Consider the following 115,343-nt stretch of genomic DNA (forward strand, 5'->3'; position numbering starts at 1 on the left):
CTGCTGCTGAAGATCGCCGGGTATCTTCCCCGCAGGTCGCAGTGGGTTGTTTTATGGGACGGGTATTATACCTGGAACCAACAGAAACAAAAATCATTTATCAAAGTGTGAATATAGAAGGCGCCTTAGCGGCCGGTGAATCGGAGCGCATCACAGATAGCGGGATGACACTTAACATTACCATTACCTCTCCGAACGGAAAGCCGGGCAGATATAGAGAGATACAAAAACTAACGGGCAATGAAATACAGTCGGCCAATATGGTGCAAAACGCCGGCAAGTGGGAATCAAAAAAGACAACCAACTGGTCCAGGCTGGAGCAACCCACCGGTAATTTAACTTTCATGACGACCCGGGATGGCAATTTTGAAATTTATAGCATGGATACAAAAGGCGAAAACCTGAAAAATCTATCCTGCAACAAGGCAATTGACTATGCTTTTTCCTATGCCCCGGATGGAAGGCTGGCATTTTATTCAAACAGGGATGGCAATAATGAAATATATATCATGGATGCAGATGGTAAAAAACAAACCAATATCAGCAACCATCCGTCTGGCGACCGTGTACCATACTTTTCACCGGATGGGAAACAGGTTATGTTCATTTCAAACCGTGATGAAAAGAACGGAGAAATTTATGTAATGGATGCAGACGGCAAAAACCTGAAAAGATTGACCAGCAACGGATATTTTGAAGATGCTGCAGGTTGGTCGCCCGATGGAAAAAAAATATATTTTTCAAGGGAATTGAGAGATTTAAAAGATACCAGTGCCAATGCACCCGGCAATGGAGAAATATTTGTTATGGATGCTGATGGTACAAACGAAACCAGGTTAACAAACCGGCCGGGATTTGATGGGGGCCCAGCCCTGTCGCCCGATGGAAGTAAAATCGCATTTTATGGCAAAACAGCTGATGGTAATTACGAGATTTTTTTGATGGATACCGATGGGAAAAACATAGTCAACCTGACTGAAGATCCGATGGAAGACTACTCCCCCTCCTGGTCGCCCGATGGAAAATGGATCGCCTATACAAAAGGAGATTCAAAGAATTACGATGTATGGATGATCCATCTTGAGACCCGGATCAAAACCAGGCTAACTACACAGCCGAGGAGGGATGAGAGTCCGTTCTGGATGCCAGGGAAATGACATTGGTCATTGGTCAGTAGTCATTAAAGGAAGTTCAATCAAAAGCAGGATCCACAAACAAGAAAACGGATCCAGTATCTGGTATCTTGAATCCGTAATCCGGTATCGCTTTACAACCCAAACAACCCCTTATTCAGCAACTGCAGCGTCTGTTCCTTATACTGCCTGTCGATCAGCAGCGTAACATTGTGCTTGCTGCCGCCATAACTTACCATACGAACCGGTATGGGCTCAATGGCATCAAACAGTTTCTTCATCACGTCCTTTGTTTCCTCAATTTCATTTCCTACAACTGAAACAATGGTTTGGTTGCTGTCGGTTTCAATGGTACCAAAGGGTTCCAGTTCTTTAATGATATCCGGCAGGTTCACATCATTATCAATGGTAACAGACACCGCCACTTCCGAAGTGGTAATCATATCGATGGAAGTACGGTACTTTTCAAAAACTTCAAATACTTTACGGAGGAAACCATAAGCCAGCAACATGCGGCTGCTCTTGACACGGATGGCCGTGATGCCATCTTTTGCAGCAACGGCCTTGGCGCCAATGCTTCCTGCCTTCTCGGTGATCAGGGTCCCCTTTGCTGTTGGATCCATGGTATTCAGCAGTTTCACCGGTACATTATAAAAATGCGCAGGCCAGATACTGGCCGGGTGCAGGATCTTTGCGCCGAAATAAGCCAGCTCGGCTGCTTCTTCAAAACTTAACTGCTCGATGGGATAGGTTTTGTTCACGATACGGGGATCGTTGTTGTGCATGCCGTCGATATCGGTCCAGATCTCACAAACACCGGCATTGATGGCTGCCGCTATGAGCGAAGCCGAATAGTCGCTGCCCCCTCTTTTAAGTTGTCCACTTCCCCCCTTGCATTGCGGCAGATGTATCCCTGGGTGATGAATATCTTCTTGTCCTTATTCTTCTGAAGCAACTGGGCAAGTTTCACTTTGATGGTTCCCACCTGGGGTTCATCATAAATATCGATGGTCATAAAATCGAGGGCGGGCAGTAAAACATGATCCACTTTTATTTCTTCCAGGTAGATGCTGAATAGTTTTGTACTGAGCAGTTCTCCCTGTGCCAGGATATCCTTGTTCAGTGCTTCACTGAAAGATATCCGGAGGATGATGGTGAGGAATTCGAAGTGCTCATTCAATACGGCATTTGCCTTTTGCAATGAATCCTCATTCTTCAGCAATGCCGAGTTGAAATTCTTATAATGTTCATGCAGTACCTCTATCTGCTCCCTGGCTGCATTCCGGTCGCCCCTCGCCAGGGATTCACTGATCTCAACCAGGGCATTGGTGGTTCCGCTTAAAGCCGAGAGAACGACTATTTTGGATTCGTCATCCTTTGTAACCAGCATCGCCACTTCCTGCATCCGCTGCGGCTTACCCACACTGGTTCCGCCAAACTTCATTACTTTCATTCTTGGTAAATTTTGAGTTGCAAATATAGCCCTTAAAGGACTACTTCGAACTTATCCCCGATCGCTTTCAGGTCATCAATAACCGGCTGAAGCAGGGGAATACCTTTTTCCATTCTTTCCGCTTCCATTTCCCTTTCCGGGTCGCCGGGGATGAGTACTTTTTCCTGGCCGGGGATGGTTTTGGCAGAACGGAAACGGGCTATCCACTTATCCATGTGCTGTTTGAATTCACCTGCTGTCCGGAATGCATCTATGCGCATGGCGCCAAAGAAATGGCCAATGCCTTCACCGGGCATACTTTCTGGCATGGGTAAGTACGCAGGAAAAGGTGGAACCCAGGGCCCATAGTTGGCGCCGCTTAATATGCCGGAGAAAATATCGGCAATGGCGCCTAGTGCATACCCCTTATGACTGCCGTGTTCCTTATCGCCGCCGAGTGGTAAGAGCAGCCCGCCATTTTTTATTGCATGGGGATCTGTTGACGGCTCCCCTTCTTTATCTAGCGCCCAGCCCAATGGCATGGATTGATTTTTCCGCTGCAGAATTTCCAGTTTCCCATTTGCCGCAGTGGTTGTTGCAAAGTCGGCAACAAAGGCCGGTTGCTCACCTGCAGGGATAGCAACCGCGATGGGATTTGTTCCCAGCATTCTTTCTTTAGAGAATGTGGGCGCCACCAATGCCGATGCATTGGTCATGGCCATGCCGATCATATCATTTTCCAGTGCCATCATGGCATGGTGACCGGCAATGCCAAAATGATTGCTGTTGCGCACACTTACCCAACCCGTGCCCACCTGCTTTGCTTTATTGATGGCTACCTGCATGGCGAATGGAGCAACAACCAAGCCCAATCCCCGGTCTCCATCGATGACAGCAGTGGAAGGCGTTTCATGTACGATCTTAATACCCGGTTTTGCATTAACCCGCTGCACTTCCCACAAACGGATATAACCGCTGAGCCGTGCCACCCCATGGCTGTCTACTCCACGCAGGTCTGCAGATAAAAGAGATTGAGTTGCTATTGTTGCATCGGCATCGCTGCAGCCGATCTTTACGAATATATTTTTTGAGAAGTTGAATAGATGGTTGTAAGGGAAGGTTGTACTCATCTATCAAAAGTAAATCAAATTTATACGCCCGAAGTAACACTCTGCTTAAAATCACACGCCAAAATCCGGTATACTGAATGAACATTAATTTTGCTATCAGGGTTAAAACACCCTTTTATACAAAAATCATGTTCGTTTTTATGAAAAAAATAATATTTTTATTATATTGCTAAAGTTTTTTAGCCCCCCACAGGAAAAGATCGTAGCAGTTATTTTTACATTATAAGATTACTAAACAAAACCAAACTACTGACAACCTGTGTGTTTTTCAGGTACCATAAAAAAATATCTTTACGGGGCATTATTAAAATGTAATTCCTGCAAGATTTATTTTTTTTTGGCGAGTGTTTATCTTTGCTTGTTTCTTATTTCACCCAATAATTTAAGTGCCCAAACCCCAAGTTTTGTATGGGCAAAACAAATAGGTGGTTTAAGTAACCCCGATATGGCAACAGGGAATGCCGTATTTGTTGATGCCAGCGGGAACATTTATTCAACAGGATATTTTCGGGGAACCGTGGATTTTGATCCGGGGCCGGCTGTATACAATCTCACTACGGTTACCGGGCTGAATATTATTTTAGTTGATATTTATGTTACAAAATTTGATGCAGCCGGTAATTTTGTTTGGGCAAAACAAATGGCAGGTATATTACCACCCACAAATACTAATGACGCGGATATGGGACGGGGTATTACTGTTGATGCAAGTGGAAATGTTTATGTGACCGGCTATTTTATAGGCACAACTGACTTTGACCCTGGACCAGGAGTTTTAAACCTTACAAGCCTGGGAATTGGAGTACCTGACGTATTTGTATTAAAACTTGATGCCTCCGGTAATTTAGTTTGGGTAAAACAATTTGGAAATGCAGCTCTTGCATTTACGGATAAGGCTTATTCTATAGCAGTTGATGCAAACGGAAATGTTTATACAACGGGGCTTTTCTATCTCACAGTAGATTTTGATCCCGGACCCGGAGTTTATAACTTAACTGCCACGGGTGGGTTCAATTCATTTATCTCCAAACTTGATGCAGCAGGCAACTTTGTGATGGCAAAGCAAATAGGTGCAGGAAGCACTGAAACTAGGGCCCGGTCGATCACGGTAGATGCTGCCGGGAACATTTATACAACAGGCAATTTTTTTGCCACCGGCGATTTTGATCCCGGAACTGGAACCTATAACTTAACCGCACTGGGTGACGAGGATATTTTTGTCTCAAAACTTGACCCCACAGGTAATTTTTTGTGGGTAAAACAAATGGGTGGGGCTAATACTTACTTCGGTGATGAGGGAACCTCCATTGCTGTTGATGCTGCAGGAAATGTTTGTACAACAGGTTTTTTTAGCGGAACCTGTGATTTTGATCCCGGGCCGGGTGTATATAATAAAACGGCGCTGTATGCAAGGGATGCCTTTGTTTCAAAACTCGATGCCGGAGGAAATTTTGTATGGGCAGCACAATTTGGCGGTACCGGTTTATGGCAACATGATGATATGGGGTATGTTATTAAAACCGATGCGAATAATAATGTTTATACCGTTGGCTATTTTAATGCCACGGTTGATTTTGATCCGGGTCCCGGTATTTATAATCTGTCATGTCCTAATAATAACAATCACTTGTTCGTTTCTAAACTTACTGCAGGTGGAAATTTTTCCTGGGCGATAGATCTTGATCTTTCAAATTATGTTGGAGATTTTGAAGGATATGGTTTTGATATTCATTCCTCAGGGGATTTTTTTATAACAGGTTACTTTAACGGCACCAGGGATTTTGATGCCGGGGCCGGAATATTTAATATGACCACATCTTCCAGCCGTGATGCCTTCGTAGCAAAATATACGCAAAGCTGTACCACACCGATCACTCCTGCAGTAAACATCACTGCAAATCCTTCAGGTGCTATCTGTGCAGGCACACCGGTAACTTTCACAGCCACTGTTTCAAATGCAGGCGGAGGAGCCATTAATTATAACTTTAAGGTGAACGGGGCAAGTGTTCAGAACGGCACTTCCAATACTTTTACTACTACAACATTGGCGAATGGAAATACCGTGACCTGTGACATAACGGTTAGTGGAGGGGCCTGCCTGGCTTCCCCCACAGCTTCTTCCAATACCATAAACATGCTGGTGAATCCGATCTTAACCCCTGTTGTAAATATTTCGGCCAACCCCGGTGGCGCAATCTGTGCCGGTATTTCAGTAACCTTCACTGCAACACCAACCAATGGAGGCAGTACACCGGCCTATCAATGGAAGGTTAACGGAATAAATGTGGGAACAAATTCACCGGTGTATACCAGCAGTACTTTAGTCAATGGAGATATTGTAAATGTTATCATGACCTCCAATGCAAACTGTGTTTTGCCAGTTACTGCAACTTCCAACAGTATTATTATGTTGGTGAATCCGATCCTCACTCCTGCTGTGAATATTACCGCTAACCCTCCAGGTGCTATCTGTGCAGGGACTTCGGTGACCTTTACTGCAACGCCAACTAATGGTGGCAGCACGCCCGCCTATCAATGGAAGGTAAACGGAATAAATGTGGGAACAAATGCGGCAACATACAACTCTGCTTCCCTGGTCAATGGAGATATTGTAAATGTTATCCTGACCTCCAATGCAAACTGTGTTTCGCCGGCTACTGCAACTTCTAACAGTATTACAATGTTCGTGAATCCAAACCTCACTCCTGCGGTGAATATTACAGCTAACCCTCCAGGCGCAATCTGTGCCGGCACTTCAGTAACTTTTACTGCAACACCAACGAATGGAGGCAGCACACCGGCCTATCAATGGAAGGTTAATGGAATAAATGTGGGAATAAATTCACCGGTGTATACCAGCAGCGCTTTGGTCAATGGTGATATTATAAATGTTATTATGATCTCCAATGCAAACTGTGTTTCGCCGGCTACTGTAACTTCCAACAGTATTACTATGCTGGTGAACCCCGTCCTCACCCCTGCAGTGAATATTACGGCTAACCCGCCGGGCGCTGTCTGTGCCGGCACTTCAGTAACTTTTACAGCAACGCCAACCAATGGGGGAGGTACACCCGCTTATCAATGGAAGGTTAACGCAATAAATGTGGGAACAAATGCACCGACATTTACTTCATCCACTTTGAGCAATGCTGATGTAGTAGAAGTTATTCTTACTTCAAATGCCACTTGTGCTTTTCCAACTACTGCAAGTTCCAATACTATTACCATGACCGTAACCGCAGCCCTGGCACCCGCTGTTGGAATTACCGCATCAGCTACCAGTATCTGTGCAGGCACTTCAGTAACTTTTACGGCTACGCCAACGAATGGAGGAAGTTCCCCGGCCTATCAATGGAAGGTTAATGGAATAAACGTGGGAACAAATTCAGCTGTGTATAATAGCAGCACTTTGGCCAATGGTGATCTTGTTAATGTTAATATGACATCGAGTTTGACCTGTGCATTACCAGCTTCGGCTACATCAAATACAATCGCTATGGTTGTGAATCCGAATGTAACGCCGGGTGTAACCATTGCTGCCAACCCCCCCGGCCCGGTTTGCGCAGGCACTTCAGTAACCTTTACTGCCACCGCTTCTAATACCGCAGGTGGTACGATCAATTATGATTTTAAAGTTAATGGAACCTCTGTGCAGAACAGTGCATCCAATACACATACCAGTTCTACACTGGCTAATGGAAATACCGTTACCTGTGATATAACGATTACCGGTGGTAACTGCCTCACTTCAACTTCAGCCACTTCGAATACCATTACAATGGCAGTGAATCCGAATCTGACACCATCAGTAAACATTACCGCCAATCCTCCTGGGAATATTTGTTCGGGTACTCCAGTAACTTTTACTGCTGCCGCAAATAATACCGGAGGTGGTACCATTAATTACGATTTTAAAGTAAATGGGGCCAGTGTTCAGAACGGAGCTTTAAATACATTCACCAGTTCAACACTTGCAAACGGAAATACCATTACTTGCGATATAACTGTGACTGGTGGGAACTGCATGGCTTCCACCACGGCTACTTCTAATTTAATAACCATGAATGTCACTCCAACAGTGATTCCTTCTGTTGCCATAACTGCGTCAGCAACCACCATATGTGCCGGCACACCCGTTACTTTAACGGCCAATCCTACCAATGGAGGAGTCACACCTGCTTATCAGTGGCAGGTGAATGGAATTAATGTAGGAACAAATGCTTCGGCATATACTTCAGCTTCATTAGCCAATGGCGATATTGTTACTGTGATCATGACCTCCAATGCAAACTGTGTATCACCGACCACTGCCGGTTCCAACAACATTATAATGATCGTGAACCAAAACATAACTCCTGCCGTTAACCTTACAGCTAACCCTGCAGGTCCCGTGTGTGTTGGCAGTTCAGTATTGTTTACAGCTGCTTCATCCAACAACGGAGGTGGTACCATAAATTATAATTTTAAGGTTAATGGAACCAGTGTTCAGAATGGGACTTCCAATACCTATACCAGTGCCACATTAACCAATGGTAATACAGTTACCTGTGATATAGCTGTAACCGGTGGTAACTGCCTGGTTTCAACAACTGCTTCTTCCAACATCATCAGTATGAATATTGTTTCTCCACCTGCAATAAGTGTTTCAGCAAACCCAGCCGGTAATATTTGTGCAGGAACATCTGTAAGTTTTACAGCTAATCCTTTAAATGCAGGAACAAGCCCCGCTTACCAATGGCAGGTAAATGGAGTTAATGTAGGAACAAACAGTTTAACCTATTTAAGTAATTCTTTAGCTGACGGGGATAAAATATACTGTATCATGAACACTGTTTCGATATGTTCAATTTCACCTTTTGTTTATTCTGACACGATCAACATGACTGTTAAACCAATTCCTGTTATTACATTGAACCCAACCAATCCAACGATATTTTCCGGCAATTCAATCCAGTTAAATGCACAGATAACCGGGAATATAGCTACATATCTTTGGTCGCCGTCCACCACTTTAAATAATCCTGCTATATCTAATCCAGTTGCAAAACCAACAAATACTACAGTTTATAAATTGTCAGTAAACTCGGTTGACAACTGCTATGCTGAAAAAAACATTACGGTGACTGTCATTAAGCACATATATATCCCTAACTCCTTTACGCCAAATGGTGATGGTATTAATGATATTTTCCGAATACCTCCATCAATTACTTTTACTCTCCAATACTTTTTAATATTTGACAGGTACGGAAATGAGGTTTTCAAAACCACAGACATTAACAAAGGATGGGATGGAACCTATAAAGGTGCAAAACAACCTAATGGTACATACACTTATTTGATAAAAGGATATGATTTAAAAAGAGAAATATCACTTAACGGAAACGTACTGATTATCAGGTAAAATATTTTACTAAGTACATATAAACAAGAATTCTAAAAGATTTAGAAGACAGAAAAGCCGTTCAAAAATGAACGGCCTTTCTTTGCTCAACCTTACAGATATATATAAAAGCAGATAACTAATTGTTTTCTTTCATCATCTCCCGGTGCTTTGATTTAAATTTCTCATTCTGCCCATCGGTTAAAATAGCCTCGATACTCTTTGCCTGCTCCTTCTGCCGTTCCCTAAGTTGTTTTTCTTTACATCATCAGGAAACTGGCTGTTGCTTTTGAGACTCATAATTAAACTGCTATTTTAAAAATTACTAATCCGCCCGTTTTGAGGTCCTGAACCTGAACGATGCACCAAAAGCAAAAAAATTATCGGGTGCTGGTTTCCTCAGTCCAAATCCGGCCGAAGCATCTATCTTGAGATTGTCATTGATATAATAGGCCAGCCCGAAATCGATGCTGTTCTGCGGTGTTCTTTTTGGCCAGGCATAGCCATACACTTCTGCAAAAAGCAGCCAGTTTTCAGCAATGAAAACCCGGGGAGATATCGTGTATACATATGCCGGCTCGGAACGGAAGGTCTTCCATTCCATACCAAAATTATACCCTAAAAAAAATGCTTTTGAAAAAGCATGTTCTACCGCAAACCGGAAGTTGGCCCCATCAATACTGTCGTACCGGGGCCGTAAGAATTTTAACCTGTTGAACCGGTAATGTGCCACCAGGGAAATACCGGGCCGTAGCCCCTTCTCTTTTAAGAAATTCAATTTCCCGCCCAGTTGAACCGTATTGATGCCGGTAATGGTTGTGGTTGTATTCGTGGCTTCTTCCCTTGTTGTAGCGAATACGGTTATCAATCTCACTTCAAACCGGTTTCCGATCCCGTATTTCGCCAGAAAGAACGGGTGCTGGAAGATCTGGTCTTTGTAAGGTGGGAAATATTTCTCCGACACTCTTGAAAATCCTGTTTCTGCCTGCATCCATTTGCTGCGGGTAGTGGCTGGGTGATTGGTAAATCCTGGCCGGTCGGTGACCATTTTTTCATCCTGGGCTTTTGCCGCAAAGGCAAGCAGGATCAGGGTGCCGGTTAAAATATGTTTCTTCATAAAAAACATAGCCGCTCCTTTTTAAACAGAGGAGCAGCTATGAACAAATATAATAATTCAGTTTTCATAATAAAAGCGTTTCATCAGCGTATTAACAGAACATTTCCATATGGGTTTGAATTCCCGGCGCCGTTAAGAATATTATTCGGGCACCCGGGAATGGTCACCCGCCACGCATAATTACCCGGATCGGCCGGTTGTCCGTTGCTGTAGTTCCCGTTCCAGGAATAATCCAGCAGGGTTGGACCGGTTGAATGAAATACCAGGTTGCCCCACCTGTTCCATACCCAGAACTCACCCCCGGGATAATCCTGCAGGTTGATCGGCCTGAATAAATAATTCGTAGCTGCACCGGGTGTAAATGCAGTAGGAACAGCGACTTTCCTGGGATTATAATGTTTAACGGTTTGCGTACCGGAGGCAATACATCCGGTAAAATTTGTATTCGCTACCACCAGGTTATAGGTATAGACCACCGGGGGTGGCGCTGTTGGTGCATTTATATTGGGCGGTGTTAAAGGAGACAGGCTAATGACCGGTTTTTCAATATTCGGGTTGCTGAGATGCGTAGCCGGAGACCAGGTAAATGTATAGGAAAGAGCGGGACCATTGGGATCTGAATATTGCAGGTAATAATCCGGCATCAATTGCATGGGAGCCGGGTTGCAGCTGAAAGCATTATATGTTTTCGCATCCACAACCATTTTCTGAACGAAGTATGTTAACGCATTTGATACTACGAATTGCGATGGATCGGAAGATTCATAGGCATACATCCGGTATTGATATATGCCGGCTGTATTTTCTGTATGAACATAACTCATGGAAGCGGCCCCGACAATATCCACCCAACTTAACCCATTGTTGGTACTCCTTTGCCACCGGAAGGAGGGATTTGGAAAAGGGATCCCGGGAGTAGGCCACCAGGAATAAAGATTGACCGTGCCGTTGTTGCAGGTATATGATTTCTGAACAATGGAGCTGTTTGAAAAGGAGGCAAGGATCGGGGGAAAACAGGGGGCAAAGGATATATCATCTACAGCAAAATCATTGCCATTACGGCTATTATGCTCATTTACAAGAATGACCTGCAAAGAAGTGACCCCGGGAGGAAGATCGAACATAAATGATAATTTCTGCCAGGGATTTACCGGGTCATATTCCACGGTATAAGTACCACTATTCTCAATTAAATTATTTGACAGATCACGTAACTCGAAATGGAGTTGAGGACGTTCAAAAAAACCGCCACTTGGATCAGCTAAATTTGCTATGTAAACAGAAAATTCATAGCCGAAGGCCTGGGTAAGCCCGGTTACCGTTGTTCGGTATACTTCCCCAACATTATCATCGCCATCTACCAATAACATATAACCGTTAACATCCGATGGCGTATGATCCTGGGGCAATGCCAACCAGTTTGGATTACAAAAAATGACATTGTTTGATACTGCGTAGAGGCCGGGCTGGATATAACAATTTGCCTGGTATTGATAGGTTGTTGCGCCTGCCGGTAAGGGTGGACCAGGATTAAGCCCGGTGCCAAAATCCTCAAAAATGGCAGGAGTACCCAATACACCGCTGCATGTCTCGATGGTGCCCACGATATAATTCACGATGTCAATATAACCATAGCCCGTTTGGGTGGTCAGGTCTTCATACACTTCTATTACTCCCTGCCCATTCAGCCATGCAGGAATATTATCCCATTGAATGGTTATGGTATGCTTATCGGAGGATAAAACGGTCCCATAACTTACATTCCAGGTGACATTCGCATAAAACTCATGTATATTGGTCCACTCGGGCCAGTTCATCGTATAGGTCTCTGTGGCACCGGGCGCCACCGACATTTTCCCGGTGATCAGGTTGTCGGCACTCGCCATCAGCGAAAGTATGCTCAGCATACAGGTGATCAAAAGTTTCATAGTTACAAATTATAGGGTGAAGATTAATGTAAAAAAATGTACAGATAGGGTTACAGCCTTTCTAAAACTTTATGAACCTGTCTTCTAAAAACCGCTCCCTGCTTTTTGCTCCGGTATAGATCATTGTGATCTCCATTGCGCTTTTTTGTCCCCGGTTCTTTGAATAAATAGTAATGTCATAAGAAGTGTTTATGGCAAATCCAATAAAATTCAACCCGGCAACGGGTACAATGGCTTTACCGCCAACAAGATTGCTCCTGAACCATGCCCCAAAGCTGAATTGGTTATTCCTGTTTATGCTGAGTTCACAGGTGAGTCCCGTAAACAGGTTATTGACCGATCTTTCGGAATAGCTCATGAGCAGGGCCGCATATATTTTCCCGTTATTCTCCAGCTTTTTTTCCCAGGCCAAATGCCCCGAGGTTTGCCGCGGCACATTCAGTTCCCCGCCCTGGAAAACACGCCTGGGTTCCGTTATATGATGCATGGAGACTCCAACTGTAAACAGGTTGGCGTTATTGATCATTCCCTGGTAAACCAGGCCTGCATTCAAATCGATGTAGGCAACTTTCACATCCCCGATCTGGGATATGTCAATATTGGAATAGCCGGAATTTATCCAGGAAATAAGCTGGTCTTCCAACACATAATCCGGCTTCAGCAATTGCCTTTGGCCGAGCGTGGTTTGAAATCCCAGGCCCAGTTGTTGCCTTCCTTCCTCATCCAGGCCTTTTTGATAAGCAGCAGACAGTGATAAATACGTATTCCTGATCCCATCCGTTGCACTTTTCTCTGAAAGGCCTGAAATCCCAAGTGCAAAACAATCCTGTTGGGGGGTCAGTTTCTCCATGATCTTGAAGTCCGAGAAAAAAGCAGCCTGCGTGAATAGCTGTTCCTGTGTATTTATTTGTCTTCTGAATGACCCGCCGATCCGGTAGCTTTTATTGAACCGTCCTGTATTGGCAGGATTAACCAATAAAGGGGAAGCATAGAACTGTGAAAAGCGGTTCTGGCACTCAGCAGTAAGCGGACTGATAAAACAGAATAGGAAGATCATGCTAAAGTACCTGCTCATGGATCGTTCTTTTAAGTGTAAAAGATTATTGCCGGTTTCGATACAATGCTACACCGGTCTTAAAATGATTAAAAGGGGAATTACCCCCTTAAAATGGAGAAAATACCCATGGATGGGGGATGAAAAAACAGAGAAGCCGCCCACTAGTGAACGGCCCTCTCTTTTTTGCTCAACCTTACTGCTGTATAATAAATGCGGATAACTATCGCAACCGGATATTGCTTTCGCCGGGAAGTCGATAAGGCGACATATGATTTTGATCCACAATCAATGCTTCCCGTCTTTCCGCCTTACCGGCAATTGATCTAATCATTTTCTTTCATTGCTTCCCTTCTTTTGGCTTTGAACTTCTCTTTCTGTTCATCGGTTAAAATAGCCTGGATAGCTTTTGCCTGCTCCTTCTGCAGTTCCCTAAATTGTTTTTTCTTTTCATCTTCAGATAACTGACCGTTGCTTTCAATAGCTTCTTTCTTTGTTTTATTTGCCTGGCGTATCTCTTTCAGTTTTAAATTCTGCTCCCGGGTAAGGTCCAGTTCCTTGAGCAGGTCTTTACGACCAGCCTTGTCCATTTTACCGGCTGGCTGGTTACCGGCAACGGTGTCGGCCTTTATTGCGGGGACAGGTTTGCGTTCAATCTGCGAATAGGAGATAAGGGAAGGGAGAAGGAGAATTAAGATCAATCCGGGGGTCTTCATTTTTATTATTTTTGAAAAAGATAGATGGTTTGCGGATGCAGAAGTTTAATCAACAGCCATTTTCTTCATAAAAAAACCGGCCACCTGGTGACCGGTATTATTTTTCAAATAGGGTGATCTGATTACCTTAAGAAAAGCAGCTCCCTGTATTTCGGCAATGTCCAGTATGCATCGTCCACCAGCAATTCCAGTTTATCTACGTGGTAGCGGATAACATCAAAGTATTTACCCTTCACATGGTCGCAGTACGTGATGGCTTTTGTACGGGTATCTTCAATTTCATTTGCCTTCTTCCTTTCTTCGATCATCTTCTCCACGTTGTCGCTTATCTCGTTGATGTGGGTGCTGATGGCCTCCAGTACCTGCTTCTGGTTGGCATAGGCCGTTTCAGAAAGACCCACTTCTTTCAGCCCTTTGATATTGCCGATAAGTACATTCTGGTATTTAATGGCAGAAGGAAGAATGAATGTAGTAGCCAGGTCTCCCATTACCCTTGCTTCGATCTGAACTTTTTTGATGTAGGCTTCCAGCATGATCTCATGACGGGCTTCCAGTTCCACGTGGCTGTACACTTCATTGCTCTCAAAAAGATGCTTGGATTTATCCGTAACATATGCATCCAGTGCAAGCGGCGTTGTTTTCACATTGGCCAGCCCGCGTTTGGCTGCTTCCTTTTCCCACTCCTCACTGTAGCCATCTCCTTCAAACAGGATGGTCTTGCTCTCCACAATATATTTCTGTATCACCTGCATGATGGCCACTTCTTTTTTCTCGCCTTTCTCGATCAGCCCGTCCACATCCACTTTGAATTTCCGTAAGGTTTCCGCCATGATCGCATTCAATGTGGTCATGGAGATGGCGCAGTTGGCAGAAGAACCCACTGCACGGAATTCGAATTTGTTCCCGGTGAATGCAAAAGGAGAAGTACGGTTACGGTCGGTATTATCCAGCATGAGTTCCGGTATACTCTTATGTATATCCAGTTTCAGCATGGCTTCATCCTGCTCATCAAATTTGCCCGATACCCGGGTCTCCACCTGGTTCAATACCTGCGTTAAATATTTACCAATAAAGATGGAGATGATGGCAGGCGGCGCTTCATTGGCTCCCAGGCGGTGATCATTCCCTGCACTGGCAATAGATGCCCGCAGCAGGTCGGCATAATCATGTACTGCTTTGATGGAGTTAACAAAGAAGGCAAGGAACATCAAATTTGTTTTCGGCGTTTTTCCGGGTGCCAGTAAATTAACCCCGGTATCCGTAGCCATGCTCCAGTTATTGTGCTTACCGCTTCCGTTGATGCCGGCAAATGGTTTTTCGTGCAATAAACATTTCAGTCCATGACGTTTGGCAACCCTTTCCATAATATCCATCAGCAGGGTATTGTGGTCAACGGCCAGGTTGATCTCTTCGAAGATCGGCGCACACTCAAACTGCGCAGGTGCCACTTCATTATGACGGGTGCGGATTGGAATGCCCAGTTTATAACTCTCCTGTTCAAAATCCCGCATGAATGCATAAACCCTTTCCGGTATCGCTCCAAAATAATGATCATCTAACTGCTGGCCTTTTGCAGGTGCATGGCCAAAAACGGTACGGCCTGCCAGGAGCAGGTCGGGACGGGTATTTGCCAAACCGGCATCGATCACAAAATATTCCTGTTCCCATCCCAGGGTTGCAGTAACCCTTGTGATGTTCTTATCAAAATACTGGCAAACATCCACAGCGGCTTTATCCAATGCCACCAATGCTTTTAATAAAGGTGTTTTGGTGTCTAATGATTCACCGGTATAGGAAACAAAGATGGTTGGTATGCACAAGGTCTTGCCCTGTCCGATCTCCATGATAAAGGCCGGGGAAGACGGATCCCATGCAGTATAACCTCTTGCTTCAAACGTTGCCCGCAGGCCACCACTTGGGAAAGAAGATGCATCCGGTTCCTGTTGTATCAATGCAGCGCCTTCAAATTCTTCGATAGGCGTACCATCGGATTTTAACGTAAAGAAAGAATCGTGCTTTTCAGCAGATAAACCTGTCAGCGGTTGAAACCAGTGGGTAAAGTGAGTAACCCCTTTGCTTTCTGCCCATGCCCGGATGCCATTGGCGATCTGTGAACCCATGTTGCGGTCAATTTTTTTACCGCCCCGGGTTGATGCAACCAGGCTTTTGTAGGCTTCATCACTCAGGTACTTACGGGCCACCAGCAGGGTGAACACATTCTCATTGAAGATCTCAGTGATCTTGCCCGGGCTCTCCACAACTACTTTGGGGAGGCCTTTACCAAGATTGTCTAACGCTTTAAAACGTAAAGATTCCATACATTTTTTGATTTTAAGTCACAAAAAAACATTAAATCTTTCTATAAAACAATATTTTTTAAAATAAATTGTAAAAAATAGGGGTAACCTGGTTAAAAAAATTAATATTATTTTAATTTTTAAACTTTACCCTATCCCAGGCAATTGAACAGAGTAATGGGGTGATCATAAAGGGAAGATAGAGGCTCCGGTAGCGCACAATGGAGCCCAGGTTGGGTACGATATAGCCGATGAGCAGAAAGAGGGAGAAGCAGAAACTAAGGGCAAAAAGCAGAAAAGGAGTATTGATATCATTGAGGTCCCTTCTTCGGAAAAAAAGGAATAACAGGAAGGTTGCCTGGTAAATAAAAAGTTCGATATTCAAAGCTAGCAGCGACTTTACCGGAAGCTCCCATAAATAAGGCCTCAGCAAAACATGATTGAGAGCCTGGGGCGCATTGGCGGCAAAGCTTTTGAAATGAGGATCAAGTTTGGTAAGCTCAATCTGGGTATCCGATGGGCCGAGATCTAAATACTCCGCCTGCCGCTGGGTGATCAGTTCAAGCGGTTTTATTCGGGGGAAAACGGAACTGATATTAAAGAGCAGCAACCCGGTTACCAGGTAAACGGCAGCAAAGGTAATGGCAGTATTCCATTTATATTTTGAACAAAGAACCCAGGCGATCAATGCCGGGACCAGGGCGATGAAGATAAAATGCCTGATCAGAAAAAGCAGGACCAGGGTGATACTTATTAAAAGGATCCGTTTTACACCAGCCTTATTCTCCCCAAGCGATCGGTGGATCGTATAGATCAAAACAGCAAGCAGCAGGAATACCAGGCCATCTTTATGGATCCCCGATGAAAAATACATGGCAGAAGGCAAAAGAAAGCAACCGGTGATGACCAGCCATTGCCGGCCCGGATAAATTTTCATGAACAGTTTATACAGCGCCACATGGCCGAAGAACACGAGGAAATTAAAGAACAGGCTGTTGATATAATAATCGCCCCGGCTGAAGATATTGAATACAGAGACCAGTTTGATGAGGATATTACCCCGCAGGTCGTTCCAGAAGGAATTAAAAGAACTGAACATGCCTCCGTAGCCGCCGGGGTAATCCGAAGTAAAAATATTGCTGAAGTACTTTGCCGGATCCGTGAGTAAAAGCCGGTACTCATTCCATGCCTCCCGGTTAATGTCCCAGTAATCATTGCCGCTGCCGTAAAAATGGAGTGAAAGCCAGCCAATGGCAATTCCGGCAACGATCTTAAAAAGAAAAAGTCCGAGTATTACCTTACGGTCGATGCCCGACTTCTTTATGGCCGGGATCCGCAGCAGCAACCAGCTTAACGCAACCAGGTAAACAGCAAATAACAGGTAATTCAATGCGGTGCATTTTGGTGTGGGAAGATAGTTAAAATATTTGCTTTGCGGGTCAGGATAAAAGGCAGGCAGTTGTTACCTTTGCGTTTTCACCCAGTTCCTCATCAGATTTATGGAAATAACAGTAAAAACAGCCGAACAACTAAGACTGACAGCAGAAGAATTTGAACTCATAAAACAAAAGCTCGGACGCACGCCCAACTTTAATGAACTCTGTTGCTTCAGTGCCATGTGGAGCGAACACTGCAGTTATAAGAATTCCATCAAGTGGTTAAAGACACTGCCCCGGGAAGGGAAAAAAATGCTGGTAAAGGCCGGCGAAGAAAATGCCGGGTTGATGGATATCGGCGACGGCTATGGCGTAGTTTTTAAAATTGAATCACACAATCACCCATCTGCTATTGAACCCTTCCAGGGCGCTGCAACGGGCGTGGGCGGCATCAATAGAGATATTTTCACCATGGGGGCCCGGCCCATCGCTTCGTTGAATTCTTTGCGCTTTGGAAAACTGACCGAAGCAAAGACACAGCATTTGCTGGCGGGCGTGGTGCATGGCATTGGCCATTATGGAAATTGCTTTGGCGTACCAACTGTTGGCGGTGAGGTTTATTTTGAAGAATGTTATCATACCAATCCATTGGTGAATGCCATGAGTGTTGGTATCTTAAAGAATGGCGGAACCGTTTCTGCCACTTCCGGTAATGTAAAAGGCAACCCGGTTTTTTTTGTTGGAAGCGCCACGGGTAAAGATGGCATTGGCGGGGCAAGCTTTGCCTCGGCTGATATTACGGCAGACAGTGCAGAAGACCTGCCTGCCGTTCAGGTTGGAGACCCCTTCCAGGAAAAAAAACTATTAGAGGCCTGCCTGGAAGTGATACAAACAGGTGCCGTGGTAGGCATGCAGGATATGGGCGCTGCCGGGATCATCTGCTCCACTTCTGAAATGAGTGCAAAGGGAGAAGCCGGAATGCGGATTGATCTCGATAAGGTTCCGACAAGACAAAAAGATATGAAGGCATGGGAACTGCTTTTAAGCGAAAGCCAGGAGCGTATGTTACTCGTTGCAGAAAAAGGAAAAGAAAAACTGGTACTGGATGTTTTTAAAAAGTGGGACCTCCCCTGCAGTGAGATCGGTGAAGTAACAACCGATGGCATGCTTCAGTTTTACATGCATGGAAATCTGGAAGCGGAATTACCGGCTTACGAACTGGTGCTTGGCGGCGGCGCCCCGCAAAATTCAAGAGATTATACCGAGCCGAAGTATTTTGAAAAGATAAAAGCATTCAATGCAAATAGCATTGCCATACCAACAGACCTGAAAGCCGTTGCAGAGCAGCTGATTCAGATTCCCAACATTGCCAGCAAACGCTGGGTATATGTTCAGTACGACAGCATGGTGGGTACCGGCAATGCCAGTACCAATGCACCAAGCGACGCCGCCATTGTTATTGCAAAACCAACCAAAAAAGCGCTGGCACTAACTACAGATTGCAACAGCCGCTATGTTTTTGCCGATCCGTATAAAGGCGCCATGATCGCGGTGGCAGAAGCCGCCAGGAATATCGTTTGCAGCGGCGGACAACCATTGGGCGTGACCAACTGCCTCAACTTTGGAAATCCTTTCGACCCCGAAGTGTATTACCAGTTCGTTCATGCCATCAAAGGCATGGGTGAGGCCTGCGTGAAATTTGATACCCCGGTAACAGGGGGCAATGTAAGTTTTTACAACCAGGGACCGGATGGGGCGGTATACCCTACCCCTACCATTGGCATGGTGGGATTATTAGAAAGCCCGGATGATAAGATGACCATGGATTTCAAGCAGGAAGATGACGAGATCTATTTAGTAGGTACCCAACGCAACGACATCAACTCATCGGAATATTTACACAAGATACATGGCGTGGAATATTCCCCGGCTCCTTATTTTAACCTGGCAGAAGAATTTGACGTGCAGAACGAGGTTAAAAAAATGATCCATAAAAAACTCATCAGTTCGGCACACGATATCAGTGAAGGCGGTTTATTTATTTCCCTGATCGAAAGTTGTTTCAACCGGAATTTGGGGTTCTCCACACCCCTCTCCATTGGAGAGGGACTGGGGGTGAGGCCAGATGCTTTCTGGTTTGGCGAAAGCCAGAGCCGGGTGGTGGTTTCTGTTTCGAAAGAGAACAGGAATGATTTTAACATGCTGCTGGAGAAAATGGAAATGACGGTTACCTATCTTGGGAAAGTAACATCGGGCCAAATCAGTATCAACGGCGAGGATTGGGGAACGGTGAATGAATGGAAGAACAAGTATGAGAATGCCATTGCCAATTTACTGGCGGGACATGAGAGCGAACATGCATTAACGGCGTTATAAAATCTATCAATGAGTTTAGAAAAGAATCAGAATAAATCAGGGTCGTTAAAAGCCCCTCCTTCGAAGGGGTTTGGGGAGACTATAGTAGTCACCGGCGCCGCCGGCTTCATCGGGAGCTGCATGGTCAGTTACCTGAACCAGCAGGGATATGAGAACCTGATCCTGGTAGATGAATTTGATGATGAAGCAAAAGAACTGAACCTGCTGCACAAAAAATACCTGGTGAGGGTGGAGCGGGAAGATTTTTTTGAATGGGTGCAGAAGGAAAAGCCGGCCGTTGCATTTGTCTTTCACCTGGGCGCCCGCACCGATACCACCGAATTTGATTATTCCATACACCAGCACCTGAACGTGGAGTATTCCCAGAAAATCTGGAACTGGTGCACGACGAATAATATTCCGCTGGTATATGCTTCCTCTGCTGCTACATATGGCGAAGGCGAACTGGGTTATGATGACAACCATGAGATCATTGAGCAGCTTCGCCCGCTGAATCCGTATGGCATTTCCAAGAACGAATTCGACAAATGGGTGCTGCACCAGGAATGCCATCCCCCCTTCTGGGCCGGGTTGAAATTCTTTAATGTATACGGCCCCAATGAATACCACAAGGCAAGAATGGCCAGCGTGATCTTCCACTCCTTTAACCAGATAAAACAGAACAGCAAGGTAAAACTCTTCCGTTCACATAAAGAAGGCTACGAGGACGGCGAACAACTGCGTGACTTTATTTATGTGAAGGATGTGATCGCTGTTTGTTACTGGCTTATGGAAGAAAGCATGAATCGTCAGGCGTCAGCCGTGAGTTCCTCACTCACGACTCACCACTCACGACTCACTTCTGCTATCTACAATTTAGGCACAGGCAAAGCCAGGACTTTCAACGACCTGGTTAAAGCCACTTTTGCAGGGCTGGATATGCAACCACAGATCGAATACATCGACATGCCCGAAGACATACGGGATAAATACCAGTACTTCACCGAAGCAACGATGGATAAATTAAAAACTGCCGGTTATACGAACGGATTTTATTCGCTGGAGAAAGGGGTGGATGATTATGTAAGGAACTACCTGGCGAAGAATGAGTTTTATTAGAGCCGGGTTAATATGCTTCTCCCGTTTCCATGTCTACCTGGTAATACTTAAGTTCCATTTTATACACTGATTTTTTTTCGCCGGTATTGGCGGCATAATTCAATGCAGACGATTTTAAAAAAACATGTTTGCTCTTCCTGGTCAATCCTTTGATGCCAAAGAAATAAAATGTATTCTCCCTGCGTACCAGTTTTGAATATTTATCCCCCGAATTGATGAAAATATCTGTGCCATCACAAAATCCCCAAACAGTCCTGCTGGGATATTCCGAATTCCCGTCTTTTACATACAGGATATCACCCATTTTACTCTCCCGGAGTTCATATTCCCTTATGGATGGGGAATTTGCTTTAAACTCTTCAAAATCTTTATAAACTCCTTTATTTAACACAACAGACTTCAATATCGGTACTTCAGTCTTCTTTGAATACTCCCGGTATATCTCATTAAATGATAATTTTCTTCTTTTTGCAATGATCTCCCCAGGATTAATGTCAGCCAGCTTAACCAACGATTTCTTTAAGGTTGAAGTAATAAATGAACCGGCGTTGTCAACAAACCGAAGCCCTTCGTAATCATTCAATCTGTCTTTATACGTAAAGATTGAGTCGATCCTGTATAGCGGGTAAAAAATACTGTCTCTTTCCAGGTAAAATTCAAGTTTACAAAGTACGCCGGCATCCCATTCATTCGTGAGCGGAGTGGTCTTATCATCGTCAAACCCGGTCTTATCTGCCTCGGGAGACAGCCAGAGTTTTTTTACTACGATCAACAGATTATTCTTTACCGAATCATTTTTCCGGCATTGCAGGTATGCACTTATCCATTCGGCAAAACCGTCTTTTAAGGTAGGTGAACAATAATAGATCTTTGACCAGCTATCATAGCCTTTTTTACCAGCCTCCCCTGGTTTTATTCCATGCTTAAATGCCTCGCTCCTTTTGATATAATAATACCCTACCGCACCTGAATCGTCCCGGGCATCAATGACATTAACGGAACGGATCTTATCACCTAATGAATTGGGAAGACTCTCTTTAGCAAGATTGATCTCCAGCTTATTATTAAAATCAATCATTTTTGCTTCAAACTGGGCAAAAGCCGGAAGAATCGTGAGCAGAACAAGAGTTAGGAATGATACTGTTCGCATACCAGGGTAAAATTTTCTCTAAACTATTAATCCTTTTCGTTATGAAACTAAGTTTTTTCCAACAAAATCCCTCCCCAAATTTCCTCCCCCCGAATATTCCACTTATCTTTGCATGACCTTCAAGATTTTATCCCGAATTTTCCTGGTCATATTTATTAACCGCAGCCTTCATCCCGAAAAATAAGGGAGTGGTTGTAAAATTATTTTTTATGGCTAAGTACATTTTTGTAACAGGTGGTGTTACTTCTTCATTAGGAAAGGGAATCATTGCTGCCTCCCTGGCAAAACTCTTACAAAGCCGCGGCCTCAAGGTCACCATACAGAAATTTGATCCCTACATCAACGTCGACCCCGGCACGCTGAATCCTTATGAACACGGCGAATGCTATGTTACGGACGACGGGGCCGAAACAGACCTTGACCTTGGCCATTACGAACGTTTTTTAAATACCCCTACATCACAGGCCAATAATGTTACCACCGGCCGCATTTATCAAACGGTGATCAATAAAGAACGGGAAGGCGCTTATTTGGGAAAGACCGTACAGGTCATTCCGCACATTACGGATGAAATAAAACGCCGGATGCTCCTGCTGGGTTCCGAAGGCAAATACGATATTGTTATAACAGAGATCGGCGGCACCGTGGGTGACATCGAAAGCTTACCCTTTGTGGAAGCCGTAAGGCAGATCCAGTGGGAACTGCCGGAGGAGGATTGCGTGGTGGTTCACCTTACCCTGATCCCCTACCTGAAAGCCGCCAAGGAACTGAAAACAAAACCCACCCAGCACAGCGTTCGTATGCTGAGCCAGGAAGGGGTGCATCCCAATGTGATCGTTTGCCGTACCGAACACCCGCTGAGCGATGACCTGAAGAAAAAGATCGCCCTGTTCTGCAATGTAAAACCCAATGCGGTGATCGAGGCCATGGATGCGGGTACCATTTATGAAGTGCCGCTGAAAATGCTGCAGGAAGGCCTGGACGTGATCGTACTGAAAAAATTACAGATAAACGGCTATGCTGCCCCGGAACTCACCAAATGGCGTGGCTTCCTGGATAAATTAAAATACCCGCACAGCAAAGTAACCATCGGGCTGATCGGAAAATATATTGAACTGCAGGATGCGTACAAATCCATCCTGGAATCTTTCATACATGCCGGTGCCATCAATGAATGCAAAGTGCAGATCGTAAATGTGCACAGCGAATTCATTACCGATGAGAACGTAAAAGAAAAACTGAAGGACCTGGATGGCCTGCTGGTTGCACCAGGCTTTGGCAACCGGGGTGTGGAAGGAAAGATCATTGCCGTGAAATTTGCCCGCGAGAACAAGCTGCCCTTCTTTGGTATTTGCCTGGGCATGCAGATGGCCGTGATCGAATACGCCAGAAATGTATTGGGATGGAAAGATGCGCATTCTACCGAGATGGATACCAAAACCCCTCACCCTGTGATCGACCTGATGGAAGACCAGAAGAAAGTGAGGAATATGGGCGGCACCATGAGGTTGGGTGCATACCCCTGTGATATCAATAAAGACAGCCTGGCCTATTCCATTTACGGGACCACCCATATCAGCGAAAGGCACCGCCACCGCTGGGAGTTCAACAATAAATACCTGGCCGATTTTGAAAAGGCCGGGCTGGTACCCAGCGGAAAGAATCCCGGTACGGGCCTGGTGGAGATCGTGGAATTAAAGGATCATCCGTTCTTTATCGGCGTACAATTTCATCCCGAACTGAAAAGCACGGTGGAGAATCCCCAACCCGTTTTTGTCCATTTCATAAAAGCTGCCAAGGCCTTTGCCGAAACCAAAGAGTCGGTGAAAAACCCATTGCTGCAGAGTGAAATGATATGATGACCACGGACGACTGACCACTGACCACAGTAATGTACTTCGGTTGTCGGTGGTCAGTCATCGGTGGTTGAAGTAAATTATTGCTGTTATTTGTATGCAAAAACTAAGCATGGCTGAACTCAACCGTAAGTCGGTGGAAGAGTTCAAACGTTCCCGGAAAATTCCTGTGATCGCTGTATTGGAAAATATCCGAAGCGCCTATAATGTAGGCAGTGTGTTCCGTACGGCCGATGCATTTTTACTGGATGCCATTTACATCACCGGCTATACCTGTGTTCCTCCCCATAAAGAAATAAAGAAAACAGCCCTGGGTGCAGAAGAAACGGTTGACTGGAAACATTTTGCCAACGCAACGGAAGCAATAAAAGATTTACGGGAAGAAGGATATAAAGTGTATGCCGTAGAACAGGCAAAAAACAGCCACATGCTTCAGCAGGTGGATTTTAAAAGCGATGAAAAAATAGCCGTTATATTTGGCAATGAAGTGACGGGTGTGGAGCAGGATACCATCCTGCAATGCGACGGATGCATTGAGATCCCTCAACTGGGGATGAAACATTCGCTGAACATCGCCACCGCAGCCGGCGTGGTGCTGTGGGAGATAATCAGGGGCAGGATCTCACAGGCCTCCGTTGAACATTGATCATTGAACATTGTTTATTGAACATTTGAATGAGGACAATAAAAAAATATCTCTCCCTCGTAAAATTCGCCCACACCTTTTTTGCAATGCCCTGTACCCCTTACCTCTAAAGGGGAATTACCTATTTTTGCACCTACTTTATAAATGACATCAATAAAAAAATACCTCTCCCTCGTAAAGTTCGCCCATACCATTCTTGCAATGCCCTGTACCCCTGACCCCTAAAGGGGAATTACCTATTTTTGCACCTACTTTATAAATGACATCAATAAAAAAATACCTCTCCCTCGTTAAGTTTGCCCATACCATTTTTGCAATGCCCTTTGCATTGATCGGTTTTTTTAGGAGTTAAAGATTTAGAAAGAATTCCCTGGCTTAAAGTTTATAAATTCTGGGAATTATCAGTGTTCGATAAAACAAAACTCTTACTTTATCACCAATGGTGGTTATTTATTTTAGTCATCCTCTGCATGGTCTTCGCCCGTTCTGCCGCCATGGCCTTCAACCGCTGGCTGGATAAGAACTTCGATGCAAAAAATCCACGCACGGCCATCCGGGAAATTCCGGCCGGCGTAATTAAGGCTAACAATGCCTTGTTGTTTGTGATCGCCAATTGCCTGTTGTTCATTGCCTGCTGTTTTTTCATCAACCGGATATGTTTCTATCTTTCGCCGGTAGCCCTGTTCGTGATCCTGTTCTACAGTTATACCAAACGTTTTACCGCTTTATGCCATTTGGTGCTGGGCGTTGGTTTAAGCCTGGCTCCCATTGGCGCTTACCTGGCGGTTACCGGGGAATTTGCCCTGCTGCCCATTCTTTTTTCTTTCACCGTTCTGTTCTGGGTAAGTGGTTTCGATATTATTTATGCCCTGCAGGATGAGGAATTTGATAAAAGCAACCAGCTTCATTCCATACCTGCTGCGGTAGGCAAAGCAAAAGCATTAAGGATCTCGGAACTGCTGCATGTTCTTTCTGCAGCCTGCCTGGTGTATGCAGGGATCCACGGCCATTTCGGTACCTGGTACTGGACCGGCGTTGCATTCTTCACGGGCTTACTGATCTACCAGCATTTACTGGTGAAGCCCAACGACCTGAGCAAGGTAAATATGGCATTCTTCACAACCAATGGCATTGCATCGGTTGCTTTCGCCGTGTTTGTAATACTGGATCTATTTTTGAATTGATGCCGGATACCGGATACAGGATATGAAACGTCAACTATCCTGTATCCGGCATCCTGTATCCTGTATCCTGTATCCTGTATCCTGAATCTTGTATCTTCGCCCCATGGCACGCATCCTCGCAATAGACTATGGCGGTAAAAGAACCGGGCTGGCCGTGACCGACCCCTTGAAGATCATTGCCACCGGCCTGGAGACCATTGATTCAAAAGAGCTCATCTCCTGGTTAAAGAATTATTTCTCAAAAGAAGAAGTAGAACTCATCATCATCGGACTGCCGAAGAACTGGGACGAATCCGATACCCACGGCACTCCCCTGGTGGAGACAGCGATAAAAAAAATACAAAAAGAATTTCCAGCCATTCCCCTGAAGACCGTTGATGAACGCTATACTTCCAAAATGGCCAAAGACGCCATGCTGGAAATGGGCATGAAAAAGAAAGACCGCCGGGATAAGAAGAATGTAGACATCATAGCGGCTACCATCATGTTGCAGGAATACCTTCAATCAAATGTTTAAGTGTTGAATTGCTGAATTGTTGATAAGAGTTAATTTTGCAAAAGAACCAATTAACCAATTAACAAATTAACAAATGACCCTTCCGATAGTAGCATATGGTTCACCGGTCTTACGCAAGGTTTGCGATGACATAACAGCGGACTACTCCAACCTGGACAAACTGGTTGCCGACATGTGGGAAACCATGTACAACAGCAATGGTGTTGGGCTGGCGGCACCGCAGGTAAATGTTCCCATCCGCCTGTTTGTAATGGACAGCGAGCAGGTTTTCCTGAACCAGGAAGAAGATGAAAAAGACGAATACCCGGATGCACCAGGTTATAAGGGTGTTTTCATAAATGCACATATCACCAGGTTGAATGGCAAAGAATGGTCTTACAACGAAGGGTGCCTGAGCATTCCCAAAATACGGGAAGATGTTTACCGCAACGAAGAAGTTGAAATTGAGTTTGTGGATGAAAACTTCCAGCCACACACCCAAACATTCAACGGCCTGACAGCCCGTATCATACTGCACGAATACGATCATATTGAAGGAAAACTCTTCATAGACCATATAAAGCCCCTTAAAAGAAAATTATTGAAGCGGAAACTGGATGATATTTCAAAAGGAAAGATCCACGTTGATTACCGGATGGTATTCCCCAAATAACCGTCCATTTCAGGTATACCTTCCCGTAATTCCGCCCCGGTTTAAAGCGGTGATTCCTAAATAATTATCCACAAGTAAACATTTTTAAGATATACCCATATCTGGGTATTGCATAATCCGATAAATGATTATACTTTAGTATGGTAATATATCTTTCACCCTTAAACATTGCTTATGAGAAAAGTACGACTCTTGCTTTTTACAGTTGGTATTTTTTTCTCTCTTGGTTCATTTGCCCAAAGTGTTACTCCAGCTACCCTGAACGCAACAGGTGGTAATTATCCATTTACCTACTACTACGTTGAGTGGAGCTTCGGAGAATCCATGGCCATTGAAACCCTGTCTGAATCAGCAGCATCAAATATTGTTGTTACCAGCGGTATTTTGCAGCCAGGCACCCATAACCCTGCCACCATTAATAACAATGGCACCTGGGACAGAGATGAGATCAAAGTACTGCCAAACCCCACCCCCGATGTTCTGGAGATCGATTTCTTCAGTAAACAATCAGGTAAAGTCACCATGAGCCTTTATGATGAAACAGGAAGGTTCCTTGGCAACAGGCAGTTTGATTATTATGGCACAGGCCGGATCGAAAAATGGAGCCTGGGCCGTTATCCTTCAGGAATGTACTTCCTGAATATCCAGCTGGCGCCTACCGGTAACTCGGTCAGTAAAAAAGGCACTTTCAAAGTACAAAAGATCAGGTAACAGCATTTAAATTTTATCCATCAAAAATAAAACCATGCAACTCATGAAAAAGTTATTATTAACGATAACAGGTTTTGTTCTGACATTACTCTCCTTTGCACAATCACCCAATTTATTGAACTACCAGGGTGTGGCTCGCAATGGGGTAGGTAATGTACTACCCAACCAGCCTGTTGGTTTGCGATTAAGTATTTTGAACGGAGGCCCTACAGGCCCTGCCGTTTACAGTGAAACAAGGAATGTGACAACCAATATGTTTGGCTTATTTAATGTACAGGTGGGAAGCCCGGGAGCCATTACTTCCACAGGCACCGTTGCCGGTATCAACTGGACAGCATTTGGCGCAGGAAGCGGCACCAAATTTCTAAAGGTTGAAATAGATGCCCAGGGGGGTACCAATTATTTTAATGTTGGCTCCACCCAACTGGTAAGTGTACCGTATGCCTTGAACGCAGCTGCTGCTGCCCCGGTAGGACCAGCCGGCGGAGACCTGTCCGGCACCTATCCAAATCCAACCGTGGCAAGAATACAGGGAAGGTCCGTTTCTGCAGCTGCCCCGGCCAACAAAAATCTATTGATGTGGGATGCAGTGTCTACCTCATGGATACCTGCAACCGCAGCACAGGCCGGCGTGGTGAGTGGTACAGGCACACTGAACATGGTTGCCAAATGGACACCCGACGGAACAACGATCGGGAACTCACAGATCTTTGATAATGGAACCAATGTGGGTGTTGGCACGCTGACCCCGACAAATAAACTTACGGTAGCAGCCGGGGATAATGACGGCATCGCCATCAACAATACCGGTACAAACTTTGCCAACGCTGTTTTAAGTTTTGCCAATACCACCACAGCTCCTGCCCAGACAAATGCAGCCAGCATCGCACTTAAATCAGGCGCTACTGACCGGGCATTGCAATTTGGTAATTTCTCAACCGGTTTGGCAGCAACCGATATCAGTTATAATTTCCTGAACAGTGCCACAAACCCCATTGTTAGCATATTAAACAGCGGTAATGTTGGAATTGGCCAGGTGGCTCCAACGGGAAAACTGGAAGTACTGAATGCAGGAACAAATAACAGCGTATTGATCAATCAAAACAACGCAGCAAATACCACGAATGCTGTGTTGGTTGATAATGCCAACCTTAGTTCCGTAGGATTCGGCAATAGCTCACTGCTTGCAAGAAGGGGTGCAATTTCTGGCAATACATTCCTGTATGTGAATGTTCCTTCCGCTGCAACCGGAATATCAAGTACCGGTATAGGTCTGCAAGGTACCAGTGAATCGGTCTTTGGCGTGGCAGGTCTTTCTTATAATGGTGTAGGTGTTCAGGCTACCTCTGTAAACACAGGAACCGCTTTAGCAGGTACTTCCATAGGAACAGGGGGCATAGCCGGTGATTTCAGTATCGGAAATGCGGCGAACATTGCCAACGTCATCCGTGCCCTGAATGCCAATGCTACTGCCGGGGCCACGAGTTCTGTGAACGGCGGCGGTAACAGCATATTTGGACGTAAAGGTCCCGGACTTGGAACTTACCTGACCAATCCGGCAGGTGTTTATGGTAGTTCAAGCAATGCAAATGGTGTAGGTTTAGCTGGATTAACTCTTACGAATATTGCAACTTTTGGTGGTACTGTTCAAACAGGTGTTGGTGTACTGGGACAAACATTTGGTACAGGTGGTGTGGCAGTATTTGCAGTGGGCGCAAGCAGCCCAACATCATACGCCCTGGTAACAAATGGCCTTGTTCAGATCCAGGGACAAGGCGCTGCATTAAACAGCATTTTAAGAAGCGATGCGGTTGGTAATGCCACCTGGGCTACTTTAGCAAGCGTTGGTGGCGTATCTGGTACAGGTACGTTGAATTATGTTCCAAAATGGACCCCGGATGGAGCTACCATAGGAAATTCCCTGATATTTGATGACGGAACGAATGTTGGTATCGGAACCACCACCCCTACTGCAAACCTGCAGGTTGCCAATGCAAACCTGACCAGTGCGGGTGATTTCAATAATAACAATGCGGGTAATACTGTTGCAGCACTAAGGGCTTTTAACAATGGTGCGAATATCGGATCAGTTGGTATGTGGGCCCTTTCTACCGGAGGTTCCGGGTACGGACCTATCTTCCCTACTGCAGCGATTGGTGAATCTTTTTCACAAAGAGGTATCCTTGGTGTAAGTAATGCGAATGTTGGTGTGCATGGTGCTTCCAATACCAGCATTGGTGTTGTAGGCGAAAGCTATGCATCTACCGGCAATGCAGGCGTTTATGGAAGTGGCTTAGCTCCCAACAACTTTGGTGTTGTAGGTAATGCAGCGGCTGGTACAGGTGCCGGTGGTTATTTTACCGGTGGTACTACCGCCTTAAGGACTTTAGGGGGCGTACAACTTACCGGTATCGGTGAAGCTGCAGGAAGGGTATTAACAACAGATGCGGTTGGTAATGCAACATGGCAGGCATCAGTAGCAAGGTCTGCTGGTATCTCCATGCGTGGCTTTACAGTTCCGGTAGTTATCCCGAATGCTGTTTCTACACCAATTACACAATGGGCAGTGGTTGATAACGAAGATGGCGGGGCCAATTATAATGCCGGCACTGGTGAATATACAATTCCTGTAACCGGGGTTTACCAGATAAATTGTTCTGTTGCCTGGAGTCCTGGAATTGTATCAAATGATATGAGGATCCAGCTACTTGTAAATGGAGGCTTTGAATATGAAACCCTTGATCAATCTGGTACAGGGGGTGGTTATACTTTCCAAAACCTTTCTTATTCAAGGAGATTTACTGCCGGACAAAGAGTTAATGTGCAATTGGTTCAGTTTTCCGGAGCCAGTCAAACAACACAGGGCTTTTCAGCATCAAACAGTTTGTCAATACAATACCTTCACAACTAAATTTTATATATGAAAAAGATTTCGCTATTAGCAATATCAATAATCACCTGTTTTTTTGCCAGTGCACAATTTGCATCTGCACCTGCAACAAATTCATCAAAGTCGTCCCCGGCTGGAGCCAAAGCAGAACCAACCATAAACGGCAAGCCGTACAGCCAATATAAAGCGGAGGTACAGGCAAAAGAACAGGCAGCTAAGAATAATGTGGCACAACAACCACAGGTTCCGGAGCAATTCCGGTTAGACCCGGATAAAAAATGGTCGAGCCCGGCACCTGCAGCTGCTCCAAAAGTTGAGACACAAAAAACAGTTGCTGTTGTAGCTTCGCCTGCAGTAAAACCTGTTCAAACCAATGCGGCACCTACTGCACCGGCAACACTGGTTACCCCGCCTGTTGTAAACATAGCAGCAGATACCCAGCAGGCTGTTCCGGCTGAATCACCGGCCAGGATCGGCAGAGCCGAAGATCTGAAAGCTCAACCGGTACAAACCGAGAAGCCAAAGGGCCAGCAATAACCGCTTAATTAAAGATATATTTACCTTGCAGGTATGATTAAAAAGATCATACCTGCTTTTTTTTGCCTCTATCTCTGCACTACATCCTTTGGCCAGGCAAGTAACGATAGTGTGGTTACTATCGGCAAGAAGAGCATCACCCTCAGCGAAGTGGTGGTAAACAATAAACTCAACATCCCGGTATTCATTGAACGGATAAAGAACGACACTTCCTTTTACAAAGCATTCCGAAACCTGCGTGTGCTCGGCTTTACTGCCATCAACGACATCCGCATGAACAACAGTGATGGTAAAATAAAAGCGGGATTGCATAGTAAAACAAAACAAATAAGAAGGAATGACTGCCGTACCATGGAAATACTGGAAGAACAGGTGACCGGTGATATCTATGATGAGAACCATGACTTCAATTACTACACGGCCCAGATGTATGCTTCTCTTTTTTTCACCAAAGATTCCGTTTGCGGCGAAGACAATATTGTTGCCGGCCGGGAATTCAGCACGTCGGGTAAAAGCGGCATGGAAAAACACAAGGAACAACTGAAAATGCTTTTCTTCAATCCCGGCAAACGGATCAACGGCCTTCCCTTTATCAGCAATAAAACTGCCATTTACGATGACGAGATGGCCGGTCTTTATGATATGAGCATCGACATGGGCATCTACAACAATACCAATTGCTATATATTCATCCAAAAGGTGAAACCGGAGAATAAGGGTTCGGTGGTGGTTGATGAAATGACCACCTGGTTTGATGACCGTACCTTTGAAGTACTGGCAAGGAATTATTCCCTGAGCTATGATGCAGCGGTTTACGATCTTAAAGTGACTATGGAAGTGGTGATGACCCGGTATGGCGAATACCTGGTGCCTTCACTCATACGTTATAACGGCAACTGGAAAGCCATCTTTAAAAAACGGGAAAGAGGCGTTTTCACTGCCACCCTGTTTGACTTTAACTAAAAAAATCCGTCCGCTTATCCCAATTTGAACATTTCTTAATCATTAGAAACTTATTTTTAACCCATGAAAAAGATCCTCCTTGTTATTCTTGCAATAACCTCTATCCGTGCAGCAGCACAAACCGGCAGCCGGGATTTTAAAGCCATTGATGAGTATATAAAAGGCCTGGGCGCTATGGAAGGCATGAGTACCGCCACCATCAACAACGTGGTGATAAATCATTTTGAAGACAAGATCGACAAAGCCCGTGCTATCTATACCTGGATCGCAATGAACATAATGTACGATGTAAAGGCAGCACGTACCAACAGTACCATGAAGAATACCCCGGCCGATGTGCTCTTATACAGGAGGGCAGTTGGCGCAGGCTTTGCGGCCCTGTTCCAGGATATGTGCAGCATTGCCGGGATCCGTTGCCTCACCGTGGACGGGTTCGTAAAAACAAGCATCGAACAAATCGGAGAAAAAGGGACCGATATCAACCATACCTGGGCTGTGGTTCAACTGGGCCAAAGCCCCGATACCTGGTATTACGTTGACCCGGCATGGGGCAGTGGGTATGCAGATGCCGAAATGAAAACATTCACCCGGTCGTTCACCGGTGCATATTTTTTTGCTGATAAAGCTGCTTTTAACCTGCAGCATTACCCCGACAATGAAGCCTGGAAACTGGGACCCGGCCCGAGAAGCAAAAAAGATTTTTATGGCCTGCCACTGGTAAAAGTGGCAGCGCTGGAGTTTGACATGAAAAGGTTCACCCCCAACGATGGCAAACTGAAGGCCAAAGTGGACAAACCCGTTTATTTCACTTATGTGATTGGTGGCCGGGATGAAATAAGCAAAGTTTCACTGGCCATTGGTGAGCGTAAAAAATATAAACTGAAAGAGGTTGACTTTGCTTACGCCGGAGGATCCCTCAGTTTCAGTTACAAATTTGAAGAAGGAAGTTTCCCGGTTACCGTACTGGTGAACGGACGTGAACTGATGACCTATTCGGTGGAAGTAGATTAAATTAAAAGGCCTCATTGAAAAATGAGGCCTTTTAATTTTTATGCTCTTTGTTTAGCAGGGACTTTCTTTTTTGCTTTACGCAAAGCAGATTGAATATTCTTGCTCAGGTTTTCGTACGTGGGTTTGCTTGTGACCATTTCGCCATTCACAAAAAATGCCGGTACGTCTTTTATCCCCCTTTCAATACCCTCGTTCAGATCGTTCATAACCTGCCAGCCATAAGTGGAGTTGATGAGGTCATCCAGGAAATGTTTGTTAATAACGCCTGCCTCCTTGGAATACAATTTAAGACTGGTGGTTCCCAGCCTGCGGCGGTTATCGAACAGTATATTGTGCATCTCCCAGAATTTTCCCGCCTGTGAAGCTGCAACAGCCGCTTCGCCAGCCTTCATGGAACGCTGATGTATCCGGGTCAACGGGAAATGACGGAACTGGAACCTTATCTTGCCGTCAAATTCTTCCAGTAATTTCTTTACCACTTCATTTGCCCTCGCACAATCATCATTTTCATATTCGCCAAACTCAACCAGCGTAACCGGTGCATGTTTATTACCCACATATACATCCCTGGGTTCAATGATCTCCACCACTTCTTTTGCTTTCATTGCCATAGTACTTGCCTTTTTTGTTGTATCAAACAACTTTTCATTAATGTATTAATATTCTGTTCAGTTCCTTTTTTCTTTTTGCAATTTTTCACGCATTGCTTCATTCCTGAATACCACCGTTCCGTCAAACACATCCACCAGTACGGGTTTTGTCTTGTCCACATCACCGGCCAGTATCCGTTTGCTTAACTGGTTTACAATTTCTTTCTGGATCAGGCGTTTGAGCGGTCTTGCACCAAACTGGGGATCGTACCCATTCTCTGCCAAAAAGTCCAGCACATAATCGCTGAATTGCAAATTGATACCTGACTGTGCCACCAATTGTTTCAACCCATCCAATTGAAGCCCGATAATGCCCTTTATCTCTTTTTTCATCAGGGGCTCAAACATGATCACTTCATCGATGCGGTTCAAAAATTCAGGACGAATGGTCTGTCGCAACAGGATCATCACTTCGGCCTTTGTCTTTTCCACCACCTGTTCTTTGTTGGTCTCGGTTACATTTTCAAAGTTCTCCTGGATGATATGGCTGCCCATATTGCTGGTCATGATGATGATCGTATTCTTAAAATTCACCATACGGCCCTTGTTATCAGTTAGCCGGCCATCGTCCAATACCTGCAATAATACGTTAAAAACGTCAGGATGCGCCTTTTCAATTTCATCCAGCAGGATCACGCTATAAGGTTTGCGCCTTACCGCCTCGGTCAGCTGGCCCCCTTCGTCGTAGCCCACATAGCCCGGAGGTGCCCCAATAAGCCTGCTCACAGTGTGTTTTTCCTGGTACTCGCTCATGTCGATACGGGTCATCATGCCGTCGTCATCAAAAAGATAAGCCGCAAGTGCCTTGGCCAGTTCGGTCTTTCCTACCCCGGTTGTACCCAGGAAAATGAAGGAGCCGATGGGCTTTTTAGGGTCCTGCAGCCCGGCACGGCTTCGGCGTATGGCATCCGAGACTGCTTCAATGGCCTCTTCCTGGCCTACTACCCTTTTATGCAGTTCTTCCTCAAGGTGCAGCAATTTCTCCCGCTCACTCTGCATCATTTTCATAACCGGTATGCCGGTGGCCTTGGCCACATTTTCTGCTATGTCCTCTGCGTCCACTTCTTCTTTCAGGAGTCTTTTTTCGCTGATGGCGGATAGCTGGGTGGTAAATTCAGTAATGATCCTTTCCTGTTCCTGAACCTTGCCATAGCGTATCTCTGCTACTTTTCCATACTCACCTTCCCGTTCGGCCTTATCGGCAGCCAACTTAAGGTTCTCTATCTCCGCTTTGGCATTCTGTATCTTTTCCACGATCTCTTTCTCCTGCTGCCATTTGGCTTTGAACGTATCCCGTTCAACAGAAAGATTGGATATATCCGTGTTCAACTGTTTAAGTTTCTGCTCATCATTTTCCCTTTTGATAGCCTCCCGTTCAATCTCAAGCTGCCGGATCTTTCTTTCCAGTTCGTCCAGTTCCTCAGGCATGCTGTTCATTTCCAGCCTCAGTTTGGCAGCACTTTCATCGACCAGGTCGATGGCCTTATCGGGCAAGAAACGATCCGTAATATACCGGTTCGATAATTCCACCGCTGCAATAATGGCCTCATCCTTTATCCGCACATGGTGGTAGGTTTCGTAGCGGTCCTTCAACCCACGAAGGATGGAAACCGCATCTTCCACAGTTGGCTCATCGATCATCACTTTCTGAAAACGGCGCTCAAGCGCTTTATCCTTTTCAAAGAATTTCTGGTATTCATTTAACGTGGTGGCACCGATGGCCCGCAGTTCTCCCCTTGCCAGGGCCGGTTTCAGGATATTGGCGGCATCCATCGCCCCGTCGCCGCCGCCTGCACCAACCAGTGTATGGATCTCATCTATGAACAAAATGATCTGCCCGTCACTGGTACTTACTTCCTTTACAACTGATTTTAATCGTTCCTCAAATTCACCCTTATATTTTGCTCCGGCGATCAACTGCCCCATATCCAGTGCATAAATGACCTTCGATCTCAGGTTCTCCGGAACATCGCCGTTCACAATACGCATGGCCAGGCCCTCGGCAATGGCTGTTTTACCAACGCCGGGTTCACCAACCAGGATGGGATTGTTCTTACTTCTTCTTGACAGGATATGAAGGGTCCTGCGTATCTCCTCATCCCGCCCGATCACCGGGTCTAATTTTCCTGACCGGGCCATCTCATTCAGGTTCTTTGCATATTTACTGAGTGCATTGAACTGGGTTTCGGATGTTTGAGATGATATGGTGGAGCCTTTTTTCAGGTCTTTGATCGCAGCGATCAATCCCTTCTCTGTAAGGCCTGCATCTTTCAGTATCTTGGAAGTATTATCACTGCCCTGCAGCAGGGCAAGCAAGAGGTGCTCAACACTTATGAACTCATCGTTGAATGTCTTTAACGTAGCGGTTGAACGCAGCAGCACATTATTTGCCTCACGGCTAAGGGATTGTGCCGGCTCGCCACCGGAAACTTTCGGCAATTTATTCATAGCTTCGCCCAGCTTATCCTCCACATAGCTAATGTTGACGTTGTTCTTCTTCAGCAAAAATTCAACAGGCGAATCCTTATCATTCAGCAAGGCCTTCAGGATATGCTCCGTATCAATATTCGTATTGGCATCATTAAAAGCAAGTTGCTGGGCCTGCTGTAATATTTCCTGTGATTTTATGGTCAGGTTCTGTAAACTCATATTATCGGTTTTGCATTTAACTCACAAAATATAATCCAACCTCAAATACAGGCAATTATGGCATACAATACTGATCCATACTGCCGCAAAAGCAGCCCGGGAGAGGATGGTATGCTATTGTTGCATAAATGACGGTACCGGGGTATTAAATGCCCGGGGCAGGAATAATGTTGGAGGGCTTTTGTATTTTTATGAAAAAGCCTGACATGCCTGAGCTAAACAAACAAAAACTGGCCCCCAAAAAGGTCTTTTACCGCAGGCTGTGGAATAATGCGGTCTTCGGTTCCCTGATCATGCTATCAGCGCTTGCCATCGGGGTGGCCGGGTATAAATTCACCATTCCTGAATTGGGCTGGTACGACAGTCTTTTAAATGCTTCCATGATCCTAAGTGGCATGGGCCCGATGATCGACCCGGACATTTGCCTTACAAAAACAGCCAAAGTATTTGCTTCGCTGTATGCATTGTTCAGCGGTGTGGCTTTCATCAGCACCATCGGTATCCTGATCGCCCCCATTGCACACCGTTTCTTTCACAAGCTGCATTTAGAAGATACTTCTGCCGATTGATGAGTAATACTGCCAGACATACCCGGATCATTAAGACCATTGCTGCCGATATGGGGTTTGATCACTGCGGCATTGCAAAAGCTCACCGGCTGGAAGAAGATGCAAGGCGGCTGGAGAATTGGCTGAACAAAGGCATGCATGGCACCATGCAATACATGGAAGATCATTTTGACCTCCGCATCGATCCTTCAAAACTGGTTCCCGGGGCCAGGTCGGTTATCACTTTATTGTTCAATTATTTTCCTGCACAGCAACAACCTCCCGGGGCACCCAAAATTTCTAAATATGCCTTAGGCAACGACTACCACGAAGTGATACGAACCAAACTGAAACTGTTTTTACAGAAGATCAGGGAGCAGGTTGGGGAGATCAGTGGAAGAGGCTTTGTTGACAGCGCTCCCGTACTGGAAAGAAGCTGGGCACAAAATGCCGGTATAGGATGGGTGGGAAAAAACGGCAACCTGATCAGCAAACAGGGAGGTTCATTTTTCTTTATAGCCACCCTCATTACAGACCTGGAACTGGAATATGATGCTCCCTTTATCAAGGATCATTGCGGCACATGCACAAAATGTATCGACGCCTGTCCTACCGAAGCGATCCTGCCGGACAAAGTGGTCGACGGCAGCAAATGCATTTCTTATTTTACCATCGAACTGAAAGAAGCGCTGATACCGGGATCGATGAAAGGCAAATTCGACAACTGGATGTTTGGTTGCGATGTATGCCAGGATGTTTGCCCCTGGAACCGCTTCTCCAAACCAACCCATGAACTGAACTTCACCCCCCTGCCCCAGGTATTACACTTCACAAAGAACGACTGGGAAGAGCTTACGGAAGAAAGCTTTAAGACCATTTTCCGGAATTCGCCACTCCGGCGAAGCAAATACCAGGGAATAAAAAGGAACCTGAAATTCATTAGCCACTGACGCAGCCGGTTCATAAAAGCAGTTTCAATCCATTGTTTGTATACGGAACAAGTTCGGGAGATCCTGGGTCTAATTCGGTAACCAATACATCGATATCACGGGTTTCGCAAACCCGGATGCGCTGCACCGTGTTCAATTTTTCAGCAATGGACAGCGATACTACTTTGGAGGAAGATTCGATCATTGCTCTTTTTACCTGCACCACTTCCCAGTCATTGTCCGTGAGCCCCTGCCTGGCATCCAGTGCATTGGTGCCCAGGAAACAGATATCGGCCTTTATCTGCCGGATCTTTGAAATGGCTTCTCCGCCCACACTTATCTGCGAACTCTTCGACAACTTATCACCGATCAGGATGATCTCGATATTCGGATGATGCAGGTATTCAAGTGCAGCCGGCAGGCTCCCGGTAATAAAGGTGGCATGTAAATTCTCGGGCAATGCCTTTGCCAGTTCGATAATGGTGGTGCCGCCGGTAGTAAGCACAAACATCCCGTCCTGGATCAGGCTGGCTGCTTTTTGTGCGATCTGCTTTTTGCTTTCCAGCGCATATACTTTTGATGAATTGAAAGAATTATGGAAAGACTTGGAAAGGGCACCGCCATGTACTTTAATGAGTTTGCCATGATCCGCCAATTCCTGCAGGTCCCTGCGTATGGTATCTTCCGATACATTTATTCCCCCGCTCAGGTCTGCAACCAACACCCGGTTATGCAGGTTTACACTGTGAAGAATAAAAGCCTGGCGTTCTTTCTTGAGCATAGCAGTCAGGAGTATTTCCGTTAACCCTAAGATATAAACAATATTAAGGCCCTGCAAAATATTGCAGCTTTTTTTACATTAAATTGCAGGAAGCCGCATGGCACCAGGCGTAGAACCATGAATAAGAACATTGAGAAACTTTACCGGATCGCAGCCAAACCCGCCCGTACCATCATTGGCCTGATGAGTGGCACTTCTGTTGACGGTCTTGACGTGGCATTATGCCGTATGGAAGGCCACGGGCCGGGTACAAAGCTTAGGGTACTGCAGTTTGAAACAGTTCCTTTTGATGCAGGCATGAAAGCAGAAGTGAGGTCTGTATTTAGCAAGCAATATATTGACCTTGAAAAGCTTACCCTGCTGAATGAATGGATTGCCATTCAGCATGGGAAGATCGTAAATGACTGCCTGGGAAAATGGAATATCAAAGCGGATGATATTGACCTCATCGCAAGTCACGGACAAACCATTTACCATGCACCGGAAAGTTTACATAAACAGGCAAACTTTGGTAACGCAACACTCCAGATCGGCGATGGCGATCACCTGGCAGTAACAACCGGTATCATCACGATCAGCGACTTCAGGCAAAAACACATCGCAGCCGGTGGCGAGGGTGCCCCCCTGGCCGTTTATGCCGATTACCTGCTCTTTGGAAAAAAAGGTGAACACCGGGTGCTACTCAACATCGGGGGCATTGCAAACTTTACTTACCTGCCCTCCGATATGGATCCTGCAAAAATATTCAGTACCGATACCGGCCCGGGTAATACCCTGATGGATGCTTATATGCAACAGCATTTTAAGGATACATTCTTTGATGAGAACGGAACCCTTGCTTCGGCAGGAAAAATAAATAACAAACTGCTGGAGGCCCTTAAGGCAGATCCTTTCTTCAGCCAGCCCTTTCCAAAAACAACCGGCCCGGAGCTATTCAACCTGGATCTCCTGGCAACGGCACAGGAAGTTTCAGGTACACCTGCCATCAGCCCGGAAGATGTAATGGCTACCTTGAACCAGTTCAGTGCAGATACCATTTCAGATGCCATAAAGAATACCACTGAAAGAACGGATCATATGCTGCTGTATGCAAGTGGCGGGGGAATACATAACCCGGTCCTGATGCAGCACTTGAAAACACAACTGCCTCATTGCAGTTTTTATACTACCGCCAGCCTCCAGGTTGATCCCGATGCGAAAGAAGCTGTTTTGTTCGCATTGCTGGCGAATGAATGTGTATGCGGGGATGTAGCCGATTATGGGAAAGGCACTTCAGCCATGCCGGCTGTTTCCATGGGCAAGATCAGTTTTCCTGCTTAATGCTTCTCGCAGTGGTCCTTCAGGCTGTTCAAAGCATCTTCATAACCCTGCCCGGTTATCTTTTCAATGAAAATACCATAGAATTTTTCCCAGGGATACCATTTTAACTTTATGAGTACATTCCATTCTGCCTGCACCTGGTTGCTGTCGGCAAGAGGTAAAACCTGTATCGTATTTAATACCGTATTCTCCCCTTCCCGTATTAAGGAAGCGGTCAAGCTGTTTCCCGACCTGCCGGTGATTACCATCTTATTGGTTCTGTTCTTTGACACCCATTCGCAGGTATCGGCTCCACGAAACCGGATTGCGGATGAATCGGCTTTAAAGACCGGTTGCCAGTTCTTCCAGTTTTGCAGATCGCTTACCTGTGCAAAAACTCTGGCCGCATCGGCATGGATCACAACGCCCCTTGTTATCATTACCCGTGAAGGAATGAAAAGGGAAAGGATGGTTATAAAAACAAAAAGTCCGGCCAGGACGATCACAAATCCTTTGAATAAACGCATGTTCATATCATTCCCATTTAAAAACTTTAACTGAAACCATGTAAACAGCAATGCCCCACAGCAGGAGAATGCCCAGTTCGGCCCGCACTTCCCATAAATTCTGCCCCTCAAAAGCAACCCGCCGCATGGCGGTATTCAAATGGGTCAACGGCAGGGCATTTGAAATGGGCTGCAGCCATTTTGGAAAGACCTCCACCGAAAAAAATGTTCCCCCCAGTAAGAATTGCGGCAAGGTTATCAGGTTGGCGAAGGGGGGGATGGTACTGTCGCTTTTTGCCAGGCCACTGACAATAAATCCAAAGCCCATAAAAACAAGCAACCCGGCAAAACTCAGCACCAGCATTTCCAATAAGGTCTGAAAACCATGTATGAGGGTAAATCCAAAGAGCAGGTTCCCGGCCATAATGATCACCACAGCGGTGATCATCTGGAAGATCACCCGGCTTAATGCTTCCCCCAGCACAATATGGGTACGGCTGATGGGGGTAGCAAAAAAACGTTTCAGCACCAGGGTATTCCGCAGGTTAAAAAACATGAATGCCACGCCAAAAACACCCGAACTCAGCAAAGAAAAACCCAGTTGGCCCGGCAGGATGAAATCAATTGTTTTATATTCCCGCACTGTTTCTATATCTCTTTCATAATTAAAATCCAGCACCGCAAAATCGGGCCGGTTTGCATATTTGGTATTACTTACTTTATTGGCAAGGGTTTCCAGTATGGGCATCAGCTGAGGCCATTTATCATTACTGGCATTTGAACTTTGAATGCTGTAGGTGTAGACAGGATCTTCCTGCCCCGTCTTTACGATCTTTAAAACACCCGCTATCCTGCCCTTGATGATATTTGCCTGCAATTCCTTTTCACTGGCGAATGAAACGAGCTTTATACGGCTGCTTTGTTTTACCGAATCATAAAATGCATTGCTGGTATCGCAGTCCTTTGCAAGAACGACCCTATAAACAGGTGCCGTTCCGCTGTTCCCGATAAAACCAAATACCAGGATGAATACAAAGGGAAAAACAAAACTGAAAATAACCGCCGAAGGGCTGCGGAATATAGCCCGCAGGCTGGCCTTGGTGATGGCCAACATAGCCCTTACCTGGCTGTATTTTTGCATAAAGCAGTGAAATTTAGGGCGTAAAGCTATCTGTAAAAAATGACTAAAAAAAACTTGGGCAACCCCGACATGTGTCGTATGTTTGTACGACAAAAGTCGGGAAGATGAAAAAGAGCACGCCTCCAAAAAAATCAAAGGCCTATATCCAGAAAGATAAATCAAGTAAGGTTGGTGAGCCCTTGCCTGTTTACCGCAGTGTGAAGGCATTGCCTGCGGTAAAGGATTTTACCTACAACGAATTTAAAAAGATTGCAGACAAAGCCCCTTTTACCCAGGCGGAGTGGGCTGCCATCCTTCACGTAAGTGAACGCACCCTGCAGCGTTATGCAAAAGACAACAGCACGTTTGCTCCTATTAATGCAGAGCGGGCTTTGCAAATTGCCAGGGTTTTAAAAGAAGGCGAACTTACTTTTGGTAAAGTTGAAAATTTTTACAGCTGGATAAAACGGGGACCATACATGCTGGAAGGAAACCTTTCTTTTGATTCACTCACCAGCTATGAAGGGATCCAGCGGGTATTAACACAACTTGGCAGAATTCAACACGGCCTTTTCGCATGATTGTATACAGGATCAGCAGTGCTGAATTCAGCAACGACATCAGTGGCACAGGCGCTAAACGGATGGGGGCCCGCTGGAATTCAAAAGGAGTACCCTTATTGTACACATCCCAGCATATCTCCCTGGCTGTTCTGGAAATGCTGGTCAACACAAATTTTAAGGATTACGACATTGCACTGGAACTGATGTATATAAATTTTCCCGACCAGTTGCCCACTGCCTTCATTGAATTAAAGAACCTGAAGCAAAACTGGAAAGAAGATCCTGAATATACCAGGTACATTGGAGATGAATTCATTAAACAGAAAGAATCCCTTATCCTGCGGGTACCATCGGCCGTGATCAACGAAGAGCATAACTACCTGGCAAACCCGCTGCACCCCGATTTTAAAAGATCAGGATCAGTAAAACAAAATCGTTCTGGCCCGATGAAAGGCTTTTTACCATCTGATGAATAAAACGTACCTACTCCTCGGCAGTAACATGGGCCACAGCAAAAAAAAATTGCTGAAGGCGGCAGCACTGATCGAAAAACAGGTTGGAAAGATAATCCGTCAATCAAGCCTGTATACTACGGCCGCCTGGGGCAATACCAACCAGCCCGATTTCCTGAACCAGGTGATCGTTGTGGAAACAAAACGCACAGCAGTGCAAACCATGCAGGCCATCCTGGCTATTGAAAAAAAGATGGGCAGGATACGAACGGTGAAGAATGCGCCCCGCATCATTGACATAGACATCCTCTTCTTCAACAAACAAATAATCAGCGAGGCTGCCTTGCAGGTGCCGCATCCGCAGATACAGAACCGGCGCTTTGTGCTTACGCCGCTTAATGAACTTTCGCCAAACCTCATACACCCGGTACTGAAAAGGTCTGTTCACCACCTTTTTATACACTGCCCGGATAAACTGAATGTGAAAAAGTTTTAATGGCGTAAAAGCCCTTTCCCCTTATTTTGCAGTTCGCTTTAAAACGCTGCATGAAGTATAACTTTGTTACCATAGAAGGAAATATCGGCGCCGGTAAGACCACACTGGCGCATTTATTAAGCAAACATTTCAATGCAAGGCTGATACTGGAAGAATTTGCCGATAACCCCTTCCTGCCAAAGTTTTACGAAAACCCGGGCCAGTATGCTTTTCCGCTGGAGCTTTTCTTTATGGCCGAACGGTACAAACAGCTTAAAGATCTGCTGCAGACAAAAGACATGTTCCAGAACATTACCATCTCTGATTATCTCTTCACCAAATGCCTGTTATTCGCCAAGGTCAATCTTCCCGAAGAGGAATTCCGGCTTTACCAGAAGCTTTTTGAGATCATCAACCCGCAGATCGTTCAGCCGGATATACTTATTTACCTGCACACACCGGTAAAGAAACTGCAGGAGAATATAAAAAAACGTAACCGGGAATACGAACAATCCATCCCGAATGACTACCTGTTCACGCTACAGGAGACGTACACCCAGTACATCAAGCAGCATAACATCAAGACCCTTTTTGTGGATGCCGGCAACGCCGATTTCCTGGGAAATGATGAACATCTTAAAGTTATTATTGATGCCCTGGATAAAGAATACGACGAAGGGCAACATTATATAACTTTGCCCTGATAAATAAAATGAACAGCGACAAACTCCCCGGCGAATTCAGGAACTTCATCTTTGCCCGCCTTTTCTTTGTATTGGGGTTACGCATGATAACCACCATCGTTATTTACCAGGTGTTTCACCTCGCCAATACCTATATGGTGGGTTTTGCCGGCCTGGCCGAATTTGTTCCCGCTGTTATTGCCGCCATTTTTGCCGGCCATTATATTGATACGCACAACAAAAAGAACATCCTGGTATGGGCCTATGTTTTTTACATGGGTTGCGGCCTTGCACTTGCACTGGTAAGCCTCCCCTATTTTGGTCTGTCCAATACAACAAAACTCACCGTCATTCTTTCAGCCGTTTTCTGCACGGGTATCATCCGTTCTTTTGCCGGGCCTGCCGCCAACAGCATGATCGCTGCCATCGTTTCCCGGGAACATTTGCAGAAAGCCATTTCGTACAATTCATCCACCTGGCTGATCTCTTCCATCGGCGGGCATGCCATTGGCGGTTTGCTGATCGCCGCGGTGGGCATCTCCAACGCTTATTTTGTGACAGCCGCCTTAATTTTAACTGCCGGCATATTTGCCCTGCAGTTGAAACCAAAGCCCCCGGTGAGACAAACACAGGAAGAATCCCTGTTCGCCGGAATTAAAAATGGTTTTGCCTACGTGTTCAACAACAAAAATCTCCTGGGCGTGCTCTCGCTTGACCTTTTTGCCGTGTTGTTTGGCGGTGCGGTCGCTTTTATTCCCGAAGTGGCATCCAAGGTATTGCACACCGGGCCCATCGGTTATGGCTTTTTAAACGCTGCCATGGACCTGGGAAGTCTTATCAGCATGGCCATACTGGTCAAATACCCCATGCGGCATAGGCAGGGAATGAAAATGCTGCTGGCCGTTGCCGGCTTCGGCATCTGCATCATCATCTTTGGTTTATCAAAATGGTACTGGCTCAGTTTTGCGGCGCTGCTGGTTGCCGGCCTGTTCGATGCAGTGAGTGTGGTGGTGAGGGGAACCATCATGCAATTATTCACCCCCGATGAACTGCGGGGCCGGGTGGCATCCATCAATCTTATCTTTATCAATTCTTCGAACGAACTGGGCCAGTTTGAAAGCGGCGTCACTTCCCGCTGGTTTGGCACATTGCCGGCCATTATTTTTGGCGGGGCCATGTCGATGCTGGTAGTGGCTGCTACCTGGATCAGGTTCCCAAAGTTGAGGAAACTGGAATATTAGAGCGAACGTCACAGCGTGGAGGAATGCCGGATCCATCTACAACTACGGAACAATTATTTTGTTGCCCCAATATGTTTCCATGGCATCTCCATTGCACCCAAACCTTTCGTTGCTATACCAACGGGAAACAATAATGCTGTTATAACTGAATCCACGTTGAAACAAAACGATCCTCATTTCATTTTTAAAAACCGGGATGCGTATATTTATGCAACAAAGGTAAATACATGAAACATGTCAGCAACGCCAAACTGTTTTTCAGCTTATTTACATTTATCATTATAACCGTATGCACGGGCTGCAGACCGGCCCCCCACCTCAAAGCCGGGGAAGGTTATGTGAAGGTGAAAGGAGGAAAGATATGGTACCGGATCTTAGGAGAAGGCAAACAAACACCTATCCTCATGCTGCATGGCGGGCCAGGCGGCACCAGCAGGTCTTTTTATCAATTTGCTTCTTTAAGCGAAACCAGGCCGGTCATTCTGTTTGACCAGCTTGGTAGCGGACGGTCTGATCATCATACAGACACTACCTTACTTAAAATTGAAGATTTTGTTGAACAGGTAGAAGCACTAAAAACCTCCCTTGGATTAAAAGAGTTTTACCTGCACGGCCATTCATGGGGTACTGCTTTGGCCCTGGAATATTACCTGAAACATCCAAAAGGCATCAAGGCTATCATATTCAACAGCCCCTATTTCAGTACGGCGTTATGGGAAGCGGATGCCGATACACTTATCAGCACATTACCGGATTCCATTCAACGGGCAATTAAAACAGGAGAAAAAAATCATGCCTTTGAATCACCCGAATATAAAAATGCCAATGAAGTATTCAGCAAAAACTTTGGTGTGCGTAAAACGAGGTTAACAAGTGAACTGGATACAGCAACTGCAAAAAGCAATACGTTCATTTATAATTACATGTGGGGGCCCACTGAATTTACGGCAACCGGCACCCTTATTCATTACGACCGGGTACAAAGTTTAAAGACAATTACTGTTCCAACCCTTTTCATAACCGGCGAATTTGATGAAGCCCGTCCGGCAACGGTAAGATATTTTCAGCGTTTGGTACCCAATGCCCGCTATGTCATGATCGAAGGTGCCGGTCATGGAACGATGCATGATAACAGAAGCCAGAATTTGAATGCTATAAAAATGTTTTTAGATGAAGTGGAGCGCAGGTGATTCATTTAACCCCGATCAACTTTTCCAGCACATAATAAACAATGGGGCAAAAGCTGGAATTCTTTAAGGTAAGCGCCTGCCTTTTCAGCAACACATCTTCATCGGTATATGGGAACCGGCTGCAGTCAGATGGCCTGGCCTCATAGATGCTGCAGTAATTATCTGTACCCAGGAATGGACATGGTGTCGACCTCAGTACATAATCTCCTTCTTTATCCACGTACAGGTAGGTATTGATGAAATCGCCTTCTTTCATCTTCAGGTACCTGGCTATCCGCTTGATATCGGGTGTTTTGAACCGGGGCGAATAGCTCTTGCAGCAGTTGCCGCATTGCAGGCAGTCAATTTTTTCAAACGCCTCCTCATGCAGGGTGGGCAGGGCTTTAAGCACTTTGTTCTTATCGGCCCGGTTCAGGAACTGCTTGTACTGCTTCTGATGGCCGGCCGACCGTTTTTCCCAGTTATGTAAAACTTCTTCTGCCATTTATATGAATTATTGACTCTATATATCCCCCAATTTTCCACAGGTCAAAAGTAGCAAACTTATTCCCTCCAAATCTTGCCCGCTTATCGTAAATTTGCGCCACCAAAGTTCATACAAAGATTGCTGTTCTCATTTTTGAACGAAACTCACTTTCCGGAAACAGGTTCTGTCATGCTGCGGTACGAAGCATCCCGGCAAAACATCCATCCGGTATATAAGAATGAGATGCTTCGTTCCTCATTGTGAAAGGACAAAGAGTTTATTGAGCAGCAAACGGTTCATACTTTGGCAGATCTGAAAAATAAAACATAACCTTCTCAAACAGTTATATGAATCTCTTCGAACAACAACAATACGAATTTGCAGGCAGGCATATTGGCCCCAACCAGGAAGACACCCGGTCCATGCTCAAAACCATTGGTACAGGATCCATGGATGAACTGATCAGCAAAACTGTTCCGGCTTCCATCCGGCTGAAAAAGCCGTTAAAGCTCCCCGTGGCACAAACCGAGTTTGAATACTTAGATGAGCTGAAGAAAATTGCCGCGAAAAACAAGGTGTACAAAACCTATATCGGGCAGGGATATTACAATACCATCACCCCCGGTGTGATCCTCCGCAATGTTTTTGAGAACCCGGGATGGTATACACAATACACACCCTACCAGGCGGAGATATCGCAGGGGCGTTTGGAAAGTTTACTCAACTTCCAGACCATGGTTTGTGACCTGACCGGTTTGGAATTGGCCAACGCCAGTTTACTGGATGAAGCAACCGCTGCTGCGGAGGCCATGGCCATGTTGTTCCACCATAAAAATAAAAGCGAGGTGATCACATCTCCTAAATTCTTTGTTGATACAAACCTGTTTGAACAGACCAAGGAAGTACTGCTGACCAGGGCCACTCCCATCGGGGTTGAGCTGGTACATGGCAATTATGAAACCGCATCGCTGGACGAAAGTTATTTCGGCGCCATCGTGCAGTATCCAAACAGCATTGGTTCTGTTGAAGATCACCGCGATTTCATAAACAAGGTTCATGCAGTGAATGGTTTTGTGGTAATGGCAACCGATCTGCTGGCGCTCACTTTATTAACTCCCCCCGGCGAACTGGGAGCGGATGTGGCAGTAGGTTCTGCACAGCGTTTTGGTGTTCCCCTGGGGTATGGCGGGCCGCACGCTGCTTTCTTTGCAACCAGGGACGAATTTAAAAGAGGTATGCCGGGCCGCATCATCGGGGTAAGCATTGATGCACAGAACAACCGGGCCCTGCGCATGGCGCTGCAGACCAGGGAACAACACATCAAAAGAGAAAAAGCAACATCCAATATCTGTACGGCACAGGCATTGCTGGCCAACATGGCTGCCATGTACGCGGTGTATCACGGACCGGATGGATTGAAGAAAATTGCACAGCGCATTCATGTTTTAACGGCTGCCGTTGCCAGGTCATTGGAAAGCAACGGGGTAAAAATCATCAACAGGCATTTCTTCGATACATTGACCTTTGAAGTTCCGGATACCGGCGCCTTTAAAAATGCAGCAGAAAAGAACAAGGCCAATTTTCATTACCAGGCAAACGGCAGCATCAGTTTATCCATTGATGAAGTAGCATCCAATTATATTGGTGAGACTGAAAAGAACCTGAATGCCATTTTTAAAGAAGCCACATCAAACGGTATTTCCCTGTCTTTTGAGGAAGCCGGTAAACTGAATGGATTGCAAAGGACATCTTCGTATTTAACGCACCCTGTTTTTAATACACACCGCAGCGAAAGTGAAATGATGCGTTACATCAAATCGCTGGAAAATAAGGACCTGAGTTTAAATACATCCATGATCAGCCTGGGCAGCTGCACCATGAAACTGAATGCCGCTACTGAATTGATCCCGGTAAGCTGGCCGGAGTTCAACAGCATTCACCCTTTCGCACCCCCTTCACAAACCAAAGGGTACCAGTACATCATCGCAAAACTGGAAGAATACCTAAGTAAGATCACCGGGTTCACCGCCTGCTCCCTGCAACCGAACAGCGGCGCCCAGGGTGAATATACCGGGCTGCTTACCATCCGGGCCTATCATGCGGCAAGGAATGAAAGTCACCGCAATATTGTTTTGATCCCCATTTCTGCGCACGGCACCAACCCTGCCAGCGCTATTATGGCGGGCATGAAAGTGGTGGTTGTGAAAAGCACCGAAGAAGGATTGATCGATATAAAAGACCTGAAAGAAAAGGCAGAAGAAAATAAAGACAATCTTGCTGCGCTGATGGTAACCTATCCAAGCACGTATGGCGTATTTGAAGAAGGCATCAAAAAGATATGCAAGACCATTCATGACAATGGCGGCCTTGTTTATATGGACGGTGCGAATATGAATGCACAGGTGGGCCTCACCAGTCCGGGCATGATCGGTGCGGATGTTTGTCACCTGAACCTGCACAAAACATTTGCGATACCCCATGGCGGCGGCGGTCCGGGTGTTGGGCCAATTTGCGTAAACAATAAACTGAAACCCTATTTACCGGGACATAACGTAAAGGACACGTTGAGATCAACGGAAACGAATATTCATGCGGTGAGTGCAGCCCCGTATGGCAGTGCAAGTATTTTACTCATCAGCTATGCATATATTAAAATGCTTGGCGAAGCGGGTGTGCGAAGTGCGACCGAATATGCCATCCTGAATGCGAATTACATGAAGGCCAAACTGGAGAAGTACTACAAGATACTTTATACAGGCACCCATGGCTATTGTGCCCATGAATTCATCGTTGACCTGCGCCCGTTCAAAATAACGGCGGGCATTGAAGCCGAAGATGTGGCCAAGCGTTTAATGGATTACGGGTTCCATGCGCCAACCATGAGTTTCCCGGTACCCGGAACGATCATGATCGAACCTACGGAAAGCGAGGACAAAGGAGAACTGGACCGTTTCTGTGAAGCACTCATCAGCATTTACCACGAGATAAAATCCATTGAAGATGGCAACGCAGACAAAACGGATAATGCATTAAAGCATGCACCCCATACCCAGCAGGTGGTTTGTGCCGATGAATGGGACCATGCCTACAGCAGGCAGGAGGCAGCATTCCCGCTGGCCTATGTGATGAAGAACAAATTCTGGCCTTCCATAGCCCGTATCAACAACACCTTTGGCGACAGGAACCTGATCTGTACCTGCGAACCGATGGAAAGTTATATGGAAGAAAAAGTTTAGAACTAACAGTTTAAATTCAACTAAAAGCCCATCCACCAGTTAACGGATGGGCTTTTTTATGCTACCGTACCATCAAAAAATTGTACATTCCATTATGCAAAATCAATTTTTGTTATATGGGGCAAATGGGTATACCGGTAAACTCATTGCAAAACTGGCTGCAAATTATCATTTACAACCCATACTTGCCGGAAGAACAGAAGCAAACGTAAAACCACTGGCTGATGAATTACAACTCCCCTACCGCATTATTGATCTGGATAATAAAGAACAATTAGAAAATGCTTTAGCAGAGGTTAAATTAGTATTGCATGCCGCAGGCCCCTATGTGTATACAGCCAAACAAATGATTGAAGCCTGTTTACAAACCGGTGTTCATTATATTGATATCAATGGCGACATATCGGTTTTTGAAATGCTGAAAAAATATGATGCGGCGGCAAAAGCAAAAAACATCATGGTCATGCCGGGCGTTGGGTTTGATGTGGTGCCAACAGATTGTATTGCACTTCAGCTGAAAAATAAAATGCCGGATGCTACACATTTAAAACTGGCATTCGTTTCTGTCGGAGGTGGCTTATCACACGGCACAGCAACAACCATGGCCGGTAAGATCGGAGAGGGTGGTGCTGTTAGAGAAAATGGAAAGATTGTAAGAAAGCCATTGGGACAAAAAGGGATATGGGTAAATTTTTCCGCAGGATCCGGTGGAAGTGAGAAAAATTTATTTGTGATGACCATCCCCTGGGGAGATATCTCAACTGCATACACAACAACCGGAATACCCAATATAGAAACCTTTACGGGCATTCCTCCCAAAGTTTACAGGGCATTAAAATTTCAATGGGCATTTAACTGGTTATTAAGGACCAATTTTGTACGCAACATTATCAGGAAGAAAATAAAAGCCAGGCCTGCGGGGCCATCGGATGAACAAAGACAGAAAAGCAGCAGCATGGTTTGGGGCGAAGTAAGCAATGGACCAGGCGAAAAATTAAATGCCTGTATCAGTTGCCTGGATGGATATACATTAACTGCCCACAGCAGTTTACTCATCACCAGTAAAATACTGGAAGGAAATTTTAAAACCGGTTACCAAACGCCGGCGGGATGTTATGGTGAATATCTGATCATGGAAGTACCGGGCACAAATATTATTTAAGTCTTTATCACAATTTGATTGCCTGCTAATTTTTAAAACAGTAAATTACCTTTCCAATCTAAAACGAATCAATATGAGAAAACAAATTCTGTTTGCAGTTATCCTTTTCATTTCCGGCAACGGGCTCTTTGCACAAAGCGATGTTGACAAGATCAGGAAGGAAGGTCTGCTGAACTCCAAAGTAATGGAGATCGCTTTTCACCTCACAGATGGAAGTGGTCCCCGGTTAACGAATTCTCCCGGATTTTTAAGAGCAGCAAACTGGGCCAAAGATGAATTGACCAAAATGGGCCTGGTAAATGCTACCCTGGAACCCTGGGGAGATTTTGGCCAGGGCTGGGAACAGAGCCGCTGTTATGTTGCCATGACGGCTCCTTATTATGCCCCGATCATCGCCATACCGAGGGCATGGACAGGAAGCACTCCCGGTAAAAAGACGATCAGCAGCGAAGTGGTGCTCATCAGGGCGAAAGATTCAGCAGAACTGTTTCAAAAATATTCCGGCAAGCTGAAGGATAAAATCGTGATGGTTTATTCAAGGGACACATTGAAACCGTCATTCACTTCAGACGGGGAGCGTTTTACAGATGAAGCGCTTGATAAAATGGTCAATGCAAAACGGGATAGCAGCCGCCGTCAGCAGGCCAATGCCACTCCCGAACAAATGGCTGCAAGGCGCCAGCAGCAATCATTGCAACGGCAAATGGAAAATTTTTATAAAACCGAAAAACCGGCCCTGGTATTAAGCATCAATGGCCGCGGAAATGACGGAACCCTGTTTGTACAAAACGGCAGTTCGTATTCAAAGGATTCCACCAGGTATTTCGCCTGGGTGATGTTATCGAGCGATGACTATCTAAGGATACAGCGACTGGTTGAAGCAGGGCAGAAAGTGGAACTGGAAGCAGATGTGAAGACAAAATTTTACAACTCCGACATCAAGGGATACAATGTTATTGCTGAAATTCCCGGTACTGACCCGGTACTGAAAAATGAGATCGTTATGCTTGGTGGTCACCTGGATAGCTGGCATGGTGCCACCGGCGCCACCGATAATGCAGCCGGTTGTGCAGTGATGATGGAGGCCATACGGATCATCAAAGCATCCGGGTTGCAGCCCAAACGCACCATCCGCATTGCATTGTGGAGCGGGGAAGAGCAGGGACTATTGGGATCAAGGGGCTATGTGAAAAATCATTTTGCCGACCCGGCCGACATGGTGCTGAAGCCGGAGCATGAAAAAGTATCTGCGTATTATAATTTAGATAACGGAACCGGGAAGGTTCGTGGCATTTATTTGCAGGGCAATGCAACTGCCGGCGCCATCTTTGCCAAATGGCTGGAACCATTTAATGACCTGGGTGCTAAAACAGTAACCATCAATAATACGGGGGGTACTGATCACCTGGCATTTGACGGGGTTGGCATTCCCGGCTTCCAGTTCATCCAGGATGCCATTGAATACGATACCCGTACACACCATACCAACATGGATACGTATGATCACCTGGTGCCGGATGACCTGAAACAGGCTGCAACCATCATTGCTGCATTTGTTTATAACACGGCACAGCGGGAAGAAAAAATTCCCCGGAAAGAATTGCCAAAGCCCAGGGGCAATGCAGGTAGAAATTTTTAACCGGAATAAGGAAGGCGCATTTAAAATGCGCCTTCCTTAATTAATTATATGCCGGAACAGGTTATTTTTCTTTTGCTACGGTCAGCCTGGTAAATTCCGAACCGCTGTAGATCTTGGCCAGTTTATTATCACTGGTCTTTTTCCACTCCGGGATATGCACCTCAGAAACAATGCGCCAGAAGTTTTTTGATTTAAGGTCTTCGTAATCGGGCGAAGTGACAAAGATCCCAACTATGGAATTCCGTTTTTTGAATTCAATCTTAACACTTGTCTTAGCCAGGTGAGAGGGCTCAAGAAATTTTGTGATCACATCGTTTACCATATTTTCAATTTCCGGCAAATGTACGCTAAATAAGGCTCTTAATCTAATTTAATTATACCCGGTAGCAGACCGCATTGATATTCATACCCGCACCTACGGAGGCAAAAAGGATCACATCCCCCTGTTTTAAATTGTGTTCCGGCATCCTTCCTTTTCTTACCATATCATATAAAGTAGGTATGGTGGCTACCGAACTGTTGCCAAGGTTATGTATGCTCATGGGCATTATATTACCGGGAACAACGGAAATACCATACAGTTTATACATCTCCTTAATGATCCCTTCATCCATTTTTTCATTGGCCTGGTGAATAAATATCTTTTTCACGTCACCGATGTTCACCCCGCTGTTATCCAGGCATGTCTTCATGGCCAATGGTACATACTTGATGGCATATTCATACACTTTTCTTCCCTTCATTTTTATATACCGTATGCGGGGATCAGAATCCGGGTAATAGGATTTACCCAGGTGCAGGTAATCAACCTCGGCCCCGCAATGCGACTGAACACTGCTCCCCAGTACACCGCTCCCTGTTTCTGCTGCATTTTTGGCCTCCAGCACACTGGCGCCTGCACCATCCGAAAAGATCATGCTGTCCCGGTCATACACATCAAGCACCCGGGATAATGTTTCGGTACCGATCACCAGGCATTTCCTGGCAATGCCTGCTTTGAAATAAGCATCGGCCTGGATCACTCCCTGTACCCATCCCGGGCAACCAAACAGTATATCGTACGGAACGCAGGAAGGATTTTTAATTTTCAGGGAATGTTTAACACGTGATGCAAGGGCAGGCAACACATCGGTTTGAATGGTGTGCTTGATCACATTCCCGAAATTATGCGCCACGATGATCTGGTCGATGGTCTCCGGATCACAGCCGGAATCCTCAATGGCTATCCTGGCAGCTTCGGCGGCCATATCAGAAGACTCAATACCGGCAGGGGCATAACGGCGCTCCTGGATACCGGTTATCTGTTTGAACTTTTCTACAATGATATGGGGTTCTATATCCAGTGCTGAATTATCCTCTGCATAAAAATTATGGCTGGCAAAATCCTGGTTGGTCTTTACATAAGCCGGTATGTAGCTGCCTGTGCCTGTAATCACAGTTCGAACTGACTGGTTCATAAAAAAGAATTAAAACGTAATAAATGGCAGGCTATCGCTGATTATAAAGTTACCAAATAATCATTCGAAAACTACTTTTTTCCCAACGTATTTTACGGGTCAGTCTTAATTAATAACAGTAAGTTTGGTTACTAATATGATTTTATGAGACGAAGTCTGCCTTCTGTTTTTATACTATTTTTCCTTTTGTACCAGGTTCCGGCCCGGTCCCAACCAGCAGTTTCTATCCCGGCTTATACTGCCTATGCCGTGCCGGAAGAAGAAGGTACGGAGGATGATGAAAGTAAAATGTTCTCCGTAAAAAATGGTTTACAAAACTGGACGGACAACAAATACCAAATACAGTTCTTTTTCAGGATCAGGAACAAAGGCAGCCTGCAGCTTTCGCTTTTACTAAAAAATGATAGCCCCGGAAATTTGTTATCCATTACAGTAGCCGGGAAGAACTTCAGTCTTACCGTTCCCCGGTCCAAAGAATTTAAGACGGTGAAAATAGGTTCAGTGCCGGTCACGGATACAGGATTTTATGTGCTAACGATCGCATCGCCTGTAAAAAAATCCGGCACGATCGCCGATATAAAATCACTGGAGCTGAGCGGCGATGCTGTCCGGAACATTCATTTTAATTCAAATGCAAGGAGAAATTCCGCGTCGGTACATCTTTTATACCCGCTTCCCGATACGGTGAACGTGATCTCGTTCTACAACGAGATCAGCATCCCCGAAGGTGCCGATCATTTACATAGCTATTACATGGCATGCGGTTTTGCCCGGGGCTATTTTGGGATACAGGTCAACAGTGCCACCGAACGGAGAGTGATCTTTTCTGTCTGGGACGCAGGTAATGAAGCGGTTGACAGGAACAAGGTGGCCGCTGAAAACAAAGTACAGCTGATCGCCAAAGGGGAAGATGTTTTTGCAGATGGCTTTGGAAATGAAGGCACCGGTGGCCACAGTCATTGGGTGTACAACTGGAAGGCAGGCGAAACCTATAAGCTTCTGGTAACAGCCACAACAGATACTGCTGCGAACAGCACTACTTACGCCGGTTATTTCTTCTTACCGGAACAGCAGAAATGGAAACTCATCGCAGCATTTAAAGCCCCCAAAGATGGCAAGCCCTTACGGAAACTATATTCTTTTGTTGAAAATTTCCAGGGAACGAACGGCCAGTTGTCCCGCAAAGCCTATTTCGGCAATCAATGGATACGAAAAGAGAACGGCGAGTGGAAAGAAATGACCAAAAGCACATTCAGTTATGACGCCACCGGCAAGGCGGGCGACCGGGTCGATCATGGCGGCGGGGCTGAAAACAACAGGTTCTATTTATGGAACGGAGGCTTCAAACCTGCAGATGCACGGTTCGGCGAACCCTTTAACAGAACAGCAACCGGGGAAAAACCGGTTATTGATCTATATAAAAATGCCGACAGCCTGGCGGAGATCAGCAAAGAGAATAAACAAATATTTGCAGCGATACAGGAAGGGAAATTTGATACGACCGGAAGTTCTGCCGGCATTTATTATAAGATATTGCAGGAAGGCAATGGCGACTTTGTTTCTCTGAATGATACCCTGGTTGTGTATTACAAGGGACAATTATTGAATGGTTCCGTATTTGATCAAACAAAAGACAAACCGGCTGTTTTTCCCTTAAAGCGCCTCATCAAGGGCTGGCAGGCAGGCCTTCCTTTTTGCAGGCAGGGGGGCAAAATAAGGCTGATCATCCCATCCCCGCTGGCTTATTCTATCCGGAATTTGGGAGTGATACCCCCAAACAGTGTGCTGATCTTTGATGTAGAAGTACTTGAAATAAGAAGGCCGCATTAGCAAATACGGAATAAATCTGGTCAGTTAAGAATAAAACACTATATTTGCGCTTTATTAATTACAATACAATTTTAAAATGGAAAGTACACAAAAAGGCACCGTTAAGTTTTTCAATTCTGAAAAAGGATTCGGTTTTATCAAACACGACGATTCAAACAAAGAAACTTTTGTTCACGTTAGTGGATTAATCAGCGATATCAAAGAAGGCGACAGCGTGGAATTTGACCTGAAAGAAGGGAAAAAAGGAATGAATGCCGTTAATGTTAAAGTAGTAGGCTAATACTTAACCTCACAAGCTTCAGGGCCGTCCGTTAATATGGATGGCCCTTATTTTTTGCCTGCCCTGGTAATCTTTTGCAAAAAAGCCGAACAAATCACCGGAATTTGCTGTTTGTTGATAAATTTACATCCCATAATCATCATCAAAATGAAAAAGACCGCTCTCCTGCTTTCAGGTATCCTGGTATCCGTGATCGCATTTTCGCAAACGGCTGCCGTTAAACCCATTAATCCAGGTAAAATTCAATTAAGCGACGGACAAAAGATCATTGCTGCCAGCTCCATCGCCATTGAAGCAGACATGGGCATGGGTATGCAACTCAACAGCAACACCGCTTCTGAAAACATCCTGGAAGTTAAAAGCAGTACTGCAAAAGACTACACCATTACCAGTACACTTACTAAACTAAAAGTGGATTTTAACATGGCAGGGCAGTCAACCAATTATGATTCAGAAAAGAACAGCACCCCTTCATCGGATATCGAAAAGACATTTGCCGAAAGACTGAACAAGCCGGTGGATGTGATCCTGGACAACACAACCGGTACGGCAACCCTCAAAGAAAAGCAAAAGAAAAGTGATGGTGAAGAGGAGAACCCGATGGGTGGATTGATGAATGCCTTTGCCGAAAGTTCAGACGATGCAGTGGTTTCCGGTGCTTTCGAACTGATCCCTGCCGGTAAAAGTATTGGGGACAGCTGGTCCGATACCACCAGGTCGAAAGAGATGACCACCATCCGTAATTACACGCTGAGATCAGTTTCCGGGAATGATGCACTGATCCAACTGGATGCCGTTACCACCGCCAGCAATAAACTGGATTTCCAGGGAATGGAATTTGAATTTAAAAGCACAACAAAATCAACGGGAGAGATCACGTCTGATATCAGTACCGGGCAGATAAAGAATAAAAATACAAAAGCAGATATAACCGGTACTATTCAGCTCATGGGGCAGGACATGCCGGTAACAGCAAAAGTAACTTCCACCGGTACCTATAAGTAAATGATTTACCGGCTCAATTGCAGACGGTAATAACCTGCCGCCGTAAGCAGGCAAATACCGCCTATTATCCACCACAGGTTATTAAATCCTGTTGCAAAAGCTACTTGTGTACCGGCAGCACTGCCTATCACCTGGGCTGCACTCCAGGCCATGGTATACAAGGCAGCATATTCTCCCCTGTTGCCTTCCGAACTCCGGGATATGTAGTAGGAATTCATGAACGGCATTGCGATCATTTCTGCAAAGGTTACGGTAAGCGTAGACAGCACAGCAATAAGAAATCCATTCGCACCAGGGATATTCAATATAAAGAATGAGGCGGCCATTAAAACCGTGCCGGTTGTCATCAGGCGCAGGTAAGGTATCCTCCCCTCCAGTTTAAATACGATCACCATTTCCATCACAGCAATAAGGATCCCGTTCATCGCCATCACAACCCCTATCCAGAATTCGTTGATATGCAATCCTTCTTTGAAATACATGGGAATGGTGGTGAACAACTGGAAAAAACAAAGGGCAAACAATACCTGCAGGCCAATAAAATACATAAATGTTTTATCGGCGTGGGCCGCTTTTTCCTTCACCGGCGCTGGTTTTGACTTGGACAGATTCTGCTGCTGGGCCAGCGATACCTTGGGAACCAGCCATAACAGCAGGAATGCTGCCGTTATATTGGTAAAGCCGTCCACCCAAAACAATAAATGATAATTGATGGAAGCAAGAAAACCACCCAGCGCCCCTCCTACACCCCATCCCACGTTAATGGCAAGCCTTACGAGAGAAAAAGACTGTGTCCGGTTTTGGGGATTGCTGTAGTGAGCAACAGCGGTTGCATTCGCAGGACGGAATGATTCATTTACCATGCTCAGGAAAAATGTACAGATGCATATGGATGTAAAACTGTTCATTTTTCCAAGTGTGATGAACAAAATACCCCCCAGGAACAATGAAACGAATTGTGTGTAATAGAAACCAAAACGGTCGCTGATCCTGCCGCCCAGGAAAGCCCCCACCATCGACCCCAGTCCATACACAGCAACTACGTACCCAGCCTGGCGGGTGGTGTAGCCGATGTGTTTACAGTACAATGTCATAAATGGCAGTACCATGGTACCGCTCCGGTTTATCAGCATGACCAGGGCCAGCAGCCACATCCGCCTGCTTAACCCGGTATAGGCATTCTTGTAAAGATTAACAGTAGCACTGATCATAAAAAGTGCTGCAAAGTTATTTATTTGCAACACCTGGCTCAAAAAATTATATCAAAGGTTATCAAGTATGTCCTTTACAGAAACCCGTTTCCGGTAATCGGTATTAAAAAAAACATACTTCACTTTTCCATCTGTCCCGATGATATACGTTGCCGGTACCGGCAGGTTGGCCCCGTTTGCCCCGTTCGCTTTGTCAAAATCTATCCCGTAACCCTTGTACCTGGATATTGTTTTCGCATCCACAGCAAAATTCACCTTATACAACTTCATGATCTCCAGGCCTGCATCTTCCAGCACCGGGAAGGCAGCCCTGGTCTTTTCAATGGTCTTCCGGATACCATCAGCTGTTTCTGGTGTAACAGCCAGTACGGTGACCTTTTTATCCCGCAGCAATTGTAATGAATCGGCAAAATGGCTCAGTTGCTTATTGCAATGCGGACACCATTGTCCCCGGTAAAAAAGAATTACCACAGGGCCCTCCTTCAAACGTTCCTTCAGACTCAGCGTCTTCCCATCCTGGTCCTTAGCGGTAAAATCAGGTGCCATATCTCCCGCTTTTAAACCACCGGGATAAACGGTTTCTGTTTGTGCAAATAGAAATGAGGAAAAGAAAACCAATAGGGTAATGGGGATAAGCGATCTCTTTATCATGATTTTTTTTCAAAAGTAAAGAGATGAAACCAGCCCTTAAGTCGGCTTTACGACATCCGGGATAAAGCAGGCACTTATTGTTTGTAATTTTCAGACCTGGGCATATTGTCAAAAGCAATTTTACAAATTGCCGGTGGAATGGCCAGTTTACGCACTTTCGTATCCATCCAGGCTCCATCTGCTGTAATTACCGCTGCAAGCGTATCCCCATTTATCCACAATTCATTTACCAGGCTCCACCGGGAAGCATCCGCATTGCATTTCTCCAGTTTCAGGTTGATGACCAGTGAATCACCGAATTTGATCTCCTTTTTGAAAACGCATTCTTCCCGGAATAAAATAAGCCCGATATTATTCTCTAAAAGGAACAGTGGGGTGATCCCGTTCTCTGTCATGTATGAAAGCCTGCAAAAAGCACCATAGTCGTAATACTTTGAATGAAGCACGTGATAGTTGGGGTCGATATCTGCCCAGCGTATCTCTGCTTTTTTTGAATATTCCTTCATAAGCGTCCTAATAAAAAACATCCCGTTTCCCGGGATGTTTTAAAGTTAAGTATCTTTTATTTGTAGAGGATGGAATAATATTCCCTGGCCATCCGGTTGCTGTCGAACTGCCAGCGTACGTCCCGCATACCGTTCTTGATTATCTGCCGCCAAACATCATGGTTCTCGTAATAAAGCGGCAATACCTGGTTTTCCAGTATCTCGTACAGTTTGTTCAGATCATATTCATCCTGTTCGTGCACACTGATATTCTCATAGTCAATGGGCGGAACAACAAAGCCGTTATTCCCGTGATTAATGAACTCACATATCCACCCGTCGTGTGTACTGCAGTTTACAGAACCGTTCATGGCAGCTGTCATACCGCTGGTTCCGCTTGCCTCGCGGGGAACACGGGGATTATTCAGCCAAAGATCCGATGCCTGTTTTAACCGCTTGCTCAACGCCAGCTCATAACCTACGCAAACAGCTACATTATCATACTTCTTGCTTAAATGAACCAATGCATTGAAATCGCTGATGGCAGGATAATCAACCGGGTATGGCTTGCCTGCCCAGATGATCTGCACCGGGTACTTCGGGTTATTTAACAATGCCTCAAATCTTTCTTCATCCCGGGTCAGCAATTCAGCCCTTTTGTAGCCGGCAAACCTTCTGGCCCATACGATCGTAAATACATCTGGATTTAACAGCTTACCTGTCTGGTCGGCTACAATATCAAAAGCCCGTTTCTTTAAATATTTTTTCCGGTCATCAAAGCTGCCGTCGTTATGCTCTTCCATGAACCGGTACAGTTGTTTATCGGCCCAGTAATGCCAGTTCTGGGCATTGGTGATGGCGGTTATTTCGCAGATATCCTCGTATTTGCTCCAGAGTTTACGGCTTACCTCCCCATGCAACTGGCTGACCCCGTTTGCAAATTTTGCAAAACGCAATGCCGCCAATGAATGATTGAAGAGGTCCCCTTCCATGCCCGTGAGTTTCCGGACCTCATCAAGTTTTAATCCGCAGAAATAGCTCATCTTTTCGCAAAGGTGGATATCGTGCTTTTCATTTCCGGCCTCTTCCGGGGTATGCGTGGTGAATACCAGGCGGTTCCGGACTTCTTCTATACTGCCGAATTTCTTATACAGGTAAAAAGCAGCACTTACGGCATGGGCTTCATTCAAATGATAGAGTTCGGGATTAAAATTCAATTCATCGATCAATTTTGCCCCACCTACACCCAGCAAAATGAACTGGGCCACTTTGGTAGCTACATTGGCATCGTACAACCGGTGCGAAATGGTTTGAGAAACATAATCATTTTCCGGCAGGTCGGTACTCAGTAAAAAAAGCGGGGCCGATTTAAATGTTTCGGGATTGAGGTACCAGGCTTTCACCCAAACCGGGTGTTCATGTATATCAATCTGGAACTTGATACCGGTATCTTCCAGGAAATTGTAGATCTTTTCATTCCACTGCACCTGCAGGGTCTGGTCCTGGTTACGGGCCTGGTCGTAGTAACCGTATTTCCAGAGAATGCCGATGCCAATAAGATTCTGGCGTAATTCATAAGCACTGCGCATGTGGGAGCCACTTAAGAATCCAAGGCCACCGCTGTAGATCTTTAAAGGCTGGTGTACGGCAAACTCCATGGAGAAGTAAGCAACACGCTTATTATACTGCCCGTCTACTTCATAGGGTACGTTAAAAGAAGAAAAATTCATAATGGATTAATTGGTTCAGGTGGCAATAATACGGAAATTTAGAGATATATGTAAATGGTACACATTATGGTTTGTCTACCACGGCGGTGACCTCTATTTCTATCAGCAGTTCTTTATCAATAAGATTTGATACTTCTACCATCGTTGCAACGGGCTTAATATCCCTGAAAAATTCACCGTGAGCCCGGCCGGCCTCTTCCCATTGGCTGATGCTGGTAACAAACATTCTTGTACGGACAACATCTGACAGCGAGGCACCTGCCTCCAGCAGCACTTTTTCAATTTTTTTAAAAATATAAACGGTTTGCGCATACAGATCGCCCTTCCCGACCAGTACATCTCCATCCATCGCTGTCGTTCCAGCCACTTCAATGATATTACCTACCCGTACTGCCCGGGAGTATCCCACAATGTCCTCCCAGGGTGACCCGGAACTGAATGTACTTCGCATACACGATCATTTACCGGCACAAATTACAAACAACCCGGACACCGGCATAAATAAATTATTTGGCGAATAGTAAAACTATTTTTAGATTTGTCTAAATTTTATTTTCGATACCATGGATTTTACCACCAGTGAACAGAATTACATCAAGCGGATTTACCACCTTCAGCAGGAAAGCGGGCTGGTCAACACCAATTCGCTGGCAGCTGAAATGCACACGCGGGCAGCTTCCGTAACCGATATGCTGAAAAAACTGAAATCAAAAAAACTGCTTCAGTATGAACGCTACCGGGGTTTTAAACTAAATGAAGCAGGTAAAAAAGCAGCCCTGGATGTAATACGCAAACACCGGCTCTGGGAATATTTTTTAGCCGAGGTATTGAAATTTGACTGGGATAAAGTACACCCCATTGCCGAACAACTGGAACACATAAACAGCGATGAACTGATACAGCGACTGGATAAATTTTTAGGCAATCCCTCCTTTGATCCGCATGGAGACCCCATCCCCGACCGGAATGGCAAAATACCTGTAATGAACCAGCTCAGCCTTTCGGGTGTTCCGGTCAAAAAACAGGTTACCGTAAGTTCGGTGGGTAATCAAACGGCCCAGATGCTTGAAATGCTCAGGCATTACAAAATTGCGCTTGGTACACAACTGCAGGTGATCCAGAAATTTACGTTTGATGGTTCACTGGAAATAAAGGTTTTGAAACAGTCCTCCTGCATCATCAGTGAACAGGTGGCTAAAAATGTTTTTGTACATTATGACAGGTAAAAAAAACAACGATGCTTCTTTAAGTGAAGTACATGAATCCGTTGATACCACGGTGAAGAAGACCGGTTGGCGCAGGATATTCTCCTTTTTAGGGCCCGCATATCTTGTGAGTGTGGGTTACATGGACCCCGGCAACTGGGCAACAGACCTGGCAGGCGGAAGTAAATTTGGCTATACCCTTATCTGGGTCTTGCTGATGAGCAACCTGATGGCATTGCTGCTGCAGGGACTTTCTGCAAGACTGGGCATCGTAAGGGGTAGAGACCTGGCGCAGGCCAACAGGGAAACGTATCCCAAAGTCGTAAACTTTTTTTTGTACATCCTTGCAGAGATCGCCATTGCTGCCACCGACCTGGCTGAAGTGCTGGGCATGGCGATCGGTATCCAGTTACTGACCGGGCTGCCGCTTGTATGGGGAGTTTCCATCACTGTCCTGGATACCTTCCTGCTGCTATTCCTTCAGCGCCTGGGCATACGTAAAATGGAAGCCTTTATCATCAGCCTTGTAGGCGTTATCGGGATTTCCTTTTTGATACAGATCATTTTGGCCGAACCTCCCATGGGTGAACTGGTAACGGGGTTCATACCGGGCAAAATGAGTGATGAAGCCTTATATATAGCCATTGGTATCATTGGCGCCACGGTAATGCCGCACAATCTGTACCTCCACTCCGCCCTGGTACAAACCCGTAAGATAGACCGCTCCGATGCAGGGATCAGGCAGGCGATCAAATTCAACCGGATCGATACAACCATCGCATTGAACCTTGCCTTTTTTGTAAATGCAGCCATTTTAATTGTTGCGGCAACTGTTTTTTTCAAAACCGGTAATTCAGATGTGGCAGAGATCAAGGTTGCCCACCAGCTATTACCCCAGTTCCTCGGAAACCTTGCCCCGGTACTTTTTGCAGTGGCATTGATCGCTTCCGGGCAAAGCAGCACCATTACCGGTACGTTGGCAGGGCAGATAATCATGGAAGGTTATTTAAGCCTCCGAATCAACCCGATGCTGAGGAGGCTGATCACCAGGCTGGTTGCCATTATCCCTGCACTGATCGTGATCATCCTATACGGAGAGAATAATGTAGATGCCCTTCTGATCCTGAGCCAGGTGATCCTGAGCCTTCAACTTGGTTTCGCCATTATTCCGCTGATCCATTTTGTAAGCGACAAAAAAACAATGGGAAAATTTGCCATCAAGACCATCACAAAGATCGCTGCATGGATCATTGCCTCCGTACTCGTGTTCCTGAACCTGAAGATGCTGGTGAATGAAATGGGAGCCGTTTATTCGGATGGGGCTTTATGGCAGAAGATATTACTTACATTGGGAGGATTGATATGCCTGGCATTACTGGTCTACATCATCTTAAGCCCGCTCTTTTCAAGAACCAAAAGAACTTCACCCGGCAAAATACACCCGGGCGAAGGCACTTTCCGTGAACTGGTCATTCCCAGTTTCAAAAAAATCGCCATCGCACTTGACTTCAGTGAAAATGATGATAAACTGCTGGCGTATGCCATTGGCCAGGGCAAAGATGATACCCACTACCTCCTTGTTCACATCGTTGAAAGCCCTTCCGCAAAATTATTCGGAAAAGACAGCGATGATTACGAATCAAGAAAGGACAAGGAAAGGCTGGACTCCTATGTCATGGAACTGCAGGCCCGTGGATTCACCGCCGAAGGCTTCCTGGGATATAAGAACAGGGTCAAAGAAATTGTACGCATTACCAAGGGTGTGCATGCCGACATGCTGGTGATGGGTGCACATGGCCATTCCGGTTTCAGGGATTTCGTTTATGGTGAAACGGTGAATGCCGTGCGGCATGAATTAAAGATACCGGTGCTCATTGTTAATTTATAACAAGCTCAGCAAGCATCTTATCAATTTTCCTGTTCCACGCTCCCTGTACTTTCCGGATGCGGCCGTTTGAGGTCTGCCCGTCGTATTCATCCTGCATGGTGTCCAATGAATCGTAACATTCATCATAAATGGAATCAACCACCGCAGAATAATTACCGGCGGTAAGTTTTGCTGCCTTTAATTTTTTAACAAACAAGCAGGTATTGATCCAGGTGATATCGAAATGGTGCTGTTCATGCGTAAGGGCATAATCGGTATTCATGTTCTTCCTGAACCAGGAATTCCTTTTATTGAAATAACAATAAACGATTATTACAACATGGGCCCTGCCGTTCGTTGATTGCATGGACATCCGGTAACCAAACCCTGACTCTGTGATGGCAGCCGCCATGCTGTTCTGACCGGGCCTGCCCTTAAAATCATCCCACCTGAGTTTCTGTTCCGGATTGTAGTAAATAGTATCTCCCCGATGTACCCCGCCTCCGTCATACCACTGAATGGTTGTGGTAAACTGTGCAAATGAAATAGTACAGACCAGCAATGCTGCAATGAGGAAGGAGAATTTTTTCATGTCGGATTATAAACCTAACACCAAATCAACAAAAATTATTATTGCCTGAGCCTGTGACGGACAAGATTTACAATATCGTTAACAGCTATATTTTCCATGCATTTAAAATGGCCCCGTGGGCATTTCCTGTAACCGATCTTGCTGCATGGCCGGCACCAGAGTTTGTTTATCTCTACCACATCATAATGCTGCTTTGAATATTTCCCATAGTACGGATACATACCAAAGGCAGGTACCGTATTTCCCCAGGCAGAGATAATGGGTTTTTGAAGAGCTGCTGCGATATGCATCAGGCCGGTGTCGTGGGTAATCACAAGTTTTGAACGCCGCACCAGGTCGGCAGATTCGTTCAGGCTGAACTTTCCGCAGGCATTGTATATCTTGACCTCATCCACGGAAGCAATAGCCTTCCCGTCTTCCTGGTCTTCCTTCCCGCCCAGTAATATCAGCGGGTGATCCAACGCTGCACAAAGTTCCTTCAGTTTATGAACGGGCAATTTCTTTGTGGCCAATGCGGCCCCGATCACTACAGCGATGAATCCATGCAGATGCGAGGTAGGAAGATCGTTGTTGTCAACCACATCTGCTTCCGGAATAAAATAGTCAAGCCCCTGTCCATCATCCTGTATCCCGAATGAACGTACCGTTTCCAGGTTCCGGTCAACAATATGCTTATCCGGCAGCATATTGATCTTGAGATTGGTAAGTAAGAATTTCTCTATGTTGAGTTTGTGGAAAGAAAACGCTTTTACTTTTTTCAGGGAACGTTTGATGCGCAGCGTGCGCAGGTTGTGATGCAGGTCGATGATATAATCGTATTCCTCTGTCTGCAGTTCATGAAGCATCAGTTCAAAACTATCTCCCAGCACATGTACCTTATCAATATACGGATTCGTGGCTACCATGCCCCGGAATGCCTGCCTGGTCAGGAAATGGATCTCTGCACCGGGCAGTTGTTTACGCAGGCAACGGACAACGGGGGTGGTCAATACGATATCACCGATGGAAGAAAAACGTATGATGAGAAATTTTGCCATGGGTTATTGCCACAGGAACAAAGAAGTTATTCTTCTATATAATTTAAGTCTTTATGAAATGTTTCCTCCGTTAGTACGGCAGCGATGACCGTTATTGCCATGATCACGATGGCCGTTATCCAGCCCCCGGTAACATAGTCCGTCATCCCCCTGAACAGTTTAAACAAAGGCAATATCATCACCGTAAGCATACCCCTTACCATGTTTGGAATGGTGGTTGCTGCGGTGGCCCGTATGTTGGTACCAAATTGTTCCGCACCCATGGTCACAAATATGGCCCAGAACCCGGTACCAAAACCAAGCCCCGCACATATCCAGTACATCCCGGCAGCGGTGCCATTCCACTGCATTGTAAAGAACAGCAGCATGAATACAGCCGTGATAAAATAAAAAAGGTACAAGGCCTTTTTCCTGCTTTTAAACCACTGGCTGATAAAACCGATCAGGATATCACCGATCGAAATGGCAGCATACGCATACATGATCGCCTTACCCGGATCGATCTTTTCTTTGATGCCCATCTGTTTTCCGAACTCACTCGAAAAAGTAACAAGTACTCCAATCACAAACCAGGTAGGCAGCCCGAGGAGAATGCTGCACACGTATTTTCTGAGCCGTTCCTTCGTATTCAGCAGCATGAAGAAATTTCCCCGCTCCACTTCCATCTTCTTCACTTCATGAAACATACCGGATTCAAAAACGGAGATACGCAGCAGAAGTAGAGCCAGTCCCAATCCGCCCCCAATGAAGTAACAGGTACGCCAGTCAAAATTTTCCTTCATGATAAATGCCAGCACGGCACCGGTAAGGCCAATGCCGGCTACCAATGATGTGGCAATACCTCTTTTGTGTTTGGGAGTGAGTTCCGAGACCAATGTAATACCGGCTCCTAATTCTCCCGCAAGCCCGATGCCGGCAATGAACCGGACGATCTTGAACTGGTCGGCTGTCTGAATAAATCCGTTGGCAATATTTGCAATGGAATATAAAATGATGGAACCGAACAGAACACTCAACCGGCCTTTTTTATCCCCCATGATCCCCCAGATGATGCCGCCAATAAGCAGTCCACCCATCTGCCACATGATGATGCCCTCACCTTCCGTAAGGATTTGTGCATCGGATAACCCGATCGACTTAAGGCTGGGCACCCGGGTAATACTGAATAAAAGCAAATCGTATATATCCACAAAGTAGCCAAGAGCAGCCACTACAACGGCAATATTGAAAACCGAATGACTATTTTTCTGCATGTGCATCACGTGGCTTTTTCTTCTTACCAAAGATCAGTTTTACAAAAATAGGAGCGGTTGTTACCAGTACAATTGCCAGAACAATGATCTCAAGGTGTTCTTTCAGATCAAAACCAAATTGGGATAATATCCATTTCTGCAGGAAAAATCCTCCCAGTATCATGCTTACCACCCAGGCGATGCATCCGATGATGTTGAAAAAATGGAATTTCTTCCTGTCCATATCCACAATGCCGGCAACAATGGGAGCAAAGGTCCGTACGATCGGAATAAAACGGGCTGCCACGATCGCACCGCCGCCATGTTTTTCATAAAAATCATGCGCTTCATGCAGGTATCTTTTCTTGAAGAACCACCTGTCCTTCCAGTTATACATGGCATGTCCAAACCGTTTCCCGGTCCAGTATCCCACGGCATTGCCCAGGATCCCCGCCAGGGAGATCAAGGCTGCCAGTACGAACAGGTCAAGCCAGTAACTGTATTGAAAAGGTTCGAAGCCCAGAAATTTAAGTACCTGGTACCCGATCCCTGGTTCGATCGCCCCGGTATCGGTTTTTATTTCATGGGCGAATATGCCTGCGACAAACAACAAGGAATCACCGGGCAGAAAAAACCCAACAAACAACCCGGTTTCTGCAAACACAACAAAGAGGAGCAGCAACAGTCCTCCGTTCTCAATATACCATTGCGGCTGCAACAGCTGTGTCCAGTGAAAATCAAGGAAAAAGAAATCAGGCATTTATCTTTTTTTATAGTCAGGTTACGAATGTTCCAGTTGTCCTTCCCATTTGCTTACGGCTGCGGTCGCCAGCGCATTTCCCAACACGTTGGTCATGGTTCTGCCCATATCACAGAATACATCAATGGCCAGGATCAAACCCACCCCTTCGGCCGGCAAACCAAACATGGCCCCGGTGGCCAGTACCACCACCAGGGAAGCCCTCGGAACCCCCGCAATGCCTTTACTGGTCACTAAAAATACCAGCAGCATGATGACCTGCTGCCACACATCACCGGTAATGGAGGTAATGTTGAATGCCTGCGCAATGAACATGCTGGCAAATGTCATATACATCATGCTCCCGTCTAGGTTGAAAGAATAACCCAGCGGCAGAACAAAGCTCACAATTTTATTATTGCATCCGAACCGCTCCATCTCTTCCACCAGTTTCGGATAAACCGCTTCGCTGCTTGCCGTACTGAAAGCAATGGACATCGGTGTGGCAATTCTTCTTAATAAAACAGGTAACCGCCTTTTTAAGAAAAGATAGCCTACAAAAAGTAACAGCAACCAGAGGATCAGCAGGCCCAGATAGAATTCACCGATGTATTTCCCGAATGTTATTAAAATACCGAGCCCGTTCTTTGCAATGGCGGCAGCCATGGCACCAAAAACACCTAAAGGAGCCAGGTACATAACATAGGTCACCATTTTCAACACAACATGCGCTACCGCGTCCAACGCATTGATAACGGGTTCGCCTTTTTTCCCGATCGCCGTTAATGCAATACCGAAGAAAACGGAGAACACCACCAGTTGAAGTATCTCGTTGGTGGCCATCGCTTCAATCACACTGCGTGGCACCACGTGTTCCACAAATTTGGATAACGAAAAGCCTTTGGATTTTTCCAGCAGGTCGCTTACCGCAGCCATGTCAGTATTGGTGATATCCACGCCAACACCCGGCTTGAAAATATTCACCAGGATCAGGCCCAATGATAAGGAGACCAGGGATGCTGTAATAAACCAGAGCATGGCTTTACCTCCTACCCGGCCTACCGTTTTCATATCGCCCAGTTTGGCTATGCCAACCACCAACGTAGCAAAAACAATGGGCGCAATGATCATCTGCACCATGCGCAGGAAGATGGTGGTGAGCAGTTTTATGTTGTCTGAAAACTTCTTTACCGTACCGGCTTCATAATTCTCATTCACATAATAACCCACCACAATACCCAGTACCATCGCAATAAGTATGTAAAGCGTAAGCCTGCTCCTTTTTGTTGGCTGGTGAGTTATTTCCATTGCGACCTGTTTAGTGACGCAATATAATATTAAAAGCTGTTAAACATGGGGGGTATAAAAAAGTATGACCGGTGGTTTTTTTAATGATTAATTGCTTATTTTTCCAATCTATTTTTCATAAAACCAACTACTTGTATGAGTTTGTTTGTAAAAAAACCATTGAGCCAGATGCTGTCCCAGGCTGAAGGCGGCGAAGGTGGCCTTAAACGTACCCTGGGTGCGGCCAACCTGACCGCTCTCGGCATCGGAGCCATCATTGGTGCAGGTCTTTTTGTAAGAACTGCCGCTGCGGCCGGCCAGGCTGCAGGCCCTGGAGTTACATTATCATTTATTGTGGCAGCCATTGGCTGTGCTTTTGCAGGATTATGTTATGCCGAATTTGCAGCGATGATCCCCATCGCCGGCAGTGCATATGCTTACAGCTATACAACCATGGGAGAACTGGTGGCATGGATAATCGGATGGGCGCTGATCATGGAATATGCCCTGGGCGCTGCCACCGTTTCCATTGCCTGGAGTGAATACCTCAATAAGCTCTTCGACGGGCAGATACCCTATGAATGGTGCCATTCCCCGTTTGAAAGTTTTACAGACTCGGCCGGTGTTCATCATTCCGGCATCATGAATGCACCGGCATTGATCATTTTATTGCTGCTGACCCTTCTGCTTATCAAGGGCACACAGGAATCGGCACTCGTAAACATGATCATCGTGTTCATCAAAGTGGCCATTGTTTTGCTGTTCATTATCATTGGCTGGCAATTCATCAAGACCGGGAACCAGACTCCGTATTTAATTCCTGAAGGCACCCCGGCGGTTACTGACAGCGCCGGCAAAGTGATCGCCGATTACAGCGGCTGGAATAAACACGGCTGGGGCGGTGTACTGGGAGGCGCTGCCATCGTATTCTTTGCATTCATTGGTTTTGATGCAGTGAGTACGGCTGCACAGGAAGCAAAGAATCCCAAAAGGGACATGCCCATCGGTATCCTGGGCTCTCTGGTCATATGTACGGTCCTTTATATTCTCTTTGGTCATGTATTAACCGGTGTGGCAAACTGGAAAGAATTTGTTGACCCGGAAAAAGGCCGTGAAGCATCTGTAGCCTATGCCATCTCTACGTATATGACAGGTTATGGCTGGCTGGCCACGGCAGTAACCGTGGCGATCCTTGCCGGGTTCTCCTCGGTGATCCTGGTTATGCTGATGGGTCAAAGCCGCATATTCTATACCATGAGCAATGACGGGTTGATCCCAAAGGCTTTTGGAGAGCTTCACCCCAAATACAAGACACCATATAAAGCAAATTGGATACTGTTTGTATTTGTAGGATTGTTTGCCGCTTTTGTTCCGGGCAATGTGGCTGGTGACCTGACATCATTCGGAACCTTGTTTGCCTTTGTGCTGGTAAGTGCGGGCGTCTGGATATTACGGGTCAAAGAGCCCAATATCCACCGTCCTTTCAAAACACCCATCTACCCGGTTGTATCTGCATTGGGCGTACTCATATGCACTGCCATGATCGTTGGCCTGGACGCACAGACATTAAAAGTGGCATTCGGCTGGATGATTGTGGGATTGATTGTTTACTTCGTCTACAGTAAGAATCACAGCAAGCTCCGGAACCCGGGCTCATAAATAAATTCAGGAGTATATAAAAAATCCCGGCCGACAGTTGTCGGCCGGGATTTTTTATTCCCATCATTTTATGCTGATCTCATCAACAAATATATGCGTATCTCCTCCTGCCCCTTCATGCCAGGCAGGAAGCTTACCATATTGAATAGCTTTTACCCGTACATATCTTGCCTGCACCGGGGTAAAGGAAGCTTCTACATGCTTCACCTGCACTTTCTTATCTTCAATTGCCAAAAAATTCTCCCCGCTGTAAACCTGGGTGAATTGTTTACCATCTGTTGAAATTTCAACAACCAGTTGTTTGGGTGCTACGATCCAGGCGCCTACATCCTGCAGGAAGCCCACGGTAAGTTTTGAGATCGTTCCTGCTTCCTGCATATCGATCTCTGCGTCCATTGGTGTCTTTTGATAACCCTGCCAGTTGCCCTTGCGCCAGTTGGCGCTTCCGGTTATGCCATCAATCAAGCCGGGTGCCCCCCCGCCATCGTATTGCTGCTCGAATTGTGTATTCAGCTTTATGGTCCAGTTGTTTGGCCTTTTCATGAACCGTGCGGTGCTTATATAGCTCGCTTCCCCGTTCTTATTGATGGCAACTGCCTTGATGGTAACGGATGTATCAAAAAACAGTTCGCTGCTGTATTTCTTTGAGGAAACATTGGGCAGTGACCCATCGGTGGTATAATAATATGCAACTTCGGCCTGGTTCGTATAGATATGAACTTTCTTTATCCCGGTAAATGACATGGGCCCGCCGTCTATGACCGGGTTGAGTACGATCAGGTTCTCATCAATTGCAGTAACCGGCATAGCGGTCTTTCCAAAGGAAGATGGCTTCGAACCCATCCTGAAATTCATCCGGCCGCCTTTTACAATATCAAAGTAAGAAAGATAAGACCTGTTATGCGCTGCGTTGTTCAGTGAAACAGACTGTACATAAAAATCAGCTGCACTGATGCCTGTTGCCGATACGGCAAATGACCTGCCGTTCTCCAGGTGAACCGTTGCAGCGGGGAACAGCGGAGTGCCGATGATAAAATCCGTGGTGCCGGGGGTAACCGGGTAAAAACCCAATGCACTCAACACATACCAGGCGCTCATTTGCCCACAATCTTCATTACCCGCAAGTCCATCCGGTGCATCGTGGTACATTTCATTCATGATGCGGTGAACCATTGCCTGGGTCTTATAGGCAGCGCCGGTAAAGTTGTACAGGTATGCAATGTGATGACTGGGCTCGTTGCCATGTGCATACTGGCCGATGAGCCCCGTGATATCGCTTTGCTCCCTGCCGGTGGTTTGTGAATTCTCAGAAAAAAGACCATCCAGTTTCTCTTCCATCCGTTTTCTGCCACCGATCAGTTCCAGGTAACCGTTCACATCCTGCGGCATGTAAAAAGAATACTGCCAGCTGTTCGCTTCCGTAAAATTATTATTCACTTCCCTCGGGTCAAAAGGCGAGAGCCAGTTGCCGTTCTTACGCGGCCGCATGAAACCGGTCTGCAGGTTGAACAGGTTCTTATAAGCCTGTGCCCTGCGTATGTAATTGATATAGTCCTGCCTGGAACCCAGCCGTTTTGCAAACTGTGCTATGCACCAGTCATCATAGGCATATTCCAGTGTTTTGCTCACACTTTCATGTTCATCATCCATTTCCAGCACACCCCGTTCCATCAGTGCCGGTAAACCCAGGTGGTTCCAGGTTGCACTCTTCTTCATGGCTTCCAATGCCAGTTTTGCATCAAACTGGTTCAGCCCCTTCATATAAGCATCCACGATCACCGGTACGCTGTGATAACCGATCATGCAATCTGTTTCGCATCCGCTCAGTTCCCAGACAGGTAAACGTCCGCCCTCTTTATACTGTGCCAAAAATGACCGGATATAATCAATGGTCCTTTTCTGATCAATGATGGTGTAGAGCGGGTGGGCCCCCCGGTAGGTATCCCACAGAGAAAAAACAGAATAGTTGGTAAAGCCCTGTGCCGTATGAATTTTATTATCTCTTCCGCGGTACCGGCCATCCACATCCATATTTACATTGGGCACCACCATGGTATGGTATAAGGCGGTATAAAAAGTGCGGAGTTGTTTTTTATCGGAAGATGCAACATCGATCTTGCTTAATTCCCTGTTCCATTGTTTTGCCGCATCGGCTTTTACCTTTTCAAAATCCCAACCGGGCAATTCAGCCTCCAGGTTTTTTTGTGCGCCGTCTGTACTCACCCCCGATATCGCTGCTTTAACCATTACCGACCCGGAAGCAAACTGACAAAAGGCTTTCAGGTTCTTACCGGATGCATCTTTTGTTTCTTTGGAAAGAACATCATTCTCCCAGATGCCATACTTCGTGAACGGAACGGAGAATTCAATAACAAAATATACATACTGGTTGTCGGCCCATGCCTTGCTGCGGCGCAGCCCCGAAATGGAACGGTCACTTACTATCCTTATGGAAGATTCCAGTACCTCGTCCCGGTGTTTCAGGTCCAGGATAACCGTGGCATCGTTGGCTGCTGAAAAACTGTATCTATGAAACCCTACCCTTGTGGTGCTGGTCAGCTCTGCGAGGATATTATCATCATAGAGTTTAACCGAATAGAAACCTGCCGCTGCCTTCTCATTGCTGTGAGAGAATTTTGAGCCATAGATCCGGTTATCCGGAGATGGGTTACCATTCATCGGCATCAATAATATATCTCCATAATCACTGCAGCCTGTTCCACTCAGGTGCGTATGGGTAAATCCATAAATGTAGCTGTCGGAATAATGGTATCCGCTGCAGCCATCCCAGCCTTCTAAGCGGGTATCGGGACTCAGTTGCACCATTCCGTGTGGCAGAACGGCGCCCGGATAGGTATGTCCATGCCCACCCGTACCGATCAGGGGATCAACATACTGAGTATAATTTTTTTGGGCTAAGAGATTAAAAGAGGAAAGGAGAAGAACAGTGCAAGCAAATTTTATTTTATTTTTCACGTCAATCGTTTTGCACAAGATAAAACTTATTGAAAAAAACCTGCGCAACAAAAAAGCCCCGGGAAGGGGCTTTATTATCTTTTACCTGGATAAACGGATCAGAATGGCAGATCATCTTCCGGGGCCGCCGTTGCTGCGGCTTCTGTTTTAACTACCGGGCGGGCACTGAAGCCTGCATTGCTGACATTACCCTGGCTTGCACCCTGTACAGCACCCTGGTTTTCCCGGTTGCCGCCACCCAGTAACTGGATGCTTTGAACCCTCATCCGCAGGGTTGCAGCCGCCTGTCCTTCTTTATTGGTGTATGCATCTGCCTCGGGGGAGCCCTCTGCATAAACGGAAGTACCTTTTACCAAATAAGGTGCAATGCCTGTCCGGTCCGTCCAATAGGCACATTCCACCCAGGTGGTCCTTTCTTTCTGGTTGCCCTGTGCATCTTTGAAACGCTCCGTATGGGCCACGCTGAAGTTGATGACATTTTTACCGTTGATCTCTTTTACGATGCAATCTTTACCAAGATTGCCGATTACCTGAAGTTTAATCATAACTGTGTTTTTAAAAATTAAGCGATGTATCTGGTTATAGAAAAAAGTTATGTTTTTATAAAGGTAAGCGCTAATCCCATACGGTTGGCCTGGGTGCCCTGAGTGTGCGTAAATAGTCAAGTAACTGACCTGTATGTACACTTTCGTGGTAAGCCATCCGCAACAGGTAATCACCCAGCCTGCGCTTTTGATTTTTTTCTTTCCGGGTGATATAAACCTCTTCCAGTTCCTTCAGCGAAAAGGAATGCACCATTTTTAAAAACTTCTCCCGGTAAGGCTGGGCATTCTTAATTTCATCTTCTACCGTAGTATACGGGTTGCTGGCCAGCGGGCTTTCATAATCGCCCAGCACGCCGCGGTGCAGAATGATATGATGATAAATATTCTCCGACTCCAGCACATGGCGTATCATTTCAAAACAACTCATGGCATCCGGGTCAGGCTTCCAGTACAGGTCTTCCTCCGAAATACTTTTCCAAACCTTAATACTTCTTCGCCGGACCTCCTCAAAATTCAGTATCAATAATTCCTTTGCGTTCATTTCCTTTCTGTTGTTTCATTGCCTTTACCGGCCGCTCAAGACCGGCATGGCAGCTTTAGTTCATTTTCTTTTTTAAAGAGCTTACCTGGCTCTGCAGGTTATTTACCATGCTGGCCAGTGAGTTCATATCCCACCGTTGCTGTGTGCTTACCTTACTGATCACCATCTGTGCCTGCCAGAGTTCTGCCACATCTTCGGCATTGACCTGGTAAGGCTGGAATTGCGGATTATCGCTTACGAGGGTGAGTTTGTTCTTTGTACGGTTATTTTTTTCAATGCGCTTGTACACGATCCCTTCGCTGCGGCTCACAACAATATATGCCTGGCTGTTCTTTATGTCGTTGATGTCTTCCACTTTCTCACAAACAATGATGCTGCCGCTGGGGGTGGGCAACATACTGTCGCCGATTATCTCAAAAGCCCGGTAATTGCCACCTGATAACATGGGTAAGGTGAATGTATTCAGTTCATCGATGAACTCACTGTCGGCATAATTTGCCAGGTAACCGGCAGCTGCTTTTACCGGAACGAAATGAATGACATTCCGGTCGGCCGACATCATTTTCATCTGCCGGCGCTTTGCCATGTAATTCCCGGAATTATTACTGAGGTCCTTCAGCAGAAGTTCATCCAGGGTAAGCTTGAACATATCGGCCACTATCTCCAGTACATCAAGCCTGGGGTCGGCCCGTTCTTCTTCATAGGCACCCACCAATGAACGTTTGATACGGAGTTTATTGGCAAACTCTTCCTGTGTCCATCCACGTAGTTTGCGCAGGTATTTCAGGTTTTGTCCGGCGATTGACATAGTGCAACTAATTTGATTAGCACAAATATACTAATAATTTTAGTGCTACCAAATTTATTTTTACCCGCCTAGTTCTTCTTCCATTCGGGCAGCCGCCCGGGGGTGTAGGGAGCTTTGTATCTTTCCAGCAATCCTTCCACCTGTTTGATATCCTCCGTAACAGATCGCAGGGAATTCAGTACGGCTTCAAATCCATCGGCCACAATATTGTAGGATGACCTGAATGTTTCTGTCGGCGCTGAAGTGGTGCTCCACAATGCACCGGTGATCATGTCGGTCCTGCCCTTCAGGGAAATGGGTGCGGCACCTTCATACCTTGCCCGCAACCCGTCGCCGTTCAGCTGCCTGTTTATTTCATTCAGTTTTTTCTGGATGGCCGATACCTGTGCATATACCCCGGCAGGCACACCGGGTGCATCCAGTACCGCCCGTTTCAGGTAGGGTATCTTTTTTGTCAGTTCATTGCGGTATTCATCAGCCCCGCTCATTGCCCGGGTCAGCTCGGCCAGTTTTCTGTTGAATGCATTCAAAGCAGTTTTATCTGCTGCAGGCAATGAACTGTTGTTCAAAGGCACGCAATTAAATGAAACGGGTGCCGCCATCTCTGTAAAATTCCCGTCTTCGTATTTCTGTAAGGAAACCTTATACGTGCCGGGAACAACCATATATCCTTTATCCGGTTCATTCCACGCATAACTGTCATCGAAAGGCGTAAAGGTCACCGGGTTAAAAGGCAGGTAGCGCATATCCCAGCTTATCCTGTTAATGCCCTTTGTCACTGCTGTCTTTATTTTACGGATGGTATTGCCCTGTTCATCCGTAATGATAAAAAGCAGGTATGGGTCTTCCTGTTCCGCTTCCTTCTTTAAAACATCGTAGGCGGGATAATCAACATCTTCCCCCTTCTTTTGTTTTTCCTTTTCCGCATCCCTTCTTTTTTGTTTCAATGTCTTTGCTTCCTCCCTGATATAATACGTAAAGACGGCAGCCAGCTCCGGGTTGGGAGCCGTATAAAAACCGGCGCCCATGAACCCCTTTCCCCGGAAACCAAATGGATTGGCTTCTACAAACATCAACGCATCCTTCACCGGGAAAATAACCGCCGGTTTCCGGATGGTTTCTTTGGTAAGACTCCTGAGCGGCGAATAATCATCTAAAATATAAACACCCCTTCCAAATGTTGAGACCACCAGGTCATTTTCCCTTTTCTGTATCTCAATATCCATATAAGTGGCAGCAGGTAAACCCCCGGTGAACTTTATCCACTCATTGCCGCCATCCACGGTAAAAAATAAACCGAACTGGGTACCGGCAAATAACAATCCCGCATTCACATGATCTTCTGCAATGCTGAACGTGCTTCCTTTTACCGGCAGGTTTGCTGTTATGGAAACCCATGTCTTACCGCCATCGGTTGTTTTCAAGAGATAAGGTTTATAGTCGCCGTAGTTGAAAGCCTGGCAGGCGGCATAGGCCGTCCGCTTATCATATTTTGATGCAATGATGTGGTGTATCCTCGTAAATTCCGTGATGCCCGGAAGCGAAGAAGCCCGGGTCCACGTCTTGCCTGCATCTGTGGTGAACCGGATCACCCCGTCGCCGGTGCCTGCATACAGAATATTCCCGTCCAGCGGCGATTCTGCAATGGAAGTGATATTGGCAAGGGACCCTTTACTGGCCAGCTCATCAATGCTCCAGCTCCGGTCCATCAGCCGTTGCATTTTTTGTGGTACGCCCCGTGTAAGATCGGGACTGATGACATCCCAGGAATTGCCCTGGTCATTTGTGCGGAATAATTTATTGGCTGCAAAATAAACCCGCTTATTATCATGCGTTGAGATCAGCAAGGGCGAATCCCAATCGAAACGAAAACCGGAATCAACCATATTGACCGGCTGGATGAACAAGGTCTCCCCGCTTTTTTTATCATAGCGGACCAATCCCCCGTTCTGCGATTGCACATACAATATATTATCATCCTTCCAGTCTGCCTGTGTTTCAAAACCATCCCCGCCGAGTGTAAAGGTCCAGTCACTATTGGTGATGCCGCTTGAGTTCTTCGTACGGGAAGGTCCTGCCAGGCTGTTGTTATCCTGTGTACCAATATAAACATTGTAAAACGGCAGGGCATTGTCTGTGCTGACCTTATAGATCTCTGTGATCGGTATGTTCGATTTAAAATCCCAGGTCTGCCCCCTGTCCCATGTTTCATAAACACCTCCGTCGTTGCCCGAGATCAGGTGCCGGGTATTGGATGGATCGATCCACATGGCATGGTTATCAACATGCTTGAATTTCTCACCCAATGCTTTAAATGTTTTTCCCCCGTCATCGCTTACCTGTATCAGAAGATCCATACTATATATCCTGTTCTCCTCTTTGGGGTCTGCAACGATCTTCTGCATATAAAACGGGTAAGCTGAATTATAGCTGCTTTGTTTTGTCCATGAAATACCCCGGTCGGTGCTTTTATAAAAACCACTTCCTTCTTTAGCCTGTACAAGGGCATACAGGATATCCGGGTTCACCGGAGACACCGCCATCCCTATCCGCCCAACATTTTCTGATGGCAGGCCCGTCATGATCTTTTGCCAGGTTGCACCGCTGTCCAAGCTCCGGTAAATAGCGCTTTCATTTCCCCCGCCAATTCCGGTATACCCTTTACGCATCCGTTGATGGGCCACCGCATAGAGGTTGGTTGAATACCGTGGATCCATGTGCACTTCAAAACAACCCGTGTTATCACTCACAAACAAAACCCGGCGCCAGGTCTTGCCTCCATCCGTGGTTTTATAAATACCCCGGTCGCCACCCGGGTTACGCATGGATCCATAGGCAGCAACATACACTACATTTGAATTACCGGGGTCAATCACAATACCCCCGATATGTTCTGAATTCTTAAGTCCCATATTCTTCCAGCTCTTGCCGCCATTTTCAGAACGGTATATACCGTCGCCGTAAATGACATTGCCCTGGTTGTTATTTTCACCGGTACCGGCCCAGACGATGTTTGTATTCAGGGGGTCGATCTTTACAGCACCCATGGCAAAGGAGGACTGGTTCTCAAAAGCGGCAGTAAACGTAACGCCGTTATTTACGGTCTTCCATAAAGACCCATGGCCCGAAGCAACATAGTATTCGCTTGTATTCGTTGGGTTCACGGCGAGGTCCACCACCCTTCCACCGGTTATTGCCGGGCCAATGCTCCGGAAGCTGAGCCCGGCAAGTGAGATATTTTTTACCGAATCCGGCTCCTTTGCCTTAGTATCTGCTTCGGCTTTTTTCTGCGCTGACCCGGAAAATGAAATGAAGATCAGCAGTAACCAAAAAAAGGATCTGATGAATTGCATACGATGCGTTTTGGTATACTAATATAGGCCGATAAAATGAGAACCCGGCAACCGTTCAAAAAATCCATGTTGCCTTAATACACTTACCTTATTTTTGTACCAAATTAATTTTATGAATTATCAACTCGTGATACACAGCATACTCCGCTGGGCGGTCCTGATACTGGGCCTCTGGGCTGTATTGTCGGCCCTGTCTGCCGTTGTTTCAAAAAGAGAATACCGCAGCAGCGACAATAAGGTCAACCTGTTCTTCATGATCAGCTGCGACATACAACTGCTGCTGGGGCTGATCTTATATTTTACAGGTATGTGGTTTGAAAAAGTAAAAAGCGGGATGGGCGCTGTAATGAAAGATCCCACCGAACGTTTTTTTGCCGTGGAACATGCCCTGATGATGCTCATTGCCTGGTTGCTGGTGCACGTGGGCAGGACCATGGTAAAACGGGCGGATACCGATGCACAAAAACATAAACGTACCCTGATCTATTTCGGCATTGCCCTGGTCATTATCCTGGCAATGATACCCTGGCCTTTCCGTCAACCCGGCATTGCCAGGGAATGGTTCCCTCAATTTTCAAATTAAGATGGTAAAAAGTAAAAAAGACAAACCCATCATCCTCATTACAAATGATGATGGCATCACAGCACCCGGCATCCGCAACCTGGTGGATGCAGTAAAAGACCTTGGGAAAGTGGTGGTGGTGGCACCGGATAAACCTCAAAGCGGAATGGGGCATGCCATTACCATTGGCCAGCCGTTGCGCATGCACAAGGTGGATATTTTTGGTGATACGGAAGCCTGGCAAACAACGGGTACCCCGGTCGACTGCGTGAAGCTGGCCGTGGATAAAGTGCTTCACCGAAAACCTGATCTCTGCCTGAGCGGCATTAACCACGGCGCCAACCATTCCATCAACGTGATCTACAGCGGCACCATGAGTGCTGCCATGGAAGCAGCCATTGAAAGCATTCCCAGCATTGGTTTTTCATTGCTTGATTACAGCGTGGAAGCAGATTTTTCTGCAGCCCGGTTTTATATACGGAAGATCGTAAGTGCTTTGCTGAAGCAAAAAATGGATAAACACCTTTTGCTGAATGTGAATATACCTGCCGTAAGACAGGAACTGATAAAGGGCATTAAAATATGCAAGCAGGCCTATGCCAAATACGAAGAGGATTTTGATGAACGAAAAGACCCCCAGGGCAAAAAATATTACTGGCTTACCGGAGAGTTCGTAAACTTTGACAAAAGCAGGGAGACAGATGTGTGGGCGCTTAAGAATAATTATATCAGCGTGGTGCCGGTTCAGTTCGACCTGACAAATTATGAATTGAAAAAACAATTAGAGAAAAAGAACCTGTTCAAATAATGCTGAAAAAAGACAATTTCATTTTTGGATTCATCATGGGCCTGCTGGCCCCCTTTGTTGGCTTTGCTGTTTTTAAATATACCCGGTTGGGGCCACTCAGCTACACCGAAGCGCTGCAATACCTGTTTGTACAGCCCGGGCACCGTATGTTAACAGTAGCCATCAGCCTTTCCCTGATGGCCAACGCCGTATTGTTCACCATTTATATCAATGCCCATATTGATCATACGGCCAAAGGTATTTTCTGGGCAACTCTTATTTATGCCCTCACGGCACTGAGCATTAAAACATTTGGGTAATCAGCCCTCCACCAGGTCATGAAATATTACATCATATCCGGCGAAGCAAGTGGCGACCTGCACGGCAGTAACCTGATCAAAGAATTAAAGAAGAAAGATGGTTCCGCAGATATCCGCTGCTGGGGCGGCGATAAGATGCAGGCCGCAGGCGCAACCCTGGTGAAACATTACAAAGAACTTGCCTTCATGGGTTTCATTGAAGTGCTGAACAACCTGGGTACCATTTTACGAAACATCAGATTCTGCAAAGAAGACATCACACAATACCGGCCCGATGCACTCATTCTTATAGACTACCCGGGCTTTAATCTGCGCATCGCCAAATGGGCAAAGCAACAAGGTTATAAGATCATTTATTACATTTCGCCACAGGTATGGGCCTGGAAAGAGAACCGGGTGAAACTCATAAAACAATGCGTGGATAAAATGCTGGTCATTCTGCCATTTGAAAAAGAATTCTACAAAAAATGGGATTATGAAGTGGAGTATGTGGGGCACCCGCTGGTGGAAGTGGTGGAAGAGTACAAGAGAACAGGGATGCAGGATACAGGATACAGGATACAAGATACAGGATCCAAGATGCAGGATCCGGGATCCGGGATCTGGGATCATGGATCTGGGAACATCATTGCGTTGCTTCCCGGCAGCAGGCAACAGGAGATACTGAAAAAACTTCCCATCATGCTGGAAGTGGCTAAGCATTTTCCCGGTCACCAGTTTGTGGTAGCCAAGGCGCCGGGACTGGAAGAAAGTTTTTATAATGAACTGCTGGCCCCCTACCGTAATGTATCTGCTGTTGTGGACAGAACATACCCTTTACTCATGCAGTCGAAAGCGGCCCTGGTGACCAGCGGAACGGCTACCCTTGAAACCGCTTTATTCGGGGTACCGGAAGTGATCTGTTACAAAGGCAACGCTTTTTCGTACCAGATAGCCAAACGGCTGGTGAAGATAAAATTCATCGGCCTCGTAAACCTGATCATGGACAAGGAAGTAGTGAAGGAACTGATCCAGCATGACCTGACGGTTGAGAACCTGAAAAAGGAACTGACCCTGTTGCTGACAGACCCGGCAAAACAGGAACAGGTAAAGGAGGATTATGCCGCACTTAAAAAACTGCTGAGCCAGGGCGGAAATGCATCGGCCAACGCAGCGGCATCCATTTACAGCTTCATGACCCGGTTACCGGAGTAGTTTTATGGCCAGTATGATCATGGCCAGCAGGAAAAGCAAAATGGATATCCGGTTGATCCCATGCATGTATTTCACCCATTTGGTATTGGGCGCATTGGGGTCCTTCTTCTTCAGGTAAAGGTATTCGGCTATCTGGTTCAGTATTCCCATGTGTTTATCGTAAGGCTAAAATTAATGCTTAAATTCATATTCCAAAAAGCTTGTTAAAGGTTCTGTACAAAAAACCGTAAACCATCCTATTTCGTAGCTTCATGAAACAGATCAGTATGCACCGGATATTCATCTTCACCCTTTTTATTCTTTCCGCCTGGCCGGCCATGACGCAGACAAAGAAATATGCCATAACAAAATCCGAGGCCGAATGGCGTAAACAACTTACGGCCGAACAATTCCAGGTGACCCGTAAAAAAGGGACCGAAAGGGCTTTCACCGGTATCTACTGGGACCACCATGAAAAAGGAATTTACAAATGCATCTGCTGCGGGCAGGAACTGTTCAGTTCCGCCACCAAGTTCGGGAGCGGTACCGGCTGGCCCAGTTTCTGGCAGCCCCTCAAAAAAGATAAGGTGGAAGAACTTCCCGACAACAGCTATGGCATGGTCCGGACCGAGGTGAACTGCAGCCGCTGCGGCGCACACTTAGGCCATGTGTTCGACGACGGGCCCAAACCAACCGGGTTGCGGTATTGCATGAACTCCGCTTCGCTTCTTTTTGAAAAAAAATAAATATACGTGTCAGAAACCAACTCCTGCGACTCAAAACTGCTGCTATTACGGGGCTTCAACTTATTTGAACACATCACCGACGAAGAATATGAAGAACTGGGCCTTATTCATAACTTTTTAGAAGCAGCAGACGGAGAATACATCTATTTCCCGTTCCAGAACAACAATAAACTCTATTTTTCAAAAGAAGGATTTATCAAGCTGGGATATATTGATGAAAAGGGAAATGAGGTCATTAAAGAGATCATTCAGAAAGGAGAGATCTTCGGCCAGCTGACGCTTGAAAAAAATAATGACCAGGATGAATTTGCCCGTGCCTACAAAAGCACCGTAAGCCTTTGTGCATTTACCATCGGGGATTTTTTAAAACTCCTGCAGCGAAAGCCCGAAATGGCCATCGCCTTCAGTTTTCAACTGGGCAATAAACTCCGCAAGGTCGAGAACCGGCTGCTGAACATCCTCAATAAAGATGTAAAGAGCCGCCTCATACAATTACTTCTTCAACTGGCTGCCGACAGCGGTTCAATACACGATAACAAGGCCGCCATAGAAAAATTTCTCACCCACGACGATATTGCCCGGCTGATAGGATCCTCCCGGCAAACGGTTACTACCACCCTTAATCAATTGGAAAAACAGGACCTGATCAGTATCTCAAAAGAATCGATCCGGGTAAATGATATCCACGCATTAAAAAGGGTGGCCGGACAGGAGGACTGACCAACCTGCACGAAACCCGGTACAACCACGGCTGTTTTGTCAAAGTTTTACCCGGGCAGACCGCAACTTTTTAAATCTGTGGTTTTTTCAAAAAAAGGCCTCCGTATTTTTACGCAGCATTACGTACTTGTGCATACGATCGGAAACAGATCCCCGGATAACAGGAAACCACACAACCTTTACCAGCAGTGATTTTCCAGCCTTCCATCCGCCTGCCCGCCCGTTCCATAAATTCAAAATCCCGCACAAACAAAATAAGGATACAGACCCATAATATGCAGGTATTTAAAACCGTTATTATACTATCCTGATAAAGTTCGATCAAGCCAGTCTTAACCGAATCCTATGAACAAACCAATATCCGATGAGAAGACCTTTATCTATTCTTTTTTTACTGTTCACTTCAATCGCTTCTGCCCAATATCCGGCTGAGAACCGTATTGTAGTAAAAGCTGCCGGTTCAAAATTCCAATTTGTGAACAGGCAAACCCAACTGCCGGTAAGCCAGCAGTTATGGGACGAAACCGACCCGTTTGCAAATGGTTTTGCCAGGGTGCTCCTCAACAACAGTTTTACTTTTGTAAATGCAACGGGAAAACCCATTGCCCCTGCTGAATTTGAAGATGCCCGGAACTTCTCCCGCAACCTTGCTGCCGCAAAGAAGAACGGCAAATGGGGATTCATCAACGCAACCGGCAAAACAGTACTCCCTTTCAATTACGAAATAGTATTTGACTTTGATGGCCCCGTTACAGCCGTATACAACGACCGTACATGGTGGCTGGCAAATAATAAAGGGGAAATAACCAGGTCATTGGATATTTCTGTTTGCTACGGCTTTAAGAATGGCGTAGCCAGGATCACCAGGGATGACCAGGAAGGCCTTTTATACCCGGATGGCAGGATCGTTTTCACACAGGCCAAACCCGTTGCTGTTAACCCGGTACCTTATCATCCCAATACCAATACAAGCAATATTGTGGTTCCGTGCCCGGATAATATAGGTTTTGAAAACGGGGACTTCACCAACTGGCAATGTTACACAGGCCAGGTGGATTCTGTTGGCAATACAAATGTGATCACGCTTACGCCATCGCCTCCAACAGCGAACAGGCATACGATCTATCCCCGGGCACTTCCTTCGGCCATTGACCCGTTTGGATTATTCCCGACCAATCCACCGGATGGAAGCAATTTTGCCGTCAAGCTCGGCAACACCGTAGTAGGTGCACAGGCAGAAGGGATCGTCTATACCATCCATGTGCCCCTGAATGATTCCAACTTTTCTATCCGGTATAATTATGCAGTTGTTTTCCAGGACCCGGGCCATACCATATGGACACAGCCCAGGTTCAATGCAAAACTTTTAGACTCTGCCACCAATACGTATATTGATTGTGCCTCTTTTGAATACATTTCCACTTCCAACCTTCCCGGCTTTGCTGTTTCACCCGTTAACCCGGGCGTTATCTACAAACCCTGGGCTTCGGTCTTTTACAGCCTGAGGGGATACGGCGGAAAAACACTGTACATGGAATTCACCACGGCCGATTGTGTGAGAAGGGGACACTGGGGTTATGCCTATGTGGATGTTGAGAGCATTTGCGGCAGCCCGGTGGAAGTGCATTATGATTGTACTGCACCCAATGCCACTACCCTTACCGCCCCTCCGGGATTTCAATTCTATAACTGGTGGGACCAAACGTATTCAACCTTATTGGGTACCGGCCAGCAACTGGTCATGAATCCCGGCCCGGCTGTTAATTCCATCATCTGGCTTGAAATGATTCCTTTCAACAACTTTGGTTGCAAGGATACCATCCTGGTTAAAATAACCGGTGATTTTGATGCCCAGTTCGATATATCGGCTCCAACCGGCTGTGCGCCGCAAACATTTACGTTTTACAACAGGAATATCCCATCCACCACAACCCTTTGGGATTTTGGGGACGGCACTACAGGCACGGGGGATACCGTAACGCATACCTATACAATACCGGGCACCTATAATGTAACATTGAATGTGACCGTTCCGGGTGGTTGCAGCGGGTCTGCCATTCACCAGGTATCCATTTATCCAACGCCCAATGTGGTGCAGCCGCCAAACCAAACATTGTGTAATGGCGCCAGCACTACTGCAGTAAATTTCAGCGGCTCGCTGGCAAATACTGTTTTCAACTGGACAAATGATAATACTTCCATCGGCCTGCCTGCAAGCGGTACCGGGAACATAGCTGCATTTACAGCCATCAATACCGGTAACACAACCGTTACGGCAACCATTACAGTCACACCGGTGCATTTAACCTGCTCCGGTACAGCACAGACCTTTACAATAACCGTTCACCCAACACCCAATGTTATCCGGCCTGCCAACCAGACCGTATGTAATGGTATACTGACCAATGCGATAAATTTTTCAGGCGCAATAGCAGCTACTACGTTCAGCTGGACGAACAATAATACTTCGATCGGCCTGGCGGCCGGTGGTAATGGAAACATTGCCGCATTCACAGCTACCAATACAGGTAATGCACCGGTAACTGCAACGATAACCGTTACCCCTTCGGCTTCCGGATGTCCTGGTACTCCGGAGACCTTTACAATAACCGTGAACCCAACACCAAATGTGGCGCAGCCTGCCAGTCAGACCCTATGCAACGGGGCTACAACCAACCCCGTGAATTTTACCGGATCCGTGACAGGAAGCAGTTTCAGCTGGACAAATAACAACACTTCGATCGGTTTGCCTGCCAGTGGTAATGGAAATATTGCCGCATTCACAGCTACCAATACAGGCAATACAGCAGTAACTGCAACCATAACGGTTACCCCGTCGGCTTCCGGATGTCCTGGTTTGCCGTTGACCTTTACCATAACCGTGAACCCAACACCAAATGTGGCCCAGCCTGCCAGTCAAACAATATGCAACGGGGCAACAACCAACCCGGTGAACTTTACCGGGGCCGTGACCGGAACCCAATTCAGCTGGACAAACAACAACAGTTCCATTGGCTTGCCTGCGGTGGGTACCGGAAACATTCCTGCATTCGTGGCTACCAATGCAACCAATACGGCTGTTACCGCCACCATTACAGTTACGCCTTCTGCAGTTGGATGTGCAGGTACACCCGAAACATTTACCATAACCGTAAATCCAACGCCGGATGTGAACCGCCCTCCTGATCAATCCCTGTGTAATGCTTCCACTACAAATGCTGTAAACTTCAGCGGCAGTGTGGCGGGAACCATTTTCAACTGGACCAACAACAATACTACTATCGGACTGGCTGCAAGCGGCATGGGTAATATTGCGCCGTTCACTGCCATCAACTACCTCAATACTGTTAACCTGGCTACGATCGCGGTTACACCGGATGCATCGGGATGTGCAGGTACGCCTGAATATTTTTATATCAATGTAAAACCAACACCGGATGTGGTTCAGCCGCCTAACCAGGAATTGTGCAGTGGTGCTCCAACCAACGCCATCATTTTCTCCGGTGCAGTAACCGGCACTACCTATAGCTGGACGAACACGGGTACCATCATCGGTCTGCCAGCCAGCGGCTCCGGGAATATTCCATCATTCACTGCATCCAGCAATGGTGCATACACGGCGGTTGCCGGCATTACCGTAACACCCAGTGCTGCCGGTTGCAATGGCCCGTCAAAAATATTTTCTATTACCGTTAACCCGGTCCCATCCATTGCCCAGCCAACCAACCAGTCATTGTGTAATGGAGCAACCACCAATGCAGTTGCCTTTACCGGTACGCTGAGTAATGTATCCACCTATACCTGGACAAACAGTGATCCTTCTATCGGATTGCCGGCCAGTGGTACCGGGAATATTCCTGCATTCGCAGCAGTGAATACGGGCAATACAGCAATAACAGCCACTATTACCGTGACCCCATCAACAAGTCTTTGCCCCGGTTCAGCCAGGTCATTTACCATAACCGTGCACCCAACCCCGGCAGTAGTGGTGAGCAATGATATGAATGTTTGCCTGGGCAGCACGGCACAGTTATCTGCCAGCGGTGCTTCCCAATATACCTGGACACCATCCACAGGATTAAGCTGTACAACTTGTTCGAACCCGGTTGCCACACCAACCAGTTCGGTAAAATATATTGTGAGAGGACAAAGTGCATTCGGATGCTTTGCGTTCGATTCTGTTTCACTCACGGTGATACGTCCGTTCCAGATGCTGGTAACCCCCAACGATACGTTGTGCATCGGCGAATCAACGGGATTGCGGGCCAGTGGCGCCAACAGTTACTTATGGTCGCCGCCACAGGGACTTAACCGCGTTGATATTGCGGACCCCGTTGCAACACCAGCCACCACCACGCTGTATCGTGTGGTAGGCTATGACGGGTTCGGCTGCTTCACCGATACCAACTTTGTAAAGATCACGGTTGGGCCAAGGCCAACACTTAACCTCGGCGCAGATATAACCACAACTACCGGAACAACGCTTACGTTCAATCCCGTTACACAAAACGGACCGATCGTAAGCTGGACATGGACCCCAACGACCGGGTTAAGTTGCAGCAGCTGCCCTAACCCCTCGGTTACAGTAAAAGACAACAGTTACTATATTCTTAATATTAAAAACAACTATGGCTGTATAACCAACGATACCATTTTCATCTTCGTGTTCTGTAAGAGCGCCCAGGTCTTTATACCGAATGCCTTTACACCGGACGGAGATGGCCTGAATGATATATTGATGGTACGGGGCAAGGGGATCATTGTAAAGACATTCCGCATATTCAACCGTTGGGGAGAACTGGTTTTTGAAAAGACCAATTTCAATCCGAACGATCCCAAATATGGATGGGATGGAAAAGTGAGGGGTGTACCGGCCACACCGGATGTGTTTGTGTATACCGCCGAAGTGATCTGTGACAATGGAGTTATTTACACGTATAAGGGGAATACCACCCTGCTAAAATAGTTTACCAATATGAAAAACCTTTTACGCCGCCAACTGATCATACCCCTGCTGCTGCTTGCCGGTTTTGCAAACAGCCAGGATATAAACTTTTCGCAGTTCTATGAATTACCCCTGCTCAGGAACCCGGGACTTGCCGGGATATTCAACGGCGATGTGCGGGTGACCTCTGCATTCCGCAGTCAATGGCAAAGTGTTACCGTACCCTACCGCACGCTTGGCCTTGGTATGGAATACAAGAAACCCGTTGGAAGAAGTTCCAATGATTTTGTAACGATTGGCATGCAACTTACACACGATATTGCCGGCGATTCAAAATTAAGCCGCACCCAGGTATTCCCTGTCCTTAATTACCACAAATCGTTGTCCGGTGAAAAAGATACTTATTTATCCGCAGGCATCATGGGCGGTCCGGTCATCCAGCGATTCGATCCTTCCAGGCTGAGCTTTGATGACCAGTTTGTGAACGGTTCTTACAGTCCTGCCAATCCTACAAAACAGGTTTTCACCAACACCAGTTTCACGTACTGGGATGCTGCAGTGGGTTTAAACTTCAGCAGTATTGCCGGTGCGAACACCCGGTATTATGTTGGCCTGGGATTGTTTCATTTTACAAAACCAAAAGTGGCATTTCAAAAGCAATACGACATTATACTGAATCCGAAATGGGTGGTCAATGCCGGGCTTTCTGCACCGGTAAGTGATGCCAACAAACTGATCGTTTATGCCGATTACTTCATGCAGGGGGGTGCCCGGCAGATACAGGGAGGCCTGCTATTGAGTCATGACCTGGTGGCAAACGACGAAAACCTTAAGACAACCATATCGGGTGGCGTGTTCTACCGCTGGAACGATGCATTGGTACCGGTGGTGAAATTAGATTACAACCATTTTGGTATCGGCATCACCTACGATGTGAATGTGAGCAAATTAAAGACCGCATCCCAGTACCGGGGTGCTTATGAAATAACACTTACGTATAAGGCTTTCCGGAACAACATGAACAGTTCTGCTGAAAAAGTAAGGTGCCCGGCATTCTATTAAAAGGAAATGATCACTAGAGGTTGTAGGTAGTGGCAAGTTCTTTCAGCTCCAGCAAATTGGTAACTCCCAGTTTTTCAAACAGGCGGGCCTTGTGTGTACCCACGGTGGAGGTTTGTATGTTCAGTGCGTGTGAGATCTCTGTTACGGTCTTGCCTTCCAGCAATAAAGAAACAATTTCAAATTCGCGGGGCGACAGGTCATTGAACGGGTTGCCTGTTTTACCGGAAAAAGAATCTTCCGCCAGTTTTTCAGCCAGTGCATCGCTGATGTATTTCCTGTTCCCCAGGATGGTACTGATGGCCTTTGTGATCTCCTCCATCGGCGCCTCCTTTGAAATAAAACCATATGCGCCGGCTTTCATGAACCGCCTGGCATAAATATTCTCGGCACTCATGGAGAACATCAGCACTTTTGCATCCGGGTATTTGATGTGAATATATTCCATCAGGCCCAGCGTATCTGTCCGGGGCATCTGTATGTCGAGCATTACCAGGTCATAACTCCCCTCCTTCATCTTCTGCATGGCAGTTTCCCCGTCCACCGCCTCATGAATCTCTGCCGGGCTGTACATTTCCTGCAGGAGGGTTTTGATACCGGAACGCACTATAACATGATCATCAACAAGAAGGAATTTTTTCATTCTCCGTGCAGGGTTTAGAGTGCAAATGTGTCCTTTGGGTAAATAAGTCCTATGAAGATAGAAACTTTTCTACATAATAGTGATTGGCCGCTTCATAATATTATCCGGGTATCCCGGCAGTATACCCTATTCGTAAATATACTTTGTGTATCTACGTTGACCGGCCTGGTAATAACCCGTTCGGGTCCCGTCTCATCATCGCTTTAAAATAAAAAGAAGTGAGCCTGCAAAAAAATGAATGATGGAGACCGGGTGAAAAACTAATTGCTTTTTAACGTGAGCAGGTGGTCGCGGATGATGTCAAAACGTTCCCAGGGAATGAAATGGCCGGCACCGGGAATGAGGATGATCTTTACACCGGGATTGTGTTCCAGTTTCTTTTTTCCGTAATCAACATTCTTTACGGTCACAAACTTATCCTTATCCCCATGAATGAATGTAACAGGCATGCGCAAGAGGCCGTACCCTTCATCAAGTTTATAAAGCTCTTTTTTGAAATAGACGATCTCATCGTTGGATGGCCGGAAAGCGCCCGGCATCAGGAATTTTAACGGCGAATAGGCGAACGCATAGCGCCAGTATTCCTTCGGTTCGTCGTAGGGGGAAACAGAACCCGACAATATGGTCAGCGAAGAAAAATACTGCGGCTTATCCTGCGCCATCCGGATAATGACCGGTCCGCCAATGCTGTGGCCGATAAGATGAACGGGTTCATTATTATTTTCTTTCTCCATGATCTTATTGATGAGCAATGCCTGGCTGGATAAATGATAGGCTGTACCAAAATCGCTGTAACCAAAGCCGGGGCGGTCAACAGATATGAGGCGGAAATGTTTCAGCAAAGCCGTGTCCATCATATAGATCCTGAATGCATCCCAGCTGCCCGGTGATCCATGAACAAAGAACAGGGTGGGCCGGTCATCGCTGCCGCATTTTACATAATGCAGCGGCACCCCGTCTTCCTTAACAGTAATGAACTGAGCGGGCAGGCCCCTTTGTTCAAACCCGGCCTTCGCCGCACTGTCACTCATGCGGAATTTCATACAGGATTGTGCAAAGATGACCCATGCGGTGAAAAAGACCAGCAGTCCCCATTTGAAATTCCTTTTAGTTTTCCAGGCCATAGTGTGAATAATGTTTAAGGGGGTTGGATTGTTTCATTCGTTTGGATCGTTTCAGACGTTTGAATCGTTTCAATCGTTTCATTCGTTTCAATCGTTCGAAAACGTTTAAGACGTTTCAGGGTTGCCTTTAACCCTGCAACGATTTTAAACGATTTTAAACGACTTTAAACGATTCGAACGATTCAAACGATTGCAACGATCTCCTAATAATTTTTAAGGTTCTTCATTACCGCCTTATTATCCCGGAACATCTGCAGCCCTTCCTGTACGGTAAGGTAACGATGCCCCCGCTTATGGTTGAGGATGCTGACACGGTAAAGTAATTTAAAATGCCGTGCGATCTCCTTCCACGCAAAAAACACAGAATGCTTCGGATCATAGATGTGCGTGGGTTCGCTGCCGGCGCCATTGAGTTCTATGATGCAGAAATCCTTTCCTTCCCGGAACGATTCAAAATTGTTGTACATGATGTCCAGCCTGCCAAAATAAAATTCTGGAACCTGTTTGCAGACCTGGTCAATGGTTTGGGTGAATGCTGCATCGGCCCAATGCGATACGTCGATGAATTTTGCACCCCGTGCATGGTTGCCATACGGGACCATGTTCCTGGCCTCGCCCTTTTGCAGCACCGTATCAAGTTCATCCCCATAGATCTTTTGCAGGGCAGCCAGCTGAAAATGATGGCGGGGGTCCTTCATCAGCAACTGGGTGATCGTTGAAGCGCCGTCTCCTTTCAGTACCAGGAATTCCTTTGCAACAATGCCCGTTATAAAACCATTCGCTTCACCGGGCATGCGGCAATAAAAGACGCCCGCCTCTTCCGGGAAAGAAATGAATTCCTGGATGAGGAAATCCATATTGATACGGGCTGAATATGCCGCCACTTCTTCATCGGTATGCACTTTCTGCACGCCCTTACCCTTACAGCCGATATCGGGCTTGGCAATGCAGGGATAGGTGATGCCGGAAGCGGCAAGCGTTCTTAACACTTCGGCTGCCGGCGTGCCTTTTGCAAAAGAAATTGTTTTGGGTATGTATTGCTGCGGGATGATCGCATAGATCTCTTTTTTAGGTTCCATCAGGAAGCCGGCATTCTTGATCCGTGGGTTGGAAGCATTGAAAAAGAAAAAGGACCTTGCCCTGGCTGCATACCAGAACCAGACAAAATACATCGGGATATAAACCACGTCAAAGGGCCAGTATTCCCAGTGCGTTAGTTTGTGCAGGTATAGGCTGATCTTTTTCACGATAGGTTTACCAGGGCATGACGGATCTGCATGGATTCCTCAAATCGTTTATCATGCAGCAGGTCGGTGTGCATAAAATCGATCTTGTCCTGTTGCCATACAGCCTGGGTGATGCTGAAGGTTTTCAATCCTGTTTTGCGGCTGATGACAAAACCATTCTCTTCATCATTGTTGTTATTGGCATGAAAGCCGTGTACATCCCCGGGCAAAGGGGATGCGGTGTTTTCAAGAAAGCGTTCAAACAACTGTTTACGGTATGCCACCACTTCCCGGTTGTATAAAGTAGCAGAGGACCAGATATGGTTGCCGGAAACATCCAGTTCCTTTTCATGCCGGCGGTCGCCGTCCCAGCGCAACTCAAACAGGCGGCCGGGCAGGTAATGTACCACCGTGAAGGGTTCTATATCCTGCAGGTCAATTTCCGTAAAGGAATGAAGCGGATCCCCGGCGGCAATGATATCGAGTAATATAAGTCCACGGCTTTTGCGGTAAGGGGGTTTGGGTGTATGCTTTTCAAAAGCGCCGTTCAGCAACACAGATACCACGCCGCTTTCGGAAGCGGCAAACCAGGTACCGCCTGCCCGGGCATCTTTTGGAAAGATCAGCCTGCGCCCATTGATGATCTCCGTCCTGGGTGCAGCGGCTGTTTCCCGGTGGATATGCTCATCCCGGTTTGAAGTGATTATTTTTTTATTGCCCGCCGAAACAAAACTTACTGTGCACATTGCCGGCGGTATTGTATGGTGGAAGGGGCAACCCCGAATTGATCCGGTACCAAAACGCTGCCGGTTGCTATCAGCGCCACCCGGATGAGTGCCTGGTGGTGAATGCAGTGCTCAAGATTGTACAACACTTCCCGGTTATAATTGGATGCGATGACCGTATTATCCCCGGCTGCCTCGCAAACCACCTGCAGCGGCTTATCGGCCTGCTCCAGTTTATCCTGTATCTCCCGGATGGCAGCAATGGCTTCGTTCCTGTCATTCTCATACAACCTGTTGCGTTTGCGGTCGTCGTAATTGACCACGCCACCGGCATAGCCGGCAAGCAGGCACTGGTAAAGCTCGATCACATGGCGTGTATGCTGCCCGATGGTTGCATTGCTCAGGGATGCACAGGGCGCTGAATATTGCTCCTGGCCGGGCAACTGGTCCAGCACGGCAACGATCTCGTTCAAGGCTTCCTTGGCTTTGTTGAAAATACTTTTCAAAATCTACGTTTTAAAAGTTGAGGTATATTTTTCCGGTAAATGATAACCAATCCTGCACAACACACAAAACAGATCAGGGCATAACTGAACAGCACCGCATCACCACCAAAATAAATGCCCAGTTTGGTAAGGTGAAAGAAAATGGCTCCCGACATCAGTCCCAGTCCCATGATGGCCCCGATCAAGGTGGTACGGGGTATCAATATAAGAATGGAAGCGATCAGTTCCCCCACCCCGGTGCCGATCCGTCCCCAGGGTTCCATCCCCAATGCCGTGAACAACTGAACCGACTCCGGCTGCGCCGTGAACTTAAAGTACAGGGTCTGCAGCATGATCACCGCGGCAATGATCCGGAACAACCAGGTAAATATATTTCTTGTCATAATGCTGCAATATTAATACGTACATTCCAGGTACCTTGTCAGCCGCATGACAACAAAGAAAAGGAACCTGTTAAAATTATTGAAACTTTTCGGGGTTGAAAAATTTGGTAGTGTGCTATTTTGAATGATTGTCATCCTGAGCCTGCCTGCCGGTAGGCAGGGAACGAAGGATCTCCTGACCAGGACCGTTTGCTTAACCTGAGATGCTTCGTTCCTCAGCATGACAGGTCACAAAATATTCAAAACAGGACACTACCAAAAATTTACGGGAAAACTCCTTTCCCGGATCTGCATAAATAGCGGGGCTCCAACCTCAAAAAATAATGATTTCATAACAGGCATCCCTGTTAAAAGTTCGATAACCCTGTCTTCTGTCAGGTAACCGACAAAAGACCTGCCCGGCCCTTGCGTTCTTTGCATCATAAAAAAAATACCATGAGATCCCTGTTCTTCATCACTGCACTAAGTATCTTAAGTTTTTCAGCCCGGGCCCAGGATGCGGCCACCCTGCGTAAAAAACATTTTAACCTGGAAGCGGCTGTGGCCATCAGCGGGTACGATCCCGTTGCTTACTTCACCCAGAAAAAAGCCGTTAAGGGAAATAAGGAATTGGCCTTGTACCACCAGGGCGTGACCTATTATTTCTCCTCCCCGGCCAATAAAGAAGCATTCAAAGCCAGCCCATCCAGGTACGAACCGGAATACGGCGGCTGGTGTGCCTATGCCATGGGCGAGAAGGGAGAAAAGGTTTCCATTGACCCCGAAACTTTCAAGATCGTGAACGGGAAGCTCTATCTTTTTTACAACCGTTTTTTCAACAACACGTTAAAGGACTGGAACAAGAATGAAGCGTCGCTGAAGGCAAAGGGGGATGCTAACTGGATGAAGTTGTTCAGGTAGGATGTTACAGGTTTGTGGTTATTTGTAGTTTGTGGTTTGTGGTTATAAGAGTTCACAAACCACAAACTACAAACTACAAACCTCAAACTTCAAACCTCAAACCCCCTCCGGCCTCACATTTTCCCCTCCGTTCTTGAAAAATCAGCCGTTTTACTTTATCTTCCCTTCCCTTTCAATATCCCCGACTGCATTTCAAAAAATTAAACTCATGTTATGAAGAAAATGATTGCTTCCTGCTGTATCGTTATGCTGTACAGCCTGATAACTACTGCACAGACCGACGCCGGGCTTTTTCGTTTCCCCGATGTATCCAAAACACAGATCGTTTTTACCTACGGCAATGATATCTGGGTAATGCCCAAAGAGGGCGGTACAGCCGAAAAGCTAAGCTCCCCGGCGGGTGTGGAAAGCTTTCCAAAATTCTCGCCCGATGGAAAGACCATTGCCTTCAGCGGCAACTACGATGGCAACAGCGATGCCTATACCATTCCGGTGAATGGAGGGGTACCCCTTCGCCTTACCCAGCATGGTTTCCCCGACAGGGTGGTTGACTGGACACCGGATGGCAAGCGGGTGCTGTTTGCATCCGGCCGGGAAAGCGGAAGGGACCGTTTCAACCAGTTCTTTACCGTTGCTGCCAATGGCGGCCCTGCTGAAAAACTTCCCTTTGCCTATGCCGAGTTCGGCTCTTATTCTCCCGATGGGAAAAAGATGGCCGTAATTTTTGTATCGCAGGCATTCCGCAGCTGGAAAAGATACCGGGGCGGATGGAGGGCCAATATCCATCTCTTCAATTTCAGCAACAATACGTCTGAAAATATTTCAGCCAGTGAAACAGCCGGCAACGAATTCCCGATGTGGAAGGACGATCATATTTATTTCCTCAGCGACCGGGGCCCTGAACAACGCATGAACCTCTGGCGCTATTCGGTAAGCACCAAAAAATACGAACAGCTTACCAGCTATAAAGACTACGATATCCATTTCCCCTCTGCCGGGCCCGATGATATTGTTTTTGAACAGGCAGGAAAATTATGCCTCTTCAGCTTTGCCTCGCAAAAGATAAGAACCGTGAACGTGAACCTGGTCACCGATAAAGCGGCATTGAAACCCCGGTCAGTTACTGCCGACCGCTATGTGCAGCACGTGAACATCAGTCCCGATGGCAACCGGGTGCTGGTGGAGGCAAGGGGCGATGTATTTTCGTTACCTGCCGAAAATGGTTTTGTAAAGAACCTCACCCGCAGCACGGAATCCAACGAGCGCTACCCTTCCTGGTCGCCCGATGGAAATACCGTGGCCTACTGGAGCGACCAGGACGGCGAATATGAATTGTGGCTGTCGCAACCCGGCAGCGATGCCCCGGCAAAAAAAATAACCAACTACAACAAAGGCTTCCGGTACCATATCTTCTGGTCGCCCGACAGTAAGAAACTTGTTTTTATTGACCAGGCCATGAAAATAAAAATGGTGGACGCAACCAACGGCAGTACCACCGATGTTGACCAGGCCCTGCGCTTCATGCACGGCGGCTGCGAAGGATTCCGCGTAAGCTGGTCGCCCGACAGCCGCTGGTTCACCTACAGCCGCGACCTGGATAATTACCTCAACGCTGTTTTTATTTACGACGCTAAAAATAAAAAGAACCAGCAGGTAACCGATGGCTATTACAACTGCGATAACCCGGTATTTGATGCCGAAGGAAAATATCTATTCCTGGCCACCAACCAGAATTTCATCCCGTACTACAGCGATATTGATAACTCCTTCATTTATGGCAACAGTACCCAGCTTGCCGCCATCTCTTTACGGAAGGACATTCCATCCATCCTGTATCCAAAGAATGACACGGTGCTGGTAAAGACGGATGATGCCGGTAAGAAAAAGGATAGCGTAAAAAAAGCAACGCCCTCTTCCGAAATTGATTTCGAGGGCATGCAGGCACGCATGCAGATACTGCCGCCTGCCACCGGCAACTATGGTTACCTGGCTGCGGCCAAAGGAAAACTCATTTACCAGAAATTACCCAATACCGGCAGCCCCGCTGATGCAAGGCCGGTGCTTAAATATTTTGACCTCGACAAGCGGGAAGAAAAAACCATTTTAGAGAACCTGAATAATTTCTGGATGTCGGCGAATGGAAGCAAAATTTTAGTTCAGCGTACCGGCGCCTACGTGGTGATAAAGCCCGAGGAGAACCAGAAATTTGAAAAGACGGTCCGCCTGAATGAAATGGAGATGATGGTGGACCCCCGGGCCGAATGGAAAGAACTGTTTACCGATGCCTGGCGGCTGGAAAGGGATTATTTCTACGACCCCAACATGCACGGCGTGAACTGGAACACCGTGAAAGAACGCTATGCAAAAATGCTGGAAGGCGCACTTACAAGAGAAGAAGTGGACTTCATTATCGGCGAAATGATCGGCGAACTGAATGCCTCGCACACCTACCATGGCGGCGGCGATATGGAAAGGCCCAATACCAAGGCGGTAGGCTACCTGGGTGTGGACTGGCAGGCCGAAGGAAATTTCTACAAGATAAAGCGCATCCTGCGTGGACCCTCCTGGGATGCACAGACCCGTTCATCCATCGACCAGCCGGGCATTGATATCCCGGAAGGCAGTTACATACTGGCGGTGAACGGCATGCCCATTACCACGGAGTATGAACCCCATGCATTTTTCCAGGGGCTGGATAATAAAACAGCAGAGCTTACTTATAACAGCAGCCCTTCTTTTTCCGGCGCCAAAACAGCCATTGTGCAAATGATGGGTAATGAATACCGCCTGCGTTTTATTGCCTGGATGGAAGCCAACCGCAAAAGAGTGGATGAAGCCAGCAATGGCGAAGTTGGTTATATATATGTGCCCAGCACAGGCCGCGACGGGCAGGAAGAACTCACCCGCCAGTTCAATGCACAGTGGGATAAAAAAGCATTGCTGATAGACGAACGTTTTAACAGCGGCGGACAGATACCCGACCGTTTTATTGAAATGCTGAACCGTACGCCCCTTGCCTACTGGGCCACCCGCGACGGCGCTGCCTGGCCCTGGCCACCCTTTGCGCATTTTGGTCCCAAGGTAATGCTGATCAACGGATGGAGCGGCAGTGGCGGCGATGCCTTCCCCGACTATTTTAAAAAGAAAGGCCTTGGCCCGCTCATTGGTGCAAGAACATGGGGCGGGCTGATCGGCATCAGCGGCATGCCCTTATTGATCGACGGCGGAAACATTACAGCACCCTCTTTCCGAATGTACAACCCCGATGGCACCTGGTTTAAAGAAGGTCATGGGGTAGACCCCGACATAGCCGTTGACGAAGACCTTGGCCTGATGAGCAAGGGCATTGACCCGCAACTGGAACGTGCCATTACCGAAATAAAGACCCTGCTGAAGAATAAAGCATACACGGCGCCGAAGCAGCCGGGGTATGAGAGGAAGGGGAATTGAGGGTGGGGAATTAAAAATTAAAAATGAAGAATTAAAAATGAGGCTGATCCCGGTTTATGTAATAGAACCTAGGTACCGTAGAAATACGCTTTCTGTTTTAAATAGAAATTCGTTTCTTCATCTTGTTTCATGAAGACATGACCCGGCGTGGACATGCCAGGTTTTAAAACCCAAACTGTGCAAACACAAATTTTAGGATAAATAAACTGACACAACCCTGTGTCGACGCAAATTATCGGATAAAAGAACTGACACAACCATGTGGCGGCACGATGGCTGAATAAAAAAACTGACAAGGGGCTGAAGGTTATCCGCTGGCCCCTTTTTAAGTACCAACCCGGGTACCATACGTAGTTCTACGGTAGTACGGCATTTATATTTTACTATCTTAGAGCCCGGCAAAACACCTACCTTCTATCTGCAAGAAAACCCTGGTAGAACCAGTACCCCATAGAATAGTATGAAATAAAATGAGTTTTATACGTCAATAATCTTCGAATGAGATGCATTGATGTACTTATTAACATCAATACAGACGTTGTATGCAACCAATTGGCGACGCTATTAAACCAAACTTTTACATTAATTGAACTGACATGGCATGGAATGATAACTTAGAAGGACAGGCTTTAGCAATTGCATCTTCAAATGAAAATAGAATACGAGTTGTAGCTGGACCTGGGTCAGGAAAAACTTTTTCTCTTATGAGAAGAATTGCACGACTTCTTGAAAGCGGAGTTGACCCTCATTCAATTTTGCTTTCAACTTTTACAAGAACTGCGGCACATGACCTGAAAAAAAGAATTGATGAAGTTAGGTGTAGCAGGTGCAGACCAAGTAAGGGCAGGAACACTTCATTCCTTTTGTTTCGGTATACTTATGAAAGATGCGGTGCTGCAAATTACAGGTAGACATCCACGACCACTTTTTAACTACGAAACAGAATTTGTGCTGCGTGACTTACAAAAGAAAACCGGATTAGGGAAAAGACAACTTTAAAAAAAGATAAAAGCATTTGAAGCCGCTTGGGCAAGATTGCAGTCAGACACTCCAGGTTGGCCACAAGATACAGACGATAAGTCGTTTCAAAACACTCTCATTTCTTATTTGAAGTTTCATAAGTCAATGCTAATAGGTGAAGTAATCCCAGAAGCCTTAAAGTATTTGCGAAACAATCCACAGGCAGAAGAACGTACAATGTTTCAGCATGTGTTTGTTGACGAGTACCAGGACTTAAACAAAGCCGAACAAGAACTCGTTAACACACTTGCAGCAAATTGTAATTTCATGATAATCGGTGACGAAGACCAATCTATTTATGAAAGATTTAGAAATGCACATCCAGAAGGAATAAGAACCTTTAATGTACAGCATAATGGAACAGTAGATTATCCATTAGCTGTTTGCAGAAGATGTCCGACTGATATTGTAAAAGCTGCAGATAAGTTTATTCAAAATAATTTGAATCGTGAACCAAGAAACCTAACTCCAAAACCAGATAATCCAATTGGAAAAATTCATTCAATTCAATGGCCAAGTTTTTCAGATGAAAAAGATGGTATTGTGGATTTTATTAAGTATAGGATTAAGGAAGGAACAAACCCTGGACAAATTTTAGTAATGTGCCCAAGGAGAGATATTGGTTATGCAATCAAAGAAAGATTGATTGAACAAGGAGTTGAAGCCCATAGTTTTTTCAGCGAAGAGATTTTTGAAAATGTAAAAGCTCAAGTTGCAATGACGCTTTTAAATTTGTTGGTAAACAAGAACGATAGAGTTGCTTTAAGATGTTGGCTTGGGTTTGGAAATTCAACAGCAAATGTCACCGGTTACGCGAACCTTATGAAATACTGGGAGGATAATACTATTTCACCTTATGAAGCAGCTGACTTACTTTATCAAAAGAAAATTTCACTAAGCTATTCATATCACACTATTGAACGGTTCAAATTACTTCAGGAAGAATTCAAAAAATACAATGGAAAGAAAGTCTCAGAAATCATTTCAGAATTATTTCCAAAAACTGAAACATGGGCTTTTCCGTTTGTAGAACTTGTTGATGAATTAGATGATGAAGAACATTCTGTTACTGATATTCAAAATGAAATTCGTTCTAATGTAATCAATCCCGAAATGCCTTTGGATGTTGAGTATGTTCGCATCATGAGCATTCACAAATCAAAAGGTTTGACCTCTGACATTAGTATTATTTGCGGTGTTATTGAAGGATTGATTCCAAGAGTAGATAATGAATTGCAAGGAGAAGAAGCAACCCGATTTATTGAGGAGCAACGAAGATTGTTTTTTGTTGGAATAACAAGACCACGACAGGAATTAGTCATTTCAAGTGCCAGCCGTATTCCAAAAACATTGGCTTATGGATTGGGACAAAAAGTTCCTTGGACGATGAGTCCAAATACAAAAGCAATTGCATCATCATTTCTATCACAATTAGGAGACGATTTTCCTGATGCTATTGCAGGTGAAGATTGGACTTTCTAAAATGTATTGCAAATTTGAGACAACATAAATACCAATGGAATATTTTGCTGGATACAACATTGGTATTGCCAATAATGGACTGGGCATTCGAGCAATCAGCAGCGGTAATTCTGTTGTAATCTGGTTCGGGGCTCGACGAATAAAGCCCAGCTTTAGTTATTAATATTAACTTTATCAAAAAGTCAGGCAGCGGTTCCGGGCGGACGAATATAAAATTCCCCACGATCGGCAATACCTGCCCGTTAGCTGCCATTTTCAGGAAGCATTAGTATAATTTGAGTTTAAAATAATGGGCAATACAATATCACTTTTACTTGGAAGCGGTTTTTCAGTTGCAGACGGAATTCCGTTAATTTCAGAAGTAAACAAAAAAATAGGGGAGATAACTGAGAACGATATTTACATTCATTCTGACATGACAGCCTCCCTTGTGCAAAAAGATTCAACCATTAATTTCAGGATTAATAAAAAAGATGAATTATTTTTTGTTGAGTTTCTCAAATTCTATTCAACAACTATTCTAAAGAATCCAAGTGATTTTAACTATGAAATACTTTTCGACTATCTAACTGCATATTCAAGATTTGATAAACATTTCGATGAAGTTCATAATTTTTGTGAAGAGTTCCGCAATAAATATACTTCTCATTTAGACTTCATTGATAGTGATGATAACCTTATTTTTCATTTTAAAACCTATTTTTCTACAATTGTCTCAAGTTATTTTCAAACTGCAAGGCATTATGAAGATATCAGTCTAGGCAATTATCCGCCCTATGATAACTTTATAAGCTTTCTTCAGCAAGTAATAAAATCTAGTAATGTAAGGGTCCATTCGTTAAATCATGACCTTTTATTTGAACACATAGCATCTAAAGCTTCAAATTTATGGCAATATTTTACTGACGGTTACGAAGAATTGGGTTCCCCATATTATGGAGAAGTATATACTCGCCAAGGTATCAATAAATCATATAGGGTAAGATTAAAACAGTTTACTAACAATTTCAAAAATCAATTAGCTTATTATAAACTCCATGGTAGTATTGATTGTTATGTTGCGGATATAAGCTCTGCAGACCAAACAAGAATAAAAAAAGACTATGGCGTGTCGCAAATCTATCAAGAACATAAAGATCCAAATACAAATGATTATTCCTATAAAAGTGCTTTCCAACACGTTTACCCAGATTTTCTATCTGGCACTACTTCCAAAATTGTTCAATATAACATTCCGTATTACCAAAATTTAATTGAGCAATTTAAAAGCAACTTAAAAGAGTCTAATATACTTTTTGTCATTGGCTATGGCTTCAAAGACGAGGGTATAAATAATATTTTAGTTAGCAACTTCCTAGCAGACGGTAAAAAAATGGTTGTCATAGACATTATCAAACCTCTATCATCGTTAGTAACAGATTTTAATGTCAATGTAATTGAAAAGCCCTTCATTCAAGTTAGTTACTCAGAATTCATGGCTGAATTGTAGGCAATCATTAAACGCCCCCACTGGCGCAAGTGTTCCCCACCCAAATACTCAAATTACAAACGTAAAGTTCATGGGATCCCACACTGGCGCAAGTGTTCCCCACCCAAATAATCAAATTACAAACGTAAAGTTCATGGGATCACTTGTGTCTTTTAGATCTACCGGACTGTGTCCGGGATTTGAAATACATATGCTCGCAGCATACTCCCAAATAAAAATTATATAATTCGGTTCAACAAATAACGCCGTTGGTCAAAGACCAGACGGCGGCCCCAACCCCTCTTTGCGCCCTTTGCGATAATCTCTGTGTTCTTTGCGGTTACCCTTCGGCCTCCCCCGAGATAAAACCTAACCGCAAAGAACGCAAAGGAAATACACGCAAAGAACGCAAAGCCGCTCAGCCGCTTTTGCCCTTCCCCCTACCCGGCAATGGGCGGACCGGCACCGGAGGTTGGATGATGATCACCGTTCGGAAAGTTCCGGATAAAAGAACTTCACCGCAGTTTACTTTTGTTGTGTTGAAGCGACGATCCGCTTTAAACGGATCATACGGGTGCAGGTATACGCAACACAACCCGATAATAAAAACCGGTTCCTGCTTATAAACACAGACATTCGCAGTGCTTACCGGTACTGGTTTGCTGCGGCGATAAAAATCAGTAATCAAAAAACAAAATAAACATGAATCCGAACAAAGCACTTTGGGAAAAAGGAGACTTTACCCAGCTCGCAAAAACAATGCGTGAAAGCGGGGAAGCATTGGTAGCCTCATTGGGCATAACAAAAGACCTTAAAATTCTTGACCTGGGTTGCGGAGACGGAACCACCGCCATACCCCAGGCAAGATCGGGTGCCACGGTGCTGGGAGTAGACATAGCCAGCAACCTGGTTAAGGCAGGAAACAAAAGGGTGGAGGAAGAAGGGCTGAACAATATCCGTTTCCAGGAGGGTGATGCAACGGACCTGGCCGACCTTGATGATGATGGTTTTGACCTGGTGGTTAGCATTTTTGGCGCCATGTTTGCCCCAAAGCCCTACGAGGTAGCAAAGGAAATGGTACGTGTTACCAAACCCGGCGGAAGAATAGTGATGGGCAACTGGATCCCGGGAGATCCCACCCTGGTGGCACAGATACTTAAGATCAGTTCTGCCTATACACCGGCGCCACCCGAGGGTTTCATCAGCCCGATGTTATGGGGTAAAGAAGAAGAGGTTACAGAGCGCTTTGTAAACGCAGGTGTGGCAAAAGAAAACATCTCTTTCGCAAAAGACAGCTTTACATTTAATGCTCCGTATTCCCCATCTGCTTTTGTTAATGTATTCAAGACCTACTATGGCCCCACCATGAATGCATTTGAAGCGGCAGAAAAAAACGGCAAGGCTTTGCAACTCGAGGAAGAACTGGAAACTTTGTTTAAAAGTCAAAACAAAAGTACCGGCAGTAATACCACTTCCATACCGGCAACTTACTTACGGGTAACGGTGAATGTATGACATGGGGAATGGCCGGCTGAACGGGCAAAAGCAATGAACGGGTAACGGTACACTTCACATAAAGCCGTTGGCCGGAAGGCTGGCGGCTTTTTCGTTTTCATTTCAATATCTGCGTTCTTTGCGGTTACCCTTTGGCTTGCGCCCGGGAAGAACCTAACCGCAAAGCACGCAAAGGAAATGCACGCAAAGAACGCAATGCCCATTCCCCGGCCAACGGGCAGCATACTCCCAAATAAAAATTATATGAATGCGGTTCAACAAATAACGCTGTTGGTCAAAGACCAGAAAAAAAATGCCCCGCTTTGCGCCCTTTGCGATAATCTCTGCGTGCTTTGCGGTTACCCTTCGCATCCGCCCGGGAAGAACCTAACCGCAAAGCACGCAAAGGAAATGCACGCAAAGAACGCAATGCCCATTCCCCGACCAACGGGCAGCATACTCCCAAATAAAGATCATATGAACGCGGTTCAACAAATAACGCCGTTGGTCAAAGACCGGACGGTGGCCCCAATGACATCTGTCAGCACCGGTTCCTGATGAAGGTCATCCGCCGGTAACGGAAAGAAAGATAGCTTTACCCAAAACAGCATCATGAAAAATGAAATCCAAAGGCACGGGCCAACCAATGCAGTGTATGGCCTGGGGTTCATCGGGGCAGCCATCTTTTATATTTCGCATGCCACCGGTTTCTGGATGGGTGCACTGGGCATATTAAAGGCCCTGGTCTGGCCGGCCTTCCTGGTCTATGAAGCACTGAAGACAATGGGCGCTGCCTGACCGGCCTTCTCCCCGACGCAAACCTGAGCGAAGTTGAAGGGTAACCGCAAAGGGTGCAAAGAGCCTGTTATAGCTCCACTCCCGGAATAATTAAATCTCCCGTTTTTGTATACCTTTATTTTACCTAAAACCTATCATATGCCCACACTTCAGATAGAACACGTTGTTCCCAATTACGAAGGATGGAAAAAGGCTTTTGAAAGTGATCCCATAAACAGGAAAAGTTCCGGCGTTAAAAGATACCGGATCTACAGGCCTGTAAATGACATGAACCTCGTCATCGTTGAACTTGACTTTGACAATATGGATGAACTCCAGTCCACCCTCCAGGCACTGCAGCTTTTATGGAACAAGGTACAGGGATCTGTTATGGTGGATCCAAAAACAAGAATACTTGAAATAATAGAATCGAAAGAAGTGTAGCATATCCCTTCTTCGCTGCCGTTGGCCTGGCCGGCAGGTCTTATTGCTTAATGACCTTGTATGTCTTACCGTTCCCTGTTTCCAGGTAATATATTCCTGCTGGTAAATGGCCAACAGGTATGTTTTGTCCAATGGTTTGAAGTTTAATTTTCTGTAGCAGCCGCCCTTCAGCGCTTAATAACCGGATCTCTGTATTGAGCAAGGCGCTGTTTATTAACCGGATCCTTAATTCATCCTTTGCAGGAACCGGGTAAATGACCATCTCTTCCTCCTGTTCAGAAAGATCTGCGGCCAGTACATTGCTGTAGCTTCTGCCATTATCTTCTTCCACCCGCAGGCGGTAATAATTCAATCCGGCAACCGGGTTGTAGTCGGTATATTGGTAAGTAAAACCGGTTTCGCTGTTTGCCGCTATGCTGCCAATGGATGACCAGGCAATGCCGTCCGTACTTCTTTCCATGACATAGCTCCGGATACCCTGCTGCCCGGCTACTTTCCATTTCAATAAAACGATGTGAGTACCGGGTAAGGAATAATTGAACGAGATCAGCCTTACCGGCAACACGATATAGCTGCCGCTTACATAAAAGCCGCTGAAACCGGTCACGGCAAAACTGATCTCCCACAAACCCGTAGTTCCGTTCCATACAATACTGGCATCGACAGGGTCTATCAGTTCCGTACTTCCGGAATAGTTACCGGGCGCTGTTCCGGTCCCATGATATTGGGTGACCCGTAAATTTGATTTGCCCGTGGCATCCCCGGGGCCTGTTGGCAGGTCGGGCTCGGCGCCATTGGCCGCATTATAATTGTCAAACTCCTGCTGTGTAAAATATAATGTAATGACAGCGGTGGCTGCGGGTGCATTTACCAATGGTTCAATATCGTAGTGCCGTTGAACATATGCCTTTCCATTATACGACTGAACCGTTGCATCGATGCTGGTCTTTGTTTTAATGATGCCACTCACCGGGGCAGCGCCGGATGGCAACAGCGTTGCAATGAGGCCGCAATTGCTGTTGTCGCGGTATTCATTTGTTTCTGCAATATCGTGTACATCATATCCCCCATTGGATGCAATGGCCAGCGGATCACAGATCACCGGCATCATACTGTCTTTCCGGGAAACATTACTGCAATACGTGAATGTACCCGCAGCAATGAACCGGTCACGGGCCGGGATACTGGTAAACGGACTGTTATAAACTGCGGGAAAACCCATGGGCTGCAGGTCGGCGCTGAAGAAATAAGGCCTTACCGGTTCCAGGAAATACGCATAGGTAGCCGCCTGGTTGGGTGCAAAGGATGATTCCATATTGCCGACAAAACCGCCGGACAATACCCGGTAATTTTTAGATGCAATGCTGTTGGGTCCATTGGTGCCAAGACCGCCCAATGGCAGAAATGGAAAGATGCCGGAATTACCGGTACCTGTTACTTCATTGTAGATGACCAACGAACTATCACCCGATCCGGAACTGAATGCAATGCCGTAATGCAGGGCCCGGTTCCTGAAAAAGACATTGGCGGGGCCATTGATACCATGACTGGCATCACCTCCTGTATTTTGTGCAATGTTGCCTTCAAACAAATTGGCGTAAGGATAATTGCCGTGAAGAACGATATCTGCTGCTGCATCGGAAGGCAGTTCCGTCCGTAGCTGTTCCAGGGAATAATTATACGAATAGATATTTCCATTGGCGCCTGCCTGTAATAACATGGCATGGCGTAAGCGTTTGAAGATATTATTCTCGATGAGGCAATCGCCGGTTGATAAATGACAAACCACCCCATAGCCTTCGCCGCCGCCGCCATACGAAAAAGCGCCGTGAAAATAAGAACCGGTGACCTCGATATTGCTGCTGTTCAATATGGAGATATGGGCAAAATTGGCGCTGTCGCTTTCGATCCCTTTTACCCAGCAAAAAGCTGCGTAATTAAAAATGATGTTTGATGTCTGGTTTGCGGTAGGATCAGGGTCCATCCTTTTTATTTTGAGGCATTCAATGCCTGCCCTTTTTACCATGTTAAGCAGTTGCGCTGTGGGAGCGCCGCTTAATGGTATTGCCCTGCGGTGGCGGGTATAGAATGTAAAGGTATTTCCCGACTTGCTTTTTAAATAAGATATCTGCCCCACGGTATTATTCGCCCAGGAATCATTGATAAGTCCTGTTTCATTATCCTGGTATACTTTGATGAAGTTACCTATGGAAGCAATGCCCGGGTTGGTTACGGTAACCTGGTTGCTGTATTGCTGAACGGCTGCGGTGACCGGCGTACTGGCGCCGGCCGATCCCTGTACGCTGATCAGGTGGCCCGAACCGGCACCCAGGTTAAAGGTAAGGGTTGTGTTACCCGAGCCGGCACCCCGCAGGATCAGACCGCTTCGCAGGTTTATGGTACCGGTGAACAGGTAATTCCCTGGCGGAAAATAAATGACAGCATCAGCGCCGCCCAGGCTGCTCACCGCGTTGGCCAGCGCCAGGTCGTTTGCAACCGTGCCTGTATTATTCCCTCCGAATGTTGTTATATCCACCACCGGGAAACCGGGAACCGTATCCCCGGGATAACCGCCCCGTTGCCAATCGTGTTTGACCGGTGAACCGCCGAACGTTGCGGTCAGTTGTTGGGAGAAAGAAGCATACCCAATGCCTGAAAAAATTATGGTAAAAAGAATTTTCTTCATTTTTTTCAAAGGTGGATATTTAAAATAAGATGCCTTACCAAAAATAGTTCATTTAATCCGGGCATGCTAATATTCGGTAGTGTCCTGTTTTGAATATTTTGTGACCTGTCATGCTGAGGAACGAAGCATCTCAGGTTAAGCAAACGATCCTGATCAGGAGATCCTTCGTTCCCTGCCTACCGGCAGGCAGGCTCAGGATGACAATCATTCAAAACAGGACACTACCTGATATTCTGCGGCACAGGTTCCGGTAATAGTACTGCTGAAAAAGCATTTCCCTTTGCCAATAAGGACCGGATAAGCCCCGCAGGAAAAATCTCACGCCGTTTGGTAAAACACCTCTGCCGCCGTTTTATGCACGCTCTATCTTGCCGGCTGAATAAAAACCAAACATTATGACAACTCATGAAAAAAATCAAACCACCCGCCGTGGTTTCTTAGGCAATTTTGCATCCGGGGCAGCTGCAATAGGCCTTGCTACAGTAACCGGCCCGATGCAGAAACTGCAGGCAAACCCTGTTTTTTCCGGCGCCAGCCTCAGTGATGCTGAACAGGTATTCAGAAATCTAAAAGGCAAGCACCGCATCGTGTATGATGTGCCGGAAGCCGTTGGTATCTTTCCTTTTGTCTGGTCACGGGTCTTCCTGCTCACCAATATGGCAACAGGCACCCCGGAAAAAGACAACAACGTAGTGGTTGTTCTAAGGCATACCGGCATTCCCTATGCACTGGAAGACAGGCTTTGGGCAAAATACAACCTGGCTGAATTCTTCAAGGTGGAGACCGATCAAAAATCCCTTACCCGCAATCCATTCTGGAAACCGGCAAAAGGAACATATAAACTTCCCGGTTTTGGTGAAGTAGCGATAGGCATCAATGAATTGCAGGAAAGCGGTGTACAGTTTGTGGTGTGCAGTGCCGCCATTACGGTTTACAGCGCTGCCTATGCAGATAAATATAAACTGGATCCGAAACTGTGAAAAAGGACTGGATGGCAGGACTATTACCCGGTATTACGGTTGTACCTTCCGGTGTGTGGGCATTGGGCCGTGCACAGGAAAATAATTGTGCGTATTGTTTTACCGCTTAATGAATAGCCATGCAAAAATAAAAGCCCCGGATCACCGGGGCTTTTTAGTTTCCCTATGCCCCACCCCCTGTCTTGCCTGCCCTTACGCACCTGCGCCGGCAGATTACAGTTTATGTTTTAAATAAAATTCTGTTCCTTTAACCTGCCAGCCCCTGGCGGGTGATCAGTATCAACCGGCGCATACCGCATGGATACGATCACTGCTAGTAAGCGGGCGACAAGGTTATCATTTTAAATTTCCCCGATGAAAAATAAAAATATACAGACAGAGATCGATGCCTGTTTCCTGTACCAGAAACTGGCCGCCCATGAACCGGATGCATTACTTGCCAATGTGTTCAGGCAAATGAGTGAGATCGAAAAAGGCCATGCAGAAGCATTTGCCAAAAAAGAGAATATCCCGCTGGAGAACCTGCTGCAGCCTTCCTGGAGGGCAAAGACCCTGAACATGGTTGGTAAAATATTCGGGTACGATTATGTGCTGGGCGCCCTGATGGATACAGAAAAAAGTATTTCCAATGCCGTTATCTCCACCAAAAAAAAGAACAAACAGGAAATAACCGGCGCCGAAACCACCCATGTAACGATACTTCGTTCCATACTTGAAAAAGAAAAAAAAGTAAGCGGCGCACAGCTGTCAAAATTTGAAAGCCGGCACCGTTCGGTGGGTGGCAATGCCATCCGGGCCGCTGTGCTGGGAGGCAATGATGGCCTGGTTTCCAATTTCAGCCTCATCATGGGCATCGCCGGTGCCTCTGCCGGCCAGGAAGGGGTTTTACTGGCCGGGCTTGCAGGCTTACTGGCGGGCGCATTATCCATGTCATTGGGCGAATGGATCTCTGTAAAGAGTTCGCAGGAACTATACGAGAACCAGATGCAGCTGGAAATGGAGGAACTGGAAACAAATCCGGAAGGGGAAATGAAAGAGCTGGCCCTGATTTACATGGCAAAAGGAATTCCCGAAGAACAGGCCCATCAAATGGCTGCCGGCATCATGAAAGATAAAGGCCTGGCGCATGAAATACTGGTTAAAGAGGAATTGGGCATCAATGCAGAAGAACTGAAAGGTTCGGCAGTGGAAGCAGCGCTGTATTCTTTTATCCTGTTTGCCATCGGTGCGGTGATCCCCGTTATACCATTCATGTTCACCGGCGGTACACAAGCCATCCTGATCAGTGTGTCCGCAAGCGCTGTTGGTTTATTCCTGATCGGCGCTGCTATTACTTTGTTTACCGGCAGGAATGTCTGGTTCTCCGGACTCCGGCAGGTACTCTTTGGTTTGGCTGCAGCTGCCGTAACATTCGGCATCGGTAAACTGATCGGGGTTTCAATAACATGATAAACAATGTTCAAATTAATAAAATGGTCACAACATGCTCGCAGTTGCCATTTCAACCGGCCGGGCGGAAAAAACATCAACGCTTCAGATCAATTCCATGAAGCGCCGGGTTTTACCGGTTATTCGGTAGTGCCCTGGTTTGAATGATTGTCATCCTGAGCCTGCCTGCCGGTAGGCAGGCTCAGCATGACAGGTCACAAAATATTCAAAATAGGACACTACCGATTATTCATATGCCCCGTGTTAAAAAAATTCGTTCCTTTATTCAGCAGCCCGTTTACCATGATCAGAATGTCGTTGATAACATTGTTCACGCTCATATGCGCCTGCATCGCCGTATATGCCATCTGGACCATCAAGGTCTCCCGGCAAAAACAACATGAGCTGTTCGATGAATATAAAAAGACCGGCCAGTCTTTAAATCATTCAAATGATGTGTTGCAAAAGGACAGTAACGGGGCCGGCGCCTTTAAAAGAAATGAGGTTCGCCTGCCCGAAGTAGAGCTGGCCATCAAAGCCAGTGCCATCACCCGCTGCATCGACAGCATAAAGCATGAACTGGTACTGCTGACAAATCAAAAAGGGACCGCATCATTCTCTTACCCCGATAGATCCAGGCTGCTTGCATTAAAAAACAATTTAGCCGGCTACAATTCATTCATACAGGAAAAATTCCCCGGCAAACCCAATATAAAACCGGGTGATTTTATCAATGTGGCAGATGTGCCCAGAGGTTCTGCCGCCGTTCCCTGGGAAATCCATCATTTCACAAACAGCAGCGTACTTTCGATGATAACCGAATTATCGTTCATCCATACGCAGGTACTTAAACTTAAGCACAAGGCAACCCATTAAAAGAACATGCAGAAAAAACCCGGCTATTTACGAAAGACCCTTTGGTGCATCGTACTGGTGATACTGGTACAGCTGCTGAAAAAATATTCAGACCGTGCGCTTCCCGGCAGCATCCTGTTTCACCACTATTTACTTACCGGGCTGCAACTGGCTGTACTGATGTGGACGATAATCATCCTCTTATTCCCTTCCCGGTCTTTGCTCACAAAAAGCCTGTTGTTCATCGGCATCATGGCCCTGCCCGAACTGCTTTTCACATACTGGATACATGATCCGTCGAGGTTGCCTGCTTCCCTCCGCCCCCTTTTCATGACCTATGCCACACAGGCAGAGACCAATATCATCCAGTTCAACCCGCAAAGCAGTGCGTATGACGACCGTTTGTTCTATACCCTGAAGCCTTCATCCCGTTTCCTTTTTACCAATCCCGAATTTGCCGACAGTTTTTATACCAATAAAATGGGACTGCGTGATGATGAACTTTCTTTATTAAGACCAGGGATCATTTGCCTGGGTGATTCGTATGCCATGGGATGGGGCATTGAGCAGAATGAAAGCCTTGCCGAACAGGTGGGCAGCATGACCCATAAAAAAGTACTGAATGCCGCCGTTTCTTCATACGGTACGGCCCGTGAACTAATGAACCTGTACCGCTTAGATACATCCGGCCTGCAAACCATCATCCTGCAGTACTGCCGCAACGATTACCGGGAGAACAGGGAGTATGCACAAAACAACTATTCCTTACCCATCTCTTCTGAAAAAGTATACGACTCCCTGCTGGATGATCATTACTGGAGCAAGCAGGGGTTTCCCTGCAAACGTTTTGTTACCATTGCCAAATTCTATGCTGAAAAAAAAATGAACCCTTTCCTTTTCCCGCAAAAAATAACCTGGGCTGATTCGGCGGCTTATCATGTAAAACAGGCAGCCCGGTATTTTACAGATATCCTGTTCCGTTCTGCCATCGATTTTAAAAAAGTTAAAGTGCTGGTAGTGGATCTCAATGAGAAAGAGTCGATGAACAATGATTTCCTGGATGAGGTAAACAGCCTGCTGAAGCAGCCGGCCTACGCAGCACACTTTAATACCAACCTACCGTTTGAAATTAATTCAAGCCGAATGTCAGGCTGTACCACTACAGTAAAACAGGGCCGGGATACGGGCCCGCTTTTTTTAGTTATCTTCATGTAAATCACTGTGGTGCCTGATTACGGTCATGAAATATGGGCAGTTATCCCTTTATATTTAATGTCCATTAAAACAGCAGCAGGATGAAGTATATTCTCCTTTATATATGCCTTCCCTTTTTCAGCACCCTGCAGGCACAAACTGCAAAAGAGATCGTACAGAAAGCCGATGAGAAAATGAGGGGATCCACCATGCAGGCTGAGATGCTGATCAGGACCATCCGCCCAACCTGGAGCCGGGAGATGCAGTGCCGGACATGGATGAAGGGAAATGACCTGGCCATGATCCTGGTGCAGGCGCCCGCAAAAGACAAAGGCATTGCTTTTTTAAAAAGAAAAAAGGAAGTGTGGAACTGGATGCCTTCCCTGGAAAGAACGATCAAACTCCCTCCATCCATGATGACACAGAGCTGGATGGGGACCGACTTCACCAATGATGACCTGGTCAAGGAATCATCCGCGGTGGAAGACTATACGCATACGCTTATTGGCGACACCATCATCGGGGACAGGAACTGTTACATCATACAGATGATACCCAAACCACAGGCGGCCGTGGTGTGGAGCAAAGTGATCGTATGCATTGATAAAAAAGATTTCCTGGAACTGCACAGCCGGTTTTATGATGAGGATGGACAGCTCATCAACACCATGAACGGTACCGATATTAAACAGATGCATGACCGCATCATCCCCACCCGCTTTGAGATGATACCGGCTGATAAAAAAGGACAGCGGACAGAGATGATCTATAAGAATATCCAGTACAACAAACCGATCGACGATCATTTTTTCTCCGTGGAGAAAATGAAAACACTCAATTGATATGTGGCTGATAAAAATGGCATGGAAGAATATGTGGCGCAACCGCACCCGTACCGGCATTACGATGGCGGCCATTTTCTTTGCCGTTATCTTATCGGTGATAGCCAGCAGCCTCAAAGACGGTATTTTCGACAACCTGGTAAAGAACGTAGTGAGTTTTTACAGCGGCTATGTGCAGGTGCATAAACAGGGTTATTGGGACGAGCAGATCCTGGATAACAGTTTTGGATCTTCTGCCGCAACAGAACAAAATATCCTGCAGGATAAGAATATAACGGCTGTCACGCCCAGGCTGGAATCATTTGCCCTTGTTTCTTCGGAAGAAATTACCAGGGGGGCATTGGTGGTCGGGATCGACCCCGGAAAGAAGACCGGATCACTTCACTAAAAAGTAAACTGGTACAGGGCAGTTATTTAAAGGATGCCGATACGGCCGTGTTGCTGGCGCAGGGGATTTCCGAAAGGCTGAAATTAAAGGCCGGCGATACCCTTGTACTCATCGGGCAGGGTTACCACGGCGCCACCGCCGCAGGAAAATACCGCATCAGCGGGATCGTAAAATTCGGTTCGCCCGAACTGAATGATAAAGTGGTATTCATGCCATTACCGGTGGCGCAGGACCTTTACAGCGCCTATGGCATGGTCACTTCGTACATCCTTTCTTTACGCAACACCAAAACACTGCAACCCACAGCATCCGCTTTGCAGTCGTCCCTGGGAAAGGAATATGAAGTGATGACCTGGGATGAAATCATGCCGGAAATAAAACAACACATACAGACAGACAGCAACAACATGAAATACGTACAGGGTATCTTATACATCCTTATCTGCTTTGGCATCTTCGGCACTTTGCTGATGATGATGGTGGAACGGAAAACGGAAATGGGTATGCTGGTGGCCATCGGCATGAAAAAAAGTAAACTGATCGTTTTGCTGCTGATCGAATCGGTGCTCACGGTACTTACCGGCTGCATACTGGGCATTGCAGCAAGCATTCCCCTGGTATTTCTTTTGAACAGGCACCCGTTGAAAATAGGCGGAGAAGCAGCCAAAGCCTATGAGCGTTTTGGGTTTGAAGCCATCTTTCCCACATCCACCGAGGCATCAAATTTTATTTACCAGGGACTGGTGGTGCTGGTGATCGGCTTAATACTGTCCCTGTACCCTATGTATAAAGTGATCCGGCTGAACCCGGTAACAGCAATGAAAAGATAAAACAACGGTGATGATCTATATAATGGCATGGCGGAATATCTGGCGCAATAAAATGCGGAGCATTGTGATCATGCTGTCGCTGGCATTGGGTCTTTTTGCCGGCATTGCCGTGCTGGCCCTGTACAAAGGCATGATGAAAACCCGTGTGCGCACCGTAATTGACGCGGAAGTGGGGCACCTTCAATTGCATGACAGCAGTTTCAAAAAAGATCATGAACCCCGGTTCATCCTGTCAAACGGCGAAGGGGTATTAAGCGCAATCAATTCAATGGAGGAAGTGAAACAGGCTTCTCCCCGGAGTGTGACCACCGGCATGCTGGCTACCACAACCGGCAGTGCCGGCGTACAGATCAACGGGGTGATACCCGAACTGGAATACGAAGCCTCCCAACTGAAAAAAAAGATCATCGAAGGAAAGCTCTTTGATCCAGCCCGGAAAAATGAGATCATGGTAGGTAAAAAACTGGCCACAAAAATGAAAGTAAGACCCGGCTCGAAACTGGTGCTTACATTTACCGATACCTCCGGAAATATCGTATCGGGCGCTTTTCGTGTTGCTGCTGTTTACCAGAGCGACAATACCCCGCTGGACGAAAGGAATGTGTACGTTGTCATGAATGACATGAATGAATTACTCATCTCGGGTGATTCATTCCAGGAGATCAGCATATTGCTCAAAAAAGATGAAGATGTAAAAGCAATGCAGAAAAAGCTGCAGCAGAAATTTCCCGGTTTACAGGTTGAATCCTGGATGGAGATATCCCCCGAGACCGGGCTGATGGTAGATACCGTGGACATATACTCCTACATCATCATGATCATCATCATGTTTGCCCTGGCCTTTGGTATCATCAACACCATGCTGATGGCCATCCTGGAGAGAACAAGAGAGATCGGGATGATGGTGGCACTGGGTACCAATAAAACCAGGATATTCTCCCTGGTGCTGC

Annotated in this window: 92 protein-coding genes and 4 pseudogenes (2 of these 96 only partly in view); 56 read left to right on the forward strand and 40 right to left on the reverse strand. The window is 46.2% G+C overall.

The annotated features are described in order from the left end of the window. Both IPJ02_04640 and IPJ02_04645 read left to right on the forward strand, forming a co-directional pair. Positions 1 to 111: the final stretch of a hypothetical protein gene (locus IPJ02_04640; GenBank protein ID MBK7374858.1), read on the forward strand. It extends 228 nt beyond the left edge of the window; only the last 111 of its 339 coding nucleotides appear in the window; the start codon falls outside the window, past its left edge; the stop codon is at positions 109 to 111. Continuing rightward, a complete protein-coding gene (locus IPJ02_04645; protein ID MBK7374859.1) occupies positions 108 to 1,157 on the forward strand; it encodes a PD40 domain-containing protein in 1,050 nt (349 codons plus the stop codon). Before IPJ02_04640 ends, IPJ02_04645 begins: the two co-directional genes overlap by 4 nt. A 110-nt stretch (positions 1,158 to 1,267) precedes the next feature. Here IPJ02_04645 and IPJ02_04650 read toward each other — a convergent pair. Together IPJ02_04650 and IPJ02_04655 are read right to left on the reverse strand one after the other, a co-directional pair. Further along, positions 1,268 to 2,586: pseudogene (locus IPJ02_04650) on the reverse strand (aspartate kinase). A gap of 32 nt (positions 2,587 to 2,618) precedes the next feature. Next, complete coding sequence (locus IPJ02_04655) at positions 2,619 to 3,695, reverse strand: Ldh family oxidoreductase (GenBank protein MBK7374860.1); 1,077 nt, start codon at positions 3,693 to 3,695, stop codon at positions 2,619 to 2,621. Between the two features lie 445 nt (positions 3,696 to 4,140). On the opposite strand from IPJ02_04655, the gene IPJ02_04660 reads away from it, so the two are divergent. Then, entirely contained in the window at positions 4,141 to 9,099 is a 4,959-nt protein-coding gene (locus IPJ02_04660; protein ID MBK7374861.1) for an SBBP repeat-containing protein, read from the forward strand. A 304-nt stretch (positions 9,100 to 9,403) separates the two neighbouring features. Here the strand turns inward: IPJ02_04660 and IPJ02_04665 are convergent, their stop codons facing one another. The 6 genes from IPJ02_04665 to IPJ02_04690 all read right to left on the reverse strand — a co-directional run bounded on the left by IPJ02_04665 (position 9,404) and on the right by IPJ02_04690 (position 17,580). Next, positions 9,404 to 10,204: a transporter gene (locus tag IPJ02_04665; protein MBK7374862.1), complete on the reverse strand. Its 801-nt coding sequence runs from the start codon at positions 10,202 to 10,204 to the stop codon at positions 9,404 to 9,406. 74 nt (positions 10,205 to 10,278) lie between these two features. Then, positions 10,279 to 12,123, reverse strand: a complete 1,845-nt coding sequence (locus IPJ02_04670; GenBank protein ID MBK7374863.1) for a gliding motility-associated C-terminal domain-containing protein — start codon at positions 12,121 to 12,123, stop codon at positions 10,279 to 10,281. 61 nt (positions 12,124 to 12,184) lie between these two features. Then, a complete protein-coding gene (locus IPJ02_04675; protein ID MBK7374864.1) occupies positions 12,185 to 13,198 on the reverse strand; it encodes a PorP/SprF family type IX secretion system membrane protein in 1,014 nt (337 codons plus the stop codon). 305 nt (positions 13,199 to 13,503) lie between these two features. Next, entirely contained in the window at positions 13,504 to 13,893 is a 390-nt protein-coding gene (locus tag IPJ02_04680; protein MBK7374865.1) for a hypothetical protein, read from the reverse strand. A 122-nt stretch (positions 13,894 to 14,015) separates the two neighbouring features. Then, positions 14,016 to 16,211: a glutamine synthetase III gene (locus IPJ02_04685; GenBank protein MBK7374866.1), complete on the reverse strand. Its 2,196-nt coding sequence runs from the start codon at positions 16,209 to 16,211 to the stop codon at positions 14,016 to 14,018. A gap of 112 nt (positions 16,212 to 16,323) precedes the next feature. Continuing rightward, positions 16,324 to 17,580 (reverse strand): hypothetical protein, encoded by a 1,257-nt coding sequence (locus tag IPJ02_04690; GenBank protein MBK7374867.1) that lies wholly within the window; start codon positions 17,578 to 17,580, stop codon positions 16,324 to 16,326. Between the two features lie 109 nt (positions 17,581 to 17,689). Here IPJ02_04690 and purL point away from each other — a divergent pair, with 109 nt between their 5' ends. Beyond that, positions 17,690 to 19,942: a phosphoribosylformylglycinamidine synthase subunit PurL gene (gene purL / locus IPJ02_04695; protein ID MBK7374868.1), complete on the forward strand. Its 2,253-nt coding sequence runs from the start codon at positions 17,690 to 17,692 to the stop codon at positions 19,940 to 19,942. A gap of 9 nt (positions 19,943 to 19,951) precedes the next feature. After that, positions 19,952 to 21,040, forward strand: a complete 1,089-nt coding sequence (gene rfaD / locus IPJ02_04700) for an ADP-glyceromanno-heptose 6-epimerase (protein MBK7374869.1) — start codon at positions 19,952 to 19,954, stop codon at positions 21,038 to 21,040. A 7-nt stretch (positions 21,041 to 21,047) separates the two neighbouring features. Here rfaD and IPJ02_04705 read toward each other — a convergent pair whose 3' ends face one another. Next, a complete protein-coding gene (locus tag IPJ02_04705; protein ID MBK7374870.1) occupies positions 21,048 to 22,190 on the reverse strand; it encodes a hypothetical protein in 1,143 nt (380 codons plus the stop codon). 209 nt (positions 22,191 to 22,399) lie between these two features. On the opposite strand from IPJ02_04705, the gene IPJ02_04710 reads away from it, so the two are divergent. The 10 genes from IPJ02_04710 to IPJ02_04755 all read left to right on the forward strand — a co-directional run bounded on the left by IPJ02_04710 (position 22,400) and on the right by IPJ02_04755 (position 33,157). Further along, positions 22,400 to 24,049: a CTP synthase gene (locus IPJ02_04710; GenBank protein ID MBK7374871.1), complete on the forward strand. Its 1,650-nt coding sequence runs from the start codon at positions 22,400 to 22,402 to the stop codon at positions 24,047 to 24,049. A 109-nt stretch (positions 24,050 to 24,158) separates the two neighbouring features. Continuing rightward, positions 24,159 to 24,692 (forward strand): RNA methyltransferase, encoded by a 534-nt coding sequence (locus IPJ02_04715; GenBank protein MBK7374872.1) that lies wholly within the window; start codon positions 24,159 to 24,161, stop codon positions 24,690 to 24,692. Between the two features lie 470 nt (positions 24,693 to 25,162). After that, positions 25,163 to 25,876 carry a UbiA family prenyltransferase gene (locus IPJ02_04720; protein ID MBK7374873.1) on the forward strand — a complete coding sequence of 238 codons (714 nt, stop codon included), beginning with the start codon at positions 25,163 to 25,165 and terminating at the stop codon, positions 25,874 to 25,876. A gap of 103 nt (positions 25,877 to 25,979) precedes the next feature. After that, the gene (gene ruvX, locus IPJ02_04725) at positions 25,980 to 26,393 is read left to right on the forward strand and encodes a Holliday junction resolvase RuvX (GenBank protein MBK7374874.1); all 414 of its coding nucleotides are present in this window, start codon (positions 25,980 to 25,982) and stop codon (positions 26,391 to 26,393) included. A 73-nt stretch (positions 26,394 to 26,466) separates the two neighbouring features. Further along, complete coding sequence (locus IPJ02_04730; GenBank protein ID MBK7374875.1) at positions 26,467 to 27,045, forward strand: peptide deformylase; 579 nt, start codon at positions 26,467 to 26,469, stop codon at positions 27,043 to 27,045. A 174-nt stretch (positions 27,046 to 27,219) separates the two neighbouring features. Further along, positions 27,220 to 27,756, forward strand: a complete 537-nt coding sequence (locus IPJ02_04735) for a T9SS type A sorting domain-containing protein (protein MBK7374876.1) — start codon at positions 27,220 to 27,222, stop codon at positions 27,754 to 27,756. Between the two features lie 43 nt (positions 27,757 to 27,799). After that, a complete protein-coding gene (locus IPJ02_04740) occupies positions 27,800 to 30,667 on the forward strand; it encodes a hypothetical protein (protein ID MBK7374877.1) in 2,868 nt (955 codons plus the stop codon). A 9-nt stretch (positions 30,668 to 30,676) separates the two neighbouring features. After that, positions 30,677 to 31,183, forward strand: a complete 507-nt coding sequence (locus tag IPJ02_04745) for a hypothetical protein (protein ID MBK7374878.1) — start codon at positions 30,677 to 30,679, stop codon at positions 31,181 to 31,183. 33 nt (positions 31,184 to 31,216) lie between these two features. After that, complete coding sequence (locus tag IPJ02_04750) at positions 31,217 to 32,146, forward strand: hypothetical protein (GenBank protein ID MBK7374879.1); 930 nt, start codon at positions 31,217 to 31,219, stop codon at positions 32,144 to 32,146. A 63-nt stretch (positions 32,147 to 32,209) separates the two neighbouring features. Beyond that, entirely contained in the window at positions 32,210 to 33,157 is a 948-nt protein-coding gene (locus IPJ02_04755; GenBank protein MBK7374880.1) for a hypothetical protein, read from the forward strand. Between the two features lie 38 nt (positions 33,158 to 33,195). On the opposite strand, the gene IPJ02_04760 is transcribed toward IPJ02_04755, so the two are convergent. Both IPJ02_04760 and clpB read right to left on the reverse strand, forming a co-directional pair. Beyond that, positions 33,196 to 33,768, reverse strand: a complete 573-nt coding sequence (locus IPJ02_04760) for a DsbA family protein (GenBank protein MBK7374881.1) — start codon at positions 33,766 to 33,768, stop codon at positions 33,196 to 33,198. A 57-nt stretch (positions 33,769 to 33,825) separates the two neighbouring features. Next, positions 33,826 to 36,456, reverse strand: coding sequence for an ATP-dependent chaperone ClpB (clpB, locus tag IPJ02_04765; GenBank protein ID MBK7374882.1), 2,631 nt, complete (start codon positions 36,454 to 36,456; stop codon positions 33,826 to 33,828). A gap of 206 nt (positions 36,457 to 36,662) precedes the next feature. Here clpB and IPJ02_04770 point away from each other — a divergent pair, with 206 nt between their 5' ends. Both IPJ02_04770 and queG read left to right on the forward strand, forming a co-directional pair. After that, positions 36,663 to 37,025: a hypothetical protein gene (locus IPJ02_04770; protein ID MBK7374883.1), complete on the forward strand. Its 363-nt coding sequence runs from the start codon at positions 36,663 to 36,665 to the stop codon at positions 37,023 to 37,025. Beyond that, complete coding sequence (gene queG, locus IPJ02_04775) at positions 37,025 to 37,954, forward strand: tRNA epoxyqueuosine(34) reductase QueG (GenBank protein ID MBK7374884.1); 930 nt, start codon at positions 37,025 to 37,027, stop codon at positions 37,952 to 37,954. Before IPJ02_04770 ends, queG begins: the two co-directional genes overlap by 1 nt. A 10-nt stretch (positions 37,955 to 37,964) precedes the next feature. Here the strand turns inward: queG and IPJ02_04780 are convergent, their stop codons facing one another. Next, the gene (locus tag IPJ02_04780; GenBank protein ID MBK7374885.1) at positions 37,965 to 38,714 is read right to left on the reverse strand and encodes a DeoR/GlpR transcriptional regulator; all 750 of its coding nucleotides are present in this window, start codon (positions 38,712 to 38,714) and stop codon (positions 37,965 to 37,967) included. A 117-nt stretch (positions 38,715 to 38,831) separates the two neighbouring features. Between IPJ02_04780 and IPJ02_04785 the strand changes: the two genes are divergently transcribed. Beyond that, entirely contained in the window at positions 38,832 to 40,034 is a 1,203-nt protein-coding gene (locus tag IPJ02_04785) for an anhydro-N-acetylmuramic acid kinase (GenBank protein MBK7374886.1), read from the forward strand. Here the strand turns inward: IPJ02_04785 and IPJ02_04790 are convergent. After that, positions 40,031 to 40,546 carry an SRPBCC family protein gene (locus IPJ02_04790; protein MBK7374887.1) on the reverse strand — a complete coding sequence of 172 codons (516 nt, stop codon included), beginning with the start codon at positions 40,544 to 40,546 and terminating at the stop codon, positions 40,031 to 40,033. The genes IPJ02_04785 and IPJ02_04790 overlap by 4 nt on opposite strands. A 1-nt stretch (position 40,547) precedes the next feature. Then, a complete protein-coding gene (locus IPJ02_04795; GenBank protein ID MBK7374888.1) occupies positions 40,548 to 41,660 on the reverse strand; it encodes an ABC transporter permease in 1,113 nt (370 codons plus the stop codon). 104 nt (positions 41,661 to 41,764) lie between these two features. On the opposite strand from IPJ02_04795, the gene IPJ02_04800 reads away from it, so the two are divergent. The 6 genes from IPJ02_04800 to IPJ02_04825 all read left to right on the forward strand — a co-directional run bounded on the left by IPJ02_04800 (position 41,765) and on the right by IPJ02_04825 (position 46,243). Beyond that, a complete protein-coding gene (locus IPJ02_04800; protein ID MBK7374889.1) occupies positions 41,765 to 42,220 on the forward strand; it encodes a DUF2384 domain-containing protein in 456 nt (151 codons plus the stop codon). Next, positions 42,217 to 42,678: an RES family NAD+ phosphorylase gene (locus tag IPJ02_04805; GenBank protein ID MBK7374890.1), complete on the forward strand. Its 462-nt coding sequence runs from the start codon at positions 42,217 to 42,219 to the stop codon at positions 42,676 to 42,678. The genes IPJ02_04800 and IPJ02_04805 overlap by 4 nt, the downstream gene beginning before the upstream one ends. After that, the gene (folK, locus tag IPJ02_04810; protein ID MBK7374891.1) at positions 42,671 to 43,150 is read left to right on the forward strand and encodes a 2-amino-4-hydroxy-6-hydroxymethyldihydropteridine diphosphokinase; all 480 of its coding nucleotides are present in this window, start codon (positions 42,671 to 42,673) and stop codon (positions 43,148 to 43,150) included. Before IPJ02_04805 ends, folK begins: the two co-directional genes overlap by 8 nt. Before the next feature lie 50 nt (positions 43,151 to 43,200). Further along, positions 43,201 to 43,833, forward strand: coding sequence for a deoxynucleoside kinase (locus IPJ02_04815; GenBank protein MBK7374892.1), 633 nt, complete (start codon positions 43,201 to 43,203; stop codon positions 43,831 to 43,833). 8 nt (positions 43,834 to 43,841) lie between these two features. Continuing rightward, on the forward strand, positions 43,842 to 45,053 hold the full coding sequence (locus IPJ02_04820) for an MFS transporter (protein MBK7374893.1): 1,212 nt from the start codon (positions 43,842 to 43,844) through the stop codon (positions 45,051 to 45,053). Between the two features lie 227 nt (positions 45,054 to 45,280). Next, a complete protein-coding gene (locus IPJ02_04825) occupies positions 45,281 to 46,243 on the forward strand; it encodes a proline iminopeptidase-family hydrolase (GenBank protein ID MBK7374894.1) in 963 nt (320 codons plus the stop codon). 1 nt (position 46,244) lies between these two features. Here IPJ02_04825 and IPJ02_04830 read toward each other — a convergent pair whose 3' ends face one another. Next, entirely contained in the window at positions 46,245 to 46,727 is a 483-nt protein-coding gene (locus IPJ02_04830; GenBank protein ID MBK7374895.1) for a YkgJ family cysteine cluster protein, read from the reverse strand. A 329-nt stretch (positions 46,728 to 47,056) separates the two neighbouring features. Between IPJ02_04830 and gcvP the strand changes: the two genes are divergently transcribed. The 3 genes from gcvP to IPJ02_04845 all read left to right on the forward strand — a co-directional run bounded on the left by gcvP (position 47,057) and on the right by IPJ02_04845 (position 52,746). Continuing rightward, positions 47,057 to 49,945, forward strand: a complete 2,889-nt coding sequence (gene gcvP / locus IPJ02_04835) for an aminomethyl-transferring glycine dehydrogenase (GenBank protein MBK7374896.1) — start codon at positions 47,057 to 47,059, stop codon at positions 49,943 to 49,945. A gap of 94 nt (positions 49,946 to 50,039) precedes the next feature. Then, positions 50,040 to 51,107 carry a saccharopine dehydrogenase NADP-binding domain-containing protein gene (locus tag IPJ02_04840; protein ID MBK7374897.1) on the forward strand — a complete coding sequence of 356 codons (1,068 nt, stop codon included), beginning with the start codon at positions 50,040 to 50,042 and terminating at the stop codon, positions 51,105 to 51,107. Between the two features lie 73 nt (positions 51,108 to 51,180). Beyond that, complete coding sequence (locus tag IPJ02_04845) at positions 51,181 to 52,746, forward strand: M20/M25/M40 family metallo-hydrolase (protein MBK7374898.1); 1,566 nt, start codon at positions 51,181 to 51,183, stop codon at positions 52,744 to 52,746. A gap of 61 nt (positions 52,747 to 52,807) precedes the next feature. Here the strand turns inward: IPJ02_04845 and IPJ02_04850 are convergent, their stop codons facing one another. Together IPJ02_04850 and IPJ02_04855 are read right to left on the reverse strand one after the other, a co-directional pair. Beyond that, positions 52,808 to 53,068, reverse strand: a complete 261-nt coding sequence (locus IPJ02_04850; GenBank protein MBK7374899.1) for a short-chain dehydrogenase — start codon at positions 53,066 to 53,068, stop codon at positions 52,808 to 52,810. Positions 53,069 to 53,120: 52 nt separating this feature from the next. Beyond that, positions 53,121 to 54,203: a ketoacyl-ACP synthase III gene (locus IPJ02_04855; GenBank protein MBK7374900.1), complete on the reverse strand. Its 1,083-nt coding sequence runs from the start codon at positions 54,201 to 54,203 to the stop codon at positions 53,121 to 53,123. A gap of 144 nt (positions 54,204 to 54,347) precedes the next feature. On the opposite strand from IPJ02_04855, the gene IPJ02_04860 reads away from it, so the two are divergent. The 3 genes from IPJ02_04860 (at position 54,348) to IPJ02_04870 (ending at position 57,318) form a co-directional block, all read left to right on the forward strand. Then, complete coding sequence (locus tag IPJ02_04860; protein ID MBK7374901.1) at positions 54,348 to 56,033, forward strand: DUF3472 domain-containing protein; 1,686 nt, start codon at positions 54,348 to 54,350, stop codon at positions 56,031 to 56,033. A 76-nt stretch (positions 56,034 to 56,109) separates the two neighbouring features. Further along, positions 56,110 to 56,313 (forward strand): cold shock domain-containing protein, encoded by a 204-nt coding sequence (locus IPJ02_04865; GenBank protein MBK7374902.1) that lies wholly within the window; start codon positions 56,110 to 56,112, stop codon positions 56,311 to 56,313. Between the two features lie 147 nt (positions 56,314 to 56,460). Next, positions 56,461 to 57,318, forward strand: a complete 858-nt coding sequence (locus IPJ02_04870) for a hypothetical protein (protein ID MBK7374903.1) — start codon at positions 56,461 to 56,463, stop codon at positions 57,316 to 57,318. A 5-nt stretch (positions 57,319 to 57,323) separates the two neighbouring features. Here IPJ02_04870 and IPJ02_04875 read toward each other — a convergent pair whose 3' ends face one another. The 5 genes from IPJ02_04875 to IPJ02_04895 all read right to left on the reverse strand — a co-directional run bounded on the left by IPJ02_04875 (position 57,324) and on the right by IPJ02_04895 (position 61,846). Beyond that, the gene (locus tag IPJ02_04875; GenBank protein MBK7374904.1) at positions 57,324 to 58,529 is read right to left on the reverse strand and encodes an MFS transporter; all 1,206 of its coding nucleotides are present in this window, start codon (positions 58,527 to 58,529) and stop codon (positions 57,324 to 57,326) included. A gap of 51 nt (positions 58,530 to 58,580) precedes the next feature. Further along, positions 58,581 to 59,180 (reverse strand): AhpC/TSA family protein, encoded by a 600-nt coding sequence (locus IPJ02_04880; GenBank protein MBK7374905.1) that lies wholly within the window; start codon positions 59,178 to 59,180, stop codon positions 58,581 to 58,583. Positions 59,181 to 59,254: 74 nt separating this feature from the next. Next, a complete protein-coding gene (locus IPJ02_04885; GenBank protein ID MBK7374906.1) occupies positions 59,255 to 59,686 on the reverse strand; it encodes an acyl-CoA thioesterase in 432 nt (143 codons plus the stop codon). 56 nt (positions 59,687 to 59,742) lie between these two features. After that, positions 59,743 to 61,395 carry an alpha-glucan family phosphorylase gene (glgP, locus tag IPJ02_04890; protein ID MBK7374907.1) on the reverse strand — a complete coding sequence of 551 codons (1,653 nt, stop codon included), beginning with the start codon at positions 61,393 to 61,395 and terminating at the stop codon, positions 59,743 to 59,745. A gap of 64 nt (positions 61,396 to 61,459) precedes the next feature. After that, entirely contained in the window at positions 61,460 to 61,846 is a 387-nt protein-coding gene (locus IPJ02_04895) for a RidA family protein (GenBank protein ID MBK7374908.1), read from the reverse strand. A gap of 112 nt (positions 61,847 to 61,958) precedes the next feature. Between IPJ02_04895 and IPJ02_04900 the strand changes: the two genes are divergently transcribed. Then, the gene (locus IPJ02_04900; protein ID MBK7374909.1) at positions 61,959 to 62,621 is read left to right on the forward strand and encodes a metal-dependent transcriptional regulator; all 663 of its coding nucleotides are present in this window, start codon (positions 61,959 to 61,961) and stop codon (positions 62,619 to 62,621) included. Further along, positions 62,611 to 64,488: an Nramp family divalent metal transporter gene (locus IPJ02_04905; protein ID MBK7374910.1), complete on the forward strand. Its 1,878-nt coding sequence runs from the start codon at positions 62,611 to 62,613 to the stop codon at positions 64,486 to 64,488. Before IPJ02_04900 ends, IPJ02_04905 begins: the two co-directional genes overlap by 11 nt. On the opposite strand, the gene IPJ02_04910 is transcribed toward IPJ02_04905, so the two are convergent. Genes IPJ02_04910 through IPJ02_04930 form a run of 5 tightly spaced genes read right to left on the reverse strand, consistent with a single transcriptional unit; the run spans position 64,478 to position 69,375 of the window. Further along, positions 64,478 to 65,059, reverse strand: coding sequence for a hypothetical protein (locus IPJ02_04910; protein ID MBK7374911.1), 582 nt, complete (start codon positions 65,057 to 65,059; stop codon positions 64,478 to 64,480). The two genes, IPJ02_04905 and IPJ02_04910, sit on opposite strands and share 11 nt — an antisense overlap. Positions 65,060 to 65,097: 38 nt before the next feature. Further along, complete coding sequence (locus IPJ02_04915) at positions 65,098 to 66,096, reverse strand: glycosyltransferase family 9 protein (GenBank protein MBK7374912.1); 999 nt, start codon at positions 66,094 to 66,096, stop codon at positions 65,098 to 65,100. Positions 66,097 to 66,122: 26 nt separating this feature from the next. Beyond that, positions 66,123 to 67,355: an MFS transporter gene (locus IPJ02_04920; GenBank protein ID MBK7374913.1), complete on the reverse strand. Its 1,233-nt coding sequence runs from the start codon at positions 67,353 to 67,355 to the stop codon at positions 66,123 to 66,125. After that, positions 67,336 to 68,088 carry a VTT domain-containing protein gene (locus IPJ02_04925; protein ID MBK7374914.1) on the reverse strand — a complete coding sequence of 251 codons (753 nt, stop codon included), beginning with the start codon at positions 68,086 to 68,088 and terminating at the stop codon, positions 67,336 to 67,338. Before IPJ02_04925 ends, IPJ02_04920 begins: the two co-directional genes overlap by 20 nt. A gap of 21 nt (positions 68,089 to 68,109) precedes the next feature. Next, positions 68,110 to 69,375 (reverse strand): dicarboxylate/amino acid:cation symporter, encoded by a 1,266-nt coding sequence (locus IPJ02_04930; GenBank protein ID MBK7374915.1) that lies wholly within the window; start codon positions 69,373 to 69,375, stop codon positions 68,110 to 68,112. Between the two features lie 135 nt (positions 69,376 to 69,510). On the opposite strand from IPJ02_04930, the gene IPJ02_04935 reads away from it, so the two are divergent. Beyond that, positions 69,511 to 71,013, forward strand: a complete 1,503-nt coding sequence (locus IPJ02_04935; protein ID MBK7374916.1) for an amino acid permease — start codon at positions 69,511 to 69,513, stop codon at positions 71,011 to 71,013. Positions 71,014 to 71,076: 63 nt separating this feature from the next. Here the strand turns inward: IPJ02_04935 and IPJ02_04940 are convergent. The 5 genes and pseudogenes from IPJ02_04940 to IPJ02_04960 form a co-directional block, all read right to left on the reverse strand. After that, a pseudogene (locus IPJ02_04940) lies at positions 71,077 to 73,923 on the reverse strand (GH92 family glycosyl hydrolase). Between the two features lie 164 nt (positions 73,924 to 74,087). Further along, positions 74,088 to 74,534, reverse strand: a complete 447-nt coding sequence (gene ssb, locus IPJ02_04945; protein ID MBK7374917.1) for a single-stranded DNA-binding protein — start codon at positions 74,532 to 74,534, stop codon at positions 74,088 to 74,090. A 70-nt stretch (positions 74,535 to 74,604) separates the two neighbouring features. Further along, positions 74,605 to 75,075 (reverse strand): DinB family protein, encoded by a 471-nt coding sequence (locus IPJ02_04950; GenBank protein MBK7374918.1) that lies wholly within the window; start codon positions 75,073 to 75,075, stop codon positions 74,605 to 74,607. A gap of 55 nt (positions 75,076 to 75,130) precedes the next feature. Continuing rightward, on the reverse strand, positions 75,131 to 75,883 hold the full coding sequence (locus IPJ02_04955) for a LexA family transcriptional regulator (GenBank protein ID MBK7374919.1): 753 nt from the start codon (positions 75,881 to 75,883) through the stop codon (positions 75,131 to 75,133). Between the two features lie 68 nt (positions 75,884 to 75,951). Beyond that, positions 75,952 to 79,236, reverse strand: coding sequence for a glycosyl hydrolase (locus IPJ02_04960; GenBank protein MBK7374920.1), 3,285 nt, complete (start codon positions 79,234 to 79,236; stop codon positions 75,952 to 75,954). 112 nt (positions 79,237 to 79,348) lie between these two features. On the opposite strand from IPJ02_04960, the gene IPJ02_04965 reads away from it, so the two are divergent. From IPJ02_04965 to lpxB, 4 genes are read left to right on the forward strand one after another with little or no spacing between them, the layout of a single operon-like run. Continuing rightward, the gene (locus IPJ02_04965; protein MBK7374921.1) at positions 79,349 to 79,819 is read left to right on the forward strand and encodes a hypothetical protein; all 471 of its coding nucleotides are present in this window, start codon (positions 79,349 to 79,351) and stop codon (positions 79,817 to 79,819) included. Position 79,820: 1 nt separating this feature from the next. Continuing rightward, positions 79,821 to 80,606: a 5'/3'-nucleotidase SurE gene (gene surE / locus IPJ02_04970; GenBank protein ID MBK7374922.1), complete on the forward strand. Its 786-nt coding sequence runs from the start codon at positions 79,821 to 79,823 to the stop codon at positions 80,604 to 80,606. Continuing rightward, positions 80,606 to 80,905, forward strand: coding sequence for a hypothetical protein (locus IPJ02_04975; GenBank protein ID MBK7374923.1), 300 nt, complete (start codon positions 80,606 to 80,608; stop codon positions 80,903 to 80,905). Before surE ends, IPJ02_04975 begins: the two co-directional genes overlap by 1 nt. A gap of 18 nt (positions 80,906 to 80,923) precedes the next feature. Further along, positions 80,924 to 82,099, forward strand: coding sequence for a lipid-A-disaccharide synthase (gene lpxB / locus IPJ02_04980; protein ID MBK7374924.1), 1,176 nt, complete (start codon positions 80,924 to 80,926; stop codon positions 82,097 to 82,099). Here lpxB and IPJ02_04985 read toward each other — a convergent pair. Next, positions 82,088 to 82,249 (reverse strand): hypothetical protein, encoded by a 162-nt coding sequence (locus tag IPJ02_04985; GenBank protein ID MBK7374925.1) that lies wholly within the window; start codon positions 82,247 to 82,249, stop codon positions 82,088 to 82,090. The two genes, lpxB and IPJ02_04985, sit on opposite strands and share 12 nt — an antisense overlap. 167 nt (positions 82,250 to 82,416) lie before the next feature. On the opposite strand from IPJ02_04985, the gene msrB reads away from it, so the two are divergent. The 4 genes from msrB (at position 82,417) to IPJ02_05005 (ending at position 89,551) form a co-directional block, all read left to right on the forward strand. Then, positions 82,417 to 82,824: a peptide-methionine (R)-S-oxide reductase MsrB gene (gene msrB, locus IPJ02_04990; protein MBK7374926.1), complete on the forward strand. Its 408-nt coding sequence runs from the start codon at positions 82,417 to 82,419 to the stop codon at positions 82,822 to 82,824. Positions 82,825 to 82,830: 6 nt separating this feature from the next. Continuing rightward, a complete protein-coding gene (locus IPJ02_04995) occupies positions 82,831 to 83,544 on the forward strand; it encodes a Crp/Fnr family transcriptional regulator (protein ID MBK7374927.1) in 714 nt (237 codons plus the stop codon). A gap of 364 nt (positions 83,545 to 83,908) precedes the next feature. After that, a complete protein-coding gene (locus IPJ02_05000) occupies positions 83,909 to 88,510 on the forward strand; it encodes a WG repeat-containing protein (protein MBK7374928.1) in 4,602 nt (1,533 codons plus the stop codon). A 9-nt stretch (positions 88,511 to 88,519) separates the two neighbouring features. Then, positions 88,520 to 89,551, forward strand: coding sequence for a PorP/SprF family type IX secretion system membrane protein (locus tag IPJ02_05005; protein MBK7374929.1), 1,032 nt, complete (start codon positions 88,520 to 88,522; stop codon positions 89,549 to 89,551). Between the two features lie 13 nt (positions 89,552 to 89,564). On the opposite strand, the gene IPJ02_05010 is transcribed toward IPJ02_05005, so the two are convergent. The 6 genes from IPJ02_05010 to IPJ02_05035 all read right to left on the reverse strand — a co-directional run bounded on the left by IPJ02_05010 (position 89,565) and on the right by IPJ02_05035 (position 94,155). Beyond that, on the reverse strand, positions 89,565 to 90,191 hold the full coding sequence (locus tag IPJ02_05010; protein MBK7374930.1) for a response regulator transcription factor: 627 nt from the start codon (positions 90,189 to 90,191) through the stop codon (positions 89,565 to 89,567). A gap of 260 nt (positions 90,192 to 90,451) precedes the next feature. Beyond that, positions 90,452 to 91,315: an alpha/beta hydrolase gene (locus IPJ02_05015; protein MBK7374931.1), complete on the reverse strand. Its 864-nt coding sequence runs from the start codon at positions 91,313 to 91,315 to the stop codon at positions 90,452 to 90,454. A 203-nt stretch (positions 91,316 to 91,518) separates the two neighbouring features. Next, the gene (locus IPJ02_05020; GenBank protein MBK7374932.1) at positions 91,519 to 92,553 is read right to left on the reverse strand and encodes a D-alanine--D-alanine ligase; all 1,035 of its coding nucleotides are present in this window, start codon (positions 92,551 to 92,553) and stop codon (positions 91,519 to 91,521) included. Positions 92,554 to 92,558: 5 nt separating this feature from the next. Further along, positions 92,559 to 93,287, reverse strand: coding sequence for an NRDE family protein (locus tag IPJ02_05025; GenBank protein ID MBK7374933.1), 729 nt, complete (start codon positions 93,285 to 93,287; stop codon positions 92,559 to 92,561). Then, positions 93,275 to 93,763: a DinB family protein gene (locus IPJ02_05030; GenBank protein MBK7374934.1), complete on the reverse strand. Its 489-nt coding sequence runs from the start codon at positions 93,761 to 93,763 to the stop codon at positions 93,275 to 93,277. Before IPJ02_05030 ends, IPJ02_05025 begins: the two co-directional genes overlap by 13 nt. A 5-nt stretch (positions 93,764 to 93,768) precedes the next feature. Further along, positions 93,769 to 94,155: a DoxX family protein gene (locus tag IPJ02_05035; GenBank protein ID MBK7374935.1), complete on the reverse strand. Its 387-nt coding sequence runs from the start codon at positions 94,153 to 94,155 to the stop codon at positions 93,769 to 93,771. Positions 94,156 to 94,590: 435 nt separating this feature from the next. On the opposite strand from IPJ02_05035, the gene IPJ02_05040 reads away from it, so the two are divergent. The 8 genes from IPJ02_05040 (at position 94,591) to IPJ02_05075 (ending at position 105,190) form a co-directional block, all read left to right on the forward strand. Further along, positions 94,591 to 95,055 carry a YHS domain-containing protein gene (locus tag IPJ02_05040; GenBank protein MBK7374936.1) on the forward strand — a complete coding sequence of 155 codons (465 nt, stop codon included), beginning with the start codon at positions 94,591 to 94,593 and terminating at the stop codon, positions 95,053 to 95,055. 213 nt (positions 95,056 to 95,268) lie between these two features. Continuing rightward, a complete protein-coding gene (locus IPJ02_05045) occupies positions 95,269 to 98,505 on the forward strand; it encodes a PD40 domain-containing protein (GenBank protein ID MBK7374937.1) in 3,237 nt (1,078 codons plus the stop codon). A 596-nt stretch (positions 98,506 to 99,101) separates the two neighbouring features. Further along, a complete protein-coding gene (locus IPJ02_05050; protein ID MBK7374938.1) occupies positions 99,102 to 99,416 on the forward strand; it encodes a UvrD-helicase domain-containing protein in 315 nt (104 codons plus the stop codon). A gap of 196 nt (positions 99,417 to 99,612) precedes the next feature. After that, a complete protein-coding gene (locus IPJ02_05055; protein ID MBK7374939.1) occupies positions 99,613 to 101,007 on the forward strand; it encodes an ATP-dependent helicase in 1,395 nt (464 codons plus the stop codon). 289 nt (positions 101,008 to 101,296) lie between these two features. After that, entirely contained in the window at positions 101,297 to 102,496 is a 1,200-nt protein-coding gene (locus IPJ02_05060) for an SIR2 family protein (protein ID MBK7374940.1), read from the forward strand. Between the two features lie 681 nt (positions 102,497 to 103,177). After that, complete coding sequence (locus IPJ02_05065; protein MBK7374941.1) at positions 103,178 to 103,990, forward strand: class I SAM-dependent methyltransferase; 813 nt, start codon at positions 103,178 to 103,180, stop codon at positions 103,988 to 103,990. A 591-nt stretch (positions 103,991 to 104,581) separates the two neighbouring features. Beyond that, entirely contained in the window at positions 104,582 to 104,767 is a 186-nt protein-coding gene (locus tag IPJ02_05070; protein ID MBK7374942.1) for a hypothetical protein, read from the forward strand. Between the two features lie 138 nt (positions 104,768 to 104,905). Continuing rightward, a complete protein-coding gene (locus IPJ02_05075; protein ID MBK7374943.1) occupies positions 104,906 to 105,190 on the forward strand; it encodes a hypothetical protein in 285 nt (94 codons plus the stop codon). A gap of 40 nt (positions 105,191 to 105,230) precedes the next feature. Here IPJ02_05075 and IPJ02_05080 read toward each other — a convergent pair whose 3' ends face one another. Next, positions 105,231 to 107,876 carry a T9SS type A sorting domain-containing protein gene (locus IPJ02_05080; GenBank protein ID MBK7374944.1) on the reverse strand — a complete coding sequence of 882 codons (2,646 nt, stop codon included), beginning with the start codon at positions 107,874 to 107,876 and terminating at the stop codon, positions 105,231 to 105,233. A 395-nt stretch (positions 107,877 to 108,271) separates the two neighbouring features. On the opposite strand from IPJ02_05080, the pseudogene IPJ02_05085 reads away from it, so the two are divergent. The 7 genes and pseudogenes from IPJ02_05085 to IPJ02_05115 all read left to right on the forward strand — a co-directional run. Next, positions 108,272 to 108,966: pseudogene (locus IPJ02_05085) on the forward strand (twin-arginine translocation signal domain-containing protein). Between the two features lie 244 nt (positions 108,967 to 109,210). Beyond that, the gene (locus tag IPJ02_05090; protein MBK7374945.1) at positions 109,211 to 110,305 is read left to right on the forward strand and encodes a VIT1/CCC1 transporter family protein; all 1,095 of its coding nucleotides are present in this window, start codon (positions 109,211 to 109,213) and stop codon (positions 110,303 to 110,305) included. Positions 110,306 to 110,596: 291 nt separating this feature from the next. Further along, on the forward strand, positions 110,597 to 111,160 hold the full coding sequence (locus IPJ02_05095; GenBank protein ID MBK7374946.1) for a hypothetical protein: 564 nt from the start codon (positions 110,597 to 110,599) through the stop codon (positions 111,158 to 111,160). Positions 111,161 to 111,166: 6 nt separating this feature from the next. Further along, positions 111,167 to 112,354 (forward strand): hypothetical protein, encoded by a 1,188-nt coding sequence (locus tag IPJ02_05100; GenBank protein ID MBK7374947.1) that lies wholly within the window; start codon positions 111,167 to 111,169, stop codon positions 112,352 to 112,354. An 80-nt stretch (positions 112,355 to 112,434) separates the two neighbouring features. Continuing rightward, positions 112,435 to 113,175: an outer membrane lipoprotein-sorting protein gene (locus tag IPJ02_05105; GenBank protein ID MBK7374948.1), complete on the forward strand. Its 741-nt coding sequence runs from the start codon at positions 112,435 to 112,437 to the stop codon at positions 113,173 to 113,175. 1 nt (position 113,176) lies between these two features. Then, positions 113,177 to 114,393 (forward strand): annotated as a pseudogene (locus tag IPJ02_05110) (ABC transporter permease). A gap of 10 nt (positions 114,394 to 114,403) precedes the next feature. Beyond that, positions 114,404 to 115,343 carry the 5' portion of an ABC transporter permease gene (locus IPJ02_05115; protein ID MBK7374949.1) on the forward strand. The gene runs 275 nt beyond the window's last position, so the window shows 940 of its 1,215 coding nt (coding positions 1-940); its start codon is at positions 114,404 to 114,406; its stop codon lies beyond the right edge, outside the window.

It is taken from the genome of Chitinophagaceae bacterium (assembly GCA_016710165.1).
Classification (GTDB): Bacteria; Bacteroidota; Bacteroidia; order Chitinophagales; family Chitinophagaceae; genus Ferruginibacter.

What these genes read in the sequence shown, in the direction of transcription:
- IPJ02_04655 (MBK7374860.1), bottom strand. Translation starts at nt 3,695, where the DNA reads ATGAGTACAACCTTCCCTTACAACCATCTATTCAACTTCTCAAAAAAT.
- IPJ02_04660 (MBK7374861.1), top strand. Translation starts at nt 4,141, where the DNA reads ATGGCAACAGGGAATGCCGTATTTGTTGATGCCAGCGGGAACATTTAT.
- IPJ02_04665 (MBK7374862.1), bottom strand. Translation starts at nt 10,204, where the DNA reads ATGTTTTTTATGAAGAAACATATTTTAACCGGCACCCTGATCCTGCTT.
- IPJ02_04670 (MBK7374863.1), bottom strand. Translation starts at nt 12,123, where the DNA reads ATGAAACTTTTGATCACCTGTATGCTGAGCATACTTTCGCTGATGGCG.
- IPJ02_04675 (MBK7374864.1), bottom strand. Translation starts at nt 13,198, where the DNA reads ATGAGCAGGTACTTTAGCATGATCTTCCTATTCTGTTTTATCAGTCCG.
- IPJ02_04680 (MBK7374865.1), bottom strand. Translation starts at nt 13,893, where the DNA reads ATGAAGACCCCCGGATTGATCTTAATTCTCCTTCTCCCTTCCCTTATC.
- IPJ02_04685 (MBK7374866.1), bottom strand. Translation starts at nt 16,211, where the DNA reads ATGGAATCTTTACGTTTTAAAGCGTTAGACAATCTTGGTAAAGGCCTC.
- purL (MBK7374868.1), top strand. Translation starts at nt 17,690, where the DNA reads ATGGAAATAACAGTAAAAACAGCCGAACAACTAAGACTGACAGCAGAA.
- rfaD (MBK7374869.1), top strand. Translation starts at nt 19,952, where the DNA reads ATGAGTTTAGAAAAGAATCAGAATAAATCAGGGTCGTTAAAAGCCCCT.
- IPJ02_04705 (MBK7374870.1), bottom strand. Translation starts at nt 22,190, where the DNA reads ATGCGAACAGTATCATTCCTAACTCTTGTTCTGCTCACGATTCTTCCG.
- IPJ02_04710 (MBK7374871.1), top strand. Translation starts at nt 22,400, where the DNA reads ATGGCTAAGTACATTTTTGTAACAGGTGGTGTTACTTCTTCATTAGGA.
- IPJ02_04715 (MBK7374872.1), top strand. Translation starts at nt 24,159, where the DNA reads ATGGCTGAACTCAACCGTAAGTCGGTGGAAGAGTTCAAACGTTCCCGG.
- IPJ02_04720 (MBK7374873.1), top strand. Translation starts at nt 25,163, where the DNA reads ATGGTCTTCGCCCGTTCTGCCGCCATGGCCTTCAACCGCTGGCTGGAT.
- ruvX (MBK7374874.1), top strand. Translation starts at nt 25,980, where the DNA reads ATGGCACGCATCCTCGCAATAGACTATGGCGGTAAAAGAACCGGGCTG.
- IPJ02_04730 (MBK7374875.1), top strand. Translation starts at nt 26,467, where the DNA reads ATGACCCTTCCGATAGTAGCATATGGTTCACCGGTCTTACGCAAGGTT.
- IPJ02_04735 (MBK7374876.1), top strand. Translation starts at nt 27,220, where the DNA reads ATGAGAAAAGTACGACTCTTGCTTTTTACAGTTGGTATTTTTTTCTCT.
- IPJ02_04740 (MBK7374877.1), top strand. Translation starts at nt 27,800, where the DNA reads ATGAAAAAGTTATTATTAACGATAACAGGTTTTGTTCTGACATTACTC.
- IPJ02_04745 (MBK7374878.1), top strand. Translation starts at nt 30,677, where the DNA reads ATGAAAAAGATTTCGCTATTAGCAATATCAATAATCACCTGTTTTTTT.
- IPJ02_04750 (MBK7374879.1), top strand. Translation starts at nt 31,217, where the DNA reads ATGATTAAAAAGATCATACCTGCTTTTTTTTGCCTCTATCTCTGCACT.
- IPJ02_04755 (MBK7374880.1), top strand. Translation starts at nt 32,210, where the DNA reads ATGAAAAAGATCCTCCTTGTTATTCTTGCAATAACCTCTATCCGTGCA.
- IPJ02_04760 (MBK7374881.1), bottom strand. Translation starts at nt 33,768, where the DNA reads ATGGCAATGAAAGCAAAAGAAGTGGTGGAGATCATTGAACCCAGGGAT.
- clpB (MBK7374882.1), bottom strand. Translation starts at nt 36,456, where the DNA reads ATGAGTTTACAGAACCTGACCATAAAATCACAGGAAATATTACAGCAG.
- IPJ02_04770 (MBK7374883.1), top strand. Translation starts at nt 36,663, where the DNA reads ATGCCTGAGCTAAACAAACAAAAACTGGCCCCCAAAAAGGTCTTTTAC.
- queG (MBK7374884.1), top strand. Translation starts at nt 37,025, where the DNA reads ATGAGTAATACTGCCAGACATACCCGGATCATTAAGACCATTGCTGCC.
- IPJ02_04780 (MBK7374885.1), bottom strand. Translation starts at nt 38,714, where the DNA reads ATGCTCAAGAAAGAACGCCAGGCTTTTATTCTTCACAGTGTAAACCTG.
- IPJ02_04785 (MBK7374886.1), top strand. Translation starts at nt 38,832, where the DNA reads ATGAATAAGAACATTGAGAAACTTTACCGGATCGCAGCCAAACCCGCC.
- IPJ02_04790 (MBK7374887.1), bottom strand. Translation starts at nt 40,546, where the DNA reads ATGAACATGCGTTTATTCAAAGGATTTGTGATCGTCCTGGCCGGACTT.
- IPJ02_04795 (MBK7374888.1), bottom strand. Translation starts at nt 41,660, where the DNA reads ATGCAAAAATACAGCCAGGTAAGGGCTATGTTGGCCATCACCAAGGCC.
- IPJ02_04800 (MBK7374889.1), top strand. Translation starts at nt 41,765, where the DNA reads ATGAAAAAGAGCACGCCTCCAAAAAAATCAAAGGCCTATATCCAGAAA.
- IPJ02_04805 (MBK7374890.1), top strand. Translation starts at nt 42,217, where the DNA reads ATGATTGTATACAGGATCAGCAGTGCTGAATTCAGCAACGACATCAGT.
- folK (MBK7374891.1), top strand. Translation starts at nt 42,671, where the DNA reads ATGAATAAAACGTACCTACTCCTCGGCAGTAACATGGGCCACAGCAAA.
- IPJ02_04815 (MBK7374892.1), top strand. Translation starts at nt 43,201, where the DNA reads ATGAAGTATAACTTTGTTACCATAGAAGGAAATATCGGCGCCGGTAAG.
- IPJ02_04820 (MBK7374893.1), top strand. Translation starts at nt 43,842, where the DNA reads ATGAACAGCGACAAACTCCCCGGCGAATTCAGGAACTTCATCTTTGCC.
- IPJ02_04825 (MBK7374894.1), top strand. Translation starts at nt 45,281, where the DNA reads ATGAAACATGTCAGCAACGCCAAACTGTTTTTCAGCTTATTTACATTT.
- IPJ02_04830 (MBK7374895.1), bottom strand. Translation starts at nt 46,727, where the DNA reads ATGGCAGAAGAAGTTTTACATAACTGGGAAAAACGGTCGGCCGGCCAT.
- gcvP (MBK7374896.1), top strand. Translation starts at nt 47,057, where the DNA reads ATGAATCTCTTCGAACAACAACAATACGAATTTGCAGGCAGGCATATT.
- IPJ02_04840 (MBK7374897.1), top strand. Translation starts at nt 50,040, where the DNA reads ATGCAAAATCAATTTTTGTTATATGGGGCAAATGGGTATACCGGTAAA.
- IPJ02_04845 (MBK7374898.1), top strand. Translation starts at nt 51,181, where the DNA reads ATGAGAAAACAAATTCTGTTTGCAGTTATCCTTTTCATTTCCGGCAAC.
- IPJ02_04850 (MBK7374899.1), bottom strand. Translation starts at nt 53,068, where the DNA reads ATGGTAAACGATGTGATCACAAAATTTCTTGAGCCCTCTCACCTGGCT.
- IPJ02_04855 (MBK7374900.1), bottom strand. Translation starts at nt 54,203, where the DNA reads ATGAACCAGTCAGTTCGAACTGTGATTACAGGCACAGGCAGCTACATA.
- IPJ02_04860 (MBK7374901.1), top strand. Translation starts at nt 54,348, where the DNA reads ATGAGACGAAGTCTGCCTTCTGTTTTTATACTATTTTTCCTTTTGTAC.
- IPJ02_04865 (MBK7374902.1), top strand. Translation starts at nt 56,110, where the DNA reads ATGGAAAGTACACAAAAAGGCACCGTTAAGTTTTTCAATTCTGAAAAA.
- IPJ02_04870 (MBK7374903.1), top strand. Translation starts at nt 56,461, where the DNA reads ATGAAAAAGACCGCTCTCCTGCTTTCAGGTATCCTGGTATCCGTGATC.
- IPJ02_04875 (MBK7374904.1), bottom strand. Translation starts at nt 58,529, where the DNA reads ATGATCAGTGCTACTGTTAATCTTTACAAGAATGCCTATACCGGGTTA.
- IPJ02_04880 (MBK7374905.1), bottom strand. Translation starts at nt 59,180, where the DNA reads ATGATAAAGAGATCGCTTATCCCCATTACCCTATTGGTTTTCTTTTCC.
- IPJ02_04885 (MBK7374906.1), bottom strand. Translation starts at nt 59,686, where the DNA reads ATGAAGGAATATTCAAAAAAAGCAGAGATACGCTGGGCAGATATCGAC.
- glgP (MBK7374907.1), bottom strand. Translation starts at nt 61,395, where the DNA reads ATGAATTTTTCTTCTTTTAACGTACCCTATGAAGTAGACGGGCAGTAT.
- IPJ02_04895 (MBK7374908.1), bottom strand. Translation starts at nt 61,846, where the DNA reads ATGCGAAGTACATTCAGTTCCGGGTCACCCTGGGAGGACATTGTGGGA.
- IPJ02_04900 (MBK7374909.1), top strand. Translation starts at nt 61,959, where the DNA reads ATGGATTTTACCACCAGTGAACAGAATTACATCAAGCGGATTTACCAC.
- IPJ02_04905 (MBK7374910.1), top strand. Translation starts at nt 62,611, where the DNA reads ATGACAGGTAAAAAAAACAACGATGCTTCTTTAAGTGAAGTACATGAA.
- IPJ02_04910 (MBK7374911.1), bottom strand. Translation starts at nt 65,059, where the DNA reads ATGAAAAAATTCTCCTTCCTCATTGCAGCATTGCTGGTCTGTACTATT.
- IPJ02_04915 (MBK7374912.1), bottom strand. Translation starts at nt 66,096, where the DNA reads ATGGCAAAATTTCTCATCATACGTTTTTCTTCCATCGGTGATATCGTA.
- IPJ02_04920 (MBK7374913.1), bottom strand. Translation starts at nt 67,355, where the DNA reads ATGCACATGCAGAAAAATAGTCATTCGGTTTTCAATATTGCCGTTGTA.
- IPJ02_04925 (MBK7374914.1), bottom strand. Translation starts at nt 68,088, where the DNA reads ATGCCTGATTTCTTTTTCCTTGATTTTCACTGGACACAGCTGTTGCAG.
- IPJ02_04930 (MBK7374915.1), bottom strand. Translation starts at nt 69,375, where the DNA reads ATGGAAATAACTCACCAGCCAACAAAAAGGAGCAGGCTTACGCTTTAC.
- IPJ02_04935 (MBK7374916.1), top strand. Translation starts at nt 69,511, where the DNA reads ATGAGTTTGTTTGTAAAAAAACCATTGAGCCAGATGCTGTCCCAGGCT.
- ssb (MBK7374917.1), bottom strand. Translation starts at nt 74,534, where the DNA reads ATGATTAAACTTCAGGTAATCGGCAATCTTGGTAAAGATTGCATCGTA.
- IPJ02_04950 (MBK7374918.1), bottom strand. Translation starts at nt 75,075, where the DNA reads ATGAACGCAAAGGAATTATTGATACTGAATTTTGAGGAGGTCCGGCGA.
- IPJ02_04955 (MBK7374919.1), bottom strand. Translation starts at nt 75,883, where the DNA reads ATGTCAATCGCCGGACAAAACCTGAAATACCTGCGCAAACTACGTGGA.
- IPJ02_04960 (MBK7374920.1), bottom strand. Translation starts at nt 79,236, where the DNA reads ATGCAATTCATCAGATCCTTTTTTTGGTTACTGCTGATCTTCATTTCA.
- IPJ02_04965 (MBK7374921.1), top strand. Translation starts at nt 79,349, where the DNA reads ATGAATTATCAACTCGTGATACACAGCATACTCCGCTGGGCGGTCCTG.
- surE (MBK7374922.1), top strand. Translation starts at nt 79,821, where the DNA reads ATGGTAAAAAGTAAAAAAGACAAACCCATCATCCTCATTACAAATGAT.
- IPJ02_04975 (MBK7374923.1), top strand. Translation starts at nt 80,606, where the DNA reads ATGCTGAAAAAAGACAATTTCATTTTTGGATTCATCATGGGCCTGCTG.
- lpxB (MBK7374924.1), top strand. Translation starts at nt 80,924, where the DNA reads ATGAAATATTACATCATATCCGGCGAAGCAAGTGGCGACCTGCACGGC.
- IPJ02_04985 (MBK7374925.1), bottom strand. Translation starts at nt 82,249, where the DNA reads ATGGGAATACTGAACCAGATAGCCGAATACCTTTACCTGAAGAAGAAG.
- msrB (MBK7374926.1), top strand. Translation starts at nt 82,417, where the DNA reads ATGACGCAGACAAAGAAATATGCCATAACAAAATCCGAGGCCGAATGG.
- IPJ02_05000 (MBK7374928.1), top strand. Translation starts at nt 83,909, where the DNA reads ATGAGAAGACCTTTATCTATTCTTTTTTTACTGTTCACTTCAATCGCT.
- IPJ02_05005 (MBK7374929.1), top strand. Translation starts at nt 88,520, where the DNA reads ATGAAAAACCTTTTACGCCGCCAACTGATCATACCCCTGCTGCTGCTT.
- IPJ02_05010 (MBK7374930.1), bottom strand. Translation starts at nt 90,191, where the DNA reads ATGAAAAAATTCCTTCTTGTTGATGATCATGTTATAGTGCGTTCCGGT.
- IPJ02_05015 (MBK7374931.1), bottom strand. Translation starts at nt 91,315, where the DNA reads ATGGCCTGGAAAACTAAAAGGAATTTCAAATGGGGACTGCTGGTCTTT.
- IPJ02_05025 (MBK7374933.1), bottom strand. Translation starts at nt 93,287, where the DNA reads ATGTGCACAGTAAGTTTTGTTTCGGCGGGCAATAAAAAAATAATCACT.
- IPJ02_05035 (MBK7374935.1), bottom strand. Translation starts at nt 94,155, where the DNA reads ATGACAAGAAATATATTTACCTGGTTGTTCCGGATCATTGCCGCGGTG.
- IPJ02_05040 (MBK7374936.1), top strand. Translation starts at nt 94,591, where the DNA reads ATGAGATCCCTGTTCTTCATCACTGCACTAAGTATCTTAAGTTTTTCA.
- IPJ02_05045 (MBK7374937.1), top strand. Translation starts at nt 95,269, where the DNA reads ATGAAGAAAATGATTGCTTCCTGCTGTATCGTTATGCTGTACAGCCTG.
- IPJ02_05050 (MBK7374938.1), top strand. Translation starts at nt 99,102, where the DNA reads ATGGCATGGAATGATAACTTAGAAGGACAGGCTTTAGCAATTGCATCT.
- IPJ02_05060 (MBK7374940.1), top strand. Translation starts at nt 101,297, where the DNA reads ATGGGCAATACAATATCACTTTTACTTGGAAGCGGTTTTTCAGTTGCA.
- IPJ02_05065 (MBK7374941.1), top strand. Translation starts at nt 103,178, where the DNA reads ATGAATCCGAACAAAGCACTTTGGGAAAAAGGAGACTTTACCCAGCTC.
- IPJ02_05070 (MBK7374942.1), top strand. Translation starts at nt 104,582, where the DNA reads ATGAAAAATGAAATCCAAAGGCACGGGCCAACCAATGCAGTGTATGGC.
- IPJ02_05075 (MBK7374943.1), top strand. Translation starts at nt 104,906, where the DNA reads ATGCCCACACTTCAGATAGAACACGTTGTTCCCAATTACGAAGGATGG.
- IPJ02_05080 (MBK7374944.1), bottom strand. Translation starts at nt 107,876, where the DNA reads ATGAAGAAAATTCTTTTTACCATAATTTTTTCAGGCATTGGGTATGCT.
- IPJ02_05090 (MBK7374945.1), top strand. Translation starts at nt 109,211, where the DNA reads ATGAAAAATAAAAATATACAGACAGAGATCGATGCCTGTTTCCTGTAC.
- IPJ02_05095 (MBK7374946.1), top strand. Translation starts at nt 110,597, where the DNA reads ATGTCGTTGATAACATTGTTCACGCTCATATGCGCCTGCATCGCCGTA.
- IPJ02_05100 (MBK7374947.1), top strand. Translation starts at nt 111,167, where the DNA reads ATGCAGAAAAAACCCGGCTATTTACGAAAGACCCTTTGGTGCATCGTA.
- IPJ02_05105 (MBK7374948.1), top strand. Translation starts at nt 112,435, where the DNA reads ATGAAGTATATTCTCCTTTATATATGCCTTCCCTTTTTCAGCACCCTG.